This is a genomic window from Flavitalea flava (genome assembly GCF_054461575.1).
The window spans coordinates 1-115,343 of record NZ_JBTLQH010000001.1; the positions used below are offsets into that span (position 1 = coordinate 1).

Annotated in this window: 85 protein-coding genes (1 of these 85 running past the window's edge); 53 read left to right on the forward strand and 32 right to left on the reverse strand. The window is 47.2% G+C overall.

Going from position 1 to position 115,343, the window contains the following annotated elements; genetic code table 11:
• The 25 genes from ACX0G9_RS00005 to selD form a co-directional block, all read left to right on the forward strand.
• Positions 1 to 596 (forward strand): amino acid permease (locus ACX0G9_RS00005; protein ID WP_459062771.1); only part of this gene is annotated, 596 nt, incomplete at its 5' end.
• Positions 597 to 606: 10 nt separating this feature from the next.
• On the forward strand, positions 607 to 1,485 hold the full coding sequence (locus ACX0G9_RS00010) for a dimethylarginine dimethylaminohydrolase family protein (RefSeq protein ID WP_459062772.1): 879 nt from the start codon (positions 607 to 609) through the stop codon (positions 1,483 to 1,485).
• A 493-nt stretch (positions 1,486 to 1,978) separates the two neighbouring features.
• Positions 1,979 to 2,593 (forward strand): DUF4255 domain-containing protein, encoded by a 615-nt coding sequence (locus ACX0G9_RS00015; protein WP_459062773.1) that lies wholly within the window; start codon positions 1,979 to 1,981, stop codon positions 2,591 to 2,593.
• Positions 2,594 to 2,642: 49 nt separating this feature from the next.
• The gene (locus ACX0G9_RS00020) at positions 2,643 to 3,833 is read left to right on the forward strand and encodes a hypothetical protein (RefSeq protein WP_459062774.1); all 1,191 of its coding nucleotides are present in this window, start codon (positions 2,643 to 2,645) and stop codon (positions 3,831 to 3,833) included.
• An 11-nt stretch (positions 3,834 to 3,844) separates the two neighbouring features.
• Entirely contained in the window at positions 3,845 to 5,290 is a 1,446-nt protein-coding gene (locus tag ACX0G9_RS00025) for a phage tail sheath family protein (RefSeq protein WP_459062775.1), read from the forward strand.
• 56 nt (positions 5,291 to 5,346) lie between these two features.
• Positions 5,347 to 5,781 carry a phage tail protein gene (locus ACX0G9_RS00030; RefSeq protein WP_459062776.1) on the forward strand — a complete coding sequence of 145 codons (435 nt, stop codon included), beginning with the start codon at positions 5,347 to 5,349 and terminating at the stop codon, positions 5,779 to 5,781.
• Between the two features lie 22 nt (positions 5,782 to 5,803).
• Positions 5,804 to 6,271 (forward strand): phage tail protein, encoded by a 468-nt coding sequence (locus ACX0G9_RS00035; RefSeq protein WP_459062777.1) that lies wholly within the window; start codon positions 5,804 to 5,806, stop codon positions 6,269 to 6,271.
• 63 nt (positions 6,272 to 6,334) lie between these two features.
• The gene (locus ACX0G9_RS00040) at positions 6,335 to 6,496 is read left to right on the forward strand and encodes a DUF5908 family protein (RefSeq protein WP_459062778.1); all 162 of its coding nucleotides are present in this window, start codon (positions 6,335 to 6,337) and stop codon (positions 6,494 to 6,496) included.
• Positions 6,496 to 7,176: a CIS tube protein gene (locus ACX0G9_RS00045; protein ID WP_459062779.1), complete on the forward strand. Its 681-nt coding sequence runs from the start codon at positions 6,496 to 6,498 to the stop codon at positions 7,174 to 7,176. Before ACX0G9_RS00040 ends, ACX0G9_RS00045 begins: the two co-directional genes overlap by 1 nt.
• A 35-nt stretch (positions 7,177 to 7,211) precedes the next feature.
• Positions 7,212 to 8,852 carry a type VI secretion system tip protein VgrG gene (vgrG, locus tag ACX0G9_RS00050; RefSeq protein ID WP_459062780.1) on the forward strand — a complete coding sequence of 547 codons (1,641 nt, stop codon included), beginning with the start codon at positions 7,212 to 7,214 and terminating at the stop codon, positions 8,850 to 8,852.
• A gap of 10 nt (positions 8,853 to 8,862) precedes the next feature.
• The gene (locus ACX0G9_RS00055) at positions 8,863 to 9,153 is read left to right on the forward strand and encodes a PAAR domain-containing protein (RefSeq protein WP_459062781.1); all 291 of its coding nucleotides are present in this window, start codon (positions 8,863 to 8,865) and stop codon (positions 9,151 to 9,153) included.
• Positions 9,154 to 9,187: 34 nt separating this feature from the next.
• Entirely contained in the window at positions 9,188 to 9,604 is a 417-nt protein-coding gene (locus ACX0G9_RS00060; protein WP_459062782.1) for a GPW/gp25 family protein, read from the forward strand.
• A gap of 26 nt (positions 9,605 to 9,630) precedes the next feature.
• Positions 9,631 to 14,643 (forward strand): hypothetical protein, encoded by a 5,013-nt coding sequence (locus ACX0G9_RS00065; protein ID WP_459062783.1) that lies wholly within the window; start codon positions 9,631 to 9,633, stop codon positions 14,641 to 14,643.
• A 48-nt stretch (positions 14,644 to 14,691) separates the two neighbouring features.
• The gene (locus ACX0G9_RS00070) at positions 14,692 to 18,306 is read left to right on the forward strand and encodes a hypothetical protein (RefSeq protein ID WP_459062784.1); all 3,615 of its coding nucleotides are present in this window, start codon (positions 14,692 to 14,694) and stop codon (positions 18,304 to 18,306) included.
• A 54-nt stretch (positions 18,307 to 18,360) separates the two neighbouring features.
• The gene (locus tag ACX0G9_RS00075; protein ID WP_459062785.1) at positions 18,361 to 19,731 is read left to right on the forward strand and encodes a contractile injection system tape measure protein; all 1,371 of its coding nucleotides are present in this window, start codon (positions 18,361 to 18,363) and stop codon (positions 19,729 to 19,731) included.
• 71 nt (positions 19,732 to 19,802) lie between these two features.
• On the forward strand, positions 19,803 to 21,311 hold the full coding sequence (locus tag ACX0G9_RS00080; protein WP_459062786.1) for an ATP-binding protein: 1,509 nt from the start codon (positions 19,803 to 19,805) through the stop codon (positions 21,309 to 21,311).
• Positions 21,312 to 21,345: 34 nt separating this feature from the next.
• The gene (locus tag ACX0G9_RS00085; protein WP_459062787.1) at positions 21,346 to 22,710 is read left to right on the forward strand and encodes an eCIS core domain-containing protein; all 1,365 of its coding nucleotides are present in this window, start codon (positions 21,346 to 21,348) and stop codon (positions 22,708 to 22,710) included.
• A gap of 2 nt (positions 22,711 to 22,712) precedes the next feature.
• Entirely contained in the window at positions 22,713 to 23,057 is a 345-nt protein-coding gene (locus ACX0G9_RS00090; RefSeq protein WP_459062788.1) for a hypothetical protein, read from the forward strand.
• A 27-nt stretch (positions 23,058 to 23,084) separates the two neighbouring features.
• Positions 23,085 to 26,129 carry an eCIS core domain-containing protein gene (locus ACX0G9_RS00095; protein ID WP_459062789.1) on the forward strand — a complete coding sequence of 1,015 codons (3,045 nt, stop codon included), beginning with the start codon at positions 23,085 to 23,087 and terminating at the stop codon, positions 26,127 to 26,129.
• 2 nt (positions 26,130 to 26,131) lie between these two features.
• A complete protein-coding gene (locus tag ACX0G9_RS00100) occupies positions 26,132 to 29,227 on the forward strand; it encodes an eCIS core domain-containing protein (RefSeq protein WP_459062790.1) in 3,096 nt (1,031 codons plus the stop codon).
• A 4-nt stretch (positions 29,228 to 29,231) separates the two neighbouring features.
• Positions 29,232 to 30,362, forward strand: a complete 1,131-nt coding sequence (locus ACX0G9_RS00105) for a hypothetical protein (RefSeq protein ID WP_459062791.1) — start codon at positions 29,232 to 29,234, stop codon at positions 30,360 to 30,362.
• A gap of 12 nt (positions 30,363 to 30,374) precedes the next feature.
• The gene (locus ACX0G9_RS00110; RefSeq protein ID WP_459062792.1) at positions 30,375 to 32,180 is read left to right on the forward strand and encodes an eCIS core domain-containing protein; all 1,806 of its coding nucleotides are present in this window, start codon (positions 30,375 to 30,377) and stop codon (positions 32,178 to 32,180) included.
• Between the two features lie 11 nt (positions 32,181 to 32,191).
• The gene (locus ACX0G9_RS00115; RefSeq protein WP_459062793.1) at positions 32,192 to 33,334 is read left to right on the forward strand and encodes a hypothetical protein; all 1,143 of its coding nucleotides are present in this window, start codon (positions 32,192 to 32,194) and stop codon (positions 33,332 to 33,334) included.
• Positions 33,335 to 33,377: 43 nt separating this feature from the next.
• Positions 33,378 to 34,406: a tRNA 2-selenouridine(34) synthase MnmH gene (mnmH, locus tag ACX0G9_RS00120; protein ID WP_459062794.1), complete on the forward strand. Its 1,029-nt coding sequence runs from the start codon at positions 33,378 to 33,380 to the stop codon at positions 34,404 to 34,406.
• Positions 34,407 to 34,412: 6 nt separating this feature from the next.
• A complete protein-coding gene (gene selD / locus ACX0G9_RS00125; protein ID WP_459062795.1) occupies positions 34,413 to 35,459 on the forward strand; it encodes a selenide, water dikinase SelD in 1,047 nt (348 codons plus the stop codon).
• Positions 35,460 to 35,492: 33 nt separating this feature from the next.
• On the opposite strand, the gene ACX0G9_RS00130 is transcribed toward selD, so the two are convergent.
• Positions 35,493 to 38,102, reverse strand: a complete 2,610-nt coding sequence (locus ACX0G9_RS00130; RefSeq protein ID WP_459062796.1) for a GH116 family glycosyl-hydrolase — start codon at positions 38,100 to 38,102, stop codon at positions 35,493 to 35,495.
• Positions 38,103 to 38,184: 82 nt separating this feature from the next.
• Between ACX0G9_RS00130 and ACX0G9_RS00135 the strand changes: the two genes are divergently transcribed.
• Positions 38,185 to 40,572 (forward strand): ABC transporter permease, encoded by a 2,388-nt coding sequence (locus ACX0G9_RS00135; RefSeq protein ID WP_459062797.1) that lies wholly within the window; start codon positions 38,185 to 38,187, stop codon positions 40,570 to 40,572.
• An 11-nt stretch (positions 40,573 to 40,583) separates the two neighbouring features.
• Here ACX0G9_RS00135 and ACX0G9_RS00140 read toward each other — a convergent pair whose 3' ends face one another.
• Positions 40,584 to 43,166 (reverse strand): DUF3857 domain-containing protein, encoded by a 2,583-nt coding sequence (locus tag ACX0G9_RS00140; RefSeq protein WP_459062798.1) that lies wholly within the window; start codon positions 43,164 to 43,166, stop codon positions 40,584 to 40,586.
• Between the two features lie 125 nt (positions 43,167 to 43,291).
• Here ACX0G9_RS00140 and ACX0G9_RS00145 point away from each other — a divergent pair, with 125 nt between their 5' ends.
• Together ACX0G9_RS00145 and ACX0G9_RS00150 are read left to right on the forward strand one after the other, a co-directional pair.
• Entirely contained in the window at positions 43,292 to 44,050 is a 759-nt protein-coding gene (locus ACX0G9_RS00145) for a hypothetical protein (protein WP_459062799.1), read from the forward strand.
• Between the two features lie 284 nt (positions 44,051 to 44,334).
• The gene (locus ACX0G9_RS00150) at positions 44,335 to 44,679 is read left to right on the forward strand and encodes a hypothetical protein (RefSeq protein WP_459062800.1); all 345 of its coding nucleotides are present in this window, start codon (positions 44,335 to 44,337) and stop codon (positions 44,677 to 44,679) included.
• Between the two features lie 22 nt (positions 44,680 to 44,701).
• Here the strand turns inward: ACX0G9_RS00150 and ACX0G9_RS00155 are convergent, their stop codons facing one another.
• Positions 44,702 to 46,039 (reverse strand): OmpA family protein, encoded by a 1,338-nt coding sequence (locus ACX0G9_RS00155; protein ID WP_459062801.1) that lies wholly within the window; start codon positions 46,037 to 46,039, stop codon positions 44,702 to 44,704.
• A gap of 136 nt (positions 46,040 to 46,175) precedes the next feature.
• Between ACX0G9_RS00155 and ACX0G9_RS00160 the strand changes: the two genes are divergently transcribed.
• From ACX0G9_RS00160 to ACX0G9_RS00175, 4 genes are all read left to right on the forward strand, one after another.
• Positions 46,176 to 48,902: a non-ribosomal peptide synthetase gene (locus ACX0G9_RS00160; protein ID WP_459062802.1), complete on the forward strand. Its 2,727-nt coding sequence runs from the start codon at positions 46,176 to 46,178 to the stop codon at positions 48,900 to 48,902.
• A gap of 63 nt (positions 48,903 to 48,965) precedes the next feature.
• The gene (locus ACX0G9_RS00165) at positions 48,966 to 49,682 is read left to right on the forward strand and encodes a hemerythrin domain-containing protein (protein WP_459062803.1); all 717 of its coding nucleotides are present in this window, start codon (positions 48,966 to 48,968) and stop codon (positions 49,680 to 49,682) included.
• A gap of 556 nt (positions 49,683 to 50,238) precedes the next feature.
• Positions 50,239 to 51,822 (forward strand): hypothetical protein, encoded by a 1,584-nt coding sequence (locus tag ACX0G9_RS00170; RefSeq protein WP_459062804.1) that lies wholly within the window; start codon positions 50,239 to 50,241, stop codon positions 51,820 to 51,822.
• Between the two features lie 39 nt (positions 51,823 to 51,861).
• A complete protein-coding gene (locus ACX0G9_RS00175) occupies positions 51,862 to 53,853 on the forward strand; it encodes a gamma-glutamyltransferase family protein (protein ID WP_459062805.1) in 1,992 nt (663 codons plus the stop codon).
• Between the two features lie 59 nt (positions 53,854 to 53,912).
• Here ACX0G9_RS00175 and ACX0G9_RS00180 read toward each other — a convergent pair whose 3' ends face one another.
• The 3 genes from ACX0G9_RS00180 to ACX0G9_RS00190 form a co-directional block, all read right to left on the reverse strand.
• Positions 53,913 to 54,662: an ABC transporter permease gene (locus tag ACX0G9_RS00180; protein ID WP_459062806.1), complete on the reverse strand. Its 750-nt coding sequence runs from the start codon at positions 54,660 to 54,662 to the stop codon at positions 53,913 to 53,915.
• A gap of 53 nt (positions 54,663 to 54,715) precedes the next feature.
• Positions 54,716 to 55,498: an ABC transporter ATP-binding protein gene (locus tag ACX0G9_RS00185; protein ID WP_459062807.1), complete on the reverse strand. Its 783-nt coding sequence runs from the start codon at positions 55,496 to 55,498 to the stop codon at positions 54,716 to 54,718.
• A gap of 265 nt (positions 55,499 to 55,763) precedes the next feature.
• A complete protein-coding gene (locus ACX0G9_RS00190) occupies positions 55,764 to 56,195 on the reverse strand; it encodes a hypothetical protein (RefSeq protein ID WP_459062808.1) in 432 nt (143 codons plus the stop codon).
• A gap of 363 nt (positions 56,196 to 56,558) precedes the next feature.
• Here ACX0G9_RS00190 and ACX0G9_RS00195 point away from each other — a divergent pair, with 363 nt between their 5' ends.
• Positions 56,559 to 56,819 (forward strand): (4Fe-4S)-binding protein, encoded by a 261-nt coding sequence (locus tag ACX0G9_RS00195; protein WP_459062809.1) that lies wholly within the window; start codon positions 56,559 to 56,561, stop codon positions 56,817 to 56,819.
• Here ACX0G9_RS00195 and ACX0G9_RS00200 read toward each other — a convergent pair.
• The 4 genes from ACX0G9_RS00200 to ACX0G9_RS00215 all read right to left on the reverse strand — a co-directional run bounded on the left by ACX0G9_RS00200 (position 56,816) and on the right by ACX0G9_RS00215 (position 64,021).
• Positions 56,816 to 60,670, reverse strand: coding sequence for a two-component regulator propeller domain-containing protein (locus ACX0G9_RS00200; protein ID WP_459062810.1), 3,855 nt, complete (start codon positions 60,668 to 60,670; stop codon positions 56,816 to 56,818). The genes ACX0G9_RS00195 and ACX0G9_RS00200 overlap by 4 nt on opposite strands.
• 124 nt (positions 60,671 to 60,794) lie before the next feature.
• Positions 60,795 to 61,289, reverse strand: a complete 495-nt coding sequence (locus ACX0G9_RS00205; protein ID WP_459062811.1) for a c-type cytochrome — start codon at positions 61,287 to 61,289, stop codon at positions 60,795 to 60,797.
• A gap of 38 nt (positions 61,290 to 61,327) precedes the next feature.
• Positions 61,328 to 63,526: a xanthine dehydrogenase family protein molybdopterin-binding subunit gene (locus ACX0G9_RS00210; RefSeq protein WP_459062812.1), complete on the reverse strand. Its 2,199-nt coding sequence runs from the start codon at positions 63,524 to 63,526 to the stop codon at positions 61,328 to 61,330.
• A gap of 21 nt (positions 63,527 to 63,547) precedes the next feature.
• Positions 63,548 to 64,021, reverse strand: a complete 474-nt coding sequence (locus ACX0G9_RS00215; RefSeq protein ID WP_459062813.1) for a (2Fe-2S)-binding protein — start codon at positions 64,019 to 64,021, stop codon at positions 63,548 to 63,550.
• Between the two features lie 145 nt (positions 64,022 to 64,166).
• Between ACX0G9_RS00215 and ACX0G9_RS00220 the strand changes: the two genes are divergently transcribed.
• Complete coding sequence (locus ACX0G9_RS00220) at positions 64,167 to 64,475, forward strand: antibiotic biosynthesis monooxygenase (RefSeq protein ID WP_459062814.1); 309 nt, start codon at positions 64,167 to 64,169, stop codon at positions 64,473 to 64,475.
• A 45-nt stretch (positions 64,476 to 64,520) separates the two neighbouring features.
• On the opposite strand, the gene ACX0G9_RS00225 is transcribed toward ACX0G9_RS00220, so the two are convergent.
• Positions 64,521 to 65,321, reverse strand: coding sequence for a slipin family protein (locus ACX0G9_RS00225; protein WP_459062815.1), 801 nt, complete (start codon positions 65,319 to 65,321; stop codon positions 64,521 to 64,523).
• 50 nt (positions 65,322 to 65,371) lie between these two features.
• Positions 65,372 to 66,634, reverse strand: coding sequence for an NfeD family protein (locus tag ACX0G9_RS00230; RefSeq protein ID WP_459062816.1), 1,263 nt, complete (start codon positions 66,632 to 66,634; stop codon positions 65,372 to 65,374).
• Positions 66,635 to 66,844: 210 nt separating this feature from the next.
• Between ACX0G9_RS00230 and ACX0G9_RS00235 the strand changes: the two genes are divergently transcribed.
• Complete coding sequence (locus ACX0G9_RS00235) at positions 66,845 to 67,063, forward strand: hypothetical protein (RefSeq protein ID WP_459062817.1); 219 nt, start codon at positions 66,845 to 66,847, stop codon at positions 67,061 to 67,063.
• Positions 67,064 to 67,068: 5 nt separating this feature from the next.
• On the opposite strand, the gene ACX0G9_RS00240 is transcribed toward ACX0G9_RS00235, so the two are convergent.
• Positions 67,069 to 67,695 (reverse strand): DUF4159 domain-containing protein, encoded by a 627-nt coding sequence (locus ACX0G9_RS00240; protein WP_459062818.1) that lies wholly within the window; start codon positions 67,693 to 67,695, stop codon positions 67,069 to 67,071.
• A gap of 113 nt (positions 67,696 to 67,808) precedes the next feature.
• On the opposite strand from ACX0G9_RS00240, the gene ACX0G9_RS00245 reads away from it, so the two are divergent.
• The 7 genes from ACX0G9_RS00245 to ACX0G9_RS00275 all read left to right on the forward strand — a co-directional run bounded on the left by ACX0G9_RS00245 (position 67,809) and on the right by ACX0G9_RS00275 (position 78,448).
• Complete coding sequence (locus tag ACX0G9_RS00245) at positions 67,809 to 68,810, forward strand: AAA family ATPase (RefSeq protein WP_459062819.1); 1,002 nt, start codon at positions 67,809 to 67,811, stop codon at positions 68,808 to 68,810.
• A 91-nt stretch (positions 68,811 to 68,901) separates the two neighbouring features.
• Positions 68,902 to 69,789: a DUF58 domain-containing protein gene (locus ACX0G9_RS00250; protein ID WP_459062820.1), complete on the forward strand. Its 888-nt coding sequence runs from the start codon at positions 68,902 to 68,904 to the stop codon at positions 69,787 to 69,789.
• A 2-nt stretch (positions 69,790 to 69,791) separates the two neighbouring features.
• Positions 69,792 to 71,327, forward strand: coding sequence for a BatA domain-containing protein (locus ACX0G9_RS00255; protein ID WP_459062821.1), 1,536 nt, complete (start codon positions 69,792 to 69,794; stop codon positions 71,325 to 71,327).
• A complete protein-coding gene (locus ACX0G9_RS00260) occupies positions 71,320 to 73,533 on the forward strand; it encodes a DUF4175 family protein (RefSeq protein WP_459062822.1) in 2,214 nt (737 codons plus the stop codon). Before ACX0G9_RS00255 ends, ACX0G9_RS00260 begins: the two co-directional genes overlap by 8 nt.
• On the forward strand, positions 73,530 to 75,338 hold the full coding sequence (locus ACX0G9_RS00265; RefSeq protein WP_459062823.1) for a hypothetical protein: 1,809 nt from the start codon (positions 73,530 to 73,532) through the stop codon (positions 75,336 to 75,338). The genes ACX0G9_RS00260 and ACX0G9_RS00265 overlap by 4 nt, the downstream gene beginning before the upstream one ends.
• 81 nt (positions 75,339 to 75,419) lie before the next feature.
• A complete protein-coding gene (locus ACX0G9_RS00270; RefSeq protein WP_459062824.1) occupies positions 75,420 to 77,057 on the forward strand; it encodes a TldD/PmbA family protein in 1,638 nt (545 codons plus the stop codon).
• Positions 77,058 to 77,113: 56 nt separating this feature from the next.
• Entirely contained in the window at positions 77,114 to 78,448 is a 1,335-nt protein-coding gene (locus tag ACX0G9_RS00275; protein WP_459062825.1) for a TldD/PmbA family protein, read from the forward strand.
• Here ACX0G9_RS00275 and ACX0G9_RS00280 read toward each other — a convergent pair.
• Positions 78,431 to 80,152 carry a M1 family metallopeptidase gene (locus ACX0G9_RS00280; protein ID WP_459062826.1) on the reverse strand — a complete coding sequence of 574 codons (1,722 nt, stop codon included), beginning with the start codon at positions 80,150 to 80,152 and terminating at the stop codon, positions 78,431 to 78,433. The two genes, ACX0G9_RS00275 and ACX0G9_RS00280, sit on opposite strands and share 18 nt — an antisense overlap.
• A gap of 84 nt (positions 80,153 to 80,236) precedes the next feature.
• On the opposite strand from ACX0G9_RS00280, the gene ACX0G9_RS00285 reads away from it, so the two are divergent.
• Together ACX0G9_RS00285 and ACX0G9_RS00290 are read left to right on the forward strand one after the other, a co-directional pair.
• A complete protein-coding gene (locus ACX0G9_RS00285) occupies positions 80,237 to 80,977 on the forward strand; it encodes a hypothetical protein (protein WP_459062827.1) in 741 nt (246 codons plus the stop codon).
• A gap of 90 nt (positions 80,978 to 81,067) precedes the next feature.
• Positions 81,068 to 81,769 (forward strand): DUF1345 domain-containing protein, encoded by a 702-nt coding sequence (locus tag ACX0G9_RS00290; protein WP_459062828.1) that lies wholly within the window; start codon positions 81,068 to 81,070, stop codon positions 81,767 to 81,769.
• A gap of 18 nt (positions 81,770 to 81,787) precedes the next feature.
• On the opposite strand, the gene ACX0G9_RS00295 is transcribed toward ACX0G9_RS00290, so the two are convergent.
• The 4 genes from ACX0G9_RS00295 to trxA all read right to left on the reverse strand — a co-directional run bounded on the left by ACX0G9_RS00295 (position 81,788) and on the right by trxA (position 84,802).
• Entirely contained in the window at positions 81,788 to 82,780 is a 993-nt protein-coding gene (locus tag ACX0G9_RS00295) for a virulence RhuM family protein (RefSeq protein ID WP_459062829.1), read from the reverse strand.
• A gap of 155 nt (positions 82,781 to 82,935) precedes the next feature.
• Positions 82,936 to 83,538, reverse strand: a complete 603-nt coding sequence (locus tag ACX0G9_RS00300; RefSeq protein ID WP_459062830.1) for a hypothetical protein — start codon at positions 83,536 to 83,538, stop codon at positions 82,936 to 82,938.
• A 5-nt stretch (positions 83,539 to 83,543) separates the two neighbouring features.
• On the reverse strand, positions 83,544 to 84,500 hold the full coding sequence (locus tag ACX0G9_RS00305; RefSeq protein ID WP_459062831.1) for a hypothetical protein: 957 nt from the start codon (positions 84,498 to 84,500) through the stop codon (positions 83,544 to 83,546).
• Between the two features lie 5 nt (positions 84,501 to 84,505).
• On the reverse strand, positions 84,506 to 84,802 hold the full coding sequence (gene trxA, locus ACX0G9_RS00310) for a thioredoxin (protein WP_459062832.1): 297 nt from the start codon (positions 84,800 to 84,802) through the stop codon (positions 84,506 to 84,508).
• 213 nt (positions 84,803 to 85,015) lie between these two features.
• Between trxA and ACX0G9_RS00315 the strand changes: the two genes are divergently transcribed.
• Complete coding sequence (locus ACX0G9_RS00315) at positions 85,016 to 85,834, forward strand: OmpA/MotB family protein (protein ID WP_459062833.1); 819 nt, start codon at positions 85,016 to 85,018, stop codon at positions 85,832 to 85,834.
• Positions 85,835 to 85,928: 94 nt separating this feature from the next.
• Here ACX0G9_RS00315 and ACX0G9_RS00320 read toward each other — a convergent pair whose 3' ends face one another.
• The 3 genes from ACX0G9_RS00320 to ACX0G9_RS00330 all read right to left on the reverse strand — a co-directional run bounded on the left by ACX0G9_RS00320 (position 85,929) and on the right by ACX0G9_RS00330 (position 94,122).
• Entirely contained in the window at positions 85,929 to 89,267 is a 3,339-nt protein-coding gene (locus ACX0G9_RS00320) for a VCBS repeat-containing protein (protein WP_459062834.1), read from the reverse strand.
• 86 nt (positions 89,268 to 89,353) lie between these two features.
• Complete coding sequence (locus ACX0G9_RS00325) at positions 89,354 to 90,967, reverse strand: SusD/RagB family nutrient-binding outer membrane lipoprotein (RefSeq protein WP_459062835.1); 1,614 nt, start codon at positions 90,965 to 90,967, stop codon at positions 89,354 to 89,356.
• A 20-nt stretch (positions 90,968 to 90,987) separates the two neighbouring features.
• Complete coding sequence (locus tag ACX0G9_RS00330; RefSeq protein ID WP_459062836.1) at positions 90,988 to 94,122, reverse strand: SusC/RagA family TonB-linked outer membrane protein; 3,135 nt, start codon at positions 94,120 to 94,122, stop codon at positions 90,988 to 90,990.
• A gap of 350 nt (positions 94,123 to 94,472) precedes the next feature.
• Between ACX0G9_RS00330 and ACX0G9_RS00335 the strand changes: the two genes are divergently transcribed.
• The gene (locus tag ACX0G9_RS00335) at positions 94,473 to 95,243 is read left to right on the forward strand and encodes a hypothetical protein (RefSeq protein ID WP_459062837.1); all 771 of its coding nucleotides are present in this window, start codon (positions 94,473 to 94,475) and stop codon (positions 95,241 to 95,243) included.
• 5 nt (positions 95,244 to 95,248) lie between these two features.
• On the opposite strand, the gene ACX0G9_RS00340 is transcribed toward ACX0G9_RS00335, so the two are convergent.
• Both ACX0G9_RS00340 and ACX0G9_RS00345 read right to left on the reverse strand, forming a co-directional pair.
• Positions 95,249 to 96,328 carry an LIC11966 family surface protein gene (locus ACX0G9_RS00340; protein WP_459062838.1) on the reverse strand — a complete coding sequence of 360 codons (1,080 nt, stop codon included), beginning with the start codon at positions 96,326 to 96,328 and terminating at the stop codon, positions 95,249 to 95,251.
• Positions 96,329 to 96,399: 71 nt separating this feature from the next.
• On the reverse strand, positions 96,400 to 98,469 hold the full coding sequence (locus ACX0G9_RS00345; protein ID WP_459062839.1) for a S41 family peptidase: 2,070 nt from the start codon (positions 98,467 to 98,469) through the stop codon (positions 96,400 to 96,402).
• Positions 98,470 to 98,617: 148 nt separating this feature from the next.
• On the opposite strand from ACX0G9_RS00345, the gene ACX0G9_RS00350 reads away from it, so the two are divergent.
• From ACX0G9_RS00350 to ACX0G9_RS00360, 3 genes are all read left to right on the forward strand, one after another.
• On the forward strand, positions 98,618 to 98,845 hold the full coding sequence (locus ACX0G9_RS00350; protein ID WP_459062840.1) for a CDGSH iron-sulfur domain-containing protein: 228 nt from the start codon (positions 98,618 to 98,620) through the stop codon (positions 98,843 to 98,845).
• 11 nt (positions 98,846 to 98,856) lie between these two features.
• Positions 98,857 to 99,894, forward strand: coding sequence for an aldo/keto reductase (locus ACX0G9_RS00355; RefSeq protein ID WP_459062841.1), 1,038 nt, complete (start codon positions 98,857 to 98,859; stop codon positions 99,892 to 99,894).
• A 90-nt stretch (positions 99,895 to 99,984) separates the two neighbouring features.
• A complete protein-coding gene (locus ACX0G9_RS00360) occupies positions 99,985 to 101,031 on the forward strand; it encodes a DUF4097 family beta strand repeat-containing protein (RefSeq protein ID WP_459062842.1) in 1,047 nt (348 codons plus the stop codon).
• A gap of 2 nt (positions 101,032 to 101,033) precedes the next feature.
• Here ACX0G9_RS00360 and ACX0G9_RS00365 read toward each other — a convergent pair whose 3' ends face one another.
• Together ACX0G9_RS00365 and ACX0G9_RS00370 are read right to left on the reverse strand one after the other, a co-directional pair.
• Positions 101,034 to 101,705 carry a response regulator gene (locus tag ACX0G9_RS00365; RefSeq protein ID WP_459062843.1) on the reverse strand — a complete coding sequence of 224 codons (672 nt, stop codon included), beginning with the start codon at positions 101,703 to 101,705 and terminating at the stop codon, positions 101,034 to 101,036.
• Positions 101,702 to 103,528: a sensor histidine kinase gene (locus ACX0G9_RS00370; protein ID WP_459062844.1), complete on the reverse strand. Its 1,827-nt coding sequence runs from the start codon at positions 103,526 to 103,528 to the stop codon at positions 101,702 to 101,704. Before ACX0G9_RS00370 ends, ACX0G9_RS00365 begins: the two co-directional genes overlap by 4 nt.
• 391 nt (positions 103,529 to 103,919) lie before the next feature.
• Here ACX0G9_RS00370 and ACX0G9_RS00375 point away from each other — a divergent pair, with 391 nt between their 5' ends.
• Positions 103,920 to 104,354 carry an RNA polymerase sigma factor gene (locus ACX0G9_RS00375; RefSeq protein WP_459062845.1) on the forward strand — a complete coding sequence of 145 codons (435 nt, stop codon included), beginning with the start codon at positions 103,920 to 103,922 and terminating at the stop codon, positions 104,352 to 104,354.
• Positions 104,355 to 104,399: 45 nt separating this feature from the next.
• On the opposite strand, the gene ACX0G9_RS00380 is transcribed toward ACX0G9_RS00375, so the two are convergent.
• Entirely contained in the window at positions 104,400 to 105,143 is a 744-nt protein-coding gene (locus tag ACX0G9_RS00380; RefSeq protein WP_459062846.1) for a sensor histidine kinase, read from the reverse strand.
• A gap of 228 nt (positions 105,144 to 105,371) precedes the next feature.
• Positions 105,372 to 107,786, reverse strand: a complete 2,415-nt coding sequence (locus ACX0G9_RS00385; RefSeq protein WP_459062847.1) for a glycosyl hydrolase family 18 protein — start codon at positions 107,784 to 107,786, stop codon at positions 105,372 to 105,374.
• A 188-nt stretch (positions 107,787 to 107,974) separates the two neighbouring features.
• Here ACX0G9_RS00385 and ACX0G9_RS00390 point away from each other — a divergent pair, with 188 nt between their 5' ends.
• Both ACX0G9_RS00390 and ACX0G9_RS00395 read left to right on the forward strand, forming a co-directional pair.
• A complete protein-coding gene (locus ACX0G9_RS00390; RefSeq protein WP_459062848.1) occupies positions 107,975 to 109,990 on the forward strand; it encodes a glycoside hydrolase family 97 protein in 2,016 nt (671 codons plus the stop codon).
• 25 nt (positions 109,991 to 110,015) lie between these two features.
• A complete protein-coding gene (locus tag ACX0G9_RS00395) occupies positions 110,016 to 110,450 on the forward strand; it encodes an FKBP-type peptidyl-prolyl cis-trans isomerase (RefSeq protein ID WP_459062849.1) in 435 nt (144 codons plus the stop codon).
• Between the two features lie 20 nt (positions 110,451 to 110,470).
• Here ACX0G9_RS00395 and ACX0G9_RS00400 read toward each other — a convergent pair whose 3' ends face one another.
• From ACX0G9_RS00400 to ACX0G9_RS00410, 3 genes are read right to left on the reverse strand one after another with little or no spacing between them, the layout of a single operon-like run.
• Positions 110,471 to 111,202 carry an SDR family NAD(P)-dependent oxidoreductase gene (locus ACX0G9_RS00400; protein WP_459062850.1) on the reverse strand — a complete coding sequence of 244 codons (732 nt, stop codon included), beginning with the start codon at positions 111,200 to 111,202 and terminating at the stop codon, positions 110,471 to 110,473.
• Positions 111,203 to 111,260: 58 nt separating this feature from the next.
• Entirely contained in the window at positions 111,261 to 111,671 is a 411-nt protein-coding gene (locus ACX0G9_RS00405; RefSeq protein WP_459062851.1) for a Dabb family protein, read from the reverse strand.
• Positions 111,672 to 111,729: 58 nt separating this feature from the next.
• Positions 111,730 to 112,995 carry a multidrug effflux MFS transporter gene (locus ACX0G9_RS00410; protein WP_459062852.1) on the reverse strand — a complete coding sequence of 422 codons (1,266 nt, stop codon included), beginning with the start codon at positions 112,993 to 112,995 and terminating at the stop codon, positions 111,730 to 111,732.
• A 49-nt stretch (positions 112,996 to 113,044) separates the two neighbouring features.
• Here ACX0G9_RS00410 and ACX0G9_RS00415 point away from each other — a divergent pair, with 49 nt between their 5' ends.
• Positions 113,045 to 113,506, forward strand: a complete 462-nt coding sequence (locus ACX0G9_RS00415; RefSeq protein WP_459062853.1) for a hypothetical protein — start codon at positions 113,045 to 113,047, stop codon at positions 113,504 to 113,506.
• Here the strand turns inward: ACX0G9_RS00415 and ACX0G9_RS00420 are convergent.
• Positions 113,481 to 114,821 carry a PepSY-associated TM helix domain-containing protein gene (locus ACX0G9_RS00420; protein WP_459062854.1) on the reverse strand — a complete coding sequence of 447 codons (1,341 nt, stop codon included), beginning with the start codon at positions 114,819 to 114,821 and terminating at the stop codon, positions 113,481 to 113,483. The two genes, ACX0G9_RS00415 and ACX0G9_RS00420, sit on opposite strands and share 26 nt — an antisense overlap.
• A gap of 39 nt (positions 114,822 to 114,860) precedes the next feature.
• Positions 114,861 to 115,343, reverse strand: the end of a protein-coding gene (locus ACX0G9_RS00425; protein ID WP_459062855.1) for a TonB-dependent siderophore receptor. The gene runs 1,971 nt beyond the window's last position; 483 of the gene's 2,454 nt are visible here — the last part of the coding sequence; the start codon falls outside the window, past its right edge; it ends in the stop codon at positions 114,861 to 114,863.

Below are 115,343 nucleotides of genomic sequence, written 5' to 3' on the forward strand. Positions count from 1 at the left end.
TCAGCGTTATGGGCATTATACCCTCTAAAGATCTGCAACATTCTATAACGCCCTTTGCGGATGTAGCGGTATTGATCTGGGGGGATAATGCCCGGTACTGGATCGGGGCGGGAGTTGCCATGGCTGCATTCGGCGGATTGAACGGCTGGATCCTGATACAGGGCCAGATATCCTATGCCATCGCCAAGGATAAATTGTTCCCTGCCATCTTTGAGCGAAAAAACAAAAAAGGGGTTCCGGCCGCGGGTATCATCATCGGAAGCGTGCTGGTCTCCGTGTTTATGATGATGAATTATACCCGGGGGCTGGTGGAACAGTTTAAATTCATGCTGTTGCTGACCACGCTGACCGTATTGGTTCCTTATCTTTTTTCCGCAGCGGCTTATGCGCTCCTGGTCCTCAAAAAAAAGGAAACCGGAAAAAGACAGCGGGTGGGTGCGCTGGTGATCGCCTCACTTGCCTTTATCTTTTCATTATGGGCCGTAATAGGAGCTGGACAAACCGTTGTCTTTTGGGGTACCCTTCTGTTGATAGCAGGGATTCCCTTTTACGTATGGGTCGTTTGGAAGAGGAAAGTATCCGAAAAAGGGAAATAATAAATAAATTATGGCAACCACCTGTCAGTCGGAAATAGGAAAGTTAAGATCATTATACATCAAGCGGGCGGCAGATGCGCTGATCGATGAATCGCGTCTTTCCCTGGAATGGAAAGGGCTTAACTGGACGGACAAACCAGACCTGGCCAAGGCCTTGGCCGAATACGAAAAATTTGAAACCATTATAAAAGAGACGGGAACAGAGGTCCTTTATTTTCCCCGGGACCAAACAGTAAGTATCGATTCGATTTATTGCCGGGATGCCGCCATCAGTACGGATAACGGTATGATCCTTTGTAATATGGGTAAGTCCGGCCGTAAATATGAACCTTCCGCGCAAAAAAAAGCATTCGAAATAAATGGTTTGCCGATACTTGGTACCATAACAGGCCCTGGTACGGTAGAAGGCGGCGATGTGGTATGGCTGGATGAACGCACGCTGGCGGTCGGGCACACTTATCGTACCAATGCTGCGGGTATAAAACAGGTGGAGGAATGGCTGAACCCCTTGGGCATTGAAGTGATCACCGTTCCATTGCCGCATTACAAAGGCCCTTCGGATGTGTTTCACCTGATGTCCATCCTAAGCCCGGTGGATAAGGATCTCGCTGTGATCTATTCTCCGCTGATGCCGATCGGATTCAGGAATCATTTGCTGGGCCGCGGTTTCCTGCTGGTTGAAGTTCCGGACCAGGAGTTCGATTCCATGGGTTGTAACGTCCTGGCACTTGGTCCGCGGAAATGCCTGATGGTTGCAGGTAATCCCATTACCGAAGCAGCCCTGAGAAAGGCTGGTTGTACGGTGATCACCTACATAGGGGAAGAGATCAGCGTAAAAGGAGGAGGCGGTCCTACCTGTCTTACCCGACCTGTAGTAAGGGATCGTTAGTCGGATAAAAAAATTTACCACTATGTGGTATTGTTTTTAAAAATAGGATATATACCTTTACGTCCGGTTAGTTACTTAGTCTATTCAATTACTGCATAGAAATTTACTCGAAAGGTTCTTAAGAAAATGATTATTTAATAGCAGGGAATTTCTGACTCTTATCTTCAACCCAAGCACCAGGCTCTACCCGTAGCATCCGTTAACTATTCAAAGTAGAAAGAATTTAATGATTCCTATCCGTATTTATACCTGCCAAGGCACAAGTATAAATACCTGATTCGGCTTCAGCCGATGAGGCTATCTATTTTGAGACGATCCGGACGATCTATTTAGTACATGAGAAACACAGGCCATACATGGGAGTTGATTTTCCCAAAGGGGAATGTATTGTATATGGCTGATGGGATATTTTGAGCCTTTATATTAGTATAAACATTGAATATAAACGTCGATTCTAAACGCTAATTCTACTAAACTCTAATTCTAAACGCGTATGATCCGGACGGCATTGGAATTTATAAAAAAGGAACTGGACGCCTATATCGTGGAACGCGAACAGGATCCCCCCAATTATAGTATCGGAAATGTAGTGGATCTGAAGCCCATTGTTCTGCCCAACGGAACCTTGAATATCACGGACACTACCCATGTCACCATGCAGCTTGTCAGTTTGGAAGAAGAACGAAGAGAAGGGAAACGTCCTTATTATGTACCAACGGCGGATAATAAATTTCTTCGGTTGAACCCACCCGTTGAACTGGATCTGATTGTATTGTTCGCGGCCCATAACAGCCATTATGAAACTGCCTTACGCGATCTTTCGGATGTGGTCAGTTTCTTTCAGGCCAATCCGGTATTCGACGCTACAAGATATCCTTCCCTCAATGCCTCGGTGACGGATCCGGTGAATAAGCCCTGGCAGTTGATCGAAAAGCTTTTTTTCCACCTCATCAACATTTCTTTCGAGGCCCAGAACAATCTTTGGGCCATGCTGGGTGGAAAATATATACCCAGCGCAGTATATAAGATTCATATGATCACGGTATTTGAAACGAGGAGCAACGAAAAAGCGGCCGCGATCAACGAGATCAATTTTATAGAGAACTAAATCGAAACACCTGGCGGATTAACAAATTCGAAAATTCAGAAACATACTTATGTACGGAATTCAGGTCAAATATGTAGAACTATTCAGTCTGTCGGTGGAGCAGTCCTTCTATCAGAATAATATCTGCCGCCGTTATCAGAGTACACCGGTCCTGGACATTTATCTGCAGCCCACTTCCGAATGTCTGGACGTTATGGACCGGATGAATTTCATCTTCCGCAATACAGATATAACGGGAGGTTGTGTAGTCTTCTCCCGTGTATTGGGAAAGAATGGCGGGGGGGATGACCTGCTTCGGTTCCCTGCCAGACCGGATGATAAACTTACTTTCTGGATACTCGTTAATAATCCGGATTTCCTGAACTTCGATGACCTTGTCCCTCAACCGGCACCAGGTAGTTTTTATTATTTCTCCAATCAGGTTTCCGATCTCGGCGCTCCCAGGACAGGGGTCCATCTGAGCATGGATCCTTCCGGCGTGAAGGGTATCCAGGATATCGTTCCCAGATCAGGCTCTTTGTTCCGCTACCATTCTCCGGCGGTAGTTGGAGCGGGAGCTGCGAAGATCAAGCACCTCCTGGGTGGGATCATACTGGATCCTGTTTCCCTCATCACTGATGCCGGCGCGTCCGATCTGGTCTTTAATTTATCTTCCCTGCCCATTGGGACCTGCCTGTTTTCCATCAGCGGTGCTCCAATTCAAAATTTTTATTATTCCGGCGATATTTCCGGGCAGCCCATATTCGGTGTTGTGGAGCTGTCGCTGAGCGCTTTGCTGGCAGCCAATTACCGCCTGATTGAAGCTGACCGTTCGCTTACCCCGCAAAGACCTGCCTACCTGATCCATTTTAAGAATCGCCCGACCACCTGGAGATATACCATACATCTTCTTCCTAATAGTCCGCTTACCCTGGAAATGGCTGCCCTCAGCCCCGCAGATAAGATAACTTTTATCAATGAATTGAATATTGTGACCAATGATACGACCATCCTGTTTAACCGGCAATCCGTTACCGATACGGATATTGTATTCGTGTCCCAGAATCCTGTGGTGCTTCAGGAGAAATATACCTCTTCGACCAGCGCCACTCATGATGCCCTGAGCCTGACCTTAAAAAAATATGTAGGAGACCTCGTCAAAGAGGCCGCTGTCAGAAATGACCTCGCTTTTCCTTCTACAAGGTTGATCGATGCAACGGGACTACCCGCTATTTATTCCGATGTTTTCATAACGATTTAATCATAAACAAAATGGCAGTTTTAAAACTATCAACACCCGGTGTCTATGTGCAGGAAATCCCTACACTCCCACCTTCCGTCGCCGAAGTGGAAACCGCGATACCTGCTTTTATCGGTTATACCGAAAAAGCAGATCGTTTTGCCCCCGGCGATCTGAAAATGATTCCAACAAAGATCGAGGGTTTCACGGATTTTACGACCTACTTCGGCGGGCCACCAACTGAAGCTAACGACAGTGTGACCATTGCCGTAACGGATTACGGCAGTAATAGGTACGATGTGATCGTCACGCAGGATCCCACTAAAAAATCCGTGTACAATCTCTATTATTCCCTTCAGCATTTTTATGATAACGGGGGCGGAACCTGTTATATCGTGTCGGTGGACAAATACGGGGCATTACCGGGTGCTCCCAAGACCGCTGCTCTTAAAGCAGGGCTGGCGCTAGTAGCGGATATCGACGAAGTGACCCTGCTATGTATTCCGGAATCGCAGGTGGCAGACGATTACAAAACTCTGGTGAATGAAATGATCAACCAGGCCTATAACCTGAAAGACCGCTTTGCATTGATCGATCCGGAGCAGGTTACTCCAAAGACGCCGACTAACCCGGTCGGGGGTATTGACGCGGACGTAGCGTTGATTCGTGGAGCCACTTTTACTCCGGACAAAAATAAATATGCTGCGGCTTATTATCCGAACCTGATCAGTACCTATCCGTATAAGTTTGATTTTGATAATCTCGTGATCACTTCCGATACACCATCGGGCATTGCTGCGGCTGTTCCGGATTATACCGGTAAAAAACTCAGCGATGTTGGAGCAGGATCCATCCTTTACTCCAAGGTTCAGACCGCTCTTACCCAACATGTGACGGTCGTTCTTCCGCCGACACCTGCCATGGCCGGAATCTACACCAGTGTGGATAATAACAAAGGGGTCTGGAAAGCGCCGGCCAATGAATCGGTGTCTTCCGTGATCGGACCTAATCTCTCCATTTCCAACAGGGAGCAGGATAGTCTCAATGTCGATCCAACCTCCGGCAAATCGATTAATGTCATCCGGACTTTTCCCGGTTACGGAACCCTGGTTTGGGGAGCGCGTACCCTGGCCGGAAATGACAATGAATGGAGATATATCAGTGTCCGCCGTTTTTTCAACATGGTAGAGGAGTCTGTCAAAAAATCCAGCCAGTGGGTGGTGTTCGAACCCAATACCATCGGTACCTGGGTAAAGGTCCAGGCCATGGTGGAGAACTATCTCTTTCAAAAATGGAAGGATGGAGCGCTGGCTGGCGTAAAACCAGAGCAGGCTTATTATGTAAAAGTCGGATTGGGTACGACCATGAATGCGGTTGATATACTGGAAGGGCGGATGAACATCGAGATCGGCATGGCCGTGGCAAGACCGGCTGAGTTCGTCATCTTTACGTACATCCAGCTGATGCAACAATCCTGATCAGCGGTCCGGGCCCAAAAATAAATAAATTATTGAACTTCTAAATAACGATTCAAATGGCAACATATCCCATACCAGTATTCCACTATAAAGTATCCTGGAACAACACGGACATAGGATTTTCAGACGTTACCGGCTTATCACAGGAGATCCAGGTAATAGAATACCGCGACGGTTTGATGAAACCGCATCAGTCTCCCCTCAAAAGGCCGGGTCAGGTAAAATTCCCCAATGTAACCTTTAAAAGAGGTATAGTGGAAAAGAACAATGACCTGTTCAACTGGTTCAACAACAATGGTGCGCCCAATGTGGAACGCCGTGATATTACGGTCAGTCTGCTCAATGATGAAGGCGATCCGGTGATGGTATGGACCATCTCACAGGCATGGCCGGTGAAGGTCGAAGGACCCGGACTGAAAGCAACGGGCAATGAGATCGCTATCGAATCCATTGAACTGACACACGAGGGTCTTTCCGTTAAAACCACCTAAGTCGTAAAACCATCCAAGCGTTATGGCCACTTATTATCCACCAACAGGATTTCATTTTAAGGTAGAGTTCAACGGCGTATCCGGAATGGGGGACGATAAAGAGCAGCGGTTTCAGGAAGTGAGCGGATTGTCCTTCGAGGTCGAAACGGAAGAACTGGCCGAAGGAGGGGAGAACCGGTTCGTTTATAAATTGCCCAAACGGGCCAAGTATCCTAACCTGGTTCTCAAGAGGGGTCTGGTTACCAAATCTCCTTTTTTGGATTGGTTCAAATCCGCGATGCATACCTATTTCACGGTACCGCTCTATGAATTCAAACCGGCAGATCTGGTGGTTTCGCTCCTTGACGAGGCGGACCAGCCTATCGCAGTCTGGAATATCGTGCAGGCCTACCCGCTGAAATGGTCCTGTTCGGATCTGAAGGCGACTGAGAATTCAATCCTGATCGAGACATTGGAACTGGCGTATCAGTATTTTGAACGCCAGGTCTGAGGATGGAAATAACAGGTCTGAGGATAGAAATAATAAGCAACATTCACATTAAATACAACCAGTATGCCGGTACAGATCAATGAGGTCGTGGTCCGGGCGGTGGTGGATCCCCGACCCGGCCAAAAGCAGACTGAGCCTGAATGCCCTCCTTCCGGCAACAGCGGCTCCGATTCGGATATCATGGAAAAGGTATTAGAAATTCTAAAAGAAAAAGGGGAACGATAATGGATACCCAAAGCGCGGCAAAACTGCCCTTCAATCTCAAGATACTTCCTACCACCAAGGAAGGCATCCCGAATGGCATACCTTTTATTTGCATGTTCAACCCGGATACCCTGGCCATCAGCGAAAATGTCAGCTGGAATGGTGATTGCGGTCCCGGCCAGAGCGGTTCGGATCCTACCTTCAACAGGGTGGATCCGAGGACTTTTACCATCGAGTTCACCCTCGATGGGACAGGGGTCAATACCAATGGGGTAAAAATCCCGGTTACTATTCAGATAGCCCTGTTCCGTTTGGCCACTACTACTTTACAGGGATCAAGTCACCGGCCTCCTTATCTGCTGGTACAATACGGGACCTTTATCACCACTTGTATCATCAATTCGTCCACGGTCACCTATACGATGTTCGACATGTTCGGGTTCCCGATAAGGGCAAAGGTATCGGCCAGTTTTACGGAAAGAACTTTAGGAACGCTTGGTGCTATATTGGGGGCCTTATCCTCTCCCGATCTGACACATCTGGTAACCGTAAAGGACGGAGATATACTCCCGCTGCTTACCTACCGGACCTATAATGATTCCCATTATTATCTCCAGGTGGCTAAGGTGAACAGGCTGAAAAATTTCCGAAAACTAAAGCCCAATTCTGTTTTGACCTTTCCACCCATTACTACCCAATAATTTCATTTATTTACAAACGTTAAACCCCCTCTTTCATGCCGGACGGTTTACCACCAGGAGCTCAGCCACCCACCGATGTAGTGACCACCAAGGTATTTATTAACGGTACCGTATTGAGCAATGAGATCACACTTGCCCAGGTTACGGTCAATAAGACTTTTAATAAAATTTCCTGGGCCAAACTGATTTTTATTGATGGGTCAGCATCCGACCGTGATTTTCCGTTAAGTAACGATGATAAATTCAAGCCGGGAAATCCTGTTAAAGTGCAATTAGGGTACCACGGGGATGCAGATACGGTTTTTGAGGGGGTCATTGTCAAACATGGTATTAAGATCCGTCCGGGAAGCTCTTCCCTGTTAATGATCGAGGCCAAGGATAAGGCGATCAAACTAACGGGTTCCCGTAAAAGTGCCTATTTCCTGAATAAAAAAGACAGTGATGTATTTACCGATCTGGCCGCCGGGCTGGATACCGATATAGATCCAACGACGGGACCTGCCCCCAAACAGATGGTCCAGTTCGATAGCAGTGACTGGGATTTTATCGTCACCCGCGCCGAGGCCAACGGGATGCTGACCCTGACGGATGATGGAAAATTGCTGGTCAAAAAACCGGACACCTCCGGGTCGCCTGTATTGACAGCGACCTATGGACAGGATATCTGGGAATTCGAGGCGGAAATGGATGCGCGGAGGCAGTCGCAGTCGGTCATCAGCCGTTCCTGGGATTATACCCGGCAGGCGAAAGAAGAATCCGATAGTGGATCGGCCACTTTCAGCGAGAACGGCAATCTTTCTTCGGATGATCTGGGAACAGTACTGGCGGCTGATGTCGTGCTTAATCATACCGGGCATCTCACACAGGATCAATTACAGAACTGGTCGGATGCCTATGCATTACGCAACCATCTTTCCAAGGCTGCCGGAAGAGTACGGATAAAAGGAAAAGCTGCAGTAAAACCTGGCAATATGATCACCCTGGCGGGAGTAGGGGATCGTTTTAGCGGGAATGTTTTTGTCACCGGGATCCTGCATCATTACGAAGGTTTCTGGCATACAGATATCCAGTTTGGGTGGAGAGAGGAATGGTTCTTTCAAAGAGAAGATGTTATTAACAAACCTGCCTCCGGCCTTTTGCCGGGTATCAACGGTCTGCAGATCGGCATCGTGAATGAAGTTGTCGATAATGAGGATGGCGGGCAGTTCAGGGTGCAGGTAAAAGTGCCTACGATCGATTCGGGAGAACCGGGGATCTGGGCAAGGGTGGCTACGCTGGATGCAGGTGCGGACCGGGGTGTTTACTTCCGGCCGCAGGTGGGGGATGAAGTGGTCCTGGGTTTTCTGAATGACGATCCGAGGGAACCCATCATACTGGGTTATCTGCATAGCAAGGATTCCCACAGCTCTCCGATAACGAACGATCCGTCTTCCGAGCAATATGGATTCGTAACCAAACAAGGCACCAAGCTGATATTCGATGAAACGAAAAAAAGTATGACGCTGCTGGTGACGACCGATTCCGGAGAAAAATCCATTGTCCTTAACAGCGATGGCGGCGGTCTGGAATTGACGGATGAAAATACGAACAGCATCAAAATGGATACATCGGGGATTACCATCCAATCCGGTTCCGGAAATATTACGATAAAGGGACTCAAGGTAATGATCAATTAAAATATAAAAAATGGGAGCAGCGGCAAGAGTAACCGATAATCATATTTGTCCGGTCATTAACCCGGATACAAGCCCGCATACGGGCGGACCTGTCAGTACGGGAATACCGACGGTGCTGATCGGGGGGCAGATGGCGGCAACGAAAGGAAGCGTATGTGTCTGTGCAGGCCCTCCTGACAGTGTCTCCATGGGATCGCTAACGGTTTCGATCGGCGGTCAGCCGGCAGCCCGCCAAGGTGATCAGACGGCCCATGGAGGCAGCATCGCAGCAGGGCTGCCCACGGTGCTGATCGGGGGGTAAAAGAATAAAAAAGCTTAACGATAAAAAAAAATATATGGCAACGACAGATCCCTCTTTTTTAGGTACGGGCTGGGGGTTTCCGCCCACTTTCCGCCGCGAATGGTATGGCGTGGAAATGTTATCGGGGAACGATGATATCCGGAGCAGTATCCATATCATTATGGCTACGATCACCGGCGAGCGGGTGATGCTTCCCAATTTCGGGTGTGACCTGCAGCCTTATATATTCGATACCATGAACCCTTCCACACTGGAACTGATCAAAAAAATTGTGCATGATGCCCTGGTTTTCTATGAGCCAAGGATCATCGTGGGTGATCTGGAGGCCACACCTTCACAGGAAGAAGGAATATTGAACATCAATGTTCAGTACACGGTCATCGCCACGAATACCCGTTATAACTATGTGTATCCATTTTATATCAACGAAGCTACCAACGTAGACCGGTGATCCATAACATCAAATAGCATATTCCCATGTGTAACTGTTCCTGTCATTCTGAAATAAACCGTGATGGTTCCGGCCAGTTGACCCGTTACCTGAAAGCGCTGGATCCGCAATACGCGCCTATTGATGAAAGAAATCCGGAAGAACTGCTGGTTTTTGCCAGGCGTTATGCAGAACAAATCCGGTTCTATGACATCCCGGCCAGCAAGATCGCCGATCCTACCGATCCGGCGAAGATAAGCTGGAAGGAATTTTTCAGACGCGACATGGCGGTCATTGCCGCTTCGATCGGGGTAGTGGATACGGCCCAATGGAAGACCAATTATGATCTGATCCGTTCCAATCTCGATATTGCCCCCACACCTGATCTCTTTATCTCCCTTTTTCCCCCCGTCCTTACCATCCTGACCCAGATCGATCATTGGTATTCCATCGCGATCCCGGAAAATCCGTTACGCCAGGATCTGTCTCTTGGCATAGCCTCTTCGCTGAAGGATTCCGTGAAAAAAATGATTGCCTTTGAAATGGGATATAAGGCACTGTATAACAGCCCGGCTCTGAACCTGGATTTTTCTTCAGTAGAAAATCCTGATATCTGGGGTATCAACGATCCTGTAGTTACCGATACAAGTATCTTCGAAGGGCCGCATGATGCCGATAAATTTCGTAATGCCGCATTATACATGGACGATGTATTTCTTAGTTTCTATGGATTCATCACCCAACTGGTCGGCAGCTCCGATAACTATCTGCAGTTTGCGCTGGAACGATATCCTGCCCACCAGCCGCATATGGCTTTATTCATCACCTTCCTCCAATTATTCCAGGTCGCCAGGGATCAGTTCAACGGCCTTACGGGTAAAATGCTCGATTACTATTACCGGGAAGTATTGCAATTGCCGGAGAAACCCTCCATACCCGACAAAGCTTATATCGTATTTGAATTGGCCAAGGATGTGACAGCCTATGATCTTCCGTTGGGCACTGCTTTAAAAGCCGGAAAGGACGATACGGGGATCGATCAGATTTATGCGACTGAAAATGACTTTGTCATTAACCAGGCAAAAGTGAAGGAAATGAAAAATTTCTTTCTCGAAAAATCCTCCGTCACCCTAACCGGTCTAAATAATGCAACAAAGGTGGTTAACAAGCTGGTAGGTTATTATGCCCGGCCGGTTGCTAAATCACAAGATGGTTTTGGAGCACCTATTACCGATCCCAGTGGTAAATGGGTCACGTTCGGGAAAGGGAATCCGTTGGACAATCCCTCTAAAAATCCCTGCGACCTGGTTGATCAGGTGAAAGAAGAGTTAGGTCGTATCGACAGAAGCCAGATCGGGTTTGCCATAGCCTCCCCGCAATTGTTACTGCAGGGAGGGAAACGGATCATCCGGATGCGGATTGCAGGATTAAGTCGGGCCCTGACCGATGTGAGCGCCAGCGGCCAATTAAGCACTGTAAAAAGCCCTTTCCATATTTATCTTTCCGGGCAGAAAGGCTGGCTCGGGATTTCCCGATTGATGCCTCAGGACGAATATGACGGCCTTACCCAGTACCTTCCGGCAGGTATCATTAATCCGGATGCAGTCAACAGCAACGGCGATACCAATATTGCCACCGGGTATTATATGGAAGATGACCATGAAACTGTTTTTATTTACCTGGGACCCAACGAGCAGCCGATCGTCAATTACGATCCTAAGCTGCATAAGGGTGCGGATTATAAGACGCTCTATCCTGTCATGCAGGTATTACTGACTCCGCAGGTCGCCTTGCAGGAAGATGTTTTGACCAATATGCAGGTAAGTCAGTTGAGTCTGGAAGTACAGGTGGGTAGTATATTTCCTTCGGGCACTCAGTTAAATACTCCTGTTATCGGAGCCTTGAATATTCCACAAGAATTATTGTCCAATCCTTTGTATGATGGATTGCACCAGCTTGTTCTGCAGAATGATGATGGGGCTATCCCTGCGGATAAGCCTTTCGATCCTTATACCGCTTATCCGGACGATGGTAAGTCTCTGTATATCGGAAGCTCAGAAGTATTTAACAAACCCCTTGGACAATTGGCCGTACAGGTGCGACGGAATTACGATAAACGATTTGTATTTAAAGTCAATTCCTCGCTGGAGCATAAGGCTGTACCAGGAAAAAAGGCAGCTCAGGATAAAACGGCTCAGGATAAAAATGCAGGACTCGAAAAAAAGGCGGTATTAACCCCTCATGCCTTTATTCCTCCATCTACCATAGAAGTGGCCGTACGCACCAACAGTGATTGGGTTGAATTGTCCACGGACACAGGCGGCAGCATTTATCCGGCCGATCTTCCGGATAATATATTGTTTGTCAGGGATATTTCGAATGCAACTACCCGTTCTGCCGCTTTTCCACTGGTCCGCAAACCGGTTGAGGATGTTACTGCCTGGAATAACCAGGTAGATAAGGGTTTTCTTCGTATCACCTTTGCGAGGGAGAACGCAGACACCCATCCCATCACGATGCAGGACAGCCAGGCCATAGCGCCAAAATTAAAAGTAAAGGAGATTGCCCTCAGCTATCATTCTGTCCTCCCTGTCCTGGAAGGAGGGATCGACCAGTTCTTTCATATCTATCCCTTTGGTGTAACCGAGACTTTTTTATCCGGTCTCGAAACAGGAGTTTATTCGCCCGGTCGTTTCCTAAACAAACCGGCAAAGGGATATACCTATCTGGATAATCAACGGGCAGGTCTGCTGGTGGATGCCGGTAACCGCCTGTTTCCTCAGTTCACCTATGCCAGCCCATATTCGGTGCTGGACAAAGCTCCTGCACCCCCCAAACCTGTATATCAGATTCAGGCCGGGCAGGGGAATGAATTTTTTCATTCCGATAAAAAATTGACTGGAATCTCTAATGCCCTGGATTTGGTGGCGCAACGGCTGCCTGCGGCTGAGGCACGTTTTGATTATCCGCAGGTCGTATCGATGGGGGCTGGTTTGAAGGACCGGCAAAATTCCCTGAACCAGTATTCAGGAGTGCTTCAGGAAGAAGGGCTCCTGTTCATCGGACTGGAAAAAGCCGTTCCCCTGCAAACGCTTTCCCTGTTATTTCAATTTGCCGAAGGGAGTGCTGCCGATGAAGACGACGATCCGCCTCCTGTTCACTGGTCCTATTTAAGTTTTAATCAATGGAAGCCCCTGAAAGGGGAGAACCTGATCTCCGATGGAACCGTCGGGTTCCAGGCCACGGGTATCATCCGAATCGAAGTACCTGAAGATGCCAATGACAAGCATACGATCCTGACCAATGGATTGACCTGGTTCTGTGCCAGTGTAACGGAGAACGCAGACCGCATACCGGAACTGATCGATATTGTGGCGCAGGCTGCGGAAGTGGTATTCCAGGATAAAGGGAACAGCTCTACTCATTTCGATAGTTCATTGCCGGCCGGTAGTATCGGTAAATTAGCCACTGCTGTCGACCAGGTGAGCAAGGTGCAGCAACCGTTCTCTTCCTTCGACGGCAAACACAGGGAGACCCCCAAAGAATATTATACGCGGGTGAGCGAACGATTGCGGCATAAGGGCAGGGCTATCAATGCCTGGGATTATGAACATCTGGTGCTGGATCGTTTTCCCGGTATCTATAAAGTGAAATGCATCCCGCATACCGATCCCAATTGTCTGTGCAGGCATTCAAAAGTTACCACCACACATCCGGACAATATCACAGGCCGGAGAGATATAGGGGGCAATCTATCGGTTGACCGCGCTGAGGTTTTGCTGGCAAATGCATTCCGCAGGTTGGTTTATACACAGGACCAGCCTTCAGGTGGTCAAAGTGGTCATACTGTTGCCTCGACCTGCTGTGGTCCCCAGGTGGCACCCGGTCATGTGTTACTGATCCCTGTCGCATTCCTGAAGAACAGGAATGCGGTAAATCCGCTCAAGCCCAAGACCAGCCGCAGAACGCTCCTGGATATCCAGGCTTTTTTACAGCAACGCGTATCTCCCTTTGTTCATGTGCATGCCAAAAACCCGGTCTACGAAGAGATCATTGTAGCCTTCCGGGTAAAATTCTATCTGGGATACGATATAGGTTATTACCTGAAACAGTTAAATACGGACATTGTACAATATCTCACGCCCTGGGCATTTGATGAAACGGCCGATCTGGTTTTCGGCCAGAAAGTGTATGCCTCTTCAATTATAAATTTTATCGAAAAACGTCCCTACGTTGACTTCATTACCGATTTTTTTATGGCTGTCTGTAAGGACGAATGCTGTCCGAAACATGATCACGGCAAGGAACCTGCGCCCCCCGCTCAGGGCGGCACAACGGGAGGGCCCGGCAATACGGGTACTGGTGCCGGAGGCACCACAGCTGGTCCGGTTTCCGATACCGGAGGAGTTGCCGGTCACTTTTCCGATGATCTGGCCATGGCGATTAAAAAGGCCTGTAATTGTGAGGAAGTATTTTACCTGGTGGCAGGGCAAACCAAATTCAGGGGAGAGATCGTAGCGGTGCCTTCCGGGCCCCGTTCTATCCTTGTCTCGGTTCCGCAGCATATCATCGTGCCCTATGAGGCACCTGATTCAATGTCCCCCTGCGACAGGAGAAAATTAAATGGAGTGGCCCAGCCGCCTGCTCCGGTGCCTCCGGGCAATCCGGATCCCGATCGACCCGTTCCCGGTCAGCCGGTACCGGTAAAGACCTCGCCAACCCAACCTGCACCATCGCAACCCGCACCCGCCCAGCCGGCTCCTGCACCAGCCCCGGCCCAACCGGCTCCTGCCCGACCCGGCGGCTTTCAGCCAGTACAACCCATTCATTTGGCTCAGGAACCCTTTCATCCGGCTCAGCCCGCACCCGCCGCGGTTCCGGGGCAGGCTACGGCCGTCACAGCAACAGGGCACCCGGATCCTGTTCCCGTTAAGCCGGCTGCGGAGCTCGCTAAGGATCATCCTGTCAAACAAGCCGCAACAAAAAAAGCCTCAGTCAAACCGGCACCGGTAAAAAAAGCGCCACCTGTTCATCCTAAACCTCCGAAAGGAGACGCTTGAATAGCGGCCCGGAATGAAAATGAATACACCATATAAAACGAGCAAATCATGCCAGATCAAGTCTCATTGATAAAAGCCAATCCCCTTCTGCCTGCGGAAGATTATGAGGCCATGCGTAAACAAGGGATCGGTCAGATCGCCGCGCTGAGCAACGCTAACTGGACCGATTATAACTTTTCCGATCCGGGTATAACCATCCTGGAGGCGGTAGTATACGCTATCACGGATCTGGCTTACCGGACCGGTTTTGAAGTAAAGGATCTCCTGGCCCCTGCAAACCTGACTGCCGATACCTGGAACCAGATCTTTTATACGGCACGCCAGATACTCCATAACGCGGCACTGACCATTGACGACTACCGCAAACTGATGATCGATGTAACAGGTGTCCGCAACGCCTGGATCACTCCTGGTAAGGACTATGAAGTTCCCGTCTGGATCGATTACAATGCCTGGGATCACCGGCCTGATACCGACTGCGGATGTATTCCCGCCAAGACCAAACTTTGCCTTGGAAAGCTGGGGCTGGACCCGGTTGACCTGACCAAATACCAGGCAGCCTGGGATAAACGTAAACTGGAATTGACCGGAGGCCCTAATACCGTAGGCGGCGTCCACCATCCCAAAGGAACCAGGAACGAGACTGATTTTATCAACATGGGGGAACTGGAAAAACTGGATGCCCAGATCAATGATTTCAAAAAACAGATCCATGAATTGAACGAACAGATCAAACCGCTGGAACGGCAGTTGGCTGATGCAATTAAGGCCGGCGATACTGCAAAAGCAGACGCACTCAGGGCAAAGATCGCCCCGCTTCAGAAACAATATATCACCATCTCCCAACAAAAGGACGCTTTCGTGACAGCCAACGAAACCAACAGGCTCAGACTTATCGATGAATTAAAGCTGATAAACCGGACAGCTCTCGCCAGTAAGATCGTCGAGATCGAAGGGCTGTACGATATCATGATCGAATATGAAGAAAATATTACCGATACCGAAGAGCGGGAAACTATCCGGCAAAAAGTCGTCGAGCGGCTTTCAGCCAACCGTAACCTTTGCGAGGACGTCATGAGTGTAAATGCCGCGGAGTATGAAGATTTTGGAATCGGCGCCTCCTTTGTTGTGGAGGAATATGCAGATACCGATAGTATCCTGGCCCAGGTCTTTTTCCTGATCTATAAATATTTTAGTCCTTCGGTTCCGTTCTATACGATCGAACAGATGCTGGATAAAGGGTTCCAGATGGATGAAGTTTTTGAGGGGCCGGCCCTGGATCACGGCTTTGTAGATAGCGCCGAACTCGAAACCACGGACTTTTTCCGGGATATTCATCTGTCCGATCTGATCAATTCCATTTCCGATATCAAGGGTATCATCGCCATTACTTATCTCCACTTACCTTTTTCCGGGTTTAAGAAGGATGTCAGTCATTTATATTTTAACCGCTGGATCGAATTTTTGAAAGAACAGCGGAAGATCGCACGGATCCAGCCTGCACTTTCCCAGGTTGTATTTTGTAAGGAACGCGAAGTCATCACCTATTATGTGGGGGATACAGGAGACCGCAGACCGGAACGGATGCTGAAATTATTCAAGGACATGAAGACCCTTGAACGCAAATACAAACTGGAGGGCGTAACGACGGATCTTCCTATACCCGTAGGAGAAAATATGGAACTGGAAGATTATTACCCGGTGACCTATTCCCTGCCCATGTGTTACGGCGTGAGCGAACGGGAAGGCTTAAACGCGACAACCGATCCTACCCGGATTGCGCAGGCCCGTCAATTACGGGGATATATGTTATTCTTCGAACAGATCATTTCCGGATACCTGGTCCAATTGGATCATTTACGGGACCTGTTCAGCTTCGACGACAGTGTTCAGCAAACCTATTTTACCCGGGTGTTAACCGAATTCCAGGGACTGCAGGAACTGATCATCGATCAGAATAACCGGGGAGCGGATCATTTCGATCAGATCGTGGCTGATTTTGCCAAACTGCTGCAGGATATGACGGAGCCTCAATCCCTGTTCTATTCGCGGCGTAATAAATTCTTAAACCATATGCTGGCACGGTTCAGCGAGGATCTGAGCGAATACGAGGCGCTTACCCGCTGGCTCACACCCGTAAATGCAGACCAGAGGCTGATCGGCGATAAGATCCGGATCCTGAAGGACGGAGAATATATGCATATTTCCAGCGAGCGCGGTCTGGGCTACAATTATTCATTGCCTGACAGCTGGGATTCCGCCAATATTTCCGGTGCAGAGAGAAGGATCGGACGGTTGCTGGGTTTTCCGAAGGTGGAATGCCGCAGCCTGGCCCCCGATTATTTGGTCAGCGAACCTTCACTTCAGACCGATGATAAAAAACAAACGACCCAGAAAAAGGATGTCTTCGGCAATTTGCTGAATGTGATAAAATTGCTTGACCCGGATGACAATACGATCATACTGCTCACCAGCCGGGATGTTAAAGATGGTTGCTGCACCGAACTCCTGATGACCCAAATCCTGGAACACGGAGACGACCGGCAATATTATTTGCCCGGTCAGGATCTGAAAAGAAAAACACGGAAAACTGCTGGTGCAGTAGGCGCTTTCTGGTATGATCTGGTAGATGATCTGGATCCGGAAAAAGCAGTGAAGATTGCCAGCACCGATCAATTCGATACCCGTCAAAAGGCTGATGATGCCTTGCAACGGATCCTCGATACGATGACAATGATCGACAATAACGAGGGCCTTCACCTGGTAGAGCATATTTTATTGCGCCCTAAGCTGGATATCGAACAGGACGAACTGAACCAGGTCATTCCTGTTTCCTTATTGAATATCTGCCTGGATAACTGCGATCTCGGGATCGGCCTTGGGGAGGGTGTCGATTACCCCCATTACCGGACGATCATTACCCGGGTGCCCCCTGATAAATGTTATGACGATATGCCCTGGGTCCTCAATTACTGGAAAGCGAAAGCCCCATCGGGGGTAATCAATTATCCTTTTTTATTCCAGCAGGTATTTACCGATACAACTCCGCCGGTGCAGATGAAATTCCGCCAATATGTGAAATTAACCCGGCGCATACAGGACCTCCGGGAATTTGGTTCGGAAAGGATCAATTATAAGATCGTCAATAACGGAGAAACGACAACGGAAGCAGGGTTGTTTTATGGATTTATAATTACGCATGGAGATGACGGAACGGTACTGGCTCAAAGCCTTTACGAATACAAACAAAGGGATCCCAAAACCAACCTGCCGGTAGACAATGATGTGGAAGACGCGATCCGTGACCTGATGCTGTACTTTGGTTATGAGCTGGACCTCTATTGCGAGGCAGATCCCTGTGACAGTAATGAAGATCCCTATTCTTTCCGTGCTACGATAGTCATTCCCTGCTGGCCAAAAAGGCTTAGGAATGCTACCTTCCGGAACCTGGTCGAAAAGACCATACAGACTGAATCTCCGGCTCATGTGCAGATACGGGTAGTCTGGGTAGGCATCGATGAGATGAGGCGTTTTGAAAAAGTATATTCCGACTGGTTGCAGGAAATGGCGCAGACCGAAATGCCAAGCTATGAAAAGGTGAACCCCCTGGTTGATGTGCTCAATACCCTTCAGCCTTGCGGTGTCTGTGATGACGGATGTTGAACCTGGGAATAGTTGAGCCTGACAATAATTCCTTACTATATTTAAAATAACCGGATGACGCACCTGATCAACAAATTAAAATTTGACCTGACCTGTTCTGCGGAGCAACAGGCTTTTGATTTGCGACAGGAAGTCTCGACAGTGCTTTTGGATGAAGTTAGGGATGGGATGGATCTGATCTGTTCAAAATATGTCGGGGAAGAAGAATGGATCGTACTGGATCATTTAGAAATAGATGCAGGAGCGTTCTCTATTCCTTCCTTTGGTAGTTCCTTCACGGGAGTTTTTCTCCAGGAGTTTGAAAAGGCGCTGAAAAAAAAATTGGATCCGATCTCCCGGGAAACGCGTCATCGATCGCAGTTATCTTCCCAGTTGGAACTATTTGAGCATCTGTTCACCATAGGAACCCTTCCCTGGTGGGGCGCAAACCTGGTTACAGAGCCTGACAAACTGGTATCGGATTTGCTGGACGATCAACCGGAAGCCTTTGTTCAATTATTACTAGCGCACCAGGCCGACGGTACTTTTTGGAAAAGGATAGGCTGGCAGTTGAGTGCTCCCGTCCGTGCGCGGATCATTAATTTAATTCCTGCTCTGACTGTGGCAACTGATTTTCTGGAGGGCTGGTTGGCAGGATGGCTGACTACTCTGCCTGCCGCCAATGAAGAAACAAAAAAGACAGCAGAAGAAAAATTGCGGTTATGGATACTGAAAAATGCGCCCCGTGTTTTTAATGTACCTGTGGCTTCGTTATTGAAACCACTTATCCAGGCCAGTTTGAAAGAATTATTTCCTAATGCCGGTCTTCAGACGGGGGAGGCAGCGTTTATTTCCGATCTGGTCCATTCAGGAACTGGTGACGCAGATAAAACCGGACAGCCGGATGCCTACCGGCCAAACCAGTTATTTACCCTGCAGGACAAAAAAGAGAAATATTTTATAAAAGAGGCTGGTATAGTTTTGTTAGCTCCATATTTCAAATTGTTTTTTACAGAACTTGGCTTATGGCAAAATGATCAGTGGACGGATAAGGACGCTTCCTATCGTGCCGTACACCTGCTAAAATATTTAAGTACCGGTAGTCAGAATCTGCCCGAATTAAGTATGGTTTTGGAGAAGATCCTTTGTTCATTTTCTCCGGATGAACCTGTGCCAAGGGATGTCCTGCTTACGACAAAGGAAATTACCGAGGCGGAAGGCCTGCTGTCCGACGTGATCGGGCATTGGAAGGCGTTAAAAAACACATCGGTCAGTGGGCTGCGGGAAGGTTTTCTCAAACGGGATGGATTACTGACCAGACAGGACAGAGGCTGGCTGTTGCAGGTAGAAAAAAAGACCCTGGATGTTTTGTTGGAAAAGATTCCCTGGAGTTATGGCCTGGTAAGATTACCCTGGAACGAATACCTCGTTACCGTGGAATGGTAAGAAAAGATAAAAGATTAAAAGTGAATAGGATAAAATTGAGTATAGCTTAAACGAGATGTAAAAAAAAACGTATGGATAAGGATGAATCAATCGTGGTAGCGCCTGTTTCCAATGCGGACAGGCTGACCCGCAATGCAGCGAGTCTGGCCCGGGAAATCAGTTGGTTTGCCCGTCTGGTCAACGTTCGTTTAAAGGCTTATTTTCCGGAAAAGGAAATAAAAGAAATGGAGATCAAACCGGATAAGGATCCCGGTCTGATGCAAAAACTATTTGCCAGAAAAAAGACGGATCAGGGCCCGGGCGGCGCCATGGGACCCCTGATCAATGTGGACCAGCCGGTCTCGGGGAATATAGACACAACTCCACCGGACCTGTCCGGAGATCATTCTGTATTTGCCGAGTTCGTAAATTATTACAAACTCAGTGCGGAAGAAAGGGTATTGCTGATATTAGCCCTGATCCCTCATGTTCAGCCTCATTTGCTGGATGTGTTTTTTTCCGTGAATAAATCATTGGGTAGAGGGTATACCGAATTCGGAGGAGTTAAAGGCAACCGGCATTCGGGATTTATTCCGACAGTCGAAACGGTACTTTTTATCCTGGCAGGCAACGATCTGGCTCAGCGGTTCAGCGTCTACCAGTATTTTGAACCTGATCATATCTTCCAGGCGCATGGTATAATCGTCCTTGACCAGGGGTCAGGGAATGAACCTTACTACAGCAGTTCGATCAGCATTTCGGAAGAGTATGTGGATTTTTTCACTACGGGAAATTTCCGTAAGCCTCCCTTCAGTCTTGAATTTCCTGCCAAAAGGCTTACGACGAATATGGATTGGAAGGATCTGGTGGTGGATGAATTCACGGCTCAGCAACTCGATGAGTTGCGTATCTGGCTTCAGCATGGCCGCACTTTGTATGAGGATTGGGGGATGGGCAAAAAACTTAAGCCAGGCTATAAGGCCCTGTTCCACGGGCCTCCGGGAACTGGCAAGACACTGACGGCTGCCTTGCTGGGGAAACTCTATAACCTGGACGTATACCGGGTGGATTTGTCGATGGTCATTTCCAAATACATCGGGGAGACGGAAAAGAACCTGGAAAAAGTATTTAAAAAAGCGGAGAACAAAAACTGGATCCTTTTTTTCGATGAAGCGGATGCTTTATTCGGAAAGCGTACCAGTATCACCGATTCTCATGATAAATATGCCAACCAGGAGATCGCTTATCTGTTGCAGCGTCTGGAAGACTATCCCGGGCTGGTGATCCTGGCTTCCAATATGCGTAATAATGTCGATGAGGCATTCACGCGTCGCCTCCAGGGAATCCTGCATTTTCAGAAACCGCAGCCCAGGGAACGTCTTCGTATATGGAACAATTCCTTTAGTTCAGAGTGTCAGCCTCCGGCTAAGGAAGATCTCGAAAGGATTGCCCAGCAATATGAACTTTCCGGAGGCGGGATCATGAATGTCATTCAATTTGCTTCCTTAAGGACCCTGAGCAGGAATGAAAAAGCGATCAGGGTCGACGACCTGGTGGATGGGATCAAAAAGGAATTCCGGAAAGAAGGCAAAACATTATAAATGCCGATTGTTTCACCGACATAAATAGTCAACTATGCATGCTGAACGATCAACAGCCGGAGAAGGAAATGCCGTGGAGAACGCGGCATCCATTGTGCGGTCCGATACGCAAACGGACCTGAAACCGGGATCCCGGACTCAGGGCCTTTCGATTGGAGCGGTAAATGATCCCATGGAACAGCAGGCGGATTCTATGGCCAACCGCATCATGCGTATGCCGGAATCTCCTTTTGTACAACGAAAATGCGGACACTGTGCGGAGGAGGATCTGCAGGCACGTACCAAACCGATCGGCGGGGGTGTACAAACCGCGCCAACAGCATCGGGTGCCTCAACGGCATCGGCGGTCTCCGGATCGGGTTCCGGTGCTTCTACTGCCTCTGAATCGGTTTCCGGACAGATCCGCTCTTCCCTTGGAAATGGACAGCCCTTGCCATCGCCGGCCAGGACCTTTATGGAAAGTCGTTTTGGCTCCGATTTTTCCGGGGTGAATATTCATACGGGCAGCGAGGCCACCCATTTGTCCAATGAATTAAATGCACAGGCCTTCACGGTTGGCAAAGACATTTATTTTAATCACGGAAAATTTTCGCCGGAATCATCGGAAGGCAAACACCTGCTGGCCCATGAGTTGACCCATACCCTGCAACAGGGCGGAGGATATACAGATGGGGAAAAGGAGGGGAGTCCGGTTCGGAAAATGGCCATTCAGCGATCGGTAAAGGACAAAGCATGCCAGGTGCATGCTTTCGATAATTCCAATCCCAAAGACGATGCCGTGATTGTAAAGGAAACTCCCAATACTATCGGGGTTAGCAGTGTAGATGACCTGGTAACGAAGACCAACGCCTATATCAATAACAAGGATAATGATTGCAAATGTGTTTCCAAACTGGAGATCAACGGACATGGGACCGATGGTTATCAGAGCGTGGGCAACGGAAATATCTATTCAAACGATGAAAAGGCGCTGGTGCATGATTCTACCAAACCGCAACTGGAAAAATTAAAAGGCATCAAATTCTGCGATAGCGGAATGCTTTTATTAATGGGTTGTCATGTCGGTCAGGGCAAGGGGAAAATCCTGGAGAAAAGGGTCTCCAATATCCTGCCCGGTATTCTGATCGGGGGAGCGGAACACTATACTTTTGGAGCGGGCATGGGCAAAAAAAAGATAGTAGACAACGAAGCGGATGTGGACAATAAAAAACACCAGGTACATGGAAGCGGGACCCCCTTTATCAATTCTCCGCATGTGCGCTGGTATTTTACTTCCAAGACAGGAGAGGAATATACCAAGGGCTCCGACGATACTCCCGCCGATGTGGAAATGAAACTAAAGACTGCTGATAAAGTAAAAGTGGTTACCCCGGATGGGAAATCGATAAAAATAAAATAAAAATGCGCGAAACCGATCCGGTCATCAGTATAGAATACAGATTATTCCATGGATTTGATTCCGGAGGTAACCCGACCTATCTGAATGGAACCGTAAAAGATCAGAAAACCCTGGAGAGCATTCGTGATTGTATCGATGGGGCAATAAGATCCAAACATTTGTACAGTGCCGTTTCACTGGGAGAATTGAGAATGATCCATAAGAGCGGCCGGGTACCTTCTGTGAAGCTGATCTATGACCTGAAGGCTGGCAGGTATGATAACCTGGCCTATATCGAAAACGAATTATTTGTGGCTTGTATTGAATTGGGGACCCTTTTGGACTCCCTGCGAAGGGATAATTCATGAGCCCTGAAGGAAGACTGGGTTAAACCCATGCACGATCAAACGACCATAACGCCCCCTGCCAAAACAAGCCCCGGCACCACCCCCGAAGGTAAGTCCGCCTGCGAGACAACGGACCGTCAGGATGTATATGAAAATCTGCTGCAACGTCTGCCCATTCAGCGAAAGCTTACTGTGGGCGCTGTGGACGATCCGTTGGAAAAAGAAGCCGATGATATGGCCGGCCGTATCTTGCGTACCCCGGAGACTTCCTTTATCCAGCGGAAATGCAGCCATTGCGAAGAAGAAGATTTACAGGCCAGACGCAAACCGATGGGTATGGACTTAAAGCCCTTCATTCAGGGGAAAGCTTTCATTCAGGCAAAAGGGAACGAGCCAACTTCCTCACATGAACCCATCTCAGGCCCCGGGGGGGCATTTACAACGTCCGCTGCTGTTTCGGAGGGAATTCAATCGACAAGGGGAGGCGGTAGCCCTATTCCGGAAACAACCCGATCTTTTATGGAAAGCCGTTTTGGGACGGATTTTTCCGGGGTGCATATTCATCAGGACGAAAAAGCAGGTCAGTTATCCCGGGAAATAAACGCCCGCGCATTCACCATTGGGAATGATATTTATTTTAATACCGGGATGTATTCTCCGGAAAGCACGGCGGGCAAACACCTGCTGGCGCATGAACTGACCCATGTCCTGCAACAGGGGGGAGGAGGTGTAGAGGGTGTGCAACCGAAATTGATTCAACGTGATGAGGCGGTAACGGATTATCATAAAGGTGGATTTACGCTGAACCCGATCGAAACAAAGGCACATAAAGATGATTCCGGAGTCAATGTAAGCGGTGAAAATTACTGGTATCTGAAATTAAATTCGACTTACCAGTTTGAGACGATTACCTTAACCCAGGTTCCGAAATCCATGAACCCGGATGCCTGGAGCGCCATTCTTTCCAGGGGTTGGGAGAACCGTCCGCCTACCCTGGCCACTGCTGCCAATCCGGCAACTGTTCAGAAAACTGCCTTGGTCCCGATAAGGTTAGGTGTCGTCAGTATCAATCCGGGAACGGCTTACCGGGCTTATTGTGTTTTTGATTATGGTTTCGACGCATCCACCAAAAAACCTACGTTTAAGGTATCGATCCTGCGGTTTGTCGAAGACCCGGGCAAAATAACGGATGTGGACAAGAGCCCGAGGGTCATCGGAAAAAAAGTCGCGGAAGAAACGATGTCGGCGTTGGAAAAGGCCGATCATAATGGTTTTCCCGGGAACGATCTGATGGGGTATTTCAAAAAACATCCGGATGTCAAAGAGACACTGGCGGGTTATCTCGAATTTTCCTACCGGCAATACAAACAAAAGACAGCTGCGGGCGATCTTAATGAAACGCAGATCATACGGATCAATGAAACCAACGGAACGGTAGTCACCCCTTTATTGATGGCCCTGACTTTCCGGGCGAGCCGGGAGGCGGGTCTGTATTATGTGTCCCTGCATTATTCAACGGAAAGCAACAGTACTCCGGCTCCGGATTTTAATACAAAGGATTCCGCAGATTTCGGGATAGAAGATGATCTGGCCAAACATCCGAATGAAGGTACACGCCTGGGAGTGATCAATGGGTTGGATAAGGTCACTGATGAGGATGAAAAAAGGATAGTGAAGAACCTGGCCGTCAGTTATTACACCAATGAATCTACGAAGAACGGCGTAACCACCCGAACCTTCCGGGACACCGAAATCGACCAGATCGTGCCCATTACCCTCAATACCGCAGATCCGGCCAAAACCGAGTTTAACTATTATACCTTTATTATTCATAAGCCCGATGCGCAGGGATTGATCAATATGGATGTCCGTAAGATCGGCAAAAAAGGGGACGCCGTTGTCGGGGATCCGGATAAAGGGCTGGTGGGAAGGATCCCGGGTTTTGCAGAGGCCGCCTTCGATGCCGATGGTAAGGAGACTACGGCCAAACTGATCAAATGGTTACAGGCCAGGTACAAGGGAATAAAGGAGGCCGATATAAAGGCCGCCACGGTCAAAGAAATTTCCGATAAAATGAATGCCCTGATCGATACCGGTTCCGGAGCGGGAAATTGGTTCAGTTCAAATTACGGCATTACGATCCTCGATACCGCCGGGGCAAAGGCGAGACTAAAGACCACGCATAAATTAACGGACAGTCAGTTGGCCGGGGTCAAGGATTTTACGACCGCGGAGCTGAAGATGGTGGAGCTGGCGCTGGAAAAAATGTCCTTACCTATGTTAAAGGATCTTAAACAGGTCTTTATGGCCAGACAGGTTCAATCCCAGATCCCTGCTTTCGTGGATGCGAGCGGGTTAACTCAGCCCGGCGGATATATATTTACGAAATCGACCCGGGTCATCACTTCTTCGAATGGCAGTACGGTTACTGTTTTTGATTCCGCTTTCGGCAATAAAGATAGATTTTATGGCGGTGCCCTGGGAGTTAATCCTTCGGATTCCTCTGTCTTTTCTCATGAACTGGGACATGTCATCGGCAATACCATCATCGGCGGCAAACACGGTAATCCCACGATCCAGGATCAGTTCAATAAATTTTATAAAGACCAGGGCCTGACCCCCATAACTTCCTACGCCAGGGATACATCGGCCCCCGGAGTACATTCTCCGGAATCGGAGTTCTTCCCCGAATCCGTCCTGTTATTTAATCTGGACCCTGAATTCCTGTTGAATAACCAGCCGCAGACCTATCTGTGGTTCCTTTTCCTGCAACAAACGGGGACGGCCCCCTCCCTGGATAAGATAAAATCCCTGATCGCTGTATGGTCCGCCCTGAAAACCGCACAGGGTGAGAGCTCCGTTTCTTCGGCCACCCTGGTCTATTTTCTTTGGAATGCCTATGAGACCCGGGCAGGAAAAGACCCCGATCCCGATAACACGGCTACCCTGATTTTAATAATAGCCACTTTTCCCAAAGAAAAAAACAGGCAGCTCCGGACCGACGAAACGGACGGCCTCGTAAAAAAATGGCTTGCCTTCGTCAAAAAACAAAAGAAACAACCGGCGGCTGATGACCTTAAAACATTTTTCTGATCGTGAGAGCATTACCCAATCATACACAACCCAATACCGGACATGCTGCCGAACCGGCCCAGCAGGCAGAGCCCACTCATACACTCAATTCCGGAACGCCGGATCCATACTCCACCGGGCCGGAATCTGCAGAACTATTGTTTAGGAACATGCGAATACCGGAATCCCCTTTTGTCCAGCGGAAATGCGCGCACTGCGAAGAAGAGGATCTGCAGGCCAGGACCAAACCCATGCCCGGAGGGCTGAGACCCTTTATCCAGGCCTCTCAAATGACCGCAGACACTCAAACCTCTGCCGACACTCAAACTTCAGGTGACGCACAAACCGCCAGTGAGGGAGTGACCAATCAGATCCAATCCTCAAGGGGAAGCGGAAGCAGTTTGCCCGGAGCGACGAAAAGTTTTATGGAAAGTCGGTTCGGGGCTGATTTTTCCGATGTCCGGATCCATGCCGGGGGAGAGGCGGCCCATTTATCCGGGCAATTGAATGCACAGGCCTTCACCGTTGGAAAAGATATCTATTTTAATGAAGGAAAATTTTCACCGGAATCATCGGAAGGCAAACATCTGCTGGCCCATGAACTGACCCATACCCTTCAGCAGAATGGCCGGATCGACCCCAAGATCCGCAAGGCAACGGCGGTTACCTACAACCCGGTGCATAAGGATGAGACGGCGCTGCGGGGGGAGACTTTTGAACAATCTATAAATTTTCATTACACCGAGAATGACGGATCCGATTTTATGCAGGTTGACAAAGTGTCCATCTATGTTCCTCCAAGGGTACGGACAGCCAATCCTGCTCCGGCGACAACGCCGGGCGGAGGTGCTGGCGGTTCAAGTACCGGTGGTTCGGGAACCGGCGCGCCTGCTGAGATCAGGAGATCCGTGGTAACTCCGCCAACAGCCCCCAATTCACCTGCTCCTCCGCCCAGACCAACCGGACCGGTGAATGTTATGGTATTTTTTACGGCCAATGGAGCGGTAGGAGATACCGATATCAATGATGTACTAACCCATGGATTGCGGAGCGCTGCCGAAAATTCGGATATCGTGGTTATTGGTCTACCCAGTCCCGATGACTCGGATACTCCCAATTATCGACCTTTCAGCACGGCTGATATTACGACCTGTCTGACGGCCGCCAACCTCCCAGGTAATATCGGGGAAATCCGGCTGGCGGCGCATAGCCGTGGACACAGAGGACTCACGCGGACCCTTATGGGTAATATCAATAAGGGCGAGAAAAACCCGAAAGAACGGGATCCTAAAACGGCCACGATCAAAACCCCGCTGGTAGATGTCAGCAAGGTGACCCGGATCACTTATTTTGACGATTATTTCGATAGTTCCCAGCGCATCGTCAAACATCTGGAGCAACCTGTAAGTGCTGGTGGTGCGGGTTTGTCCAAAGACGCGCTGAACGTGTTTCATATCACCGACGGGGTGAATATGGATAGCACCCTGGTCAATAATGCGCATGATCAGCAATATAGTTTTGACGGGGCAGGCATGAGCTGTGTGGCCTCTCTGGGATGTCTGCGGCTGATCGAAGATTCCGCCGTGCTGGATCCGGCCATAAGAGCTGCATTGGCCCTGCCGAAATATAAGGCCGTCAACGATCAGCTCACCGCCAATCCGCTACCGGCCCGGGGGACCTTTACCCGTAAAAGCCCGGCCCCTGCGGGTAAGCAACGAATGGTCGATTTTTGTGCGAACCGCAAATTGAACCCTGGGGTACTGATCGCCTTTATCAATGAAAAGAACCTGGCCCGGGCAACCCCGCCGGGAGATACCTTCTCGTGGGATCTGAAATTAGCCGCCCACCATTTTTTTGTATATGAATTCACCGGGGAATTATTCGATCCTCTGCCTTCACCGGCGACACAAGGCGGATCGGGTACCACGGCTCCTCCGCCTTCCCCGTCCTCGCCGCCGTTCTCGCGATCCCTGGCCCCTCCCGGAGTGTTGCAGCGAAAAGCGCTTTCCAGTCAGCCGGCAAAATTTGCTCCGGGGAATAATCGTATACAGAGGAGCCCGGGCTGGAGCGATGCGGCGAAGACCGCCGCCACTTCTTCTGTTGTAACGGCTCCGGCCGGCGGCGGATGGAATGACGCGGAGCACCTTGTTGGCAATATACGCCGGATCCCTATAGAAGGACTTAAGGAAGGCAATCAGGATCCTTCAACCGATAAGGGAGCGACGGAAGGGGCAGCCGGTAAAGCTATCGTACTGATCCCCTCGACTCCGATCGATCCTTCAAAGCCGGTAGATGTACTTCTGCATCTGCATGGCTATTATACCGGGTACCGGCAAAATACCGGAACTCCTCAACAGAACAAGAGCAATCCAAAAGTGAAAACCGATCCCGGAAATGTCCTGGATGTGGAGCAATATAAGATTGAGCAGCAAATGCAGGCTCATCTGGCCGTTCCTGGCAGCAGGCAGATGATCGGCGTCTTACCGCAAGGGACAACAACTTCCGGGTTCGGCGCCGGTGGATTCGATGCCGAGGCTTATCTGAATGAGGTTTTTGCGCAGATCTTTCCACCTCCGCAAAAAACACCTGCAAGAGGAAGGATTGTATTGAGTGCGCATAGCGGAGGAGGAAATACGCTGCAGGATCTTTTGCCCGGCAATGTAAATAAATCCAAACTGCCAAAGGAAATGACCGGGCCAAACCGGACAGGGGAATTAGCGCTGTTCGATGCCATCAATGGACCAAAAGAATTAAAGGCCGTAACCGACTGGATGCTGGCGCAGTTGGATTTTGACAAGAGCAATCTCATCGCTAAGACATCCGAAGCGGATAAGCTGGCTTATTTAAACGGCAGTATGCGTTTTGTCGCCACCTATACAAATAGCTCGTACACGGACCGGCATCTGGCGTTGAGGGCCAGCAAAAATACCTGGTTCGGAACAAATGCGGCGGCACTGGGCGGAACCTGGGACAAGGCACGTAATATGCCTGCCGCAGCAAGCCCCGGCAGTCTAACGCAATTGTTCGATCATTACCAGGTCAATGCGGCTGGTCACAGTAATCACGATGCAATCATGAATATCAACAGCCCATTGGAGAAAGCATTGAATAAATTGTAAATCTATGGGAGAGCATGTAGCCAGTAGAACGGAGACCACCAAAACACCTGCATCCGCCAATGCGGAACTGACTTCTCTGTCCGCCAGGGATGCCATGCCGGATAGGCATTTCGAGGACCGTCTGTATACCGATTGTCTGCAACGTCTTCCCATTCAAAGGAAATTATCCGTCGGCGCTGTGGATGATCCCATGGAAAAGGAAGCGGACCATATGGCCGACCGGGTCATGCGCATGCCCTCATTTATTCAAAAGAAAGAGTTGGAAAGAGGTCCGGGCGGGGGGCTTGGCCCTAATAACATACAGCGGTTTTCAAATGGCCTGATAGTGCAGAAACAGGATCACAACCGCCCGCTCAATTTACCGCAGGTTCCTAATTACCATTTGCAAATTCCTTCCCAGTCCCCCCTGTCCGGAAACGCTTCCGCTACCGGTCACCTTCAACCGGGGTTTAACCTGCATACGAATAATACTTTATTTCCCGCACCACGTTATTTATTGGGAAGGCTTTGGCGGCCTTTGTTTCAATACCTCCCGTCTCTGCGTTTAAGGCTGAGCCTGTTCGAGATGCAAAGGATCCTTGGTCACGGATCCCGAATAAATCCACCCCCTCGCCCGCATCCTGATCCACCCCCTCGCCGGCAACCTGATATACCCGTTCCTCTTTCCTATGTTCCTCCAGCCCGGGAACCTACTAATGGCCTTCGGCTTGGAGTTGATCAATTTCGCGACATTATTACCGGCAATAGGCAGGTATCCGCAGTTGCCCGGGGATTGGACGGCGGTCATTTGCGCCTGTTCAACAGGGTATGGGATCTCTTTCACGAGCCCACCGTTACGTTTTCTGCTGGCACTCCCGGCGAAGGCACCGATAATTCTACACAGTTTGGACTGGGTGTAATTAGTATTCATTTATCAAATGATATTGAATTTGCGCCTTTGCAGGTCGGAGTCGATACGCAGGGTGGGGTAGCCATCGGATCACAGGTGGAATTTCATAGTCCTGATCCGCATTGGTCGACTTATCTCAATTTCGGATATAACCTAACACCCGACCCACGGGATCCGGGTGGGCATTATATATTCAGTTCAACCGGAATATCTATTTCCTTTTTTCCACATGTTCTGAATCCCTGATAATGTGTCTTTATGCCTGAACAGACCACCATATCGCTCAAAAATCAGACAACTCCGGCAGCCGCAGCTTCTGCCGGGCTTTCGGTAAGGCGTATTTCTTCTGCTGAAACGGCGCAGGGGGAATCCATCTATAAGGATTGCCTGCAACGCCTGCCTCTTCATCGAAAATTGTCCGTAGGTGCAGCCAATGATCCGATGGAGCATGAAGCGGATGCGATGGCGGACCAAATTATGCGGATGCCATCCCATTCGTTGACAGACGTCCCTTTCCTTCAACGTAAATGTGCGCACTGTGAGGAAGAAGATCTACAGGCGAGGCGTAAGCCACTAAGCGGAGGCAATACTACATTTATCCAGGCCAGCAGGAACCAAGCCAGCGATTCAGTGACAAGCCGTATTCAATCTTCAAGGGGGAGTGGGGAAGGAATGCCCGATACGACAAAAAGTTTTATGGAAAGTCGTTTCAGCACCGATTTCTCCAATGTCCGCCTGCATATGGGCGGAGAAGCGGCGCAACTATCCGAGGAGTTGAATGCCAAGGCCTTTACGGTTGGCAATGATATTTATTTTAATGAAGGAAATTTTTCCCCAGGCTCGTTTGAGGGAAAACATCTGTTGGCCCATGAGCTGACGCATGTTGTTCAACAGAATGGAAACCAGTTCTATCAAAAACAGGAAGGCGAAATCGCTAATCATGGGGACTTAATCCAAAAGCAGGATGCAGGACCGGAACCAGCCCCTGCCCCAGCCCCTGCTCCTGTTCCAGCCCCACCGGACGATTCCGAGACGAAACTGGGCAAAAAATTAATCGCTGATTTTAAAGATGGGGTCAGTATGGCTTTTTTCACGGATAACGATGAAATGATCCGGAAATCCGATGAATGGGCCAAGATGCAAAATGCGGTGGCGATCAAAGGCGCCGTTACAAAAGTGGAAACCATTGTTTTTGGAAAGGCTATGCAGGATAATGACAATATTGGGGATACAGTAAAAAATATTGGCGCTGTGCTGCAAAAAGCTGTAGAAAAGGCAAATGCGGCAACTCCAGCAACCGCAGGCTCGACCTCGGGTCCTGCCGCCGCCCCGGCAACCAAACCTTATTTAATAAAATTCCTGGCATTATTTGCCCATGGAACAGAAGACTGGTGTAGTATAAACAGCATTACCGGGAAGGCTCCTGCCACGATCAAGGCGATCGCTCCCTTTCTGAGACAGGATGCCAACCTGATCATTTATGCCTGCAGCGTGGGAAATAGTCCCTCTGCGACGCACGATGATTGGGATAAAGGAACGATGGATTCCGGAGGAAAGGATTCGGTTGGGGATAAAGTGAGAAACCTGCTCCTGAGTAATGGCGTTACCGAAGGCAGGGTTTGGGGACATACGACCGTGGGTCATGTTACTGATAATTTTGCCTTGCGTGTTTTCGATGCCAAAGACGGTAAAGATGCTTTGGGTAAATCCTATGTTGGTGAGTATGTATTTACGCCGTATGAGGTTTATCAGGTCAAAGTGGATGTTAAAAAGACCTTGACGGATGATGGTTTCGATATTAGTACGCTTGATGATGCTGATCTCCAAAGTTATTTATTCAAGAACCTGCGTTCGTTATTTTATGGCGGTTATGCAGCGGCAAATAAAAACTTGAAATATAATGGAATCAGTCTGGCAGAGGCTGCTCCGCTTAATCCTGTGGGGGTGGCAAAAACCATAACGGATTATTGGGATGCAACTTACTGGCCCGCAAAAAAGACAGATTTTATTAAAAAGATTATTACTAAATTCAAATTAAAAAAATTAGCTCCTGCCACTCCTTGAAAAAGGTTCCTATGCCTGAACATACAACCATAGTACCGGATAATAAAGTACAGCCTGCAGCAGCAGCAACAGCAGCAACGATGATAATCCATTCCGGAAATCTTCAAAACCGGATTATGCGGATGCCGGATGTCTCTTCTAAAGACCCTGTCGCCCTGCCGCGACAAATGTCAACGCCGGGTGTTTCTTTCCTACAACGGAAATGTTCCCTCATTCAGGCTCATAACCCGGAAAGCGAAAAAATAAAGGACAACGATCGGGATGGGGTAATTGACGGAGGAACGAAGGAACCCCAAAAGGGTCTTGATCCGGATCCAAAGAAAGAGGGAGAAAAAGGAGGGGCAAAGGCGGAAAAGAAAGTAGAGAAGACGGCTATTCCGGAAGAGAAAGGCCCCTGCGGCCGGAAATCCCAGGCAAATGGTTATGTGGCCGGTGACAAGTATCCATCCGGTAAGGCCATAGATGTCGAATTAAAGTCTGATGAATACGGGAATACTTCCAAACTTGCCGCTTTCTATACTATCGGCGCATGCAAAGTAAAGGAGAATTGGCAGTTTTTCCTGGACACCATGACCGTAACGATAGGTTCGAGAGTACAACCGATCGATTACAGGATCAATGTTGCTTCTGCAAACGATGCGGTTGTTACCAAAACGAGTTATCCGGATATCGTGGCTGATCTTTTGCCAAATCAAAAAGGCAGAATGAAAGTGGTAGTAGGCGGGGTAAAATCTTTTGATCATGTATCCACTTCTTCAAACAGGAGCAAATACTGGAATCAGCAATTTTCGATAGATCACGAAACTTTTCACCGGACCAATTGGGATAGCATGTACCGGCCGGAATTAATAAATGCTGAAAAACAAATATGGGCCATTACTTTGCCGGTAAAAGAAGCGGCAACTGAAAAAGAAGCAATTGCCAAAGCGAGGACTTCGATTGATGCTATAATGATCGATGCTTATAAAAGAACGGTATCTGCCTATTCACCGCAACAGGAATCCCGGGCATATAATGCCGGCGCTCATCAATACCAGGAATTGGTAGAAGCTATCCTGGCAAGGGCTAAAAAAGAAGGTTGGCTAAGCGGGGCAACTAAAGCTCCCTCTGCACCCCCTGCAACTCCTGCCACTCCGGCAGTTCCCGGGAAATAACGTATCTTTTGCCGTCATTTCCAAAAGCGAATGCATCGATGTAATGGTGAAACAATTGAGTCTTGCGGAATTCCTATCGGCATCAACTACTGCTCCCGTAATAGACGTACGTACCCCCGCTGAATTTGAACAGGGTCATATCATAGGCGCCCGTAATCTCCCCCTGTTCTCGAATGAGGAACGGGTGAAGGTGGGAACAACCTACAAACAGGTTGGCCGGGAAGCGGCAATATTATTAGGTTTTGAACTGACCGGCCCGAAATGGACTGAATTTATCAGACAGGCGGAAAAGATAGCTCCTTACAAAAAGATCCTTGTCCATTGCTGGAGAGGTGGAATGCGCAGTGGGGCCATGGCCTGGGCCCTTGATCTCTATGGTTTTAATACCGGGGTGCTAAAGAATGGATATAAAGCATACCGGCGGGCAGGAATCGAATCTTTTACCGCAGAATATCCTTTCAGGGTCCTGGGAGGGTTAACCGGAACAGGAAAAACAAAGATATTGCAGGCGATGAAAGACCAGGGAGAACAGGTTATCGATCTGGAGGAACTGGCGCAGCACCAAGGTTCTGCCTTCGGATCGCTTGGCAGATTAAAACAGCCCAGCCAGGAACAGTTTGAAAATTTGTTGGCGGCCGGGTTACGAAAAATGGAAACGGGCCGGCAAATATGGATAGAAGATGAAAGTGTGAGCATAGGAAAAAGGATCATACCCAAAAATATATTTCAGCAGATGAGTGGTGCTCCATTGATCAACCTGGAACTTCCCCTTGAAGAGCGCCTTATTTTCCTTACAGAAGCATATGGCGGCCTGGATAAAGTTTTTTTAAAGGAATCCGTAATGCGCATCGAAAAACGATTAGGATCTCTGTCGGCCAGGTATGCCGTCGAAGCTATTGAAGAAGGCCGGATAAGTGATTTTATTTCCCGGGTATTGGTTTATTATGACAAGGCGTACGCCAAAGGGATAATGAACCGTCCGGCCTTAACGGTCCAATCTCTTCCGCTGGAGAATATGGATCCGATTGGAAATGCAGGAAGAGTCATTGAATTTTCTAAATCTTTTACCTGAACGGTTATGACAGAAACGATAAGACTTACCCAATATTCGCATGGAGCCGGATGCGGCTGCAAGATCGCGCCTGCAATATTGGATAAAATATTACATAGCGCGATACCCATTCAGCCGGATTCACGATTATTGGTAGGCAATGATACGCGTGACGACGCTGCTGCCTATGATATGGGAAATGGAATGGCATTAATCTCCACTACTGATTTTTTTATGCCGGTGGTTGATGATCCCTTTGATTTCGGACGGATCGCTTCTGCCAATGCGATCAGTGATGTATATGCGATGGGAGCGAAACCCATTCTGGCGATAGCCATACTCGGCTGGCCAATCGATAAATTGCCGGCTGAGGTTGCCCAAAAGGTACTGGAAGGGGCAAGGGCGGTTTGTGCAGAGGCAGGGATCATTCTGGCGGGCGGACATAGTATCGATTGCCCCGAACCGGTGTTCGGATTGGCCGTGAATGGCCTGGTGGAAATAAAAAATCTCAAACGGAATTCGACGGCCACGAAGGGCTGCAAATTATATCTGACCAAAGCCTTAGGAGTAGGAATTCTGACCACCGCACAGAAAAAGGGTATTTTGAAACCGGAGCATGCAACTATTGCTCCCCGGCTGATGGCCGAATTGAATAAAGTGGGGGAGGTGCTGGGGAAGCTTGATTATGTAAAGGCTATGACAGATACTACGGGTTTCGGACTCTTAGGACATTTGACGGAAATCTGTGAAGGGAGTAAACTTAATGCCGTAATTGAATTCGACAAAATATCCAGGCTGGATTGCCTGGATGAATATATTTACCAGGGAGCAGTACCCGGCGGGACAAACAGGAACTGGGCCAGTTATGGCCATAAGATCGGTCCGATCACCGAAAGACAGAAACTTATCCTGGCGGATCCGCAGACAAGTGGGGGATTATTAGTCGCCGTGGACCCGGATTTCACCGATGCCTTTGAAGCCATTTTACAAGCGAATCATATCCCGGAACAAAACTGCCGGGCTATCGGGTGGTTGGAAGAAAAGAAAGGAGGGAAATTAGTGGAAATAAAGTGATTTAGTTTCGGCTATATCAGCAAGAACTAAACGCTAAAAAACAATCTCTTTCTTTTCGCCTTCCCGCACCACGAAATTATGGAGCAACTTCGCAGGCTTTCCCATCAAAGAAAAGGAATTCAATTCGAGCTGTCCATGAAGAACGGTTAAAATAGCTTTTTCGCCCGTTACCTTACAAGTCCCCCAGGCCGATCCGTTGGACCAGAACCAGGTGCCTGCTTTAGCCGTAAAACACATGCTTTTTGTAACGCCGGAGTACCGGAAGTCTGTCCATGCGAGTAAGGTAGCCCAACTGGTCATGGAGCGGGCATAGAAATGGCCGCATTCGGGTTCGTCGAAGGGATTACGTTTACTGCCGTCAAACCGGTTACGGATACTTTTAATGCATTGCAGGGCATTGGTAGTCTGCCCTTCATAGAGCATACCAACGGCCGCGGTATATTCGAAACCTGTCATCGACTCATTAAAATAGGGGAAGGGGATTTTTAATCTCCCTTTTGGCCAACTGGCCATCAGCAGCCCGGACTCATCACCCATTACATAAGAGCGCATATTATTAAAATGATCTGCAAAACGAGGCAGATAATTATATTTCATAATACTTTTCAAAGTTGTACGAATATGGTTGGAATCACCGAGATAACCCAATCCGCAGATATGCGCCATCATCTGGCCCACCAGTTGATCTACCAGGCAGCCTTTTCCCAATTGATAATCCGGGATCTTTACGGAAGGATCATTCATGTCCAGGTATTGAAAGGTAACGGGATCGGTGATGCGTTGTTCATAATATTCTCCATTGAACAATTGCTGATCCATCCAATGACTTCCTTTAGTATAGAGATCCTTGCATTTAACGGCAAAGACGTCGTCTTTCATAAACAATGCCATTTCCCGGGCGGCACGCAGGGCGCCCATATACCAGAAACCCATTTGCGGGTTCGGTCCGAAATAATTAATGTCCATGGTATTATGTTGGGAGCCTTCCATGACCCCGTCCTGGTTGCCATCCCATCCGCCTTTGATCCAGGCATAACTCAGGGCTTTCTTTACCTGAGGCCAGTTCTGTTGTAAAAAATCGTTATTGCCGGACAGTTGCCAGTCCCGGTAAAATTTCATGACTGTTCCCAATTGACCGTCGGCTGCTGCTCCCCACCAGGTCTGTGGTTTGGAGAGGGGCAGACTTGTCCTGAATTTCATTTTCCCATTGTCCAGGGTGGAATGGTTGAATTCTATATCCCGCATGGTCCGGGAAAGCTCGCCGAAAAGAAAAGGCGTTGCTTCCTCATAATTCCAGACATGCGTACAGCTGCCAAAACAAGAGCCTGCTTCATCGAAAATCCCTTCCCAGCCCATAAGTTGACCGGAAGGAATACGGAAGACTGTTTGCGACCGGAGAGTGGCCAGGTTAAATAAAGCGGCTTCTTTGATCACTTCCGGATAGGTGCCGGATAAAAATGCGTTGACAAATTGCAGGGTGGATTGTTGTAGTTCTTGTAAACGGGGAACAGTTTTGGTGGCCACTTCCCAGGCATCCGTATATTGCGTGGAATAATAATTCCCTATCCAGTCTTTCTTTTCCTCTTCTTTCTTTTCCTCTGAAAAGGGGTTGGGCCAGGCATAACGATTGGGGAAATTCCAGGTCAGGTAGAATGTAAAAACACGGGTCTGACCAGGAGGTATCAATTTTTTTACCGCCAGTGATGCCATGGGATCATCATCGATCGATTCGGTTTTTTCCGTCAGTTCCCCATCGCTGCTGAAATCGTCCCAGAAATCCAGCATCGAACCGGCCCAGTCATTGGACCGGGAAGAAGTTCGGTAACTGATCAGGGGTATTGTATTCGTTCCGGGATCCACGGGGCCGGAAGGTGCGGCATCCGTAGTTAGCGCCATCGTACCCCATGCAGCGTCTTTAGGGTCTACGCTATCGCTGTAAAAATAAATCCCTGCCAGTTTATCTGTTTTCCGGAACTTATTCCGGTTATTTTTGGCTCCGTAAGGAACAACATCGCCTTTCCAATCGCGTTTGTATTTACTGCCGTCCTTACCTATAAAATTCCGGAGAGAACCGCAGACGGAAACCTGTAAAGGTTGATCACTACGGTTAGTCACCTCATAACTGAGTACGGCTATGGGAATACCACTGTTGGCCGCGTCACCGGGAATAAGCGGATTAAATCCTTTGATCCTGACCCGTACGGGCATATTTTTATCGGAAAGGTTGACCTGTCCGAAAGGATAGGCGGCATCGAAAGAGGCTTCGCTAAAACGCGGCAGACCATGATGATTGACAGGCCGGCCTTCATAATGCTGGTATTCGCTTTCATCCAGCGGGCCGATTAATGCCCTGGTATATCTTTTTGTATCCTTTTGTACGTAAATGGCGAAGAAAGGAGCATCATTCCCTTTGGTAACGGTATTGTAGCCGATTCCCGGAGTGTTCATGATCTGCCAGTCGCGCAATTCCCCCCGGCCCCCCAGGGAAACGGTCCCCGTTCCTATTCCACCGAGCGGCAGTGCAATGGAGCGAAGATGGTGCTGGTCATAATGTTTAAGAACAGGCCAATTTTCAATCGGTAATTGTGAACAGGCGCAAAGGGCCATCAGCAATAGCAGGGAACAAAAGGATACCTTAACCATAGTCTTTGCAATTTAAGGGTTTTTTTTAGGGCGGGAATAGTCCATATATTAGGCACTTTTGGTATATTACCCGACCTTAACTATGATAAAAAACATCATTCGTGTAGCGTACCGCACACTTTTAAGAGACAAGGCCTATAGTCTCCTCAATATTCTTGGTCTGACGATCGGAATCACTTTCAGTCTGCTGTTATTCCTTTATATCCTCGATGAATTAAGTTATGATCGTTATCATGAGAAGGCCGACCGCATTTTCCGGGTAATATCCTATATGCAGGAGCCGGAAAATAAGGTCAATTGGGCTATTACGCAGGTTCCCCTCGCACCGGTACTGATCAGGGACTATCCCGAAGTAGAACAGGCTACCCGGTTGATCCTTGCGGGAAAGGCAATGTATCAGCGGGATCTGGTTAAATTCTATGAGACCCGGATTTATTTTGCCGATAGCAATTTTTTTGACGTTTTTACCGCCCGGGTAATTGAAGGGGATCTGAAAACGGCCTTAACCAAACCCTGGTCCATGGTCCTGACGGAAACCCTGGCGCTGAAATATTTCGGGGCTGCCAGGAATGTCGTAGGTAAATCGCTTCAAACCGGTAAAGCAGGTTCCTACCTGATTACTGCCGTAATAAAAGACCCACCGGTAAATTCGCACCTGCTTTATGACGCGCTTCTTTCGAATGTCTCCTTACCGAAAGATTACGCGAATGATTGGGGGAATTTCGGGATCTATACCTATGTTCTGCTTCGCCCTGTCACAGATCCGGGGGTTTTTGAAAAAAAACTGCATCCCCTGTACGAAAAATACATGGCCTCCATCTTTGGGAAATATCAAATGAAGATTGAATACGGGATCCAGCCAATAACGAGGATCCATTTGTATTCGGAATTGAAACATGAGCCGGAGGAATTGGGGAGTATTTCCTATATCTACACTTTCTCTGCAGTAGCCTTCTTCCTGCTTATCATTGCCTGTATCAATTATATGAACCTGATCACGGCCCGCTCTGCTAAAAGGGCCAAGGAGATAGGTGTACGAAAGGTGACGGGTTCCCTGCAATCCCAGCTGATTGCCCAGTTCCTGATTGAATCCTTTATGCTTACCCTGTTGTCCCTGCTCCTGAGTATGATCCTGGTTTTACTTTTGTTGCCGGTCTTTAACCATTTTTCCGGTAAACAGTTTACGTACCGTGATCTCTTACAGATAAAGACCCTGGCCCTTTTGCCGGGAATCGTCCTTTTCGTGGGAACCCTGGGGGGCTGTTATCCCGCCTTTTATCTGGCCAGCTTTAATCCTGTTACCGTTCTAAAAGGCGGTCATTCCGGAGCAGCAGAAAGTTCGGCTTTGCGAAAGGCCCTGGTCGTATTTCAGTTCACGATCTCCATCGTCATGCTGATTTGTACAGCAGTGGTATACGGGCAGTTACAATTTATGCGCAGCAAGGATCTGGGATTTAATAAGGAGGAAGTATTGTCCATAAAACTGGATGCCTATGGAGATCCTGTCAGCAGGCTGAAAGGATTTAAGAACGATCTCCGGCAAAATCCCTCCATTCTTTCGGTCAGTACAGCTGAGGCTGTCCCCGGAAGAGAGGATATCGGATTTACCCTGTTCTCCGTGGAGACGACTACAGGGTTTGTGGACAAGAATATAGATTGTTATGCGATTGATGAAGAATATTTAAAGACGATGGGCATGCAGTTGTTACAGGGTAGAAATTTTTCTTCAACCGGTCCGGACACCATAAATAGTGTAATCGTTAATCAAAGTATGGTCAGGTCTTTCGGCTGGGAGGAACCCATAGGGAAAAAGATAAGGGCGGTGGGAGACCCATCCGGTAAATACCAGGAGGTAATTGGTGTTATAAAGGATTTTCATCAGAAATCCCTGTACAATCCAATAGGCCCGCTTGTCTTAAATTTTAGCCCGGGCAGCCGGGAGGTACAGGTCAAGTTAAAAGGAACAGATATAAAAGCAACAGTGGGGTTTGTAGAACGCTCCTGGCGGAGTAATTTCCCTTCCCTTCCCTATCAATATAGTTTTCTGGATGGGGATTTTAATGCTCAGTTTAAGGCCGATCAGAAAAGAGGCAAACTATTTCTGGCTTTCTCCTTTCTCGTCCTGTTGATCACCTGTCTTGGGATATTGGGCCTGGTAGCTTTCACCACCCGGCAAAAACAAAAAGAGATCAGTATCCGCAAGATCATGGGAGCAGATACCGGCCAGATTGTATCGCTGATTGCCAGGAGCTTTTTGGTCCTGGTGCTCATTTCCTGTCTTATCGCTTTTCCGGTGGCTTATTATTGTATGTACCGGTGGCTGGAATTGTTTCCGTATAAGTCCGGAATTGCGGCGGCCCCATTTTTCCAATCTGCCGGTATAGTCCTATCCATAACTATTCTTACTGTAAGTTTTCACACCATACGTGCTGCACTGACCAGCCCGGTAAAAAATCTCCGCGCCGAATAAGGAAACCTTGTTTACCGGCCCGGCCAGCGAAAGGGTTGAACGAAGGTCCGTTGGACCCGCTCCGACCTTTTGATATAACTAACCCAAATGGCGGACCAGATACAGGTCCGGGTAAACTGGACGATCATCGTCTGTTTTAGATCGGAGAGTGAGGCTGAATAAGGGACTACACTAAACAGGATAATTAGCAGGAGTTGACCGGAAAGCAGAAGACCGGCATACCAGGTGAACATCCGGGGGAAAATATCCCGCTTATTTACAAACCAGAAAAGGACGGATCCCCCGCCGGCCAAAAAAAGGAGGGAGACTACCAATTCGGCCAGGGAAAGCAATTGAAGACCCGTTCCGCCAGCCTTGCCCAGGGTTTCCCAGCTTCCGGCGCTATAATATTTTTCATGGGCAAAATTTATGATCCGGGCCAGCATTCCTGCCACCAGGGTGAATCCCAAAAACAGGGTCCAACCTCCAAGCGGCTGGCCTATGCCGGGGGTTAAGGGTACGGTTTCGCTGCGGGCATTAAGCTGTTTGACCAGCCAGCTGAAGAACATTGCTAAAAAGAATGTTACCCAAACGGCCTTCCAATTGATCTGTCCTTTTGGCGATGGATCAGGAACAGAGAACGAATGGTCCGGACTATAGGTTCTGGCATCAGGATCGGTAGTAATGGACAAACGGAAGGAAAGTCTGTCTTCCATATTCTTGTAATCCGTTTTATATTGAGCCAATTCTCCTTCAGGAATATGATCCCTGAAGGATCTGAAAAAATAATGAAGGCTGATATGGTTGCCTTTTACCACGGGGGTGAAATCAAACTGGTAAGAACCGTTCTTAATATGCAGATCGGGTCTGGTAAATGACCAGGCTTCCGGCATATCGATCTCCAGTGCATACTGGAGCTGCCGGGGATATCTGATGGCCAGCGGGGCTTCTATCTTCGCTGAGGGCGGGGTGGGGAGGTATTCGCTGACTGATTTGGCGATATATTCAAAAAATTTTTTAGTTTTTCCTGCAGTATCCCATATCCGCGGGATGGAATAGAATTCTTTCACCACCACTTCGTTTTTAATACTATCGTCGGTGGATTCTATCGGCGCAGCCACTTGTACGCCATCGAACAATCCCGCATAAAACTTTCTGGAGCTCTCTTCCAGATCTTTGGCGCTGTTTTCTGCCAGATCATTCCTGGTATTATCTGCTGCGCCTCCTGTAAAAGTCGAGGTGACGTTGAGGGTAGAACTGTCCCCGCGAAGGCTATTCAAACCTTGAACGTTCAGGGTCTCAACGATTGAAATGGAATGCAGGGAGCCCGGAGTTACCGGACGCAGCTGGTTTTCACCATCGCGCAGTACCAGGGCGTACCCGTAATCCGGAGTAAACAGATTGATCAATTCGCCTCGTTGACCTGAAATGGTCGGGTCAATAAAAAGAAAGGCTCCGGCAGAACGTTCCAGGGCTACGATGGCATGGTCAAATTCATCCGGAGAAGGAAGGGCTTCTTTGAGATGGCTTCGTTTGCCGGTATTCAAAAGCGCTACATAAGCGGGGATCTTCTCGTTTTGCAGGATAGCCGCCAGCAGGAAAGCTTTGTCTTTACAATCCCCATACCGTTGAGTGAAAACCTGTGCTGGGGTATGTGGCTGGTGCGTATTCGGACCGATTTCCAAACCAAGGTACCGGACTTCATTCTGTACAAAACGAATAACCAGGTTGGCAAAACGGTCCTTATCTCCTTTGGCCTCAAGACGCCACGACCGGATCTTCTGGCGAAGATTTTCCGGGATGTCCGTTTGGTAATGTGAAAAAGTTTTTAACCCCCAATTCACCACCTCCATCCATCCGCTAAATTCCGTTACTGAAACGGAAGGGGTATTGTCGTACCAGGATGGGGTACCGGCAAGGGATTCTTGTAGCTTTAACGGCGGGTTATCCCAGTAATATCTGTAGGTATTTCCCTGAAGCTCCTCCCGGGGTTTAGGTGCATCATTATAGGTCTGAATGACAAGCTTACGATCAGGCCGGGTAATAAGGGTTTGAAAAAAATTACATACGGCTGTGCCATGCGAGAAATAAAGATGATCGGAAAACTTATTGCCAAAAACCGGGTTGAAGCCGGTGATAGAATAAAGTACCTCGATCTGGTCTCCCTTACGTACGTCCTTCAAGGTTATATAGGCTCTATTCCGACCGTTGTATTGAAAATTGGAGGCTTCTCCTTCCTCCTGTACCACCTTGATGACTCCCTTCTGCAGCTGATTGATGATCTGGCCATCTCTGAGTATAACCACCTTATGAAAGATCAGTTCCTGGTAGGCCGGCGCGAAAGTCACGGAAACTTCGGAGGCGTTCTGCACGCCGGATTCATTGGCAATATGTTTAATGTAATGCGTAAACTCACCGGCCGCTGACAGATTGGTCTGTAAATCCAACAAATTGTAATAATAACCGTCGCTGATGGTATTATAGGGCGGGGTTTGGCCAAGACCCGCATTTACGTTTCTTATCCAATCCGGTGCCGGGGCTATCCTTACTTTTTTTTGGGCAGCAGCCGGCAGTACAAATAATATGGATACGATCAGGTATAAAAGATTACGCATGAAAAGGGGTCGTTAGGGGTTAAGGGAACGGCATTTTTGGGCCTGTTATTTTGCTGGTCCGGTCGTCAAAATAGATAAAAATTTTTTGTTTAAAAAGTTGTACTTTAATTTTTTAATTACTAAATATGTCCTTTTTTCTAACGACTTGCCGTAAAAGTCTTCTTTTCATTTTTTTATTCATTGCGCGTTCGCAGGCTCAGGACAAACCCAAGGCGCTGGAAAGCTCTATAACCATCGATTGGTCCAATACGATCAGCGTATCCAAAACGACGCCTACCTTACAGGTGGTCGTCAATCCGATGTTACGTACACAATCGCCCTTACATAAGGGTAGTTTTGGTGCACTAAAGGATTTGGGAGCCGATTATGTCAGGTTTGTTCCCTGGTTCCCTTATCCGCATATGGCTGTTGCCGAACTAAAGCCTCCTTCCGGAAAAGAGACCTTTTGGGATTTTAGCCAGATCGACCCAATGGTAAAGGATTTTATGGAAGCTACCAACGGGCATTCCGTGGTCATGAATTTCAGTACTATTCCCGCCTGGATGTTTAAGACCGATGAGCCGGTCCTGTATCCTTCCGATCCTGATGAAGTATCCTGGTCGTATAACCAGGGAACCGTATTAAGAGATACCACCCTGAAGGAAGTAACGGACTATTTTGTCCGTTTATTCAGCTGGTACACGAAAGGAGGGTTTACAGATGAATCCGGGCAATTTCATAAATCCGGGTATTATTATAAAATACCTTTTTGGGAAGTACTCAATGAGCCGGACCTTGAGCACAATATTTTCGTACAATATTATACGCGTATATATGATGCTGTGGTAGCTGCTCTGCAAAAGGTCTCAATGGTACCCGGGCCTCGGGAACACAAACGGATCTGACCCAATATCAATATTCCTTTTTTGATCAGGCTAACGGATTCCTGGAAAAGGTACGTTACATTGAAAATATCCGCAAACGTCTTGCCCCGCAAACTTTTACTACCATCAATGAGATCGGATCCATCCTGTCGGGGGCCGATGAGCCTGGGCCTGTACCGGAAGATTACTGGAATTTATCAGGCGCCCTGTTCGGCTATTTATTCCTGGAACTTACGAAACTGGGGATCGATGTTGCCGGAGAATCGCAATTGGTTGGTTACCCTACTCAGTTTCCATCCGTGTCGATGATCAATTGGACGAATGGAAATCCCAATGCCCGGTATTGGGTGCTCAGACTGCTTAAGGAAAATTTTGGGCCGGGTGATAAGCTAGTGGGTACCGGTTCCTCATCCGGAGACCTGGTTGGTCAGGCCTTTTTAACCCTGAATGGCAAAAAATTGCTGCTGATCAATAAACTGAATAAGGAGGTTCTGGTTCAATTGCCGAAGGATTCTCCGTTTAGCCACGGTTCGTTCGTAGATGTACAAACGGGTGAGGGGCACCCGGATAATTTATCGGTCGATGGCTCCATGACAAAAATAACGCTCAGGCCTTTTGCCGTTGCTGTTCTTTCGGCCCGCACCCCCTAAACAAAACCTTCATTTTGACTACTTACTTTTTAATGAACTCGACCCTCCGGTTATTGGCTTTGCCTTCAAGGGTCGTATTGTTATCCATAGGCTGTGATTTTCCTTTTCCGTCTGTTTCCAGCCGGGAAGCATCGATGCCGAAGCTGGAGACCAGCAAGGTCTTAACGGCATCCGCCCTGCGTTTGGACAGATCCAGGTTCGTTTTATCGTCTCCATCAATGTCCGTATGCCCAACGATCTTAACATGTATGCCAGGATTATCCTTCAAAACATTGGCTATATCCTGCAATGCCCCATTGGAAGGCGCTTTTATCCTATCGCTGTTGACATCAAATAAGATCCCATGCGTTACAAATTTACCCTCTGTTATCAGTTTGTTCCGGGTATCGGGGGCGCCTATGGCCAGTCGGATATTGGTGATATAAAAGGCACCTCCCATTTTATCGATATTAGGGGCATAGGCGCCGAAGATCAAAGAATTGATGATTGTTCCCGCTTCCAGGGCGCGGGGAAGATCGAGTACCTTGGTACTGTTCAGATAGACTCTGACGCGTTGTTTCTGCCTCCAGACGGAGACAGTGGCAAAAGCCTTTCCGGGAGCATGAAATTCTTTGGAGATATCACTGATCGATGAGCTGCCCAGGGCAATGGTCGAATACGCAAGATGACCATCGTATCCTTCGGGTTGAGGGGTCAGATCCAGTTTAAAACCAGGCACTCTCAAACTGTTTCCATTCCCCGCAGAGAATTTTTCATCATCGGTTTTTGTACCGGCCAGGGCAATGGTCAGTGCCCCGATATTAGAGATATTGTTACTGACCAGGGCATCCACCTGCAGGGTAAAGTTATCTGGGAGATCAGTGATATATTCAGGGAAAAATACACCATCCTGTTTCATACCCAGCCATTTGCCGGGTCTGTTATTCAGGGTGACGATCTCCGCAGAGGTTTTGGTATTCCATTTAGCGGGGAAATCACCAACGGCATCCTGCGAGAAGTCTTCTGCCACGATTATTTTTTCACCGGGAACGAAATCGAATTTAGAATAGGCTTTCAGCTCTTCGGCAGGTGTAGCACCTTTGTTAACCCCGGCCATGTTCCCTGATGTGTCCGGTGTTCCGGAAGTTCCGGAAGTACTATCGGCAGTACCAGTCTGTTTAACGGTTGAATCCGTTGCGGTGGAACTGTTCTTGTCTTTTTTCTTTTTAGGGGTAGTGGCGTTATCTATGGTCTTATCGACTGCGTCATTGACTTTTTGATTAACCTTATTCTTGATCCGGTCAAAAAGTTGTGCTTTCAGGCAAAACGGTGTGCCTGCAATGAAGAGGAGGAATATTCCTCTTTTTACTGCTTTTTTCATAAGTCATTTATTGCGGCGTAATTTACATGAAATATGATCTCTTTTGATTAACTTTAAGTTGTTTCTTTTTCTCTCCGGAATAAAGAAGGATACCTGACCCCACTAAAATACCCGGAAAATTGCCGCAGGAAATTAAATGAAATTTATTGTGGACAGTTACGATGAAATCCCTTCTGAAAGAAACAATACTGGTTATGAAGAGGATCAAACCCTTCCAAGCCAATTCAGTAAGGCGGCCAACCTTTACGTAGACAAGATTGCCATTCGGTTTATTGAAAAAGAAACAGCAGGATCCTTCAGCGGGAATGCCGGTTACGAACATTTCCGGGGAACATCACGCCTGCTGAGTTACAGCGATCTGTCTGCATCCGTGAATCAATTTGCCAACCTATTACTGGATAAGGGCGTAAAACCTGGCACCCTGGTAGGCGTCGCTGTGACGCGCTCCCCTTCTTTAGTCATTGCCCTTTTGGCTATTTTAAAAGCAGGAGCCGCCTATTTGCCGATCGACCCGGACTATCCGGCCGAACGCATCGCCTTTATGTTGTCCGATTCTTCCGCTGAATTCCTGATCCTTTCCAGGGCCAATATGGGGGAACTGCGGACAAGGGCAACCGAAATTATAATCGAGGAAGCCTGGGATCAATTAAAGGGTTATTCTGCGGAAGCGCCTGCCGTCCGGGTGGAGGGAAGTGACCTGGCCTATCTCCTTTATACCTCAGGTTCCACCGGAAACCCAAAAGGGGTCCAGATTGAGCACCATAGCCTGATCAATTTTCTGGTCAGTATGCAAAGATCCCCGGGCATGGAGGCGAAAGACAGACTTTTGGCGGTAACAACAATTTCCTTTGATATCGCGGGACTGGAATTATTCCTTCCTTTTTTATGCGGAGCCGAACTGGTTTTAACGAATAAGGATACGGTTAAAGATGGCCGCCTTCTGCTGGAAATCATCAGACACGAAGAGATCAGCATTATGCAGGCTACTCCCTCTACCTGGCGAATGATTGTCGATGCCGGATGGGATAATCCCTTTCCATTAAAAGTTTTGTGCGGCGGAGAAGCATTACCCGCAGAATTGGCCGACCGGTTGATCAGGCGTTCTGATTCCGTCTGGAATATGTATGGGCCTACCGAAACAACCATTTGGTCCTCGATCAGGGAGCTAAGTACGGAGGGGGAGGTTATTACCATTGGCCGCCCCATTGCCCGTACGCAGATCTATCTTTTAGACCCTGCTATGAAACAGGTCCTGCCTGGCTCCGTAGGGGAGATCTATATAGGCGGTGAAGGAGTGGCCAGAGGTTATTTGAACAGACCCGACCTTACCAGGGAACGATTTATCGAAGATCCGTTCCAGGGGGGAAAAAATAGAAAAATGTATCGTACCGGAGATACAGGAAGAATGCTGGAAAATGGAGAGATCCAATTTTTGGGTAGAATGGATCATCAGGTGAAGATCCGGGGGTACAGGATCGAATTAGGGGAGATAGAACAGGTCCTCACCCGGTTGAAAGGGATCCGGCAAGCCGTAGTTACCGGAAAGAATGGGCAGCTTGTCGCCTACCTGGTTCAGGACCGGACCGTAACAAAAGACCCTGTACCGGAATGGAAACGACAGCTCAAAGAAATATTGCCGGAGTACATGTTACCCAACCATTTTGTGCTCCTGGAAGCCTTTCCCCTTACACCAAACGGGAAAACAGATCGGAACGCGCTGCCTGAACCGAATGCCGGAGGCTCCATCCCGGCTCTGATCGGGGAACCGCCATCTCCGGTGGAAACCACCCTGGCCCATTCGTCAACGGAGCATTTACTGACGGAACTCTGGCAGGAATTCCTGAACCAGGAAAAGATAGGAATGCAGGACGATTTTTTTGAATTGGGAGGTAATTCTCTGAATGCCTTGCAGATCATGGTCGGCCTCGAAAAAAGAACTGGCATGCGTCTGCCGCTTTCCAGCCTGTTCGGAGCGCCGACCATTAAGAAGTTGGCGGAATTGGTGAATTCAGGAGGAAGATCGGTCTCCTGGGCTCCGTTGGTACCCATTAAACCGGGTGGAACAAAAGCGCCGGTCTATATCGTGCATGGTTATGGTATGAATGTGCTCACCTTTAACCGTATGGCGAGGTATCTCGATCCGGAACAACCGGTTTATGGTTTTCAGGCAAAAGGCCTGAATGGAGTGGATGAGCCCTTTGACCGGATGGAAGATATCGCAGCTGACTATATCAGGGAAATGCTCAGCCATCATAATGCTGATTCGTACAATCTGGCCGGTTATTCCTTTGGGGGCATTGTGGCCTTCGAAATGGCCCGCCAGCTAAAGGAAATGGGCAAAAAAATTACGATGCTGGGGATGATAGATACCTATGCAGATAAGGCGGATTATTTTGAAAAAGGGCCGGGCCGCCTTCTGAAAAAGATCCGTCGTCAGCTGCCAAAGATCCGCTTTGTAATTACCTCCTTTAAAAAATATCCGGGGCCTACCCTGGCCTATCAACTGGCTTTTTTCCAACGGAAGATCAGGGAGGGTTTGTACCTGTTCGGTGGAAAACCCCCTGTAACAGAATCGACCCAGGAAGATAAGATCGATGAAAAATATGAAGCGGCCTACCGGAATTATAAAATGATACCTTATGACGGAGTCATCGACCTGTTCCGGGTAAAGACCCGTTTGTATTATCTGGATGACCTCGTTTATATGGGATGGAAAAAATATAGCCGGGAAGTGGAGATACATGAAATTTCCGGAGACCATAAGACTTTCCTCTTACCACCGAATGACAGAGAATTTGCGGGGGTATTGCAAAAAACGCTCGATGGCAAGACCGCCCTTACCCCGATAAGACAAAGTAAGTAATTTGAGCCATCAATCGCAAAAATTTCTTACTTTGTTGCCCTAAACACCAAAGGAAGGACGGTCATGCCCGACAATAGTTACATATTTTCACAGGTAATGCAGCGTTACACGGTTTATCCGCTGAAGGAGCCGGGTTATTTCTACCATAATCAGGTCCCTCCGCCGGAATCGAATAAAGCGTTTATAGATGTCCTACTTCGCTCCTTCGAGGAAAAGCCCTTTAATGCCAAAGATTTCGAAGGGTTTGCCATCGAACTGATCGTGGATTACATCCAGCGGACACATGCCTTTTATCTGCAGAAAAAATTGCCTGAAATAGCACAAAGTATCCTGCTGCTTTCCGGACATTATGAATCGAACCATCCCGTCCTGCTTGCTTTGCAGGTATTTTTTCACCGGTATTGCGAAGATCTTACCACGCATATAAGTGAGGAAGAGAAATTGCTGCTGCCTTATATCGTGCAGATGAGCAAGGCTCCCCTGGGCCCTTCACAATTATCGGACTACGCCCTGGCCAGCCAGCGATACTCCATCGATGCCTTTCTGGCCGATCACCATGACACGGAAGATGAATTGAAGGACATACGCGAGACCATTCGCCTGTACCGTCCTCCTTCCACCAACGAATCCCTCTATCGTATTCTGCTGACCCAGCTGGAAACCTTTGAACAGGATCTGCATGTGCATGCACAAATAGAAGAGCAGGTGCTAATCCCTAAAGCCGTCCGGATCGAAACGGAATTGAATGACCGGTTGCTGGAGCAAGGGAAGTGGAATTAGAACTTCACGAATTCATGCGGGTTTTGTATTGTATATCTTTCTATCAGGCCCATTCCAGGATCTGAATAGTTGCTGCTATTTTTTAGAATAAAAAAAAGGGCCAGGATAGAAATCCAGCCCCGTCTTTAAAATCCAATATCCTATGAAAAACCAAGATGATATAGGCAAGCGGCGTGCCGATGAAAACGGGAGGCCGGTGATAAAAGCACAATTGTTTTGTTGTATTATGACTATCAATGTATTAGGTGGTGTATAATTTGCTAAAACCCTCAGTTTTGATTCTTCGGTAAAGTAGGCCAACAAGGAATTCGTCCCAGCCATGGACGGTTTTTTCCCATAGAAGGAACTACCATGAAAAGAGGAGATTAACACTTCATAAAGGAGGCTCTGGCTAATGGATAACTGTCATATTTGAAACTTTGTGCATATTATTTTTGAGGTGTAAGATCGTTATCCGGAAAAGGATCGTAACTTAAAGAGTGTAGAGATCCTTCATAGCAGATTCCCTTTTTTTATGACCTGGCGCAAACAAATAGGACGAATACCATTATTCATCATGCTCATACTGATGAATGCCCGGATTTTATCAGCCCAGCGGGTAATGTACTCTCCCACAATTGAAGACCGATCCATGTTACAATGGGAGATGGCCGGGAAGGCCGGCGATTATTATTGGGTTGAGATCACCCGGAACGTTCAGCGAAGAGACCCCGATCAGGGGATGAGTATGGACCGACGGAAAAAGGCGGCAACCAGGACCGTTGAAGAACAGAATTTTGAGATCTATGATGGCCGCATGAATCAGGTGAATGTTACTTTTTCCCAGGCTATAATGCCCAATCTGCTTAAAGAATACCTGGTAACGGATGATCTCTATTTCGATCAGTTAAGTTTAACGGCGGGCAGTAGCCCAACCGGTCATGGAATAACGAATATCTTCCTTCAGCGCTATGAGGCCAGTGGACGTCCTGTTGACAATGGAAAAGTCATCGGTCAGTTTCCATTTTCAGAATCGGGCAATAGCTTTTTATTGGTACGTTCGGAAGACCGGAGTAAGATCCTTTTATTGGGTTTCGAATCGGTTCGTAATTCTTCCATGCATTTGCATGCCTTTCTGTTCGACCAGGACTGGCGCCCTTATTACCACCGGATTTTTCAGCATCCCTGGATCACGCAACCCTTTATCCAGGACGAATTTACCGGCTATCCCCTGGAGGATTTCGACAAAGGGCCTATAAAACTCGCTAATAATGGGCAATGGCTGATGGCCGCACCTTCACGTACCAACAGGAATTATTTATTGTTTCATTTTTGCGGATCTGACAGCAGTTTCTCCTGCCACGAAATACGTCTGCCAACCTCTTCCTCGATGGAGGATGTAGATGTTGCCATCAATAATCAAAACGCGGAAGCCTACACCGGAATCCTTTCCAATTTTCGGTTTGCAGCGCTGAAGAATGTTCAGGTCGTTCATTATTCCTTGAATACCGGCGAAATAGACTTTGATTCCTCTTACCGGTTCAATACCCTGGTATCTGGTAAGGTAAAGGATGGCAACCAGGTGAAAGAAAATTTTATAGCCGTCCCCGGAAAAGGGTTTATGCTGATGAAAGAGTATGGAAGGGCTTATACGGATTGGTATGAGGAAGATGATTATGACAATCAATGGGACCCCGAATGGCTGTTTGCCGGAAACCCTCCTCCCGATAAGGGTATTCCTTCGCCGGTGATCCGGGATGGGTATGCCCGTTATTCCACCCTGGGCGGTTTGGGCAAAGCGCATGAGCGGGGCGATTTGGGGCTTTTCTATTTTCCGGGGGGCAAAAAAGACAGTTGCTGGAGTGCTATGATCAGTCAGGAGCAGGTTACGGAAATGAATGCGCCCAATCTTTCCTACCTGGCCATCCCGGTTTCAGATAAGCTCTTTTTTTTATACAATACACTTTTTCGAAATGATGATCTGTTTGCCAGCACGACAATCATCGATCATCAAGGGAACAAGATAAGTTCTGAGGGGATCGTTTTCTGGAAAGTCCGCCATACTCTTCAATTCCAGCAATCCCGGCAAATATCCGAAAATGAGGTCGTGGTCCCGTATGAGAATAACCGGCGGAAAGGATTTGCGGTTGTGAAGTTCTGATGGTTAATGTTGTAACTTTAAGAGGCAAAACAACTTCACATGAAAAGACCCCTCCTCTTAGGGTTGAACGTCATCCTTATGCTGGCCATCAACCAACCCCTTACCGTTCTCGGACAACTGACCCAGAAACCACCTTTGCATGGTAATCATTGGATGGCTATCACGGGCAAACCGCTGGGCGCCGAAGCAGGAGCCCAGATCTTTCAGAAAGGAGGCAATGCAATCGATGCCGCCTGCGCTATGTTAGGTGCGGTATGCACCATGTGGGATGTGCTGAGCTGGGGGGGAGAGACACAGGCCCTGATCTACAATCCCAAAACAGGGAAGGTTCTATCTATCAATGCACTGGGTTTTGCGCCCACAGGTGCGACCCCGTCCTTTTTTAAAGGCAAGGGTTATAATTTTCCACCCGAATATGGTCCTTTGGCGGCAGTCACCCCGGGCACTCCCGGCGGTCTTTGTTATATGCTGGCCGAATACGGTACCATGAGCCTCAAAGACGTATTGGCCCCTGCCATGGAAATGGCGAAAGGTTACGCGATAGAGGCCCAGACGGCCAACAGTTTCGAAAACCAGAAAAAACGCCTTAAAGAATGGCCCTATAGCAAACAAGTATTTTTAACCCATCCCGGAGAGAAAAGGGAAGCACCCGAAGCAGGGGAGATATTCGTACAAAAAGATTTGCTGGAGACCCTGACCAAAATGGTGGAAACGGAGCAGGATGCGCTGAAACATAAAAAAAGCAGAAAGGAAGCTATCTATGCCGCCTATGATCGTTTTTATAAAGGCGATATTGCCAAAGAATTTGTCCGGGGCTGCCAGGAACAAGGCGGGCTCATCACTATGGAAGACCTGGCCAAATGGAAGCCAGTAGAAGAAGAGCCGCTGCACGTGAACTATAAGGGGATCGAAGTTTATAAATTGCAGCAATGGTCGCAAGGCCCTTCTCTGCTGCAATGCCTGAACATACTGGAAAATTTCGATCTGAAAACGATGGGCTTTAACAGTACCCGTTATATCCATACGATCTACCAGACCATGAACCTGAGTTTTGCCGATCGGGATTTTTATTATGGAGATCCTGCTTTTTCGACCGGCCAACCTATGAAAGGACTGCTAAGTAAGGAATATGCCAAAGAAAGAGCCAAACTTATCGGTTTTGAAAGGAACGATGCCAATGCCGCTCCTGGTGATCCTTACCCATTTGAGGGAAGGACCAATCCCTATACCGAATTGTTAAAACAACGAAGCCGGATGGCACAGGGTTCCGGCCCCGGAAATAATACTGCCCCCAATACCGGAGGGGCTATGAATGCAACTACCTTTTCGGACAATCAGAACAAAAACGATGAAGCCGCTCTGGCGATAGCATTCGATCATTGCAGAACTAAAGGAGGAAAAGTCAATGACTCCCTCTACCACGACCGGCTGTGGCGCGGTACAACCACTATCGAAGCGGCCGATAAAGAAGGCTGGGTAATTTCCATCACTCCCAGCGGAGGGTGGACACCCGCCTGTATCGCCGGTCATACCGGGGTCGGGATGAGCCAGCGGATGCAGAGTTTTGTCCTGGATTCCATTATCGATCCATTTAATGTGGTCGAGCCGCATAAACGACCGAGAGTGACCCTGACACCGAGCCTGGCTTTAAAAGAAGGAAAACCCTATTTGTGTTTTGGGGTACAGGGCGGAGATACCCAGGACCAGAACCTGCTGCAATTCTTTTTGAATATCGTTGAATTCGGAATGACGGTGCAGGAAGCTACCGAGGCGGCCAATATCAATTCCGATCAGCTCTGGTTATCTCTTGGTGGGGAAAAACTGGAAGACAGACGACCTCGCCCGGGCCATCTTTTACTGGGTAATACAACACCCCCATGGGTCAGGAAGGATCTGAAGCAAATGGGCTATACTACCTCCTTTGGTGACCGTACCAGCGGGCCGATTAATGCCATCTGGTTCGACTGGAAACATAATACCCTTTGGGGAGGCAGCAGTAATAACGGTGAAGATTACGGGATTGGGTGGTAATAAAAAAGATACGCCAGAAAAAAAAGGGAAAGACAATTATTTATAGATTTCCCAATAGCCTACCTGGTATTCCAGCGAAACCATTTAATGCCCAACACGGTAAACACCAGAGTATACCCCAGGGTCAGCAGAAGGGCCATGGTTGTATGTGAATCCCAGGTTCCTGGTTGCATACTATCTGAGAGCAGACGTTTGACCGTCCCATACGGCGACCATTTTACGGCATCGCCGATCTCTTTGCCTAATACGCCTAATTCACCGAACATACCGATCATGATAAAGGCAAAATAAACCAGCCTGGTGGTGGCACTGACTGTCTCCGGGTTTTTGATCATTCCTACGATGACTTGGCCCAGGCTCAGGTAAACTGCGCCTCCCACGATGGCCATTAAAAAACTAAAAATATAGCCAGTTGGGGAGAGCGTTATCTTATCATAATTATGACCTACAATAAAAATAGCGAGTGTCATGATCATGATCATGACCAATTGAACGGTCAGACGGCTCATCATGATAGCCCAATTGGGGGCGGGGGCAACACGCAAACGTTGGAAGATTCCTTTATCCCTGTCACGGGCGATGGAATTGGAATAGCCCATCAGACCAATTGCGGTCAGTCCGACAGTAATGCAGTTGGAAAGGGCAAAAGGCCCTCCCAGTTTATCAACAAGCCCCTTCCAGGAAATAAGGATGATGGTGGGTACCAGGATCACCAGGACCGAGGAACGGCGATTACGCCATTGTGTGGTCAGATCTGCACGGAGCAGTGACGAAAAAACCGTGGAGATCTTTGGGAGAGCGGTTTGCATATTGCTGAATTTTTTGCGTTTTGGCGGAAACTAAAATTGGCTCCGGACTCGTTTCAGGGCCGAACGTCAGTACCCGTGAGCCCGATAAAAACATCTTCCAGTGTTATCTTTCCTTTACGGGATGCGCGAACGACCTCAGGCATATCCCTGTTGCGATCGATCAGGGCCTGAGGGGTATCGATAGCGATAACCTTGCCGTGGTCGATGATGGCGATCCTGTCGCAAACGGATTCTGCTTCTTCCATAGAATGGGTAGTAAGGATGATCCCATGACCTTTGTCGCGCATGGCTTCGATACGTTCCCAGAGTTGTCGTCTCGCCTGCGGGTCGAGACCCGTGGTGGGTTCGTCCAATAAGATCAGCCGGGGTTCATGGATGGTTGCTATCACGAGGGAAACCCTTTGCTGCTGACCTCCGGAAAGCTCTCCAAAACGTTTGGTTGCAGCTTCCTGCAATTGGATCCCGGCCAGGATTGTTGCTACTTTATCTTTAGAAAGACTGAGTCCGTATATTCCGGCATATAATTGAATGATCTCGGTAATAGTGAGTTCAGGCTGAAAGCTGGTCGCCTGTAACTGGACTCCCATAGAAGCCCGGGCATGGAAGGGTTGTTCACTGACGGAATAACCGGCTACTTTGATGGAGCCTGACTGCGGTTTTAACAGACCCTCCACCGCACTTAACGTGCTGGTTTTTCCTGCGCCGTTAGGGCCTAACAGGCCGAAAATCTCACCGGAATGGATTTCGAAGGAAACATCCTTTACCGCCTGAAAATTGCCATACCTGACATTCAGACCTTCCACCTGAAGTACGGTGGAATTAGATGGGTTGTACATTCAAAAGTTGGTTTAATGTTGTCGTTACAGGCACTAAGATATCTGCTTCCCTGCTTTGGTGCAACTGAATTACGGTAATTTTCCCGGAAATACCGGCGAATGGGGCTAATAAAACGGCGAAAGGCAGAAGTAAGGGCAGAAGGAAAGAATAAGTCCGGCAAAAAGGATATGCTTACGAAAACAAAAAGGCTGTCTCACCAATTGAGACAGCCTTTTTGTTTTTATGAAACGATCTGAATGCTAATTATCTGCTTAAAGTAATTCCTTACAGTTTAGTTACAACCGTATTCTCAACAACAGTCTTGCTCACGGCGAACTGGCGTACTACTTCATTATTGCCATTGCGGATGATGAAGGTAGGATTGATGTTTGCTTCTTCCTGTGGGAAAATAACGGACTTTGCAAAATGTGCATCGCTGAATTGTTTGTGGTAAACAACTTCACCGGCATCATTCTTAATGATCAGCCAGAATTTCTGGGCGGTAGGGTTCTCGAATTGAACACGGAAAACAACATTATTGTCGTTGATGCCGATATACTGAACGCTAACCTGTTCGTCTGTAACCAGGGCAGGTTTTTTATCGTTGCTGATGCCACCGGCATGACTTGTCAGGGGATTGCTTACTAATAAAACAACTGCGGTTAAACCAACAAAGATTGTTTTTGCTACACGGGTGCTTACTGATTTGGTATTCATATTGATTAAATTAAATTTTACTGATTATTAAAATGTTATTTATAAAAAAGTTAGATGGCGGCAATGTTATCAGATGGCAATGGTTGGCGAAGCAATGGGAGCAGGTAATTTCGGTTTTGATCTTATGGCGGGAATCAATCGTCCGCGGAAGCAATCATCAGATTTGTAAGACAAAGGTAAAGTATGGCAAACCGGTGTACAAGACACAATTTTCCGGATTTTATCACGCCAACCATGGGGGTGTGTTTACGAAACTCTTTGCAGGTAAGGGTTTTGGCTGTTTTTTAACATGATGACCAACCCATTTTCCGACGAATATTAACTGATTGGTTCTGTATATATTTTTTTTCTTAATTTAAGGGTATGAAAGACATTTCCAAAAAGTACACCAATGGAGAAGTATCTATCGTTTGGAAGCCAGCCATGTGCATCCATTCGACCATTTGCTGGAAAGCAGCTACAGGGTTGCCTGAAGTATTTAACCCGATGGTAAAGCCCTGGATAAAACCTGAGGCATCGACCACCCTGAGGATCATTGAACAGGTGAAAAAATGCCCTTCAGGAGCTTTAAGTTTTTATTTGAACGACGAAAAAAAGGATGAAGCGCAGGATCAGGATGCTTAAAGCTGATCTGCTATTTTCTCCCCCCATTTTTCCAACATGCTTACCAGTTCTTCCAGATTTACCGGTTTGCTAAGGTAATCGTCCATACCTTCTGCAAGGCATTCTTCCTGATCTCCCCGCATCGCATTGGCGGTCATGGCAATAATGATGGGTTGCCTGTCCTGTGTTTTTCGAATGACCCTGGTGGCTTCCAGTCCATCCATTTCCGGCATTTGGATATCCATTAGTATCAGGTCGAAATAAAATTCCCGTAATCTGTCCAGGACCTGTAATCCATTTTCCGCAATTCCCGGGGAATAACCCATTTTGGAAAGAATCATCATCGTTAATTGCTGGTTGATCGGGTTGTCCTCCGCTACCAGGATCCGCATTGGGAATTTTTCCGCTAAATGTGAAGGGAGCACCGGCTTGTTTTCTGTTTGTCCGGATAAGTTGTTCTCCATAGGTATAAGATTTATTGGTTCACCACTGCGGGTGCGGATCGTAAAACTGAATAAAGAGCCTTTTCCTGGTTCACTCTTCACATCGATCCGCCCTCCCATCAGCTCCGTCAGTTTTTCTGAAATAACCAGCCCCAGGCCGGTACCTCCATATTTGCGGGTTATAGAGGAATCGACCTGTGAAAACGCTTTGAAAAGGCGATCGATCTTATCGGGGGGAATTCCAATACCGGTATCCCGAACTTCAAAACCGATTTCTATTGTTTGTTTATCTCTCAGCGGATGTATTTCAGTCTGCGGGTGGCCTTCGACAAATGCTTTGACAGAGATTCCGCCCTGGTGGGTGAACTTTATGGCATTCCCTACAAGATTGATCAGGATTTGACGAAGGCGGCCCTCATCAGCGATAATAATGGCAGGCACCTTCTCATCGATTTGGCCATAAAGGGAAAGTCCGGCATCTGCGGCCTTTGCGCTAAAAATATCCAGAACTTCTTTTATACAACGGCGCAGGTCCATTTCTTTTTCATCGAGTTCCATACGCCCCGATTCAATCTTGGAAAAATCAAGGATATCATTGATCACCGTAAGCAGGGTCTCCCCGCAGGTTTGAATAGTCCCGGTATACCCCCGTTGTTCGTCTGTCAGCGGTGTTTGTTCCAGAAGGGAGGCCATGCCGATCATTCCGTTCATGGGAGTGCGGATCTCGTGGCTCATATTGGCCAGGAAAACACTTTTGGCCCGGTTTGCCTGTTCGGCTTCCTGCCTTGCTTTCTCCTCATTGAGGCGGGCGATCCGTTCATCTTTAATGGATTGGCCCAATTGTTTGGTCCTTTCCTGTACAAGATCTTCCAGTTGTTTTTTTTGTGCTTTTATGTGGCTGATGCGAATGCGGTAGGCAGTTATGCAAACTCCCGCGATAATCAGCCCTATTGTCAATCTGAACCACCAGGTCAACCAAAAGGGAGGAGTAATGGTCAGCCTGAGGGAGCTTCCATGCGGCGACCATTTCCCTTCATAATTTAATCCTCTTACTGCAAAAATATAATGGCCCGGATCCAGGTTGGTATAAGTCGCGACCCGTTTGGACTCCACATAATTCCAGTTTTTATCGAATCCTTCCAGGATAAAGGCATACTGCTTTTTTTCGGGAGAAGAATAATTCAGGGATGCAAACTCAAAAGAAATCACCGAACTGCTGTAGGGGAGTGTAATTTCCTTTGTTTCCGAGATGGATTTCTTTAACGGAGAGGGATCGGTACTGTCGGCGGCAATAGGAACATCCTTATTAAAAACCTGGAAACCCGTGATTCGCAGGGGCGGCTCAGAAGGGTTCTCTTTTATACTGTCAGGGAAGAATTCGTTAAAACCATTTACTCCTCCGAAATACAACGCCCCCGAACTACTTTTACAATAGGCGTGTTCTTTATATTCATAGGATTGCAGACCATCTGAAATTTCAAAATTCTTAAAGGTCCCGGCTTTAACGTTAAAAAGGGATATGCCTTTATTCGTACTGACCCAGAGGTTTCCTTTCCCATCCGGGATTATCCCAAAGATCACGTTATTGGGCAGCCCGTCGTCTGTCGTGTAGGTTCGGAAATGACCGGCACCTCTGTCAAAAAAATTAAGCCCTACCAATGTTCCAACCCACAGATTACCTTTTTCATCTTCATAGATCTCGCCAACCCGGTTATCACTCAGGCTGTTTTCGTTTTCCTTATGAATATATTGAGTGAAGGTCCTGGTTTTTTTGTCGAATAAATTCAACCCCCCTCCATCAGTTCCCAGCCAGATCTCACCCTGTCTTCCTTCGAAAATAGAATGTATTTTTTTATTATTGACACTGGCAGGGTTCGTCGCATCATAGGAAAAATGGCTGAAGGTTCCGTCCTTTGGATGATAAAGGTCAAGTCCCCCTCCATAGGTCCCGATCCAGATATTTTCATCGCGGTCCTGAAGGATAGCATAAGCATTGTTGCTGCTGATGCTGTTCGGATTGCCCGGATCATGCCGGAAATGCCGGTAGGTATTATTCCGGGGATCGAAGACCGTTATGCCGTTTGCCCAGGACCCAATCCATAATGCTCCTTTTTTATCCTCGCAGACACAGAGAATATAATCTCCGCAAATGCTCTTCGGATTATTTGGGTCATGGCGGAAATGGATGAAATTTTTGGTCTCCGGGTCGAACCTGTCCAGGCCGCCGCCGTCCGTGCCGATCCAGATCTTTTTCTTCGAATCCTGTACCAGGCAAAGGATATTATTATTACTGAGGCTGTTTCCATCGGTGGTATGCTGATAATGGGTGAAACGTCTGCCGTCCTTACTGAGGATATTCATTCCTCCCGCAAATGTACCCACCCACATATTGCCGTTATTATCCCTGTAAGCAGAATGAAGAGAATTATTACTCAGGCTGGAATTGTCTATTTCGTCATGCAGGTAGTTCTGGAAGCTGCCGGACGCCTGATCATAAATGCTCAGACCGGCATTTTCTGTTCCAATCCAGAGGTGTTTGTTATCGTCTTCCCCGAGCGTATAAATAACGTCGCCGGCCACGCTGTTTTTATTTCGGGGTTCATGCCGGAAATGCCGGAAGGTTCCTTTGGGGCCAACGGAGTTCATTAAGTTTAATCCTCCTCCATCGGTACCCACCCAAACCTGGTGCCGGCTGTCCTCATAGATAACCCATATCTTATCTTCACCCAGCGACGAATCATTCCTGTTATCATGACGAAAACGGGTAAAGCTTCCGGAATTTTTGTCCAGGAGGTTCAGCCCATTGCCGTAAGTGCCTATCCAAACATTCTGCCGGCTGTCTACTAAAATACCCCTGACATAATCCCCGCTAATGCTTTTCGGATTATCAGGCTGAAAAGTGAAATGGGTAAACCGGTCTTTAGCCGGTTCAAAAAAATTAAGCCCCTGATCTTCCGTACCAATCCATAAATTACCATCCCGGTCTTCGGCCAGACCTGTCAGCAGGTTACTGGAAATGCCATTTGCCCTGACCGTTTCCTTTTTATAGCAGGTGAATTGATCCTTTTCCCTGTCATACCGGTTCAAGCCTCCCCCACGGGTTGCCACCCAGATGGAGCCTGATTTTAAGCCTCCGGTATCCTCAATGATGGCGGAAATAAAATTATTGCTGAGGCTATGGGGATTCCTTGGGTCATTTCTGTAAACGGTGATCTTATACCCGTCGTATTTATTCAGACCATCACGCGTTCCGAACCACATGAAACCTCTGCTGTCCTGTAAAACACAAAGGACGTTGTTCTGGGAAAGGCCGGCATTGATATCCAGGTGATCGAATTTCAGGTTTTGCCGCTGCGCGTTTGCATACTGGGTTGCCAGCGATAAGAGCAGGCAGACCAGGGATCTCAGAGTAGCAGCTATGGCCGGCATCGGCTCTGGTTTAACAGGCAATAGAATGATGGTTACGGGTTCCTGAGATTAACGAAGGGGCGACTTGCCTATTTCACCTAATAGGCTTTTTCTATTGCGACTAAGTGTTTATTCTTAGTGACCCTTAATCGGCCGGGCGAACAGCTTTGACTTCTTCGGGCTTGACAGGCCCCCCTTTGGTTCCCTTATTTCCCCATGAATTGCGGCAATAGTTAAGTACATCGCTGACCTGTTCGTTGGTCAGATCGAAACCGGTCATTTCTCCGGTATATACTTTCCCATTGACCGTCATATCTCCTTTAGCGCCATTAAGTACCTGGAGTACCGATCTTTTTTTATCCGCCATCAGGTAATCCGATTTGGCCAGCGGCGGATATACATTTTCGATACCGATGCCTTCTTCGCCATGACAGGAAAGGCAGTAGGAAAGATAAACGTCTTTCCCGCGTGTTATACTGGCTTTCAGGTCAAAGCCCTGTCGGGGTTCATCGCCCTTAAAGGACAAGGTCTTCCCCGGTAACAATTCCCTTTGTGCGGGCCCTTCTCTGCGAAAAGAGGTCAGGGTAAGAAGGGTAGAAAGGATAATTAAAGAAAGGAGCAGAACGGATTTGATCTTCATATGGATTTTTTATTGAATTGATCTTTTAAGGTGTTGTCTCATACTTCATCCAGGTTGAAGGGTAGTTTACGGATACGCTTTGTCGTTAAATCGAAAATAGCGTTACAAAGGGCAGGCGCCAATGGCGGCAATCCCGGTTCTCCGACACCCCCGGCTTTTTCATCGTTGTCCATTATATAGACCTCGATCTCGGGGGTTTCCGAAATCCTGGGCATTTTATAGGTATCGAGATTTTTTTCCACCGCCTTGCCATCCTTAAAATGGGTTTCGTGTTTGACTGCCGCTCCCAGGGCCATGATAATGCTTCCTTCCACCTGGGCCTTAATAATGTCAGGGTTTACATACCAACCGCAATCCATCAACGCGATTACCTTGTCTACTTTTACCTTTCCGTCCGGTTTGCGGGAAACTTTTACCACTTCTCCTACCAGACTGGAAAAACATTCGGTTATGGCGACACCCCATCCTTCATTCTTACCCCGTGTTTTCCAACCGGTAAGGGATTCCAGACGGCTGATCAGGGCCCGGTAACGATCGTCGTTCAAATGTTCATTCCTGAAATCAAGCGGGTCCTTTCCGGCAGCATGAGCCAGTTCATCGATGAAACTTTCGTAGGCGAAACCATTGGTAGAGGCATAAACGGACCGCCACCACATCACGGGTATAGTAGATTCTGTCGGGATATCGGCGAAACTATAATTGGGTATCGACTCGAAATAAGGTTTGGGTAATCCGTCCAGCGTATCTGCATTGTAAGAGCCATGATCGACGCCGGCTGATTGATGGTTCATATTCTGGGTGGCTGTTTTGGTCTGGAAAGCAATAATATTTCCCCCCTTATCGAGTCCTCCTTTACAACCATAGACAGCGCCGGGGCGGAAAGGACCAAGCGTCATATCGTCTTCCCGTGTCCAGATAACCTGTACCGGGCCCTTGATTTCACGCGAGATAAGGACGGCCTCATGCGGATAGTCCAGGAATGCCTTCCGGCCAAAGCCTCCTCCCAGAAAGGTCATATTCACCGTAACATTCTCCAGGGGCACTTTCATTCTCTCGCTCAGGTCCGATTGCACCCAGTCGGGGCCCTGGATGGGGCCCCACACTTCGATCTTGTCATCGTGGACATGAGCGATGCAATTGAGCGGCTCCATACAGCTATGTGCTTCGTAAGGCGTTTCATAGATAGCCTCCACTTTTTTATCTGCATTCGAAAAGGCTCCTTCGAAATTACCAACGGTACGGTCAGACAAACCGGGTTTGTTAAGATCTTCCCGCATCCGGGCATATACTTTTTCCGTATCCAGGTGTTCAAAGCCTTCATCATCCCATTCTACTTTCAACACTTTTCTTCCCTGCATGGCTGCCCAAATGCTGTCTGCCACTACTGCCACTCCTTCACAATTTATAGCGAAGACGGCACGCTGTACCTTAAAAACCTGTTTTACGCCGGGGACTGCCTTCGTGGCAGAGTCATCGAAACTTTTTACCTTACCCTGAAAACGTGGATTGCGTTCCACGACGGCATACAGCATGCCAGGCAATTTTTTATCCAGGCCGAAAATGGCCTGGCCATTGGTCTTCAATGGAGTATCCTGTCTGGGCAGCGATTTTCCTATGATAGTATAGTCTTTCCGTTCTTTTAATTTTACCTGTTTGGGCGGGGCCATTTTAGCCGCTTCTTCCACCAGTTCGCCATAACCCGCTTTTTTGCCGGACGGACGGTGGATCACCTGGCCCTTTTCTCCATAACATTCGGCGGCCGGAACAGTCCATTTTTTTGCGGCCGAGGCGATCAGCATTTCACGGGCAGATGCGCCTATCTGTAACAGGTGTTTGTAAGATCCCCTTACGGTGGAACTTCCACCTGTGACCTGGCTGCCGTATTTTTTCTGGTTGCCGGGAGCAAATGCGATATTCACCTGATCGAGATCCACTTCCAATTCTTCAGCAATCATTTGGGGCACTACCTGGTAAGCGCCCTGACCCATTTCGGAACGGTGGTTCAGGATCGTGACCTTACCCAACTGATCGATTGAGATCCAGGTCATCAATTCTATTCCTTTCAGATCCGCACCGGCTGCGGTGATAATCTCCGGGTTTATTGCTCCCTTTGCTGATTTTTCACCAAAGGCAGGGAAATAGGCTCCCACCGTTAAGGCTATGCCGGAAAGACCAGCCTGGCGGATAAATTGCCGGCGGGAGAATCCAGGATCTTTTTTTTGATCGGTCTTTTCCATCTCAGGTAAATTTTATTGGTTTTAATGGGAGCCACTGTTTATAGACTGAGCGGCGGTTTTGATGGCTTTGCGAATTCGGGGATAAGTGCCGCAACGACAAATATTCCCCTGCATGGCGGTGTCAATATCTTTGTCCGTAGGATGGGGGTTACGCTTCAGCAACGCGGAGGCAGCCAGGATCTGCCCGCTTTGACAATATCCGCATTGAGGTACCTGTTCGGCGATCCATGCCTTTTGTACCGGGTGGGAATTATCCGATGAAAGACCTTCGATAGTCGTAATTGGCTGACCGGCAACGGCCGACGCCGGAATGGAGCAGGACCGTACGGGATTTCCATTAAGCAGTACGGTACAGGCTCCGCATTGGGCTATGCCGCAGCCATATTTTGTGCCGGTAAGTCCGACCAATTCCCGGATAGCCCATAACAGCGGCATTTTGGTATCGGCCTCCACCTGGATACTTTTACCATTGATGAGTAAGTTGTAAGAGGGCATAAAAAATGCTTTTGGTAATGATTGTTCAGGATTTGTTCTGCCCCATCAATTTACCGAAATATTCAGAATGTGAACGGGAAATTTTATGAATGGCTTGAGTAGCGAGTGATTTTTTTGCGAACTTGGCTATTCAAAAACGAAAATTATGATCGCAAGGATCTGGCATGGTAAAACCAAGGCTTCCCAATTGGAGGCTTATAGCGCATTTTTGCGGGAACGGGCCGTACCCGACTATTCCTCCACAAAAGGATTTAAGGGGTTGAGTTTTCTTCATCAGATAAAAGGGGACGAGGCCCATTTTAATCTCATAACCTATTGGGAAAATCTGGACGTTATCCGGAATTTTGCAGGGGAAGACCTGGAAAAAGCCAAGTATTATCCGGAAGACAAGGATTTCCTGCTGGAGTTCGAAGAGAAAGTGCAGCACCATGAGGTATTTGAATTTTCCCGGTGACAGAATAACCCGCTTTTCATACCTTGACGCTGATCACTAAATTGGTTACTCCATCTTTTTGTCTTCCTTCTTATCCTCTTTTTTCTCCTCCCTCATCAGGAATGGTTTGAGCAGGTCTATCGGAACAGGAAAAATGGTAGTTGAATTCTTTTCGGTGGCGATCTCACGCAGGGTTTGTAAATAGCGCAGCGTAATAGCGCTGGGTTGTTGGCCCAGTATCTCTGCTGCATCCGCCAGCCTTTGCGAGGCTTGAAATTCTCCTTCTGCGGAAATTACTTTTGACCGGCGTTCCCGTTCGGCTTCCGCTTGTTTGGCCATTGCCCTCTGCATTTCCTGGGGCAGATCGATCTGTTTGACCTCTACATTGCTCACCTTGATCCCCCAGGATTCTGTGTGTGCATCGATGATCTCCTGAAGGCGGTGGTTGATCTTTTCACGTTGCGAAAGAAGGTCGTCGAGCTCGGATTGCCCCAGAACGCTTCTAAGGGTGGTCTGGGAGAGTTGGGAAGTGGCGATCAGGTAATTCTCTACCTGAACAATAGCCTTTTGTGGCTCCAGGACGCGGAAATAAATAACGGCATTTACTTTAATAGATACATTATCCCGCGTAATGACATCCTGCGGCGGAACATCCATGACAACGGTACGCAGGCTTACTTTTACCATCTTGTCGATGATGGGAATAAGAAGGATGAGGCCGGGCCCTTTGATTCCATCGGGGGAGATCAATCGCCCCAGGCGGAAAATAACACCCCTTTCGTATTCGCGCAGGATCCGGACAGCATTCGAAAGGATAAGTACTACAAAGACAACAATAACAATAAGCGTGATGGGAACTGTTTCCATATAAACTGTTTTTTTATTTTTTACCTGTCCAAATTCTGTTTCCTGCCTTATTATTCCGCAACCGGTTCAACAAATAATTTTAGATGCTGCACGTTTCTGATACGGACCTTTTTGCCTTTGTCGATAGGGCCGGAGACCGACTCTGCCTTCCAATGTTCTCCCTGGAATCGTATCATACCTGTTGGCGTAAGGGCTTCGAGGGTTATGCCCGTTGCTCCGATCATCGCTTCGGGCCCGGTGACCTGCTTTCTTTGCTGAGCCTTCAGCCCCATGCCAATGACCCCTAGAAAAAAAAGGGCGGTAACTGTTGTGAAAGCAACAATGATCACTTTGGAGATTCCAACGAAATCAGGACCGGTTCCCGGCCGGATCAGCATAAGGGAACCCAGCAACAGGGCAACGACACCTCCGATTGCCAGCAGTCCATGACTTGCGAGTTTGAGATCCAGTACAAAAAGAAGAAGGGCAAAAACGATCAGGGCCAGACCCGCATAATTAACCGGAAGGGTCTGCATGGCATAGAAGGCAAGGATGAGAGAAATTACTCCTACGATACCTGGAAGTATCGACCCCGGATTAAAGAACTCGAACAGAATTCCATACATACCGAGCATCAATAGTATATAAGTGAAATTAGGGTTGCTGATCAAATCCAGGATCTTTTCTGTAAAACTCATTTCCAGGGTTTCCACCCTGGCCGAACGGGTATGCAGAATGGCAGTGCCAACTGTTTTGCCATCCAGCTGCCCGAGCAGGTCTTCGGTATTCCTGGCGATCAGATCGATCACATTTTCGGAAAGAGCTTCCTGTTCGGTGAGGGATACACTTTTCCGTACGGCAGCTTCAGCCCATTTTCCGTTATGATGTCTTTTTTCTGCGATGGAACGGATAAAGGCTGCTGCATCATTGGTGACCTTGTCTCCCATAACGCTGTCGGACTGACCCTGCAGATCCACCGGATGAGCAGCTCCCAGATTAGTACCCGGCGCCATCGCGGCCAGATCTGCTGCCAGCGTAAGGAAGACACCTGCAGATCCGGCATGAGCCCCTCCGGGAGAGACATAAACCACCACAGGCACTTTAGACTCCAGCAGGTCGCTGACGATAAGGCGGGTCGAGGCTAGTAATCCGCCAGGGGTATTGAGCTGAATGATCAGACAAGTTGCTTTTTCCTGCGTTGCCTTTTCAAGACTACGGTGAATAAACCCGGCTGCTACAGGATTGATTGTGCCATCGATCTTAATGAAAATAACGGATTGCGCCGGGAGAACCAGTGGCATTAAAAAAAGTAAGAAGAGAGCGAAATGCTTCATCGAAGCAAAATTTTGAAAATCGGTTCCGGCTTACCGGTTGGTATAGCGTCCTTGTAATATACAAAAAATACAGTTATGAGAACCAGGATAAATTAAAACGTTGGAGTTGGGCTCGGCTTTGGGTATTACCCATTTTCACCCTTTGGCCCCTATGGCTTTTATAACCCCTGGGGCCTTTATCCCCCTCCGTATTATTACGGTCATGGGGTAATGCCCTCCAAACCGGCTTTACAGATCCAGGATATTAAGAATGATTATAATTCCGGAAGAGGCAGGAGCAATCAGCCATCGACCTATAAGGATGGGCAGCAACCAAATAACGGGAACCAGCAGAATAATAAGAACAACCAGCAGGGTAATGGGAATGACCAGCAGCAGAATCAAAATAAGGAGAACGAGCAATCGGAATACAGCGAAACCAGTAAATAGCGTTCTCAACCTGCCGATAAGGCATAGACGATAATATTTACGCCGAATTTAGTATTGTCTTCGGCCAGGAACCGTTTGTTCCGGAAATCATAGTCCCATTCACATCCATAATCCTTGTTGCTGTAGAGGACGCCGATACGGTTATTGAAGGAGACGGCCTTCAGGTAGTCATGTACGAGGTCGTCTCCCCAACCGTTCAATTCAAAGGAAGTATTGGGTGGACCTTTCTCAAAACGGAAAAACGAATGATATACTTTATGATCTTTCGGGAGCTTTTGTAAAGCCGCCGCTCCAAACAAATTATGCATCTGCGTCTCGAAAGACCGTGCAAACAAACCATCGATATCATGATTGCAGTCATCTGCAAAGACAAAACCACCGTTCTGCACGTATTTTTGGAAATTGGAGGCTTCTTTAGCCGTGAACTGGACCAGTTTATGTCCGCTCAGGTAACAGAAAGGGAAATGGAAAAGTTCTTCGCTGTCCAGGTCGATAATCTTTTCCTGGAGGTCGACGGGAATAGTCGTGTATTCTATCAGGGAATTCAGCAGATTGGAGGGCATGCGCTGATCGGTATCCCAGTCCCCTGAACGGTATCGTAATCTCGTGAACGTAAACTTTTCGTTTCTCACCGGCCATGTAATTTTTTTAAAATTCATGAATTATTCTTTAATTTCCTGCTTTAGGAATAGAAAAATATTTAATAAACGGCCAATTTCTTTATTAATAGTTAAAAACTCCTGGTTTGGAAATCGTCGAAAGCCATGCACAGTCACTTTTGGGAAAACTGACCGGTCTGAAAAAGGAAATGCAGAAGGTCATTGTTGGTCAGGATGTTATTTTGGAAGAGATCCTGATTGCCTTACTGGCCGGTGGGCATTGTTTGCTGGAGGGAGTTCCGGGCCTGGCCAAAACACTCATGGTCAGAACCTTGTCCCAATCCCTTGATCTCAGTTTCCGCCGGATCCAGTTCACTCCCGATCTGATGCCTACTGATATTCTCGGAACGGAAGTATTGGAGGAGGACCATGCTACGGGAAGGCGTTTCTTTAAATTCAATAAAGGACCTTTATTTGCCAATATCGTGCTGGCGGATGAGATCAACCGGACACCTCCTAAAACGCAATCTGCCTTATTGGAAGCCATGCAGGAGTTTGAAATCACCTACGCTGGACAGACCTATCATCTTGACCGGCCATTTTTTATCCTGGCCACGCAGAACCCGATCGAACAGGCTGGCACCTATCCTTTACCGGAAGCGCAACTGGATCGGTTTCTTTTATACATTAAAATAGGATACCCTACGGCCAAGGAGGAAATTACCATCCTGAGCAATACCACCGGGAATAAAAAGCCGATTGTCCTGCCTGTTGTAAATGGCGCAGAGATCCTGCAGTTACAGGAGCTGGTGCGGGAAGTAAGTATCAGCGGGGCAATGGTTGAATATGTGGCGGCGCTGATCCGGGCGACAAGACCCGATGACGACTGTCCTGCCTTTGTCAGAGAGTGGGTACGCTGGGGGGCCGGCCCCCGTGCGGGGCAGGCATTGATCCTGACGGCTAAGGCAAGGGCTTTGTTCCAACAGCGGTATGCTGTCATTCCGGAAGACATTCATCATATGGCCTTTCCGGTGCTGCGTCACCGGATATTACTGAATTTTAAAGCCGAAGCCGAAAATATAACTTCGGATCAGGTGACGGAGGTCTTATTAAAAACCGTGAAGCGTCCGGGTACCTTGCTTTCCTGATTAAGGAAGTTCTGTTTGGTTAATAACCTGTATCCTCGTTTAATATCCTGAATCATCGTTTTTATCGTGAATCATCCATATTCTGTTGCTCATGTCTTCATTGCCCGATCACTATATGCTGATGGCTATCAAGGACCTGGCTTTAGCGGCCCGTCACACTGTCGATGGTTTTATGGCCGGCATAAATAAAAGCAAGGTCAGGGGGCCAGGTCTGGAATTCAGCCAATACCGCAGCTACCAGCCCGGAGATGATCTGCGGTGGCTGGACTGGAAACGTTATGCCCGTTCCGATCGATATTATATCCGTGAATCTGAGATCGAAACCAGTATCTCCATTAAATTCCTGGTCGATGCCAGCCATTCCATGGATCACCGGGACGGGGAATTCTCCAAAATGCATTATGCACGGTTATTGGCGGCTTCTTTGGGCTGGCTTGCGCATGCACAGGGTGATTCCGTTGGTTTGAACGTGTTTAAGGAAGGAGAGGTCTTCTCTCTTCCGTCCCGTAAGGATCCCCGGCATATGGCCCGTTTTTTTTATCAGCTGGAGAACCTCGATCCAAAAGGCCGGTTGGGCAGCAGCATAAAATATCAGCATTTATTTTCGGGAGAACATAAAAGGGAATTGCTGATTTTTATTACGGATATGTATGAACAGGATGGGGAGATCGGCAAATTATTGGAACTGTTGTCATCCTTACGTCATGAGATCATTGTTTTTCATATCATGGCTAAAAATGAACTGGAAATGGCGTATGCAGGATACCGTCATGTGGAAGACCTGGAAACGGGCGAACGAATTCCGCTTGGTTCGGGAGAGACAGATAAAAACTATAAAGAAAACCTGCATTCCTGGTTAGCCAGGGTACGAATGCAATTATTGGACAAACAGATCGCCTACCGGCTGATCCGCATGGATGAACCATTGGATCTGGCGATAAGGGATTTTCTCAAACAGCGCCAAAAATCAAACGGGTAAGGGTGTTATTTCTTTTACAACCCATATGGTTTATCACAGCGGCCGGGATAGGGATCCCGGTGATCATCTCTTTGTGGAATAACAAACAGGGAAAAATCAGGAAGGTAGGCAGTGTCGTTTTTCTGGAAAAAATAAACCAGCAACCGACCAGAAACCGGACTCCTTCAGAATGGCTGCTGCTGGTATTTCGTTGTCTGCTGCTATTTTTTCTGGCGTTGCTGTTATCCGGACCTTTCTGGAAACGAACCCTGAAGGAGAATTCCTTTAAAGGCTGGGTATTGGTGGAAAAGGAAAAATCGGTAACTTTTTCCGCGTATCGGCCGCTGATTGATTCCCTGTTGAATGCCGGGTATTCCCTGCATGAAATGGACGGTGAACACAGTTCTTTCCACGAGCCCGGGAAATCTGCTTCTTATTGGACCTTATTCAGGGCTGCTGACCGTGCTGCCCCTGCGGGGTTACCCTTTTATATTTTTGCAAAAGGGGCGTTGAATCATTATTCTGGCAACAGGCCTGTTACCGGCCGGGACATCCATTGGTATACGGAGCCCGAAGGCCCGGCGGATACGGTCAACCGATGGATCGAACGAGCCTGGATTTTTCCCGGTGATAAAAAGCAGTCTATCCGGATTTTGACTGGAAGCAGCCGGAGAACGGGTAATTCTTTTACCGGCGGGGAAATGGAAAGGAACCAGGCAAATATGGTCGGCGGACGTCTTTCGGTTGGCCTGAATGGGCAGCCACCGGTTTTGGTAGATACCGGAGCAATAAGGATCGCGATTTATGCTGAAAATAAATACAAACCGGATTGCCGTTATTTATTAGCGGCCTTCCGCTCGGTGGAGGAATTTACTCATCGTAGTTTAAACGTAACGGTGATCAGTACTGCAGTACAGGCCAAACAGGTTTTTTTGCCCGGATCCGGCAGATTGGATTGGCTGTTCTGGCTTTCCACCGAATCCTTTCCGGAGGAGTTTTTAAAGGCAGGTGCCGTTTCCGGGACTACTTCCCCTGTCAATATATTTCGAATGGAACAAGGAAAGGAGATCCTGCAGGATACCTGGATCGATGGTATGCCGGAAATATGGATCGGGAGGATGATAAAATCTGCTTCTACTGCAGATCAATATAGCTCTGTATGGAAAGATGGTTTTGGCGGGGCTCTGCTGGCTTTGGAAAAAAACAGCACGGGTACCGGGTCAGCTGAAATACATATTTTTCATTTTTATTCCCGTTTCGATCCGGCATGGAACGGCCTTGTATGGAGTCCTTCTTTTCCACTTTTATTGCAACAATTGATTGTTGATCCTGTAGTTTTTGATCCTGCCGCATTTCTTTATCTTCCGGACCGGGATCTTAGGATGCTGGATCCTTTGCAGATCCTTCCCCAACAAAATCAGTCACGACCTGCCAGTAAGATGACAAGTTCAACAGGTACGATTGATCTCGCAAGGGGCACATGGGTTTTGATTTTTATTTTATTTCTGCTTGAACGGATAATTTCACTGTCCGGGTCTAAAAAAAAATCCAATGGATAAAAGATATCCGGCAGGAGAGGGAGGCAGGAAAAGATCCGGGGGGAAACAAACTGTTTTGGACCGGACCGGCAGGGAACGGATCCGTTCCCTGCAAATAGGGTGGAAGATACAGAGTGTGCTGCTTTGCCTGCTTATTGGTCTTTCTGCAGGTTTGTTGGGTGCGGCCCTGTTCAGCAGGAGAGCAGAAGCTCCGGATTGGATTGGGTTGCTGCTATTCGAGGCAGTTTTTTTGATCGCATTATTTTTTTTCCCCGCCTGGCGTATGACGATGACGGATACAGCCCGTTTCCTGGATAAACGACTGCCGGAACTGGAGGAAAGCAGTGAATTATTGCTTCGGCCGGTAGAAGAATTGGGAACACTTGAAAAATGGCAGACCGCGAAAACTGCGGCCAAACTTCGTTCGATTGATACACCCCGGCCCTTTCGGAAAAAAATAATAGGGTGGGGATGTTTCCTGATAGTGGCCTATACTGTCTTTTATTTTACCAGGCAGGATAACTATTCCACTTATCCGGAAAATCTGATCCCGGGGAAAGGGGCATTAATTCAAGTAGAGAATAAACCGGTTCCGACCCTTCGTTCGATCCATATCCGCATTATTCCACCGGCTTATACCGGGAAACCAGTCCGTGACCAGGATGAGCCTGATCTGCGGGTGGAAGAAGGGGCGCTTTTGAACTGGAGACTGGAAACATCCCTGCCTGCGTCCGACGTACAGTTCCTGTTCAACGATACTCTTCGACAATCCTTTCAACCGGAGAATAAAGAGCATACTTACTGGAATCTGAATGTAGTTCCGGTTCATTCCGGTTTTTACCAGGTGCGTGTTGGGGATCTGACTTCGGCCTTGTACAAAATCGAAATAGTCCCCGACGAGCCTCCCCGGATCCTGGTCAGAACTCCTGAACCCTATTCTGTGGTTGAATATGGCGAACCGGAGCAAATACCCCTGACCGTCTTTGTGCAGGACGATTATGGAATAAAAGATGCAGTGGTGGTAGCAACTCTTGCCAGCGGAAGCGGCGAAGCAGTGAGATTCAGTGAAAAAATCATTCCGTTCGGGCGGTCTTTTTCAGAACGTCCTGTTTCCTGCAAGCTGGCCATTTCCCTGGATCTTCCCGCCCTTGGGCTTCGGCCCGGCGATGAATTATACTTCTATATCCGTGCCCTTGACAGCCATCAACAGGAGTCGCGGTCTGATATGTATATTTTATCACTAACCGATACAGCGCAATTGATGAGCCTGGAAGGAATGAAGATGGGCATGGACGTTAAACCCGAATATTTCCGCAGCGAACGGCAAATCATCCTGGAGACGGAACAATTGCTGCGGGAGCAGGATACGATCCCGGTTGCCCGGTTTAATAACCGGAGCAATGACCTGGGATTCGATCAGCATTTATTAAGGCTGCGTTATGGGAAATATCTGGGCGAAGAATCGGAAGAAGGACCGAAAGGAGATCATTCGGAAAATAACGGGGGCTTGACAGATTTCGGGAACGCCAAAAGTATTCTTGATGCATTTACAGATAAACACGATAAGGCAGAAGACGCTACTTATTTTGAACCGGCGATCAGGGAGCAGTTAAAAGCTACCCTGACGGAAATGTGGAATGCGGAATTGCGGTTACGCACGTACAAGCCGAAAGAAGCGCTGCCATATGCTTATAAAGCCTTACGACTTTTAAAGGATCTCCAGCAAAAGTCAAGGGCTTATGTAGCGAAAACCGGTGTAAGGGTCACGCCTTTAGACCCCGCAAAACGACTTTCCGGTAAACTGGAATCGATCGGTCAGCCTGTTCATCGTTCCCTGCAGGGAGATGTACCAGATCCGGAAATTATTTTGAGGATCTCTTTAGGATTATTGACGCAAACTTCCGTTCAACTATCCAAACCTTCCCTTGAAATCCTGCGAAAGGCGGCAGGTCAGATCGGGAAGACAGCGGCTTCACATCCGGGAGAATACCTGCCTGCCTTCCAGGCCATAAAAAGGATATTGGACAAGGGGGCGGACATTAACCCGGGTGCCAGAAAACCGGTTGATCTCAGTCAGGGCAAAACAGATATTGCCCAGGTTCAACGAGCCATTAGAAAAATGCTGCCTGAGGCGAATGCCACTCCCTTTCCTATCAAAGTTTCCGATGGCGGCGGATTATCAGCACTTTATTTTATGAACCTGAATGACCCCCAACGAAAACCATGACTGCCCTTTGGAACGATAGTGTGATTGGTCTCTCTTTCTTCCTGCTGATTTTTCTGGCACGGAAAGAGTGGAGACGGCCGAACAGACTTCGTCTTCCGGCCAGGCTTGCCTGTACAGGGTTGGCAGTGATCAGCCTGGCCTGTATGACGATACCGATCAGCATTACGGCAAAAGCAGACCTGTCGCAGGCTGGTAAAGAAGGATTATTGCTGACTGAAGGATTTGACCCGGATAGCCTGCAATCTTTTATGCAGGAAAAGAAGGACAGAGATATCTTATTGTACCCGGGTTTTGAAGAGTTAAGGTATAGGTTTGGGTCTTCGGGGGGAAATGCAGGATTAAAGTCCCTGCATGTCATGGGGTTCGGATTAAAAAAAGAGGAATGGAATCTTTTATCCAAACAATCCGCCTGGCCGCCCCATGGTCTGTCGTTTCATCCACCGGCACCGGCTACAGGTATCGTTGCTGTCAGTTGGAAGCAGCAGTTGTTACCAGGAGAACAGCTGCGGATTCAGGGAATGATAGGCTTGGCGGGCAGGACCCTGAAATCGTTAAAACTGATCCTGACCGGTGCTCATGTGCAGCCTGACTCAATCGTATTTGCCTCATCCGCATTGGACTCATCGATCGTTTTTGAAATAAATACGGTACCTGCTCACCGGGGAAGGGCGGTCTATGGGCTGGCCCTTATCAGCGGATCAGACACTTTGGAAAAAGAGACCATTCCGGTTGAAGTAATTCCGGGAAAACCGGAGAGAATTCTTTTTCTGAATTCCGTCCCTGGATTCGAAAACACCTTTTTAGCGAACTGGCTTTTCCAAAACCATCATTCGATTGCCATGCGGACTTCCATCAGTAAAGAAAAGGTGGAAAGAACTTTTTTGAACAGAACGCAAATCTCCCTGGATCGTCTGTCTCCGCAATTACTGGTGAATTTCGATATCGTAATCGCCGATGAAGAGGCCCTGAATGACCTTAGTTCTGCAGAACGGTCCTTTCTGCGAAAACAGATAGCCGAAAAAGGCATGGGGTTGATCATTCGTGCAGACAGCACGATGACAGGCAGGGATTCAGCCAGGGGGTTCCTTATCAGGACAACTAACGGTTCAAGACCCCTGATGAGGGATAGTCTTTCCGGGATAGTAGTGAGCAGTAGTCTGTACGGATCGGGGAAAATAATTTCATCTACCCTAACCCATACCTATTCATACAGGCTTTCCGGAGCGAATAAGGATTATTCCGCTACCTGGTCCAAGATCCTGCAACAGGCATCCAAAGGGCTCAGCACCGGCAGGGAATGGAAAATACTCCCGGCTATTCCGCAGGTGGATGAGCCGGTCAGGGTGCTGCTTCGAACGGCAAAAGACGAACAGCCCCAGGGTGCATTTGCCGGGGAAGGGAGGATGGATCCACTCACTGCTGTATATCTGCAGCAGGATAGGTGGTTCCCTTTTTTGTGGAGCGGAAATTACTGGCCAAGGCAAGCGGGATGGCAGCTTGCGCGGATGCCTGAGGGTGACTCCTGTTGGTGGTATGCCTGGGATCAAAAGGATTGGCAGGGATTGAAGAGGGAACAAAGGAGGAAAGAAACGCTGGAATGTATAGCCTCGAAGGAGGAAAATGGCCGCGGGAAGACAGTTTCAGCGCCTTCAGCCAGAATCGGATCAGATTCGGAAGGATCAGGTCTTAATGGATCAGGTCAGAACGGATCAAGGCCGGAAAGACAAATCCCTTTAGCCAGGGCTTGGTTGTATATCCTTTTCCTTTTTAGTTGTATATTCTTATGGGTGGAGAAAAAGTTATGATGAACGGGCCAAAATTTAACCGGAACTTAATTAGATTGCCTGTGACAAGGTTGTACTAATCACTATACAAAGAGATCCAACTTGAAACGAAAAGACTTTCTTCAAATGGCGGGAATGGGTTTAGGCTCATTTGCGCTCCCTTCACTTCCCTTTGGCTCGAAGATCATTGACCCGTCTGCAATTTTGAATGAGGGCATCGAGACAAAAGTAAAAAAACAACTGGCCGATATTGCGCTGACGACTGCCCGTTCCAAAGGGGCCAGTTATGCTGATGTCCGGATAGGGAGGTATCTGAACCAATTTGTCGTTACCCGGGAGAACAGGATCCAGAATATCGCCAATACGGAGTCTTTTGGGGTGGGAATCCGGGTCATTGCCAACGGATCCTGGGGGTTTGCGGCTTCCAACGAAGTCACGGCCGAAGGAGTGGCAAGGACAGCCGAAAGGGCTGTGGCGGTTGCCAAAGCCAATTCTAAGATACTGACCCAGCCGGTGCAGCTGGCTCCCCAGCAAGGGTATGGCGAAGTAAGCTGGAAAACACCGATCCTTAAAAATACATTCGAAGTACCGCTGAAGGAAAAAGTGGATCTGTTATTGTCCGTTAACGGAATCGCCATGCAGGGAGGTGCTAATTTTGTCAGCTCGGCCATTCTTGCCGTCAACGAGCAAAAATATTTTGCATCTACGGACGGTTCCTATATCGATCAGGATGTCCATCGGATCTACCCCTTCTTTAATGTAACCAGGATCGATAAAGCCTCGGGTAAATTTGAGACCCGTCGTTCCCTGAGTTCTCCGGTTGGAATGGGGTATGAATACCTGACCCCAACCCCCGAAAGCAAGGTGACAGGAATAGTTACCCGGTACAAAGGGCGTTACGATATGCTGGAGGATATTAAGAATGCAGCCGCGGACGTAACAAAGAAAATCACTGCAAAGACCGTGGATCCGGGGAAATACGACCTGGTACTGGATCCGTCCCATCTCTGGCTCACCATTCACGAATCGGTGGCCCATCCAACGGAACTGGACCGTGTGCTGGGATACGAAGCCAATTTTGCAGGAACAAGTTTTCTTACCCTGGATAAATGGAAGTCCGGCAATTTTCAATTCGGAAGCAAACAGGTGAATATCGTTGCCGATAAATTGCAGCAGGGTTCGCTCGGCGCCGTCGGTTATGATGACGAGGGAGTGAAATGCAAACAATGGGATATTATTAAAGACGGAGTCCTCGTCAACTATCAGGCTATCCGTGATCAGGCACATATCATCGGTTTGAAGGAATCCCAGGGTTGCTGTTATTCACAAAGCTGGGCGGATGTCCAGTTTCAGCGAATGCCCAACGTTTCGTTGCGTCCCGGGAAAACTCCGCTGAGTCCGGATGATATAATCAAAAACGTGCAGAAGGGGATCTATATCATCGGCGATGGGTCTTTTTCGATCGACCAGCAACGTTACAATTTCCAGTTTGGCGGCCAGACCTTCTACGAGATCAATGACGGCAAGATCACCGGCATGCTGAAGGATGTAGCTTACCAGGCCAATACCCGGGAATTCTGGAACTCCTGCGTGGCGGTGGCCGATGAACATGATTACCGGTTGGGAGGGGCTTTTAATGATGGAAAAGGACAGCCTGCGCAATCCAACGCCGTTTCTCATGGCAGTTCCACTTCCCGTTTCAATGGTGTCAATGTTATTAATACGGCAAGAAAGATCTGAGCCGGGGGAGGAAATCAGCAGGTAATTTATCTATCTAACTATTTGTAATTTATCATATGGCAATTTTAAATAAAGAGGAAGCTCAGCAACTTTTAAGAAAAGTGATCGCCTATTCCAGGGCGGAAGAATGCGAAGCCAGTCTTAACGGTACTGAAGGAGGGAATATCCGGTATGCCCGTAATGCTGTATCCACTGCCGGAGAAGTAAGCCGGTTGACGCTTGTTGTAAGTTCCAGCTTTGGAAAAAAGACAGGAACGGCGACGATCGATGAATTTGACGATGCCTCCCTGGAGAAAGTAGTGCGGAGATCGGAAGAGCTGGCTCAGCTCGCTCCCGAAAACCCTGAACATATGCCTTTGCTGGGTCCACAGACCTACCGGGATTCAATAACTTATATACCGGCTACCGCAGCTATCACCCCGGATACACGGGCAGAGGCAGTGGCCAAAAGTATCGGAGTGGCCAGGGAAGCCAATTTGCAGGCTGCCGGTTACCTGGAAAATACGACTGCCTTTGATGCCAGCATGAATTCAAAAGGATTGTACGCCTATAATCAGAACACCGATACTATATTCTCCATTACGACACGTAATGAGGAAGGTACCGGATCAGGATATGCTGCACGTGGTTTTCATGATATCCGCAAATTGGATACCTATAGCGCTACCAAAATTGCGGCGTCAAAAGCCAATGGCTCCATCGGGGCGAAGGCTATCGAACCGGGGAAATATACGGTGATCCTGGAACCGGTCGCTGCAGCCTACATGCTGGAAAATCTATTCTTCGGTTTTGATGCACGCAATGCCGACGAAGGCAGGAGTTTTATGAGCAAAGCCGGCGGAGGCAACCGTATTGGCGAACAAATGATGGATCCGAAAGTGACGATCTATTCCGATCCCTTTAATCCCGAATTGCCCTCTACTACCTGGAGCCGCGATGGGCTACCGCTGGAAAGGACGAACTGGATCGAAAAGGGCGTGGTAAAAAATCTCAGTTATTCCCGTTTCTGGGCGCAAAAACAAAATGTAAAGCCCGTTCCTTTTCCCGGCAACATCATTATGGAAGGCGGTGATGCCTCTTTGGAAGACCTGATCAAAAGTACTGAAAAAGGAATTCTCGTTTCCCGGATGTGGTATATCCGGATGGTAGATCCGCAGACCTTGCTCCTGACCGGGCTAACCCGGGATGGCACTTTTTATATCGAGAACGGCGAAGTGAAATTTCCGGTGAAAAATTTCCGGTTTAATGAAAGCCCCGTGATCATGCTGAACAATGTAGAGGCTTTTGGCAAGCCGGAAAGAAGCATCAGCGTGGAGTCCTACCGTAGTTATCTCGTGCCTCCCATGAAGATCCGGGATTTTACCTTCAGCTCTTTATCGGATGCCGTTTAAATAAACACTTAGCTCAATTTCTGCCAAAAGGTTAACATCGGGATCCATGATCACAGATAAAGGTTTTCCGGATAGGGGTAGATCAATATCCGTAATTTTATCCCCGATGGAGATCGAATGCATCACTCCGTCCAGGGTAAACTCCAGCGGGAAGACAAAAAGACCGGCTTGTTTTTGTTCGACCCGGAGAGAAAATAGTTTTTTATCCGGATCGTAGTTCCAACCGGCAAGGAGGGAGGGATGTCCTGAACGATACAACCATTGGTCAAAAAAGACCCGGAGATCCTGCCGGCAGACGGATTCCATGATTCTTTTGAAATCTTCGGTATTGGCATTCCGGTTTTGGTAGGTGGCATAATACTCCCGGATACCTGCCCAGAAAAGGCTGTCGCCTAATTGCCTTCTGAGCATATGCAAAACCCAACTTCCTTTTTCATAACTGTTGGCATTCAGGAGCTGCATATAATTCCCGGTCACCGTGGTATCTACAATGGGCGTTTTTCTTTTGGCTTCAAAAGCAAAAACTTTTTTCCGGTCTTTATCGAGGGCTCTTTTTAAGGAATCCTTACCATGTTTTTCTTCCCGGTACATATGGGCCATATAGGTAGCAAAACCCTCACTTAGCCAGATATGATGCCAATCCGTTTCCGTGACGGCATCTCCGAACCATTGATGAGCGATCTCATGAGCCATTAGAGATTCAATGGCTTTATCACCGGGGGAAGCTTCAAAATAAAAAATGGCTCCGGCATTTTCCATCCCTCCGAAAATAGTCCTGGATTGGACATTAGCTAATTTTTCATAGGAATAAGGACCTATCTTATTCATAAAAAAGGGCAGGATATCCAGAGCGGTGGCATAGGATCGGAATCCCTGTTGTTTATCCTCCGGGAAAAGATAGCTGTAAACAGGAATATCCTGTACACCGTCCTGTATCTTGTCCTTCATCTTGCCCTGCACCCTGCCAACTGAGTCCACCGCAAAATCAGCGACCCCGATTACCATTACCTTGGTGGGCAGGGGCACTCGCTCTTTCCAACGGGTTGTTTTGAAATGCCCCGGCAACAGGGTTTCCTTTTCCTTCAGCCCGTTGGATACGACCTGGTAATGATCTGGTGCGGTCACAGTAAAATCAACCGTGGCTTTATCGGAAGGGTGATCTATACAAGGAAGCCAGTTATGTGCCCTGTCCGGCCAGTTGTCCCCAAAAAAACCGCGATGTCCGAATTTATTATTGGAAATGATCAGTCCATCGGCTGGTATCCCATCATAGGCAATGGTATAGGTATGGGTCGAGCCGGAACGGTTAGGCCGCGCCGGATCCGGATAAATGATCAGAACCCGGGAACCCTGGGAAAAGTGCAGGACCCTTCCTTTTTCCCTGACTCCCCTTACCCGCATCCCTTTTCCGGCATTATTGGGTCCGGCCAGGTCCAGGGAAAAATGCCTTGTTTCTTTTGTAAATTGAAGGTTTATTGTGGCTACACCACGGATCCGGTTATTCGAATCATTTAAATGGAGGGAAAATCCGTAATGCTGAACATCGACCGGCTGTACATAGACCGATTGCCGGTCGGTAATTCCTGTCTGCCCATGGCCCTGCAAAGATAGAAGGAGGTAAACACCAAATTGAAAAAAAGACAGATTCAGGTACCGGTAACGGACAATTGATGGGGATGAGAATAGGAACAGCATTAAAGACATAACAACTGCTTTCCGGTAAAGATAAATAGTTTCGTTAAATTTATGGTGGAGGATAAATCCTATTCGTGAGCCTAAACCTAAACTATGCATTATCGTAAAATTTTATGGATGGCTGTACTGGCTTTGCAGGTCTGCTCCCATCTTACTGCACAAACGGATAGCAGTATACTTGCCAATAAGCTTATAGGTATCGAACAATCTTTAGTAGATGCCCTTCCCGGCGGCCAAACCGTTCTTTGGGAAAAGTATCTGGATGACAGATGTTACCTGATAACCGAAGATGGAACCGGTTATCATAAGAAGGATTTCCTTGCTACCTTCAGACCCTTCCCGAAAGGGTTTTCAGGTCACATAAAAATCATTAAACCGGTAATTACCTTTTATGAAAAAACGGCTATCATTCATTATGTCGCCGATGAATACGAACAGATATTCGGACAGAATTTGCATACCACCTACGGGGTGGCCAATACATACCATTTGATGGATACCACCTGGAAAATGATTGGCTCACAGATTTTTGAAATACCCCAACTGCCGCGGGCAATAAAATTATCCGCCAGGTCCCTGGAAAAATATACCGGAAGCTATCAATTATCCGGAAACGATACCTGCTTTATAGGAGTAAAAAACGATACCTTATTCATACGCAAACGGAATAAAAAACCGGAAAATCTCTTTCCGGAAACCGAAACAGTGTTTTTCCGGGAAAGCGATACGAGGGGAAGAAAAATATTTGTAAAGGATGGCCAGGGGATTATGGAGATGCTGGAAAGGCGAAACGGGAATGACCTGGTTTGGAAAAGGATAACTTCCGCCCGATAACATCTTTCCCGGCAACTGCCCATTCAACTGCCCATTCAACTGCCCATTCAAATTTTGTGTAGTCCCTGCAACTGTTTAAATTGTGTCAGCATGGAAAAAGATAAAAACGAAGCGCACTACATTAAAGCGCCAACCTGGTTTCATAAATTACCGGCCATTCATAAACTGATGATCAGCGTACTGGTAGGGGTTATCATATCCTTGTTGCTGCTACAGGTAAAAATGGAAATGATAACCCGCCTCATGATCGGATGGGATGCCTTCAGCCTCACCATGGTCGTAATCAGCATGGGTATCTTTTTTACCATGTGTCCGCGGCAGATACGTGTACTCGCCAGTCATGAGGATCCGAGCCGTGTGGTGGTCTCGGTCGTGGTTGTGATCGCCATTCTCTGCAGCCTGGCTGGAGTGCTGCTCTTACTGGGAAAAAAGAGCGCCTGGGAGCTCAGTAAGGGAATGGAAACCTTCATCTATATCGCAGGAGTGACATTTTCATGGATATTGCTGCATACTATCTTCACATACAGGTACGCACATTTATATTATGGGGAACATTCCGTCCACAAAAATGAAAATGCCGGAGGCCTGGAAATCCCAAATGAAAAATGGCCCGATTACCTTGATTTCGCCTATTTTTCCTTTGTTATTGGCATGACCTTCCAGGTATCCGATATTACGATCAGCTCCAGGCATATCCGCCGCCTGGTATTACTCCACGGTATGTTGTCCTTTCTTTTTAATACGGTGATTGTTGCGCTCACCATCAATGTAGTGGTAGACCTTAAGGGGTGAGCCAGTCGAATAAAAGGTCTATTTTTGCCCCTTTATCTTTTTAATTTCATTATCAAAATCAGAAAGATAATTTTTGTCCTGAATTTTCCTATAAAATTCAAATTCTTGTTCTGCTTTTAGCTTTGCTTCTAATGCTGTAACTTTTCCCTTATCTTTAAGAATTGGGTAGCTTGATAAATCTAAAAACTGGTGAAGGAATACTAACCAATCATCCATTTTCATTATTATCTGACGCTCTGCCCTATTTTCCGCTAGGTCAAGGTATGCGGAAACAATCCGATTAAGTTCTTTAATATGTGCCTCATTTAGATAATTTTTAGCAATGTTTGTGTCGGATTTTAATATTTTTCCATCAGGCGCATATTTCCAATTTGTTAGGCCCATATAAAGTTTTGTTGCATCAGCTGAAGTGTAAATAATCTCAGCAGCAGTCTTTCCCGAAATAGCCCAATGTAATTTGTTCTGAACAGTAGCAAAAAAGTCTTTAGTAAGTATGGCACTTTTATCATAGTCAACAGACAATGTATAGATGTCGGTAATTTTTTGATAAAACCTTCTTTCACTTGCTCGTATTTCTCTAATGCGCTCAAGTAATTCGTCAAAGTAATCTTTTCCAAAGCGTTTCCCTTGCTTTAGTCGTTCATCATCCAATACGAATCCCTTGGTAATAAATTCCTTCAACGTTTTTGTTGCCCAAATGCGGAATTGGGTTGCTTGCAAGCTATTTACCCTGTATCCAACAGCTATAATTGCATCAAGGCTATAAAATGTTGTAAGATAGTTCTTTCCATCCGCCGCAGTTGTTTCCATTTTGGAAATAACTGAAATCTCTTCGAGCTCACCACTTTCAAAAATGTTTTTTAAATGCTTGCTGATAGCCGGTACTTCTACCCCGAATAATTCAGAAATTCGTTTTTGAGAAAGCCAAAAGGTCTCCTCATTATATATTACCTCAATATGAATATTTCCTTTTGGGGAATTGTAAAAAATTATATTAGACTCACTCTGCATTCTTTTTATATTTAAATCCTTTTTTTAAACTTTAGCGGGAAAGTACGGAAAATTAATTTTAATCAAAATATAATGCTTTTTTGGGTCATTGAGGTGTCCATAGACCAACTAAGTAATCCAAATGCTGCCTCCGAAAAGGGAAGCAATTCTAATCTTCATCTGAATCTATCCGAGAGCGTATAACAGACCGTATCGCTGAGTTTCGTGAAGATCTCCGAATTGATTTGGCGGATACGTTTTCGCCTCCTTCCGGTGAGTAGTGTGCCCTTTTTGTCAAAATACTGCCGTTGGGGAAAATAAGCCAGAATATAATATTTCTTATTGACGAAAGGCAGGTTAAATCCCCTGGGCCATAAGCTAACAGAGATCAGCGAATATTTTTGTTCTTCCCCATAATAATCCAATTGATTGACCCAGGTACATTCCAGGGATTGCATTTGAGAGATAAGGCTGGCAATAGCCGGAAAATCAAAACCGAATTTTTCTAAGGTATCCCGCATTCGTTTCTCATCAACACCAAACTCATATATATAGGTAAGGGTATCGGTCATCAGTTCCAGGGAAACTCTTTTAAAGGGGCGATCGGTGAACTCGATGCTAAAGTGTTTTTGTTTGTTGGCCTTTTTAAAGGTTTCGTGAATACTGTCCAGTTTATGCTGATTCTTTGCATAATACCGGGTAATATTCAGAGAGGTACAGGAGCATATACCTATCCCCAGCATAAAAAATAAGATCCGGTATTTTATATTTTTCTGCATTTTGTTTATTGGTCCGGCTCTTTGGGCATTTTTGTACAATGGCTAATACCGAAGGTGATCTTTTTCAGGAAAGCGGGCGTCACTTCGCGCAATGACATTCCCCCATAATCCCAATAAATGATCTTGATGATGTCTCCATCCTTCCAGATATTGGTGAGTACGATAAAGTGAGTGGGAAACCCTGCTTTTATGGTTGTGTGATTTTTTTTATGCAGGTAGGTATTGTTGACATAAAGAAAAGTGGTGCCTGTTAACACAGATTGGCTCAGATAGCCATAAAGATCACCGATCCACGGGCCGATCAGATCGGAACCGGCGGCTTCAACTTTGTACCTCAGCAATTTTTTCAGTATGCGGTTGAATTTCCCAAAATTAACGGCGGCCCAGAATGTATTCTCGGAACCGGGGTGATAATTTGGAGTAAAAAAATTCAGGTAGCCTTTGAAATGATCCGCGAGGATCAGGAACCACATCTGGTCTGCAGGCCGGATGTCCAGTTCTCCTTTAAACCGCAGGGTCCCCGCTGCCTGTTTAACGGCAGCGGATGGTTCGAAAGAAATCCCATTCCAGGTGGCTTTGCCGGTACGAAAGATGCTCACCATAAAACGTACGAACCCTAAGGGGTCATCACGTAAAGGAAGATAGGATAGGGCCGCATAACCACAGAAATTAGTATTGCTTCCCTGATAAAGCAGGACCGGATGATTTATATTTAACCGGAGATTCTCCAGGAACAAACGGGCTCTCACATGGGGCCAGAAGAGGCTGGTATCTTCATGCCGGATCCCGTCCAGGAAATGAACAGCTTCATTTTCTGTTGAAGAAAGAGAAGGCAGGGTATCTTCCGGCTGGCTGGGGTCTGAACAGGTATGCAACGCAAATGCAGAATTGTTCCCGAAACAAAGGAAGATCAGAATAAACAACAAGTTCCTGAATAAGGAAGGGGGGTGAGGTTGGGGCAAAAGAATCAGGCATTTTGGTTCAGTACAGAAAGAAGGCTGTTTTTGTCGATGGTGCCGGAGTGCCGCCATACAATGGCTCCTTTCTTAAAAACGATGAATGTCGGGACCGAGACGATGTTGTAGGCCTGGGCGGTTGGGGTATTCCTGTCAATATCGATCTTAACGACCCTTGCTTTCCCTGCCACGGTTCTGGCGACTTCCTGAATAACGGGATGCATCGATTTACAGGGACCACACCAATCCGCATGAAAATCCACGAGTACGGGTGTTTCCGATTGAATAAGCTCCCGGAATGTTTCCATGATAGTCTGTTTGTCTAAATTTACGAATAGTTCCGAATATCCCAAAGCGGGTAAATATCGCCACACCTTCTCCGCTTTGATCATGTTGATTTCATGATCTATAGGGTTACCATTAACAAGACCTTACCTGAGTTAGTCCTTTTGGCCGTCTTCTGGCCCAAAGATTGTATAAGAAAGAGTGTACAAAACAATTTTGCCCACTAAAAACCAAGTATGAGAAAAATAATTATCCCTGTGATCCTTTGTATCACCGGAGCCCTGTTATTGGGAAGTTGTGTTCCCAACCGTAAATTTAAAGCCTCACAAAGCGCATTGGAAGCTGTCCGTAATGATAGTGCTGCATTAGCCGGAAAGGTTAATTCCCTCCAGTCATCAGTTGCTCAGTTACAACAGCAGGTAACCGATTTGAATAACCGGACCGGGCAATTATCGAACGACGCGGCTAACAAACAATCTCAACTGAATAAAAGCCAGCAGGAATTGGCCAGTCAGCAGAGGAGACTCGAACAATTACAAGCGCTGATGGATCAACAGAAGAACGCGACCCGCGCGATCCGTAAAAAGATGAGTGATGCACTCGTTGGATTTAATTCCAATGAATTGACCGTTGCTATTAAGAACGGTAAGGTATATGTGAGTTTGCAGGAAAACTTATTGTTCCCATCCGGCAGTGCTGTTGTGAACCCTAAGGGTAAAGAGGCCCTTGGCAAATTGGCGGAGGTGTTGAACAGCAACCCGGAAATTACCGTAAATATCGAAGGGCATACAGATTCTATTCCCATCCGCGGAAGGTATAAGGATAACTGGGATTTGAGCACCGCCCGCTCAGCTTCTATTGTACGTATTCTGACCATTGATTATAAGGTAGACCCGGTAAGGGTGATAGCTTCCGGACATAGCCAGTATGATCCGGTCCAGACGAACAGCACTCCGGAAGGACGTGCCCAGAACAGGAGGACGGAGATCATTTTATCTCCTAAACTGGATGAGCTGTTTAAACTGTTGGAGTCAGATCCGGGTACCACGAATTAAATAGGGGCTCGACAAATTAATATACAAAACAATAAGAAAATGGGGTGCGGGTTTAAAACCCGCACCCCATTTTAATAACCCTACCGTAAAACGTTTACTGCAAACGGTAAGCCTTTACTGCATTATTATTAGCCCCAAAGAGCAAATTAGTATAATTCCCGGATTGGAACACGCCGATACTGCGGATATCGTCCCGGAGGTTAAAACCGCTTAGGCTTTGAGGGACATAGTTGAAATTCCCTTTGCCATCTCCCGTCAACAGGATTCCGTGATTGGCCCGGTATCTTCCGAACCGGATTCGGGTCATGGAATTATTACCGGTTAGCAGGAGGTCTGTTTTGCCATCGTGATTGGCGTCCAGGGCAGCCATGGCATAGACAGGAGCCAACTGTGCTTCCTGTGGGAGGGGTTTGCGGGTAAAGCCGGCAGACCCGTTATTCTCCAGATACACGGTGGACAATAATTCAGTCTTAAGCAAACCGGCATCCTTCAGTTGTTCGGGCGAAAACAAATCGTTCATCGTAGCGTCAGCATAACTATGATATTCAATGAACTTTTTCTTCAGACCAGGTACCTGTCCGGTCAGGTCATCCCGGGATGCGGCCGGATAGGAAACTCCGTTAATGAAATAACAAAATACAGGGTCCAGCTGGCCATTGTTATCGAAATCTTTATAATAAAGGCTGATAGGTTCTTTTTCGCTGGCTCTGAACTGGGCGTTTTCACCAAGGTTACCGATGACCAGGTCAGGATTACCATCGCCGTTAAAATCTGCTGCCAGTATCTTATTCCAAAGACCTGTGGAAGGAAACTTAATATAGGAGGAGGAGGCGTCTGTCAGTTTTCCATGGTCATTCAAAAAAACTTTGACAGGCATCCATTCCCCGACAATGACCAGGTCCGGCTGGTGATCCTTATTCAGGTCGATCCAAACGGCATCGGTTACCATGCCGATCCTGCGCAGGGCAGGAGCGACCTGATCCGTTGCATCGGTAAAATGGCCTTTTCCGTCATTGAGCAGGATGACACTTTCCGGTGGGCTGGGGTAATTACCCGGCACGACCCTTCCTCCAAGGAAAAGATCCAGATCCCCATCTCCGTCCAGGTCAGCGGCTTTGACGCAACCGGCACTGATCAAAAGGGCAGGAAGGGCACCCTCTTTTTTTACGAAATTCCCTTTCCCGTCATTCAAATACAAATGGCTTTGCAAGGCAGGATCATTGGGCGCGAATTCATAACCACCGTTACCTACGAGGAGGTCCGGGCTGCCATCCCCATTGGCATCGAAAAATTCTGCGGCTACTTCTTCGCCGGATGAATCCCGGGTCAGAGCGGGCTGTGGAGAAATAATAAAAGTCCCGTCTGTCTGTTGAAGAAAAATACGGCCGGGATGACCTTTTGATCCTCCGATAAAAAGATCCTCTCTACCGTCGTGATTGATATCGGCCTTAGCCATACAGGGACCCTGACGGGAGAGGTAATTGAGAAGGAGCGGTTGCACATCGAAATCATTGAATTCGTTCTCGACATGTGTAATGCCCGGATCCGCAACTTTTTTGAAATAGGGCAGGGCCGTGGGTCCATATTTCCAGGTGCCTGAAGCATCCTTACGATTTATTTTAAGGGTTTGTCCGGCTTTAACCTGTTTTAGCCATTGAAAATGATCATCTGGCCAGATGATCAGGATGGAATCCACCAGGGTGTTTTTTCCCAAACCGAAAGTCAATACAGGATCTACCGAGGACTGGAAACCGCGCACCGGTTGTTGTTCCTGGTAAAAGAGCCGGTCGCCGCAAAAAAGTTTGACCTTCGCCCCGATCCCGGTACTGTTCTTCGGGTCACCCTGAAGGGCAATCCGGAGAAAATTATTTTTCCCGTTGAGGGCCGGGTTATTTTGGTAAATGCCGGCAAAATCATTGGTTGTATTGATGACCAGATCCATGGCCCCGTCGTTATTCAGATCTGCATAAGCTGCTCCTGCGGATACTGTTTTGTGACCGAGTCCCCATTCCTGGGTCATTTTGGAAAAGGTGCTGTTTCCGTTATTGCGGAAAATATAAGAAGACAATTGGTTAGTGGGCATTTTACCGATAACCTCTTTGATCATTTCGTCTTTCTGCTCCGTATTTCCCTGGACTGCTTTATCCGCGGAATACTTTAAGAAATCCATGTCCGTATAATCTTTCACATAACCATTGGTCACCAACAGATCCTTGTTGCCGTCATTATCGAAATCCGAGAATAGGGCGGACCAGCTCCAGTCCGTATTGGATACCCCGGCCAACTGGCCTGTTTCGCTGAAAGTGCCGTCGCCATTATTTTTTTGCAGCATATTCCGGCTGTATTGAAAATAAAACCCCCGGTTGAAAAGTTGCTGGAATTTATTAAAGTTCTCCGCGCCGCTATGCATTTTTTGTGTGTGATTATCCTCGGGCAGCATATCCAGCGTCATCAGATCGACCAGGCCGTCATTATTAAAATCAGCCGCATCGTTACCCATGGAATACAGAGAAGTCTGGTCCATCGCATCCCGGAGTTTTTCGGTGAACGTTCCGTTGCCGTTATTCATGAACAGGTAATCCGGCTCATTAAAATCATTGGAGACGTACACATCGGGCCATCCGTCATTGTTCAGATCGGAAACGGCCAGCCCCAGGCCGAAGGTCAGCACGTCTGAAGTGATGCCGGCTTTTGCTGAAACGTCCGTGTATACCGCATGGTGCAGGGATTCATTCCAGTCGTTGCGGTAAAGTTTGCATTCGAAGGCAGGTTGGTTTTGTTTTCTCCATCCAGGGTTATCTACGGCTCCGGAAGCATACTGATGTAGGGAATGATTGATGAGGAACATATCGAGATCGCCATCCTTGTCATAATCGAAGAAGGCAGCCTGGGTAGAGAATCCTTCATCGGCCAGCCCATATTCCTCGGCCTTTTCGGTAAAGGTAACTTCACCTGTGGAAGAAATTCCGTTATTGATGAACAGCAGATTTTTTCGGCGGGTTGGATCTGCATCTGCCGACCGGCAAATATAAATATCCATTTTACCATCCCCGTTGATATCGACCATAGTGGCTCCTGTACACCATCCTTCCAGTGCAGCAACGCCGCTTTTCTCCGTAATATCCTCGAATTTAAAATTTCCTTTATTCAGGAAAAGCCGGTTCTTCACCATATTGCCGGTGAACAGGATATCAGGGAGGCCGTCATTGTTAATATCCCCGATAGCCACCCCACCGCCATTATAGAAATAGATATAATTCAGAACGTTCAGGGCTTCTCCTTCGAAAAGGGTATTGCGGAAATTAACTCCTGTTTTTTCGGGATCGAGGCGGGTAAACAATTGTGTGGGAGTGGGCTCGCTACAACTAAGGAAAAGAGACAGGATTAAGGACAAAATAAGCCAAAAGGGCCGGTTCTTACGGGCTGGTAACATGTTTTGGTTTTTATGTGTAGCAGAAACAAAAAAGATCCCACCAGGTAGTACTGATGGGATCTTTAAGGTAAATAAAAATATCGGTATTAGTTCTTATCCCACCAGAGTGGAGTAGTAATTTTATCCGGGCCGCCGAGTAACTGGATGGCCTTGGTCACTTCATCGCCATTGTTCTGTATTTCCGAGGTTAGGAAATTGATCCTTCTGATCCATTGCGTATTGGGATCAGGGAGATCAGGGTTATCCGAAGTAGCCACGGGGTATAATTTAAGTACATGGCCTCTCCGGTAATCGGCCCAGGCTTCTTCACCGTCAGGGAACAGGGCCAGCCATTTTTGGGTAGCAATTTGTTCCAGCTGAACAGCGGGGGTCGCACCGAAAAGGACCGGTATATTTGTCATAGGCGGTGAGTTGAGTAAATCGCCGGGTGCGATGGGTACGTTGATGCTATTGACATAGGCCGTTACCGTAGGGGCATCGGTAATGCCCCATTGAGCCAGGGAATTCGTGATACCTGCATTATACATGTCTTTAGCCGATCCGCCCATATTCCAACCCAGGAGTGCACCTTCGGCCCGAAGAAAATAGGATTCAGCCGTACACATGACATTCTGAGGAGTGGAGTTGGAAGTGGCAGTACCCAGTATAGTTCCATTCTTCGCAACAACTCCCGTCGATGACCATCTCTGACCCACATGTGAATTCATGTTATGGTCGTTTTTGGGATCACCCAGTTGAGCTACGGTAAGGCCGTTTCGTAAACCCTGATAATTATTAGTACCATTGGTCACATCGAAGGTCGGCAGGAAATAAACCGGCAGACGTGGATCCTGGTATCCTTTTAATACGGATGCCATGGAGGCGCTCATCCTGAACTCATTCCAGTCTGACATGATGGAAAGCCCGTTGCCATCTCCACCGGCTGTGCTTCTGGCGATCAGGGCATCATCGGCCGGGCTGACGGCCATTACGCCACCGGCCACGGCGGCCTCAGCTTCCGTTTGTGCACGGGCAGGATCCACCTTGGAAATTCTAAGGGCCAACCGCAAACGGAGCGAGTTGGCAAACTTGATCCACTGTGCAATTTTACCGCCGTAGATCAGGTCATAAGTGCCATAGGCGCTGGTTCCTGCGGGCAGGCCTTTCAGCACGGCCACCGCAGCTGCCAGTCTTTTAAAGAAATCATCGTAGATCTTGTCCTGAGGATCATAAGGAACCGTTGGGGAAGGTGTGCCCGCCTTAAAATAAGGAATGGGACCCCAGTAATCGGTTACTTTATGAAAAGCTAATACCCAAACGATATTGGCGATAGCGTTTTCTCCTGTGGCCGCATCGTAGTTGGTAAACAGGGTTTGCAACTGGGGCACCGCATCGGTGTATACCGGGTTAAACGCCGCGCTGACCCAGCCTTGGACAATGCTCAACCGATCGGAGCCGAAGTAAGTAGCTTCGCAGGCAAAATACTGCGCATATTGGTCTGCAAAAAGATTTTGCGCAACCTGGTAATTATTCTGGTTGATAGTAGCTACCGATTGTGCCTTTGAAAAAAGGAAAGGCAGTTCTGCAGCCCCGACGGTGGTGACTTTATTTTTATCCGTATTGATATCCTTATAATTCTTTGTACAGGATGCGAATAAAACGAGACCGCATAACAGGTACGCAGAAACCTGCCATCCAAAAAATATTTTTACTCTTTTCATATTCCTATAATTTAATGTCATTAGAAAGTAAGTTGGAGGTTAAGACCATAGCTACGGGTAGACGGCAGCGCGAAATATTCCGTACCTTGATAGTTACCATTACCCAAAGCCATATCCGGGTCCATCCACATTTTTCGTTTGCCCAAGCCAGGTAAATCCAAAATGGATTTTCCACGGTATAACCAGAACAAGTTGCGGGCGACGGCGGAAAGCCTGGCCGATTTAACAAAATTAAGATGTATAGGAAGGTCATATCCCAGTGAAACTTCTCTTACCCGGAAGTTGGTCGCGTTATAGGCAAAAAAATCTGCACTCCCATAGCGTTGTCCCGAGACTCTTGTCCAGAAAGCCTGTGCATTGATGCTCTTTGTGACCGGGTTGCCTGATACATCTACACCACCCAGGGTCAGACCGCCTTCCCGGAATTTGCCCGTGGCCTCCGGGATTCCGCTGGCGGCGAGGTTCATTTCTGTTCCTGAAACAAGGGTACCTCCGATCCGGCCATCGATCAATACACGGGCGGAGAATCTTTTGTATTTGAAGGTATTGGTCATGCCCACTGTCTCTTTCGGATTAAAGTTCCCGAGGACCTTTGGAAGACCTCCTGTCTGAAAAGTGGTCAGCGGAGTTCCATCGGCGTTCAACTGATGATTGCCTTTTGCATCGGTCAGCCAGTAATTCCCCAGCAGATCGCCATAACTTCCTCCCTCACGCGCGATCGGGATAATGGACCTGAGATTACCCGGTTTGTTGTCGCCGGTTAAATAGGCGGTTTTTACAAGATCGCTCAACTTGATGATCTTATTCCGGTTAAGCGCTAAATTAAGCGCAATATCCCAGGTGAAATCTTTGTTCCTGACCGGAGTAAGATTGACGACCAGTTCCAATCCCTGGTTCTGGATATTACCTGCATTCAAATATTGGGTTGCGTATCCGGTTGCCACTGGCAGATCCAGACGGAGCAATTGGTTAATGGAATTACTCTTATAATAGGTCACCGATGCTCCAAACCGGTTGTCCAAAAATTTTGCTTCCAATCCGATTTCCAGATTTTTTACAATTTCAGGTTTAACGCCGGGAAAAGGAAGCGTGGTACCCCGTGCTAAAAAGCCATTTCCTGCGCCTTGCGTATAATCATAAGTCGGGTATAGCAGACCAAACTGACCGCCATTGCCCACTTCTGCATAACTGGCACTTACCTTCAGGAAAGAAATGCTGGTTGGCAGAACAAAAAGATCGGATAATATGCCTGAAGCCCCGACGGAATAATATTGATAGGAATAGGGAGAAGCCAGACGGGAATCCCAGTCATTACGGAGACTGGCATCGAGGAAAATGGCATCTTTATAAGAAAAATTGGCCTGGCCGAATACAGCCTGGGTCCGAACTTCCTCTCCGGTTGTTTTGAAGGCCGGAGCCGTAGCAAAATTCAGACTGAACTTATTGATTACATTTAATCCATTGGCGGTAGACTGATCCTGAACAAATTCATTATCCTGGTAAATCGCTCCCACATGATAATTTACTTTCAGGTCCTTGGCAATCTGGTTTGTCCCATCGAAGATAACGTCGAACCATTTTTGTGTGGTGACCAGATTGTTCTTTTGATAATATCCACCGCTATTGGGAGCCCAGAGCAGCGTACCCTGCTGATATTTGGTTTCTGTTGCGTCAAAGATCCGGTCCAGATTTGCCCTGCCGGTTACATTCAACCAGGGAGTGATCTGGAATTTTGCGGATAAAAAGCCCATGACCCGGTTCCTGTTCTCATTCTGTGACGTGTTATTCAGCATCCAATAGGGATTCTGATAGATCGCCCCATTAGTAGAGGGCCAGGGAGAGGCTCCAGGTACCTTAAAACTGTTAAATACCTGATATTGCTCTGCCTGGGCAGTACTAACATTGCGGGGTATCTGGTAAAGATCCGAGACAGGGGCATTTTCCTCACCGGTACGAGGCCTGTTCTTAATGTCCTGGACGAGATAAGTGATCTTGGCATCCGTAGAAAACCGTTTGCCGAACTGATTGGTCTGACGTAGCGTAATCGTATGCCGCATCATGTCATTGCGTGGGGTGATACCCTCTATATTATTGTTGGTATAGGAAAAATAGGTCGTTGCTTTTTCCGAACCTCCGGAAAAACTAACAGAGTTATTGAGACTGGTGCCCGTTCTGAAGAGATCCCTGATATTATTCGGTTGAGCCGAATAGGTACCTGGTTTTCCCAAATAATCGGTATAGGCCTGGCCGGTCATTTTTGCTCCCCAGCTGGCTCCTTTGGTAATGTTCAGCGTATCGTTAAAACCTTGACCATACGAATTTTGCATTTTCGGCAGGGCGTAGGCAGATTCAAAAGTCAACCCGGAGTTGACATTGACGGAAAGTTTGTCCTTTCCCCCCTTTTTGGTGGTGATAACGATCACTCCATTACCCGCCTGGCTTCCGTACAATGCTGCCGCGGAAGCTCCCCGCAGAATGGTCATGGACTCGATATCATCGGGGTTAATACTGGATGCTCCATCGGAGCCCTGTACATTACCAAAATCGTTCCCGGGAACCATACCGGTGGGGGTGGTGTTATTGATGGGCACCCCGTCCACCACGATCAGGGCATTATTTGATTGCTGAATGGAACGGTTCCCCCGCAAAACGATCTTGGCACCGCTGCCGGGTCCGCCAGAGCCTTGGGTGATGACCGCATTGGCCACTTTACCCGCCAGGGAATTCAATACGTTGTTGGCATCCCGGACACCGGTGAGTTCCGACGGTTTTACCGTCTGCGTGGCATAAACCAGGGTCTTGGACTGCCGGGTAATTCCGAGGGCGGTAACAACCACTTCGCTCAACTGCCTGGAATCTTCTTCCAGCTCAATGGTTACCGAATTAGTACCCTGGTCGACCGCTACTTCTTTTCTAAGAAATCCTACGGAGGAAATCACCAGGACAATATTCCTGTCCGGCGCTGAAATGGTGAAACTGCCATCCGAACCGGAGGCGATAGAATTTTTGGTGCCTTTAACATTGACGGTGACATTCGCCAGGGAAGACTTATCGCGCTGATTGACAGCTTTCCCGGTAATTGTGCGATTTTGAGCAGAAGCGCCCATTCCCCATAGAATCAGGAGAAAGGCTAGAAAAAATCTGATTTTTCTCATTGTGCAGTTTTGGTTTGAAAATGAATGAATTAGACCTTAAGCAAAATAGATTCTGACTAGTACGGCCCTGGTCATCGATATCAGCTAAGGACCGGGGTTAAACTGGGATCAGAAAGTACGGGTTAACCCGTAGTTATAAATAGTGTCGGAATAACAGAAATCGTAATGGTTTAATGTTAAATATTTTTTAACATTTTCATAAATCTAAACAATCCTTTTCTAATTCCCATTTTTGCCTTAATAATACGTTAATAGGTAATGCGTTGTATCTCAATTATCTATGCAAGACAATCGATTGCAGCAATCGTTTGCGTAATCTTTTTGACCCTAAAAAACGATACTTTTGTCATATGACGGCCAAACAACGATTAGAAGGAAAAGTCAGTTTTGTGATGCACGAAAAGGAGTATGTGGCTATAGAATATACAGCGGGCGGGAAAAAAAGGACGATTAATGGCAAGATTGACGAGGCGTCCCAACTAAAGTTAAAAGAGGAAAAACTGATCAAAAAGAGCCACCATTTCCGCGAGGGGGATGAGGTTTATTTTACCCTTTCCCTATCTGCCAGGGGGGATAAAATGGTTGCGGAACAGATCATCTACCGGTTCAATAATGCCTTAGGTAACCTGATCAACCGTTCCAAAACGGATAATACATTCACCGGATACCTGAAATTGGTAGATGGCGGGTATTTTGTAAAGGAGACGGGCAGTTACCTGTTCTTTCCTGTTCCTTTGTCTGTCTGGGAAATACCGCCGTCCGAACGAACCCTGAACGAACCCGTTCAATTCCGGCTGGAAAATACGGGGAACCCCGAGAAGATAACTGCTTCGCTTTTCAAACATCAATACATACCCGAATATCTGACGGCGCAACGCTGGTTCGCTGATAAAAAAGTCATTCAGGCTACCATTCATAAAGTAACACCCCACAGCCTCTATATAAATTTGATCGGGGAAAAGATACAGGCGAAAATGCCGGTCCCGTCCATGCACATTTTGTCCACTCCTCAGCCTTCGGAAGCTGGTGGACAATCTTCTGTTCAACCCGTGGCCGGCGATTCCCTAAAGGTCCGGATTACTTTTTTAAGTCCAGCCCGGATTGCTGTTGAAGCGGTATAAGTTTCCTAACCATAATGAGGCATATGATCGTCGGCAAATCTTTTTTGAGATTCCTGCCAGTTATTGAGGGTCTGTTTGCGGTTGTTGTTGAGATTGTTATTGGTTTGATTGAAAGAGTTTACGGATTCATTGACCTCTTTTACTGCTTTATTATAGGCATCCACATCCTGTTTAGTGCGTTCCTTTGACGACTTTTCTTCAAATGACTTTTTTAATTTGGCAAAATCTTCTTCTTTCAGATAAAAGTCTGTCAGTTTGGGAACTTCCTTTTCGGCTGCATTCTTGTAGAATTGAAGAGCCTGTCGGCAGGCATTAGCCAGGGACGGGTCACCGTCAAAGGTTTTAAGGGTATCCAGGGACTTCAGCCCTTCGGCGGCATAACTCAGCATGGCACTCCGCGCTTGTTCTACGTCGTTCACTTTTTTATTATTCATGGCCGTGACCATCTGCCCGTCTTCCCAATTACATTTAAAGAAGGCCAGGTATACCTGATTGCTATACGTATTCAACTTTCCCGCAGTCTCCATTTTTTCGCTAAGAGCATTTTTTTCTTCGATAAGAGTTACATTATATTTTGCGGCAAATTCTTTTGTCGTTTTTTGCAGGTCGGCCGATGCTTCTTTTAGCTTGTCGTTTACTTTTTCCTCCAGCAGGAGATAGACCTGCATTTCATCGACGGATTGTTCCGCCAGTTCCTCGATATTCACGATCTTCTTGTAGTCTTCGCTAAAGACCAGGTAACAAACCTGTATGTAATCTATGCTCCCTTTACGCAGGGAATTGTCTCCTTTGTACTGATGGATATCCGTAGTATTATATTTGCATTGCAGGATATTATCCAGCACCTCCTGCCGGAGCTTTTCCACTTTACGGGCATGGCGCCCGTGTGCCACGGCGCTCAGGTATTGCATATATTTGATATCCATATCTCCTCTGGCCTTGGCAATGGAAGACATGTAATCCCCCGGATTATCCGTGGTCTGAGCGAGTACTTCCGCCGGAAATAAAAAGTAAGAAAAAGATAAGAGGAACAGGCCAAGGCAATGCCGTGTAAAATGCAGGGAAAAGGGGTATAAAAGGGTCATAAATAAGGGTTTTGAAATGGTTTTAAATGGGATCCGGTAAAATCAGATGCTACAGATGCTATAAAAATAAATTATTTAATGATAACCTGCAATAGCCGGTAAGCCATATTGATATAGGGGTCGAATTCCACATTTTCCTTCCTTTCTTCATTGACTTCCTTCAGGTCCGGATCGATCTGCAGTCGTTTTTGCTCAGAGGCGTGGTTGGTGACGGTAAACAGTAGATTTTTTTCCGGCTGGTCTTTTAAAGAAGAGTCGGAGACGGCACCCGCGATACCGGATTCCCGGACCTCCTTTTTCTTTTCCTGCCAGCGGTCGTCCATGAGTAAGGAAAAATCAATGACAGGAGAAGGCTTTTCTTTTTCAGCGGCATGTTTGCCCGCTTCTTTAAAAAAGGAGTCTGCCTCCAATTCTTTTTTAGCGAGCGATGCAACCTCTTTTATGGGCAACGGGGGAAGAGCTTTGTAATATTTGTTGGGGGTAATATCCGGAGACCGGAGTGCGAATTTTTCGTCCGACTCCCTTTGTTGCATTGCATCAGCCGGATCAGGCAAAAGGATATCCGGTTTTACCCCGGTAAATTGCGCAGTGGCGCCGGTTATTCTGTAAAGACGGGATGTGGTGATTTTAAGATAACTGGTAGCGTCACCTTTGCCATTATACGAAGCCAGGTCGATAGTGGTATCCATCGGCAGTACTACTTGTGCGGTCGCTTTGCCGTAGGTGGGTGAACCTGCAATCAGCGCCCGGTTATAATCCTGAAGAGTGCCTGCCAGCATTTCGGATGCAGAAGCGCTTTGTCCGTTGACCAGGAGCAATAAAGGACCGTCGTATATAGTGCCCCGTGTTATATCTTTATAAGTGACAATTTTGGTGTTTTTTTCCTGGACCTGCGCCACAGGCCCCGCATCGATAAAAATCCCTGCGAGTTCGACGGCTTCCTGCATGGAACCGCCTCCATTGTAACGAAGATCCAGGATCAGCCCTTCCATATTCTCTTTCTTCAATTTGATGATCTCGCGGGCTACATCGTTGGCGCATCCGTTAACCCCTTTATTGTTTTCCCAATCGGAATAAAAAGCCGGCAGGGAAATATAACCAATGGTCCGGGGGCCTTTTAAAATAAACCCTTTCACTTTATCTTCATCCTCGTCCATATTCAATCGTTCTTTATGCAGAACGACCTGACGAAGTGTTCCATCGGCTTTTTTTATGGAAAGCGTGACTTTGTTACCCCCGGAAGCAGCCAGCATTCCCTGGATCTCTGTCAGGCCTGCGCCGGAAACATCGATGGCTTCCTTTTCATCCCAGCGAATGGATTGTATCTTATCTCCTTCATTAAGGGCACCGCTCTGGAAAGCCGGTCCTCCCGGTTTCATGTGACCGACCTGCGGGTTGCCATCTTCATCCTCGCTGAGTGCGAAACCAAAAGAGAGAGGTGTATTACCCAGGTGGCTTTCAAAATCCACCTTCTCTTCCGGAGGAAAGAAATTAGTGTGAGGGTCATAACAGGAAGCCAGTGCCTGGCAATAAATGGTTCCGATGATGGATTCCACTCCCATCGGGCTTTGAAGGATCCGTTTGATATACCTTTTGACTGTTTTGCTGGTCCTTTTCCGTAATAAGGATTCCAGGCTATCCGTGAATTTTTTGGATGGAGGTTTGGAAGGCCCGTTGGCGTCAAGGTGAAAAGTGATGATCTTATTCAGCACGGATAGCTTTTCCAGTTTGTAGATCTTTGTATGTATCCCGGCTACATCCGCTGCATAGGAAGTATCTTCCTTTGCGGAGAATTTTTCACGGATGGAAAAATCAAAGGGGATCGCGCCGATGTGATCGATCAGGGTATCGGCCTGGATCAGTCTTTGTTTATAAATGCCGATAAGCAATTGCAAAAAATTGTATTGCCGGTTAAGGATTTCTTCATCCAGTTTGAACCGGTAGACGGACAGTTTGTTCATATCCTCACGGGTAAAAAAAATGCGTTGTTCATCCAATTCCTCCAGTAACCGGGAGAAAAGGACGGAAGACATTTCATCATTGATGGGGCGGGGCTGTATATGGAATTTTTCCACCATGCGGGTGATCAGGAATGCGTCCTGGGCAGCCTTTTGCAGGGGTGGGTTAGCGGGTTGAGCCATAAGGCCGGCGGTCCGTAGAAAAAAAGTAAGGGAAAATAGCGCGAAGCCGCGTAAAAGGGGTAACCATTTTTGCATAAAATCGGGTCAGTATATCCAAAGTGAAAATAATTAAATTCTTGCTATATTCGCCTCTTAATTTATACCTGCGATGGCAACAACAAAAATTACGGTTAACAGCAATGGATCTCTGAAAGTGGAAGGTGATTTTGAGATTGTAGATAAAAGCGGAACCAACTATGATCTGGCCGGCCGGGAAATAGTTTCCATATGCCGATGCGGGTTATCTCAAAATAAGCCTTTCTGCGATGGGTCTCATAAAGGCCATTTTGATCATGAGGCTATCGCCTTTAATCTTCCGCCTAAGAAACCTGTATAAACTCTTTTATCATGGAATACAGACAATTGGGCGGGTCGGGGCTGAATGTTCCGGTATTAAGTTATGGCACGGCCACTTTTGGCGGAGAAGGATCCTTTTTTAAGGCCTGGGGAACGACCAGGGAAGAGGAAGCCGTCCGGCTGGTTAATTTGTGCATGGATGCCGGGGTAACCTTGTTCGATACGGCAGATGTTTATTCAACAGGAGTCTCCGAGGAGATCCTGGGAAAGGTGCTTTCTGATCACAAATTAAGGAATAAGGTGCTGATTTCGACCAAGGCTACCTTTAAAATGGGGGAAGGTCCGAATGATTACGGCTCCTCTCGTTTTCACCTGATCGAATCCTGCGAAAACAGTCTTCGCCGTTTAAAGACCGATCATATCGATATTTACCATATGCATGGTTTCGACGGCAATACGCCGGTGGAAGAAACCCTTAAGGCGCTCGACAACCTGATCCAAAGCGGAAAGGTCCGTTATATCGCCTGTTCAAATTTCTCAGGCTGGCATTTAATGAAATCTCTTTCCGTATCGGAAAAATATGGCTGGTCCCGTTATGTGGCCCATCAGGCTTATTATTCCCTGCTGGACAGGGAATTCGAATGGGAATTGATGCCCCTTGGTCTGGACCAGAAAGTGGGAACCATCGTATGGAGTCCTTTATCCTCTGGACGGCTGAGCGGGAAATTTCGCAGAAATCAACCGGCCCCGCAGGATAACCGCATCAACCAGGGAGGCAGTCATGGTCCTGCTACTGCGGAAGAATTGTTATACAACATCGTGGATGCCCTGGATGAAGTCGCAGAAGAGACCGGTAAGTCTGTTGCGCAGATAGCCCTGAACTGGTTATTGCAGCGGCCTACGGTGTCCAATATCGTCATTGGAGCCCGTAATGAAGAACAATTAATGCAGAACCTGGGAGCTGTTGGCTGGAATCTTTCTTTGGACCAGGTTAAAAAGCTGGATGCTGCCAGTGATAAACCCCTGATTTATCCGTATTGGCACCAGCGGCAGGATCTGAAACTGAACCCGCCGCCGGAATTGTATTGATTTCCCATAAAAAAAGGTTCCATGCAACATCCTTTCCGAAAAGGTGACTTTACTATAACTTTACTATCAGTAATAATATAGCATCTGAGTATGAAAAAAATGATCTTTTTCGCAGTATTTACCTGCCTGCAGACCCTGGCAGGGAAGGCCCAATCCGGTTCTGGCGGAACTCCCCCCTATCTGCTGAAATCCCTTTCGGGAGAATCCATTAACAAGGTAGACCTGGAAACGACGGGCGGCAATATTTCCATCGTGGGGGTAGCTGCTGCCGAAGCCCGTCTGGAGGTATATATCTGGGGGAATAATGATCGGGATCTTCCCAAAGAGGAAATTCAAAAAAGACTCAGCGAAAGATATGAATTCAATATTTCTGTGGCCGGAAACAAACTTACCGCCATTGCCAGGCCTAAATCATCGATGAACTGGAACAACAAAGGTCTGACAATATCCTTTAAGGCCTATGTGCCGGTAGGCGTTTCTTCCAATCTCCGCACCAGCGGCGGTAATATCAACCTGAAAAACCTGGCAGGGGGCAATCAGGAATTCAGGACCAGCGGCGGCAACCTGGATGTCGACCAGCTTAGCGGAAAACTGAACGGAAGGACCTCCGGTGGAAATATAAATCTCTCCGATTCCAAGGACGATATCGATCTAAGTACCAGCGGAGGAAATATAGAAGCCATCAATTGCCAGGGGGATATGCGTCTCAGTACTTCTGGCGGTAATTTGAAATTGCGCCTTTTGCAGGGTACTATCCGCGCCACCACCAGCGGCGGAGATGTCCGTGGCGAAGAAGTATCCGGAGATCTGCAAACCAGGACCTCGGGAGGGAACATCCGGCTCAGGGATCTTTCCTGCAGCCTGAATGCCTCTACGAGCGCAGGTGATGTCGATATTACCATGAAGTCGTTGGGGAAATTCATTACCCTGACCAATTCCGGAGGGAATATCAGCCTGCAATTACCGCAGGATAAAGGATTGAACCTTACTGTCAATGCCGAGGAAGTCCGGACAACCCGGCTCACCAATTTTAAAGGGGATATCGATCAAAAACATATTGACGGGACGATTAACGGGGGAGGCATCCCTGTGAAACTCAGCGGGAGCGGCGGCAATGTGAATCTGACCTTCAAATAAGCTCAGAGCTCCTCCAGGTTGATAATACCATATTGAAGGGCAAACTTGATAATCCCGGCGATATTGCGGGCGCCCATTCGTTTCATAATATTGCTCCGGTATTGTTCCACTGTTCTTTCTGACAAAAAAACCTGCTGACTAATCTCCCTGGCCGTTAGTTGTTTGCAGGTAAGCCGGATGATCTCCACTTCTTTTGCCGAAAATTCGGTATTGGCGACGATCAACCGGGTATGGTCCTCTTCGAAAGATATCCTGTTAATGATATGGTTGCGCGCTTCCCGGCAGAAATAGTCCTTGCCATCCAGAAGATAGGCAACGGCTTTGTTGAATTCTGCATCATCTTCATGTTTGACCACATATCCATTGACACCGGCCTCGAACATTTTTAATACCGAGGCGGCATTTACGTTGAAGGAATAACCAAGGATCCTGGTGCCCGGGCAGCGGTATTTGATCTCCTTGGTCACGGCATCTCCGGAAATGTCCGGCAGAACATTGTCGACGATCACCAGTTGAGGTTGATATTTCAGAGCGAGGTCTATCCCGGAGATTCCGTTATTGGCATGGTAGAAATTTCTGAACTGTCCTCCGATGAGAAGTTTGATGCCATTGACGATCATATTGTGGTCGTCAATGACCAGTAAGGAGTGATTCTTTTTCTGCTCTCCGCTCATATTAATGGAATTGAGATAACTATTGAATAACCTTCCGGATAGTTATTATGTCGGTGAAAGCTGCCATTTAACAGCGCTGTTCTTTCTTCCATATTCTGCATGCCGATTCCACCACCAGTGTTTCCGTCCTGGGTTAATTGTTGTTCCTGTTCCATGCCTTTCCCGTTATCCGAATAGGCTATCCGGAGGTCCTTGTCCGATGCTGCAACTTCGATGGAAATGATAGTGCATCCAGAATGTTTAATGGAATTACTGATCAATTCATTCATAATTCGGAGCAGGTTGGTATACTGGTTATGGCTAAGAACCCGGTCACCGTTAGAGAAGCTGCATTGATGATCGATTCCTGTGGTGATTTTTATTTTTTCAAGGACAGTGGCGGTTTCCTTGTAAAAGGATTGGATCGTACTGAGTTCCCTGGACTTCAGGTCATGGGAAATTCCTCTCACTGCTTCCATGATGTTCATTAACTGGATTTTCAGTTCTTTCACATGGTTAGAAGGGTTGGATTCCGATTCCTTTTTCACCAGGGTATTTGCATAGAGCAACATCGGACCGATCTCATCGTGAAAATTACGGGCAATGCTTAATTGAAGATTCAGCAGGCGCTGCTTTTGCGTTGTTCGAAAGGTTAGGAACCAGGCAACTCCTCCGGCAATCAGAAGGCTCATGATAAAAAAAAGCATAAACCCGAATTGTTCTGCCTGCTTTTTTTTCGTCTCTGAATTTAGCAGTTCATTACGGGTGTTTTCCGCCTCTGCGAGGGCATAAAGATTATTGTCCTTATCGGAGGTAACGGCATAAAAGGCGGAATCGCTCATCTGGTAGAGTTTCCAGAGATTTTTGTAGGCAGCCTCGTATTGCCCGTTACCGGCCAGGAGTTTGGTGCTGCTTTCCAGGAGGAAACCCTGCCGCAGATTGGAAAAATGAACGAGGCTGTCATGTAAAGCTTCTACCAGGTCCAGATAACGCTTTGCGCTATCCTTTCTCTCCTTGTCAAAATAGAAATCAAAGGCTTCCGTATATAATTCTTCCGTATAAGAAGGTTGGAGATGTTTCAGGAACCCCCCGGAACGCACCTCGGTAAGGGCCATTTGCAAAAGGTTCTGGGCCTGGGTATAATGGTTAAGGTATTTTTCTCTGGCAAAAAGGATAGTATGGTTAATATAATCATAGAACGTTTGATATTTTTTGAATTTATCAGGCTGCTCGCGGATAGCCTCCAGTATACTTTCACTAATACGGATTCCTTCGCCGCCTTTTGCGGTATCACTTGTCTTAAAAGCGGAATAAATGGCTGCCTCCAAAATACCGAAGACAACAAAAACCTGCTCGGGACTTATTTTTCCGGATCGGATCCCTGCCGGCACTTTCCGTAAAACGGGTAGCAGGGTATTATATTTGGAAAAGACACGTGCGTAATCTTTATTATTATAGTAGAGCGTAATGGCAAAAAGATCACTGTGTGGGATCCCCTCTTTTTCAAAAACCCCCGTTTTTATTTTTTCCTCATTATTTTTTTCGGAATAATAAATGGCACTTCCGTATTTATTCATGTTATAGGAGAAAATGGCCAGATAGGTATAATACTTTCCCCGGTACATGCCTAAGGTTTTGTTTCCAAAAGCGATTTGCCGGTAAACGGATAACAGTTCCTTCAGGCTATCATCGTTCAAAAGGAGCGGAGCGGCCGAGTCAACTCCCTTCAGGTAGACAGTGTCCGGGAGAAAATGCCCCTGATATCGGGCAGAAAGTTCAGCGAGATGTTTTTTTAGAGAATCTGTTTTTTGGGCCTGGATCGTTTCAAAGCCGAAACACAGCATACATAAAAAAACAAGTTTAGAATTCGACCGCATAGGCATAGTGTATTTAACCTAATAAAAAGAAAACATCTCCGGAAGAAGGATAGGTCTTACTCCGGAACGGTCGACAGTATGAATTGCATCGGGTCGCATCAAATATAAGTAAAAAAACATATACTGAACAAGTACTATTATAAAATTGAACAATTAGCATTTATAGATCAATGTTGGGGGTAGTTCAATTCTATCTTACAGTTATTACGGTATTTTTTGACTCATCCCCTGTATCATGATAACTTACCCCTTTATGACCAGCAATACCCTTAAATGGTCAGAAGGCAGACTTTCCTGAATACCTGTCGCAGTTAAACAGTATTATTTTCTGATCTCAGACTATTTAAAACAAGGGTGAATGGATTATAGGAAAGATTATAAAAAAAAATATAAAGAAGATTATAAAGAAAGGGTGATTCCACAGAAAATAAACTCATTTGAACATTTTGCGGAAGTTTATTGCCCTACCATCTTTTTAGCCATGTCCAGGTTGACAGGTCTGACCGATGAAGATGAACTGGAAAACCTGACTGTAAATGTACTGGTAGAATTATGGGAAGAAAAGGACGAATTTTATTATGCTGCCCATCCAGGCACTTTTCTTTACAAAATAGTGTTACACCAGGTAATTCTCCATCTGGAAAAGCAGGGAAATACCGACCAGATTTCCATATTGAGGAGCCTTCTGCCCATTGATCCTGGTTTTTATCTGGCTTCTCATAAGGTTATCCGTATATCCTTTGCAAAGCTCACTTTCCTTCAAAAACTGAAAAGGGTTTGGAAAACCTTTTAAACAGGCGTTTACTCGTTTACGGGAAGAATCAACTTCTGCTGAGTCTTAAAGAAAGGAAATATCAAATTCCTTAATAGGAACGGAGACGGTAAAGATGCTACCCACGCCTTCCTCGCTTTTTACGGAAATGCTGCCGCCCAGGACTTCCACCAGGTTTTTCACAACGGATAGTCCCAGGCCCATTCCTCCGAATGTCGAACCTGTTTCCGAATCTGTATCCGAATCCGTTTCGCAGGTAGTTACGGTACCTGTTTGCAAATATTCATTAAATATAAAGGGTATCTGGCTTGAAGGGATTCCAATACCCTGATCCGTTATTTCTATGCAAAAATTATCTTTTTCCCGGATAAAACAATGGATAGATATCATGCTGGCCTTTGGACTGAATTTTAAGGCATTCATTACGATGTTATACACGATCTGGGTCAGATAGGTTCTGTCTGAATAAATGGTTTGCGGAAAGTCATTGGCGATTTTTATGGAAAGGAAAATGTCTTTTTCCATAAAAATACCGGTCATCGAATTTAGCAGATCATAAATCCAGTTTTTAAAATCAATGATGGATTCGTCCAATTGAAATTTATGAATCTCCTCTTCCCGTATCGATTGCCGGACGCGCCCGAAGATCTCCGATAAATTATGTGCTGAGGATAAGATTGCGTTTAGGATTTCCCTCGCCTCTCTGGCGTTTCCCTTCTCCCATTCCTCTTTTACTTTCGAACATCCTGAAACTATTGCCTCTAAAGGAATACCGATCTCGTGAATGGTAAAATGAAAAATGGATTTCATTTTGTAATCCAACGTTTTTTGCTCCTGAATTTCTTTATTGCCTGAAAACATGGTTGAATAATTATTTTTTATACACACTGACAAAAGAATATTTTAATGACAGTAAGGGTCATTATATTACAGATTCACGTGTAAATTACTCTCCGAAGCCGGAACAGGCAGGTAGGCGGGGAATTCTATAACAATAATAAGGAAATATCTGCAAATACAAGGCAGATATCCAGATCTTCATTCTATTATATTCAGTGCATATACATTCCCATCGGCGCTTCCAAAATAAACCACGTCGCCAAATACGGCAGGGGAGGAAACGATCGGTCCCAGCCTGTAATACTCCTGCATTACTTTAGCATTGTTTTGATAATAGGAGAGGTCTGCGCCTTTCGCGGAATACATAAAATTTAAATTGTCCTTATCCAGCAACGTTTGGCTGTTTTTTTGCCTGCTCTGTGTGGAGAATGTATTGCCTTTTTTCACGCCCGAATCAAGGTCAAGCGCAAATAGATTGCCGGTGAAATCACCAAAATAAGCAGTGTTCCCTGCAATGGCCGGCGAGGAGAATACATAACCATTTGCTTTGAACCGGAATTTTTCTTTTCCCGATCTTGCGTCCAGGGCCAAAAGGAGGTAAGAGTCGGAAGTACCAACATACAGGGTGCCATCCTTTATGGCTGCGGTGCCGAGGATCCAGGAATTTTCCGCTCCATATTTCCAGACCAGGGCTCCGGTACCCGCTTGCAGGGCATAGAACGAAGCATCTCTGGCCCCAAAATAGACCATGTCCCCATCCAGGGTGGGTGAAGATTGCAACCCTGCCATCGGTTGCTGATCTCCCGTTTTGAACTTCCATTTTAATTCCCCTGTCCGGGTGTCTATCGCGTAAAGGAAACAGTCCCAGCTACCGATATAAATTGTTCCGCCGGATTCCGACAGGGCTGGACTGGTATGGATAACCCCACCGGTGCTGAATTTCCATTTTAGCTCGCCGGTTTTGGCGTGGATTGCATACAGGTTTCCATCACTGCTTCCAAAATAAACAGCAGGGTCTTCTGTATTCGTTTCAACAACGGGTGAGGAAAGAAAGTAATCCCAAAGATCGGTCATATACATGTCTGCAGGTTTCATCCCCCAATATCCTTTTTCGCCGATAAGGTTTTCACCGCCCGTTCTGAATTTCCAGGTAAGTTTCCCGGTAGCTGCATCGACCGCATAATAATAGCCATCCATACTGCCAAAATAGACGCTGCCTGCAGCCACCGCCGGAGTGGAATGGACTGCACCGCCGGTAATAAACTTCCACCTGGCTTTACCGGTATGGATATCTATGGCATAGAGATTTTTGTCTTCACTGCCTATATAGGCTAATCCATTCTGCAGGACCGGTGAAGAAAATACTTTTCCTCCTGTTTTGAATGCCCATTTTTCATTTCCAAGTTTACCTCCTCCTTCTTTCGGGCAAATGCCGGAATGCTGTGAATTTATCCGGAACTGTGAATAAGACTTTACCTTTTCTCCGATCTCGTCGTCGATCACTTTCAGCAGGTAGCCTTTTTTATCGCTCATATATTCCCAGAACATGACACCCCCTAAATTATTTTTCTTCGTATATCTGCATTTTTCAAGGACGGACTGCTCGTCATCATAGGAAATAAAAATTTTATCCTGTTCCTGGAAGAGGTAGGGGGCTTTTGCCTTTTTATCCCAGTACCTGACAAAACCATTCCGGCCGATAACGCTATCTTTTAAATACGTGAAACCTCCGGCCCGGTAAGGGCCAATGGCCTTCCGGAATAAGCCCTTGTTATCAGCTGTCTGCATTTGCCAGCCATGACCATAAAAAGCAATGCCCAGTACTATCTTTTGTTCCGGAACGCCGGCCTGAATGAATTGACGCACTGCCTTGTCACTGGATCTTTTTTCACCCTCCTCGGAAGATGAAGGAAATAAATTGGTATGATGGCCGGAAATGCTATCCGTTCCTTCCCTGAAATCATAACTCATGATGTTCACATAGTCAAGGTATTGCTGGGCCTTATCCATTTCGGTATGGGATATGAAATTTTCAGAGGCTCCTACGGCCGTTGTTAATTGGTAGGTGTTATGGGTTATCTGCCGGAGGCTGTCCAATCCAATACGGAGTGATCTGAACATCAGGGTATAATTGAACTTGTCTTCGGGGCGATAAACATTACTGTCGCCTATTAGGTCGGGATATTCCCAGTCTATATCTATGCCATCCAGTCTGAATCTGGAAACCAGGCTTACGGCAGTTTCTGCGAATAGCTTCCGGGAGGCATCCGTCAATACGGCATCTGAGAAATTTTTACTCCATTTCCATCCACCGATGGAGATCAATATTTTAAGGGAAGGGTTTTGACTTTTCAGGGCGACAAGCCTTCTTAAGTTTATGGTATCGGTGCCTTCATTATGCAACCATGCCTGGTTATCCTTTATGTCGATAAAGGCATAGTTAATATGCGTAAGTTTGCTGACATCGATGGAATCGGTGGCCACCAGCCCGCGAAAGCCTCCTACGTAGGCGATCACCGCGAGTTTTTTTTGAGAAATTTTATAGGAAGAAAAAAAGATAACAGATAATAGTACGACAGGAATAAGGAGTACCCGGAGGTGCATTTTTTTCATATATGCGAATTGACAGCTATAGAAATGAAGAATAAATTAAATATAAGGCTTTCCTGCCGGAAAGACGGGAGCTGGGCATACTTATTCAAATACTTCCCCTTTTATCCGCACACCGGGAATGAGGCGATTTTGGAATAAACCATGATGGGCTTACGGCATTCCCGAAAAAAATTAGGTATCATTGTTGGATGAAAAATAAAATTCCTGCGCAACTTTTTCTCTTCTCCTTTTTATTTATTCAGTCCTTTCTTTTTGCTCAAAAATCAAAAAGTTTTGAGTTAAGCTCCCCGGATGGCAGTTTGAAGGTGACTGTCGATGCGGCTGAGAAACTGCAATGGCATCTTATGCGGGGGGCAAAGACCCTAATCGCACCCTCTTCTGTTTCTATGCAACTGGAAGATGGCACTGTTTTGGGCCGGCAGGTAAAGGTTATCTCTGCCAAAACAATCCGGGTAAATAATTCGTTCGCTCCGCTTCATTATAAAAAAAGCGTTATCGCAGATCTTTATAATCAGCTGACCCTCCAATGTAAGGGAGATTACGCAATAGTTTTCCGCGCTTATGACGATGGACTTGCCTATCGGTTTATAACGAAAAGAAAAGATTCGCTGGTCATTACAGCAGAGGAAGCAAACTTCAATTTTGCGGATGATTATCCTGCTTATATTCCTTACGTGAATCAGCCGCACAACAAAGATATCTATGAAACATCTTTTGAGAATGTTTATCAGCATGGGCCGTTGTCCCGGATCGTAAAAGATACCCTTGCCTTCGCACCGGTGTTGGTAGAGTTACCCGAAAATGAAAAGATTGCTGTCACAGAGGCCGATCTGGAAGATTATCCCGGTATGTTCTTACAGGTAAAGGAAGAAAACGGTACGCAAGGCAAGCGCTCTTACGGGCTGCAAGGAAAATTTGCTCCTTATCCTACTCTTGAAAAACAAGGCGGACACAATAATCTTCAATCCTTTGTCCTTGAACGGGCTTCATTTATTGCCAGGACTGAAGGAACAAGGAATTTTCCCTGGCGGGTAGTGATCATCAGTAAAGAAGATAAAGATTTACTGAATAACGATATGATCTATAAACTGGCCGCTCCCTCCCGCGTTAAGGATCCCTCATGGGTCAAGACAGGGAAGGTAGCCTGGGACTGGTGGAATGACTGGAATATTACGCAGGTTGATTTCCGGGCAGGCATAAATACGGCCACGTATAAATATTATATAGATTTTGCTGCGGCCAATCACATTGAATACATATTGCTGGATGAAGGCTGGGCTACAAGTACGGATATTATGAAAATTGTTCCGGGCGTCGACTTGCAGGAAATTATCGATTATGGCAAACAGAAAAATGTCGGCATTTGGCTTTGGGGCGGATGGCTGCCGCTGGATCAGAAAATGGACGAGGCCTTATCGACCTATTCAAAGATGGGAATAAAGGGGTTCAAGATCGATTTTATGGACAGGGACGATCAAAAAATGGTACAGTTCTATTACCGGCTGGCAGCAAAAGCTGCCGAATACAAAGTCATGATCGATTATCATGGCGCCTACAAACCAACAGGGCTCCAACGCACATTCCCCAATGTAGTAAATTTTGAAGGAGTGCATGGTATGGAACAATTGAAATGGTCCAATCCCGATATGCCTTTATACGACGTCACCATTCCTTTCATCCGGATGCTGGCCGGACCGATGGATTATACGCCCGGCGCTATGCGGAACGCCGGCAAACAGAGCTTTCGGGCGGTGAATTCCTCACCCATGAGCCAGGGTACCCGTTGCCATCAACTGGCTATGTATGTTATCTATGAGGCTCCTTTTGAAATGTTATGTGATAATCCTACCAGCTATATGAGGGAACCGGAATCCCTGAATTTTATATCCTCTGTACCCACTGTCTTTGACGAAACGGTAGCCCTGGATAGTAAGCTGGCATCTTATGCGGCCATTGCCAGAAGAAAGAACGATACCTGGTACGTTGGCGCCATTGGCAATTGGGAGCCCAGGGATATCACCATCGATCTTTCCTTCCTGAAGGATGGGGGGTATGAGGCAGAGGTGTTTAAAGACGGATTGAATGCAGACCGGGACGGGACCGATTATAAAAGAGAGATAATTAAAGTGACCGGTGTAACGAAGTTAACGATTCATCTATCGAACGGGGGAGGATGGGCGGCAAAAATTTATCCGGTAAAATAATCATATTTTTGCAAAAAATACCTATATGGGCATTGCAGATAAATTATTTAATATGAAAAATGAAAAGGCAGAGGCAAACCTAAAGGCCGGCCAGGACTTTTTGGCCTCCAATAAGGATAAACCCGGTGTAACTACGTTACCAAGCGGTCTTCAATACGAAGTAATAACGGAAGGAACCGGTATAAAGCCTTTGGCTACCAATAAAGTGACTTGTCATTATCATGGCACCCTCATCGACGGTACCGTATTCGACAGTTCCGTAAAAAGAGGCCAACCCGCCACTTTTCCTTTAAACGCAGTTATTAAAGGCTGGACAGAAGGGCTTCAACTTATGGGAACTGGAAGCAAATGGCGTTTTTTTATCCCTGCTGAACTGGGTTATGGCGACAGGCAGGTGAGTGCGCAGATCGGCCCAAACAGTACGCTGATTTTCGAGGTTGAATTGTTAGGTGTGAATTAAACAATCAGGTCGGCTGATAATTAAGGCAATTTGGCTACCAGGTTTTCAGGCAGGATCCTGAGGATCTGGTAGATCAATTTCCATTTGAGCCCGGGAACGACGACAAACCTGTTCCCGGATTCCACCACGGCTTTTGCGATATAAGACGGTTCCAGTAGGAGGGATTCCGGTAGATTAAGTCCCGCTGTCATTTTGCTGCGTATATAGCCGGCCACAATAACATTGACGGTGATCTTCCGGGAGGCAAGATATTGTCTGAGCCCGGCGAGGTATTGGGTAAAAGCGGATTTGGTGCTGCCATAAATAAAATTGCTTTTCCTGCCCCGTACACCCGATAAGGAGGATAACCCGATGATCCTTTCCAGGTGATGGTTATCCGGATCCATAGCAATTATGTTCAGGATGGAGACTGCTCCGCAGTAATGCACCTTCATCATCTGATAACTTCCTTCCCAGTCCAGTAAAGCTTCCTCATTGTTACGTAAAAAACCGGCAGCATAAAGGACGATATGTGGTTTTTCAGGAAGCTCCTTATAGAATTTATTATGCTCATCAAAAGCAGCTGCATCGAAATACCGGACCTTGACTTTTTCCCGGGGAAGGGATTCCCTGTCTGAAAAATCCTGCAACTCCTGCGTGCTGCGGGAAGCGGCAATTACTTTATATCCCTTTTCCACATATAATTTAATGGCCGCTTTGGCTACATCCGAATTAGCGCCTAATACAAGAATTGTTTTACCGGTGGGTGTCATTCGCGCTGAAGTTTTAATTAACACTGCAGTGGACCAATAATACCCATGCAGAGGATTTTTATTTTACTTCCATGGCATCATAGACGACCACTTTGTCCCATAAATGGCCATAGTTCTTGATAAAATCCAGATGGATGGGATGGGATTGATAAGTAAGCTGACCTGCCAGATCACTGAAAAAGATCAGTTCCGAAACGTGCCAGCTGGTATCTACAACCGGGCGTTTTTCCGTACTGGCCAAAATACCCACATGAATTTCCCGGACGGTTTCAATTTTTTTCAAAGTTTTGACGCCTTCTACCAATTTGTCCCGGTCTTGGGTTGAATCGGGGTTTTTCAGCCAGAAAAAAACATGATGTGCCAGGGGAAGTGTGGGCTCGTTGGGAATTGATGGCATAGCGGATACTGCTGTGCCTGCACAAAGAGCTGCTGCTGCGCCCAGGAATTTTCTTCGGTTTGATTTTTTCATGATCAGTAGTTACTCGCTCAAGGCGACTCGTAAAATAATATATGAACGTATGAAAATACTAAACAAAGTTGAGATTTTTCTTCAAAAACCTTCTTCCGGTAAACAATACAACGAGTGCCAACGCTGAAGTGGTGGCCATGATAGCAATCATGGGCGTGGCCGTACCTTTGCTGAATACACTTACGGCGATGGATGCCAGGGCCCCGATGCCCATTTGTAAGGCTCCCATCAGGGCAGAGGCGCTCCCTGCATTTTTTGCAAAAGGGGCAAGAGATAGTGCTGCGCCATTCGGGTAGGTAAAACCGATACTGCCTAATAGCAGGAACAGGAAGCCGATAGTATGGGATAGGCCGTACCATCCTGCCAGGTTACCAAAAAGAAAGGCAGAGCCAATCAACACCTGTGCCGTTAAAGCAACCGGTATGATCTGCTCGCTGCTATATTTCCTTAGTAAAAGCGTATTAAATTGGCTTAGTCCGATAAACCCAACGGATAAAAAAGCGAAGATCCATCCATATTCCTTCTTGCTTACCTGAAAGACTTCCATAAAAACGATAGGAGAGCCGGAAACGTAAGCAAACAACCCGGCAAAAGCCAATGAACCTGTTAAGGCATAGGTCAGGAATTGTGGTTCCCGGATCACTGCGATAAAATTGTTCAGAATGGGACCCGGTTTCAGAGAGAAGGAAGGATCGGCCGGTTGGGTTTCCGGCAGAAAGATTGCCGCAAGGATTGTAATTAAAATGCCCATGATCAGTAAGATCAGAAAAACGGATTGCCAGCCGAAAAGACTGATCACATAACTTCCTGCAGTGGGCGCGATCATAGGGGAGGCCCCGACAACCAATAATAAAAGCGAAAATACTTTGGCGCTTTCCTTTACTTCGAACAGGTCGCGAACCATCGCCATCGAGCCAACCGTGGCGGCGCAACTGCCCACCGCCTGAACAAACCGCAGTATGATCAGGGTATTGATATCTGTGGCCCGCATACATGCCGCAGAGGAAAGGATATAGAGCAACAAACCGGCATATAGCGGTTTTTTTCTGCCGTATCTGTCCAATAGAGGACCATATAACAATTGTCCGGCAGAAATGCCTATAAAATAGCTGGAAAGAGAAAGGGAAACGGTTGCGACGGAGGTATGAAGGTTATTGGCAATATCCTGAAATCCGGGCAGATACATGTCGATGGAAAATGGGCCTAAAGCAGTTAAAAGTCCTAATATGAGGATAAGCGAGAAATAACGTTGTTTGGTCATAGTATTCGAAGGTGAACGGATACTAACAACACTTTCTACCGATTGTTTATTTTCAGGTCTCATTTTTGTAATTAAAATCAACTTATATTCCATAATATAAAAACATACCTATATGGCAGACAGAACAGGAGCAATACTGGGATTTTCAGGCATCCTGGTAGCCGCGATCCCCATTTTTATCGGGCTTTACGAATACAAAGTCAACAATGAACGGGATTTTGGAAAAAATTTCCTGATCCAGCAAAGCCAGGTTTATGATGAATTGTTAGGGACACTGGGGGGAATATCCACTTCCCTCAGTAATCCTGCAGACTCCATTTCACAGGCTAATTACAATACGGTCAAATTCAATTTTAACCAGCTGTATTATGGGAAATTAAATCTGTATCAGACACCTTACATCGAAAAACTGACCGATTCCCTTTATACGCTGATCAACAGTTACGATAGTATACGGGCGACAGCGGGCTACAGGGTAAGAATGGATGATCTGATCGATACGATCCAGCACAAGGTGTACAATCTTTCGGTGGAATGTAAGAAGTCCCTCAAGAGCACCTATAATCTGGAGTAGCGGTCTCCCGTTGAACGGCATCCCTTTGAACGGCAGCGACAGTTTGTGTAGAAGCAATCCTGGCTTTTTTGCGGCGTTTGTTTATCCAGACCATGACACCTGTCACCGGAAGACTGGTTGCGATCAGGCAGGCGAGAAAATAAACGATTTTGGAGTAAAGACCGAATATTTCCCCGGTATGAATGGCCTTGACGGAAGAAACGATTTTTTCTCCTGTTGTTTTTTTCGAAAAGGGCTCTATTTTCAGGGTGGCTCCCGTCTGGGGATTCAGGGTAACCCGATCCACGGCGGCGAGTGCGACAAGACCGGTTCGACCTTTGGAGATGTTGACGGAACCGGAGGAATCTTTCGGTAAGTTAATACGCATATCCCCGGAGTAGGGGTAGAGCGTATTGGCTTTTTGAACAAGCTGATCCAGTGTTGGTGTTATGACTTGATCCGGCATTTCGGGCAGGGCCTTATCTGTTTTTTTACCAGGGACGGTCTTTGAGGGGGTTACTCCCAATGCCTTGCTGAATCCATCCCGGTACCAGTCGAATGCCAGTACGGGTCCGGTAATTGCCATAATCGTCACTACAAGGAAGGAATAAAAACCAAATGCTTTATGCAGATCAAAGTTGATTCGTTTGGCATGGGCATCCGTTTTGATCCTGAACCCTGGTTTCCAGGCGTTCCACTTTTTCCAGTTTCGGATCTTTACAGGAAGCCATAAGAGCAAACCGGTTATTTCCAATACCAGGAAACAAATGGCGGCAACACCGGTTATAACCTTGCCTGTTTCCCGTTTTATCAACAACCATCGATGTAATTGTTGGACCGTGTTGAAAAAACGGGAACTGCTGGTTTGGGCATCTCCAAGAATGATTCCTGTATAAGGATTTACCCATAAATTTTTTATCCGGGCCTTTTCATTTTCTGGTTTATTGCCTGCATTTTTTTTTGCCCCTTCCCTGTTTTCTTTTCCTGGTTTACGGTCCTGTATTTCCTTTGGAGACAAGGAAAAAGTCCATGCTTCCATGCGGCTCGCAGGTATTTGAATGGCCGTCGTTTTGAATCCTGCCCTGTCTTTTTCGACCAGGTCAATCAGCCGGGCAATGGGCAGCGGTGCCAGGGGCGATCCTTGATTACCGGAGGCGGTCGGTTCCTGTGTAGTTGTCAACGTATATTTATCGCGGTCTATCCATTGGGTGATCTCTTTGCTGAATACATAAACGGTTCCGGACAAACATACGACGAAAAGGATGAGTGCGCTGGGTACTCCGATCCATAAATGCAGATCGTTGACGAGACTTCTGAAAGTATATTTTCTTTTCATTTGCTTCGCATTAGATTTGCGAACTGGCCTCCAGCCAGTTTAAAACCGGTAAGACAGGGTGGCTATTAACTGCCGGGGGGGAATAGGGTTGACGCTGTAACGGTCATGTACAACATAATTTAAGGTGTTGGTCAGATTAGATAATTTGGCAAGCAGGGTAACCTGCCGGTAAGTATATCCGGCGGACAGATCAATGGTGGTAAAACCGGTCAGCGGGATCAACCGGTTATAGGCCGGCGTCTGTCCGAAAGTATTGTTGTTGCCGCCATTGCGTGCGCCGGTATAGAAGGCGGAAGCGCCGATTTTAATTCCGCGTAACCGGGGCATATCGAAAGTATAGAAGAGAGAAGCATTGGCAGTATGAGCCGGATTGTTGGTCAGACGCTCCCCTTCAACAAAGGAACCTTTTACCGGGGATGTCTTTGTATACCGCATATAATTATAGCCATAACCGGTAATAAAATAAAAATTCCTGGAGAAACTTCCGTTGATATCTATTTCCAGGCCATCACTGGTGGTTTC

Excerpts from the sequence above, each read along its gene's own strand:
- ACX0G9_RS00010 (WP_459062772.1), top strand. The coding sequence starts at position 607 with ATGGCAACCACCTGTCAGTCGGAAATAGGAAAGTTAAGATCATTATAC.
- ACX0G9_RS00015 (WP_459062773.1), top strand. The coding sequence starts at position 1,979 with ATGATCCGGACGGCATTGGAATTTATAAAAAAGGAACTGGACGCCTAT.
- ACX0G9_RS00020 (WP_459062774.1), top strand. The coding sequence starts at position 2,643 with ATGTACGGAATTCAGGTCAAATATGTAGAACTATTCAGTCTGTCGGTG.
- ACX0G9_RS00025 (WP_459062775.1), top strand. The coding sequence starts at position 3,845 with ATGGCAGTTTTAAAACTATCAACACCCGGTGTCTATGTGCAGGAAATC.
- ACX0G9_RS00030 (WP_459062776.1), top strand. The coding sequence starts at position 5,347 with ATGGCAACATATCCCATACCAGTATTCCACTATAAAGTATCCTGGAAC.
- ACX0G9_RS00035 (WP_459062777.1), top strand. The coding sequence starts at position 5,804 with ATGGCCACTTATTATCCACCAACAGGATTTCATTTTAAGGTAGAGTTC.
- ACX0G9_RS00040 (WP_459062778.1), top strand. The coding sequence starts at position 6,335 with ATGCCGGTACAGATCAATGAGGTCGTGGTCCGGGCGGTGGTGGATCCC.
- ACX0G9_RS00045 (WP_459062779.1), top strand. The coding sequence starts at position 6,496 with ATGGATACCCAAAGCGCGGCAAAACTGCCCTTCAATCTCAAGATACTT.
- vgrG (WP_459062780.1), top strand. The coding sequence starts at position 7,212 with ATGCCGGACGGTTTACCACCAGGAGCTCAGCCACCCACCGATGTAGTG.
- ACX0G9_RS00055 (WP_459062781.1), top strand. The coding sequence starts at position 8,863 with ATGGGAGCAGCGGCAAGAGTAACCGATAATCATATTTGTCCGGTCATT.
- ACX0G9_RS00060 (WP_459062782.1), top strand. The coding sequence starts at position 9,188 with ATGGCAACGACAGATCCCTCTTTTTTAGGTACGGGCTGGGGGTTTCCG.
- ACX0G9_RS00065 (WP_459062783.1), top strand. The coding sequence starts at position 9,631 with ATGTGTAACTGTTCCTGTCATTCTGAAATAAACCGTGATGGTTCCGGC.
- ACX0G9_RS00070 (WP_459062784.1), top strand. The coding sequence starts at position 14,692 with ATGCCAGATCAAGTCTCATTGATAAAAGCCAATCCCCTTCTGCCTGCG.
- ACX0G9_RS00075 (WP_459062785.1), top strand. The coding sequence starts at position 18,361 with ATGACGCACCTGATCAACAAATTAAAATTTGACCTGACCTGTTCTGCG.
- ACX0G9_RS00080 (WP_459062786.1), top strand. The coding sequence starts at position 19,803 with ATGGATAAGGATGAATCAATCGTGGTAGCGCCTGTTTCCAATGCGGAC.
- ACX0G9_RS00085 (WP_459062787.1), top strand. The coding sequence starts at position 21,346 with ATGCATGCTGAACGATCAACAGCCGGAGAAGGAAATGCCGTGGAGAAC.
- ACX0G9_RS00090 (WP_459062788.1), top strand. The coding sequence starts at position 22,713 with ATGCGCGAAACCGATCCGGTCATCAGTATAGAATACAGATTATTCCAT.
- ACX0G9_RS00095 (WP_459062789.1), top strand. The coding sequence starts at position 23,085 with ATGCACGATCAAACGACCATAACGCCCCCTGCCAAAACAAGCCCCGGC.
- ACX0G9_RS00105 (WP_459062791.1), top strand. The coding sequence starts at position 29,232 with ATGGGAGAGCATGTAGCCAGTAGAACGGAGACCACCAAAACACCTGCA.
- ACX0G9_RS00110 (WP_459062792.1), top strand. The coding sequence starts at position 30,375 with ATGCCTGAACAGACCACCATATCGCTCAAAAATCAGACAACTCCGGCA.
- ACX0G9_RS00115 (WP_459062793.1), top strand. The coding sequence starts at position 32,192 with ATGCCTGAACATACAACCATAGTACCGGATAATAAAGTACAGCCTGCA.
- mnmH (WP_459062794.1), top strand. The coding sequence starts at position 33,378 with ATGGTGAAACAATTGAGTCTTGCGGAATTCCTATCGGCATCAACTACT.
- selD (WP_459062795.1), top strand. The coding sequence starts at position 34,413 with ATGACAGAAACGATAAGACTTACCCAATATTCGCATGGAGCCGGATGC.
- ACX0G9_RS00130 (WP_459062796.1), bottom strand. The coding sequence starts at position 38,102 with ATGGTTAAGGTATCCTTTTGTTCCCTGCTATTGCTGATGGCCCTTTGC.
- ACX0G9_RS00135 (WP_459062797.1), top strand. The coding sequence starts at position 38,185 with ATGATAAAAAACATCATTCGTGTAGCGTACCGCACACTTTTAAGAGAC.
- ACX0G9_RS00140 (WP_459062798.1), bottom strand. The coding sequence starts at position 43,166 with ATGCGTAATCTTTTATACCTGATCGTATCCATATTATTTGTACTGCCG.
- ACX0G9_RS00145 (WP_459062799.1), top strand. The coding sequence starts at position 43,292 with ATGTCCTTTTTTCTAACGACTTGCCGTAAAAGTCTTCTTTTCATTTTT.
- ACX0G9_RS00150 (WP_459062800.1), top strand. The coding sequence starts at position 44,335 with ATGATCAATTGGACGAATGGAAATCCCAATGCCCGGTATTGGGTGCTC.
- ACX0G9_RS00155 (WP_459062801.1), bottom strand. The coding sequence starts at position 46,039 with ATGAAAAAAGCAGTAAAAAGAGGAATATTCCTCCTCTTCATTGCAGGC.
- ACX0G9_RS00160 (WP_459062802.1), top strand. The coding sequence starts at position 46,176 with ATGAAATTTATTGTGGACAGTTACGATGAAATCCCTTCTGAAAGAAAC.
- ACX0G9_RS00165 (WP_459062803.1), top strand. The coding sequence starts at position 48,966 with ATGCCCGACAATAGTTACATATTTTCACAGGTAATGCAGCGTTACACG.
- ACX0G9_RS00170 (WP_459062804.1), top strand. The coding sequence starts at position 50,239 with ATGCTCATACTGATGAATGCCCGGATTTTATCAGCCCAGCGGGTAATG.
- ACX0G9_RS00175 (WP_459062805.1), top strand. The coding sequence starts at position 51,862 with ATGAAAAGACCCCTCCTCTTAGGGTTGAACGTCATCCTTATGCTGGCC.
- ACX0G9_RS00180 (WP_459062806.1), bottom strand. The coding sequence starts at position 54,662 with ATGCAAACCGCTCTCCCAAAGATCTCCACGGTTTTTTCGTCACTGCTC.
- ACX0G9_RS00185 (WP_459062807.1), bottom strand. The coding sequence starts at position 55,498 with ATGTACAACCCATCTAATTCCACCGTACTTCAGGTGGAAGGTCTGAAT.
- ACX0G9_RS00190 (WP_459062808.1), bottom strand. The coding sequence starts at position 56,195 with ATGAATACCAAATCAGTAAGCACCCGTGTAGCAAAAACAATCTTTGTT.
- ACX0G9_RS00195 (WP_459062809.1), top strand. The coding sequence starts at position 56,559 with ATGAAAGACATTTCCAAAAAGTACACCAATGGAGAAGTATCTATCGTT.
- ACX0G9_RS00200 (WP_459062810.1), bottom strand. The coding sequence starts at position 60,670 with ATGCCGGCCATAGCTGCTACTCTGAGATCCCTGGTCTGCCTGCTCTTA.
- ACX0G9_RS00205 (WP_459062811.1), bottom strand. The coding sequence starts at position 61,289 with ATGAAGATCAAATCCGTTCTGCTCCTTTCTTTAATTATCCTTTCTACC.
- ACX0G9_RS00210 (WP_459062812.1), bottom strand. The coding sequence starts at position 63,526 with ATGGAAAAGACCGATCAAAAAAAAGATCCTGGATTCTCCCGCCGGCAA.
- ACX0G9_RS00215 (WP_459062813.1), bottom strand. The coding sequence starts at position 64,021 with ATGCCCTCTTACAACTTACTCATCAATGGTAAAAGTATCCAGGTGGAG.
- ACX0G9_RS00220 (WP_459062814.1), top strand. The coding sequence starts at position 64,167 with ATGATCGCAAGGATCTGGCATGGTAAAACCAAGGCTTCCCAATTGGAG.
- ACX0G9_RS00225 (WP_459062815.1), bottom strand. The coding sequence starts at position 65,321 with ATGGAAACAGTTCCCATCACGCTTATTGTTATTGTTGTCTTTGTAGTA.
- ACX0G9_RS00230 (WP_459062816.1), bottom strand. The coding sequence starts at position 66,634 with ATGAAGCATTTCGCTCTCTTCTTACTTTTTTTAATGCCACTGGTTCTC.
- ACX0G9_RS00235 (WP_459062817.1), top strand. The coding sequence starts at position 66,845 with ATGCCCTCCAAACCGGCTTTACAGATCCAGGATATTAAGAATGATTAT.
- ACX0G9_RS00250 (WP_459062820.1), top strand. The coding sequence starts at position 68,902 with ATGTCTTCATTGCCCGATCACTATATGCTGATGGCTATCAAGGACCTG.
- ACX0G9_RS00260 (WP_459062822.1), top strand. The coding sequence starts at position 71,320 with ATGGATAAAAGATATCCGGCAGGAGAGGGAGGCAGGAAAAGATCCGGG.
- ACX0G9_RS00265 (WP_459062823.1), top strand. The coding sequence starts at position 73,530 with ATGACTGCCCTTTGGAACGATAGTGTGATTGGTCTCTCTTTCTTCCTG.
- ACX0G9_RS00275 (WP_459062825.1), top strand. The coding sequence starts at position 77,114 with ATGGCAATTTTAAATAAAGAGGAAGCTCAGCAACTTTTAAGAAAAGTG.
- ACX0G9_RS00280 (WP_459062826.1), bottom strand. The coding sequence starts at position 80,152 with ATGTCTTTAATGCTGTTCCTATTCTCATCCCCATCAATTGTCCGTTAC.
- ACX0G9_RS00285 (WP_459062827.1), top strand. The coding sequence starts at position 80,237 with ATGCATTATCGTAAAATTTTATGGATGGCTGTACTGGCTTTGCAGGTC.
- ACX0G9_RS00290 (WP_459062828.1), top strand. The coding sequence starts at position 81,068 with ATGGAAAAAGATAAAAACGAAGCGCACTACATTAAAGCGCCAACCTGG.
- ACX0G9_RS00295 (WP_459062829.1), bottom strand. The coding sequence starts at position 82,780 with ATGCAGAGTGAGTCTAATATAATTTTTTACAATTCCCCAAAAGGAAAT.
- ACX0G9_RS00300 (WP_459062830.1), bottom strand. The coding sequence starts at position 83,538 with ATGCAGAAAAATATAAAATACCGGATCTTATTTTTTATGCTGGGGATA.
- trxA (WP_459062832.1), bottom strand. The coding sequence starts at position 84,802 with ATGGAAACATTCCGGGAGCTTATTCAATCGGAAACACCCGTACTCGTG.
- ACX0G9_RS00315 (WP_459062833.1), top strand. The coding sequence starts at position 85,016 with ATGAGAAAAATAATTATCCCTGTGATCCTTTGTATCACCGGAGCCCTG.
- ACX0G9_RS00320 (WP_459062834.1), bottom strand. The coding sequence starts at position 89,267 with ATGTTACCAGCCCGTAAGAACCGGCCCTTTTGGCTTATTTTGTCCTTA.
- ACX0G9_RS00325 (WP_459062835.1), bottom strand. The coding sequence starts at position 90,967 with ATGAAAAGAGTAAAAATATTTTTTGGATGGCAGGTTTCTGCGTACCTG.
- ACX0G9_RS00330 (WP_459062836.1), bottom strand. The coding sequence starts at position 94,122 with ATGAGAAAAATCAGATTTTTTCTAGCCTTTCTCCTGATTCTATGGGGA.
- ACX0G9_RS00335 (WP_459062837.1), top strand. The coding sequence starts at position 94,473 with ATGACGGCCAAACAACGATTAGAAGGAAAAGTCAGTTTTGTGATGCAC.
- ACX0G9_RS00340 (WP_459062838.1), bottom strand. The coding sequence starts at position 96,328 with ATGACCCTTTTATACCCCTTTTCCCTGCATTTTACACGGCATTGCCTT.
- ACX0G9_RS00345 (WP_459062839.1), bottom strand. The coding sequence starts at position 98,469 with ATGGCTCAACCCGCTAACCCACCCCTGCAAAAGGCTGCCCAGGACGCA.
- ACX0G9_RS00350 (WP_459062840.1), top strand. The coding sequence starts at position 98,618 with ATGGCAACAACAAAAATTACGGTTAACAGCAATGGATCTCTGAAAGTG.
- ACX0G9_RS00355 (WP_459062841.1), top strand. The coding sequence starts at position 98,857 with ATGGAATACAGACAATTGGGCGGGTCGGGGCTGAATGTTCCGGTATTA.
- ACX0G9_RS00360 (WP_459062842.1), top strand. The coding sequence starts at position 99,985 with ATGAAAAAAATGATCTTTTTCGCAGTATTTACCTGCCTGCAGACCCTG.
- ACX0G9_RS00365 (WP_459062843.1), bottom strand. The coding sequence starts at position 101,705 with ATGAGCGGAGAGCAGAAAAAGAATCACTCCTTACTGGTCATTGACGAC.
- ACX0G9_RS00370 (WP_459062844.1), bottom strand. The coding sequence starts at position 103,528 with ATGCTGTGTTTCGGCTTTGAAACGATCCAGGCCCAAAAAACAGATTCT.
- ACX0G9_RS00375 (WP_459062845.1), top strand. The coding sequence starts at position 103,920 with ATGGATTATAGGAAAGATTATAAAAAAAAATATAAAGAAGATTATAAA.
- ACX0G9_RS00380 (WP_459062846.1), bottom strand. The coding sequence starts at position 105,143 with ATGAAATCCATTTTTCATTTTACCATTCACGAGATCGGTATTCCTTTA.
- ACX0G9_RS00385 (WP_459062847.1), bottom strand. The coding sequence starts at position 107,786 with ATGAAAAAAATGCACCTCCGGGTACTCCTTATTCCTGTCGTACTATTA.
- ACX0G9_RS00390 (WP_459062848.1), top strand. The coding sequence starts at position 107,975 with ATGAAAAATAAAATTCCTGCGCAACTTTTTCTCTTCTCCTTTTTATTT.
- ACX0G9_RS00395 (WP_459062849.1), top strand. The coding sequence starts at position 110,016 with ATGGGCATTGCAGATAAATTATTTAATATGAAAAATGAAAAGGCAGAG.
- ACX0G9_RS00400 (WP_459062850.1), bottom strand. The coding sequence starts at position 111,202 with ATGACACCCACCGGTAAAACAATTCTTGTATTAGGCGCTAATTCGGAT.
- ACX0G9_RS00405 (WP_459062851.1), bottom strand. The coding sequence starts at position 111,671 with ATGAAAAAATCAAACCGAAGAAAATTCCTGGGCGCAGCAGCAGCTCTT.
- ACX0G9_RS00410 (WP_459062852.1), bottom strand. The coding sequence starts at position 112,995 with ATGAGACCTGAAAATAAACAATCGGTAGAAAGTGTTGTTAGTATCCGT.
- ACX0G9_RS00415 (WP_459062853.1), top strand. The coding sequence starts at position 113,045 with ATGGCAGACAGAACAGGAGCAATACTGGGATTTTCAGGCATCCTGGTA.
- ACX0G9_RS00420 (WP_459062854.1), bottom strand. The coding sequence starts at position 114,821 with ATGAAAAGAAAATATACTTTCAGAAGTCTCGTCAACGATCTGCATTTA.